A 113,987-nucleotide genomic window follows, 5' to 3' on the forward strand; every position below is an offset into this window, starting at 1 on the left:
TCCGAACTCGACCATTCCGATCACTCGCGCTGCGTTCACGGAGATTTGGCGACAAGCGGCTTTGTCGGGAGCCGCACCTACAATGGAAGGGAAAGCAGACGGATTGGTAGGCGTTCGCTTAATGGAGCTGGAAGCTCGCAACGCTGACCCGAAACGAAGGGCTAAGATAAGCACCTACATTGAACGGGGCGACGTAGGAAAAAAAGTGAAAGAAATTCGTGGGTGTCGATGCCAGCTCTGTGAAGCACTTGGGCACGAACCAGTTGCCTTCAAACGAAAAAATGGTCTGCCATTTGCGGAGGCTCATCATGTTCAGCCTGTGTCCCTGCTGCTTGCAGGTTCCTTAGCCGCGAGTAACATTATGGTTTTGTGTCCTAATCATCATCGGCAGGCACACTACGGAGATTTCGAAGTTCTTGAGAATCGGCCTGACAGCTGGCGTATCAAGCTAGAAGCAGATGAAATGGAAATTTCGAAAACAAAAATCGCGCCGTAAGGCGGTGCATTCGACCCAATATGACGGCAACAGCAGGGCGATCTATTGAGCGAAGGAGAGCTATTTCAGCGGGGATAACTATCAATTATCGGGCCTTACTTGCCTACGCAACGCAGCTCATTCGTCTCAAGGAATGCCTTCCTTTACGTTGCGTTAAGTGAATTTTGCTACTTTCAAGTGAAATCAGCGTCGGTGCCGTGTTTGTAACTGACCTCGCCCGGTGCTCAATTTTTTATGCGTTTGGGGGGCAGGCGTTGCAGGCGAGATTTATTGCTAAATTCACGGGGGAAATGGCTGAACAGCACAAGATGCCAGCATATGATGCAGTAGAAAGTCTGAATGGTGTTGCTCGCACCATGCTGATAACTACGAACTACATTGCTGAAAATCGAGTGCGATACCGTGATTTTCACTATGGCGGCTACGAGGTCAATCTCGTTGCGATGCGGCCTGGCAGTTTCGAGGCGCTTTTTGAGATAGTTCTAGCGCCAGAAGTCATCGCTGGTGCTGGCGCAATCGGCCTGGGGGTCGCTGGAAATCTTGTCACCGATTTGTTTAAGACCGTTTTCCGGCAGTCAATCGGTGAGCCCGGCGAACGGTCAATTGAACAGCTTGAAGATAGCGGACAGCTACACGCCGGCGATCTTGGTGCTTTGGTGGACGCGGTAGAGCCGGCCATCAAACGAGCCCATACCGTTATCGGTCGGGGGGCTCAGAACATTGTGGTCATAAAGGGGGACAATAACGTCGTTACCTTTAACGAGCGATCAAAGAACTATGTGAATACGTCCATTCGCGACACCGAAATTCGAATAAAAATTTTCAGCGTAGGAAGCTACAATGTTAATTCGCGCTATGGACGAGTTTTTGATTTTCAGGAGGGAAAAACAATACCGTTTGAAGTCCATGCCGACGCGGATCGCCTCACCATTGAAACAGTGATGGACAGCCTTTCGCGCTACGCAATGCGGCGACTGGGAGACGATCTCGCTTCGGCAGCTGCTATGCGATACAGAGTTATCACTGCAGTAGATGGGCGAGTGAAGAAAATTATTGTGTTGCAAGCTCGACGCGAGATCGCTCAACTCGGCGGCGATAGAAACTTCTAGACAAGAGCTGACACGCATCCGGCTGACGTTAGCCGAGCATCTACCGAGATTAGTCTCCGTTCTATCTGAATAGTTGTCCTATGCAGCACCATCCGTCCGCGCATGTGGTTGCGTAGTCGCTCCCGGCGAATGCTGCCCGTACATGATCTAGCGGGATCGTGAACGCGAGACACGCCATGACGCCGAGCGACCGACCGCACGCGAACGCGGTTATGACAGAAAATCGGGACAGGAACGTGTAGCCTAGCAGCTGTATTCCGAAGCAGGGTCCCGGTTCGTACAGGAAGTCGCGTCCGCCATGGACGCCGTCCTTCAGCGTCTGGACGGTTTCAGGCGCACCAAAGGACAAAAGCTCGCCAAGCTGGCAGGAGACCTTTGCGGCTGGGGGCCGGTTTCGCTGATCTTGTGCAATTAGTTGCAACCGAAAAGCTTGTTCTCCAGCGTTTGCTTTGTCGGAACGTCACCCTCTCGGATGAATCGTATCAGCACCCTCCGGAGCAGTTCGAAGGTTGCGAGGAGATCGTCCCCGCCATGCGAAGGCTTTCCATGGGCGGCGGCTGACCTTTTGTCGTAAAGGCTTGCAATACGCTTCTGTTGGTCCCGTCGCTCTTCCCCTGGTGGATAAAGGTACGCAGCTATCAATGCCGAAACGCGGAACCGAAGTTCTGAAGTGGAGGGAGAAAATAAGGCTTCCAAAGCTCCCCAAAGGGAGATCAATACCAATGCCGTGTTGTCAATAAATTGCCCAGAATCAATAGCGAACGAGGCAAGTCGAAATTCAGTGCTTTCTTTCCGCAATTTAAGAGCAGTTTCAAAATAATCCTGAACCCATTGAAGAGTATCGACGGTCTTTGAGTGGTCCACTAACCCAAGTTCAAAATAGCGTGAACGATGCTCAATGGATACGATGTGGGCAACACCATCATCAGCTTTAGCGATTTCCGCGAACGGCATGTTCGCAATTGCAGGCATCGTAACAGCAGGATCGGACAAAAGCCGCAGCAGGAACAAGAGTGTAAAAGCGATTTCCATTCGCTCGTCAAAACTACCTGCAGCACTTTTGGGAATTGCAATTTGGGCTGTTATGTCCCGACCAAAGCCACCCCTTGCGGACTTCCAAGGGGCTGGGTGATAGCCTCCGGGACCGGGCGGGGCGAAAGCCATTGTCATTGGGGACATGAGGTGTGCGAAGGTCGTTTCAAGAACAATCCCGCGTGAAAAACTCATTCTGGTATCATCCAGACGAAGACCGGAGAGGCCAATAAAAAGGTCGCCATCTTTAACGTCGTTGCCGGTACTCATGCGAGATGACTGTCCCATGGCAGTTCAAATTTCGGGACGTATTCATGATTGCGAGGATGTTTTTCCGCCAGCGTCTTAACTACTTGTTCAAGGGCTTGCTCTGAAAGAATCATCCGCGCTTCGCTGAAGGCTTGGCTATCATCTCGCTCGAAGTGGTTTTTCGTATTCTGAATGTGGATGCGGTTCCGCAGTTTGCGAAGTACATCCAGCTTGTCATAGAAAACTGTGTCCTTCAGATCGAAGAAGTCATTCTTCCTTGCGCTCGTAATGTATTTCTCAAATTCATCGATCTGCTTGCCGCGTATCGCGTTCAGCATCTTTTGTGAGAGGCCAACGCCTTCACGAGTGAACGATTTTATCCGAAGATGGAAATCGTATAGAAGCGCCTCAATAATCGAGATGTTCAGCAGCGTTATGGGCTTTTGAAGATAACGCTTCTGGGCATCGTCTCCTTGCGCACGATAGGCGTAGAGGGATTTCAATATGCTCAAATTGAAAACGATGTTGTCACCCAGTTTGAAATCACCAATGAACTTGCTTTCGTAGGTGACCACTTTCCCCTCCCAAATGTGCCCCGATTGCAATTAATTGCACAGTTAAAACTTTACCGATCTTCCGTGCTGAGGTGCTCCCTTATCGCGGCGACTTCCCCAATGAGGCCAAGCACGGCGGTTTCTAGTGAGGCCGTCCGCTTTTCAAGCTTCGATTGATCGTCTCCGAAACTGGCTTCTAGGCGAGCCGCTATTTCGGAGTTCAGTGACCGGCCATTTGCCTTGGCTGCTTCCTCGACACGGCGTTTTAACGACGGCTGCAATCGCAGGCCGAAGGGCGTGATGTTGGCAATTTTCGTGTCGGCATCATCTGTCTTAATCATGTAGCCATGATGTAGTCACTTTGTGATTGACGCAATAGCGACATAAATGTAGCTTTTATGAAGTTAACTACATTATGGAGCTATAAAAATGACCCATAACCGCACCAGTACGCCCACCAGCATCCGCATTCCTGCCGACCTGAAGGAATGGCTGGAAACCCGCAGCATCCGGAATTTCCGCAGCATGAACGCTGAGCTGGTCGCCATCCTGTCCGCCATCCGCGAAGGAGAGGCGCGCGGCGCCGGCATCGAAAAATTCGCCAACCCATCCGGCATTCCCGGCGACACGCCGTTGCTTGAAGAGGCCAGCCGTGTCTGAAGGTGCTCTTTCAAAGTTACCGCCCCAGAAGCACCGCAAGGGACTTCAGTTCGCCAAGAAGGCCCAACAGTTGGCGGACCCGCCTCACAAGCCGGGATCGGCCCACATGCTCACCGAGAAGCAGGCCGCTGAATTTTTGGGCGTCTCGATCTTCACCATTCGCCGCAGGCGAAAGGAAGGGAAAATCGGGGCATACCCTATCGGCGGCAAGTTTTTCTACAGCATCGAACACCTTGAAACCTATCTGAAGAGTATTGAGTTATGCCCGAAGAGCGCTTCCAAATCGGAGAATACTTCCTCACCCAGCACTCCAACTCTCCCGTCTACAAAGCCGGATGGTTTGACGCTGAAACTGGACAAACACGCCGCGCATCTCTACGCACTAAAGACCTTGAAGAAGCAAAAGTAGCGCTATACGAGTTTGTTCAGGCTCGCATGAAGCCGAAGGACTTCGACACGGCGGACATGCCGCTGGGCACGGTCCTGACCCGGTATTACGAACAGCACGCAATCAACCTGCCGTCTGAAGAGGCAGCACGTCATGCCCTTGTGCATTGGCTTGAGTTCTGGGGGCCGACTACAGTTTCCGAACTTGGCATCGAACGGCAGGAGGAGTTTGTTGCCGCCCTCAAGGCCAAGGGCCTCAAGAACAGCTACGTGAGCCGTACCTTGTCCGTGGGCCGCGCTGCCGTGAACCGGGCGTGGAAACGTGGCGAGATCAAATCCGCCCCCTTCATCACGGACGTGTCCGACCGCAGCGACCGGAAGGAACCCTGCCGGCTCGACAAGAGCGAAATGCGCCGGTTCCTAACGACCGTTCAGCAGTGGCCGCACCTCTTCACGTTCTGCATGATCATGCTGAACACGCTGTCGCGCCCGGAAGCCGTACTTGAGCTTACTCCGGCCCAGATCAATATAGAGGACAGGCTTGTGCGGCTGAACCCGAAGGGCCGGAAACAGACGAAGAAGTATCGTCCGACAGTGCCGCTTACAGACACGCTCTTGCCGTTCGTCCGGACAACCGAAGTCCCGGTGTTCGTCATGTGGAACGGCAGGCAGGTGAAGAGCGTGAAGAAGACCTTCGCGCTTGCCGTAAAGCGGGCAGGGCTGTCATCCGAGATCACGCCTTATAGCCTCCGGCACACCATGGCGAAGGAGCTTCGCAAGAGGGCTGTCCCCGTATGGGAGGTAAAGGGAATGTTGGGCCACCGCGTTCCGGGCGTGACGGAAGAGTATGCCGAATACGCCCCGGACTATCTGAGTAAGGGCAGGGAGGCCATCGACGCCTATTTCAAGGAATTGAACCTGTCTTACACGGTCCGAAGCTCGCCAGCGTGTCAGTAGCGTGTCAGTTCCCTAAAACGGAAAAAACCCGCCAAAGCGGATTTCTCAACGTTATCAGGGGTCCGAATGGTGGGCGTGACAGGGATTGAACCTGTGACCCCTACGATGTCAACGTAGTGCTCTCCCGCTGAGCTACACGCCCATTCGATGTGGCGCATACACCATATCGCGTTGCGCCCGTCAATGCCCTTTTATGAAGTTTTTTCGTCTTTTTGTTGATGACAAAACAAAGGGCCGCAAATCAGTGGGATCGCCTCAGGCGGCGATCAGCATTTTTTCTATTTCGTTCACCAGGTCACGCAGGTGGAACGGCTTGGAAAGCACCTTTGCGTCGCGCGGCGCGTCCGAATCGGGGTTGAGGGCGACAGCGGCGAAGCCCGTAATGAACATGATCTTCAGATCCGGGTCGATTTCTGTCGCGCGCCGCGCCAGTTCGATGCCGTCCATTTCCGGCATGACAATATCGGTCAGCAGAAGGGAGAAAGGCTCTTCCTGCAATCTTTCATAGGCACTCGCGCCGTTGTCGAAGTGCGTCACGTGATAGCCGGCTTTTTCCAACGCCTTGACGAGGAAGCGGCGCATATCATTGTCATCTTCAGCTAGAAGGATTCTCTTCATTGTTCCGTCCGAATTCTGTGTCGTGTTCATCGCCCAAAAGCTGACCCTTAACGACTCAATATCCACCGTAGAAAACGCTTCTTTGGTAAATATGGAATGAATGCTCGCGCGAATGTTAATTGTTATGGCGCGTATTTGGCAACAAGCTGTTTAGTGTGACAGGATTGTCGCATATGCACGCCATGCAAAGGCCGGAAGATTCGGCTGCCAGCCATTTGCACGCATGGGCCGCCTGACGTAATTTGTTATAATACTGACGTGGATCGTCGTCGAATGGCCTGGATGTTCTGGCCGAAAACGGGTGAAGAATGAGTTTGGAGCGCGATTTTAGTCTGATACCGCCCTTCGAGATATGCGCTCCGGCGGAACAGCGCATTCCGTTCGTCTTCAATTCACCGCATAGCGGACGCTATTACCCGCATTCTTTCGTCGAAGTGTCGCGTCTCGACGCCTTGAGCATACGTCATTCGGAAGACTGTTATGTCGATGAGCTTTTTGCTTCCGCCATGCGGCTCGGTGCGCCCTTGCTCAAGGCGCATTTTCCGCGTGCGTTTCTCGATGTGAATCGCGAAGCCTATGAACTCGATCCGCGCATGTTCACCGAGCCATTGCCGCCTTTCGTCAATAGCCAGTCGGCGCGCGTTGCAGGCGGGCTTGGCACGGTGCCGCGTCTGGTCGGTGAGGGTCAGCTGATTTATCCGGGGCGCATTCCGCTCGCCGAAGCATTTTACCGTATCGAAGACCTCTACAAGCCTTACCACCAGACGCTTGATGCACTGCTTCAGTCCACCCGTCAGCGTTTCGGTTATGCGGTTCTGATTGACTGCCATTCGATGCCCGGCGGCGCACGGCCCGGCGAAGTCGGATCGCGTCCGGATTTCATCGTCGGTGATCGTTTCGGTCGCTCGTGCAGTGAAAGGCTGACGCAGGCTGCCATCGATCTGCTGCAGGATCTGGGCTACACTGTTGCGCACAACAAGCCCTATGCGGGCGGGTTCATCACGGAGCATTACGGGCGGCCTGCCATGGCGTGTCATGCCCTGCAGATTGAAATCAATCGCAGTCTTTATGTGAACGAGCAGAACCTGCATAAGCTTGCCGGTTTCGAAACGCTCTGTGCCGATCTGCATGGGTTTCTGAGCGACCTGACATCCCTGCCGGACGATCTCTTTATCGCGCCGCCTCTGGCCGCAGAATAATCCGTTCCGACGAGCGCCTCTCGCAGATAAAAAGAACCGCGCCCGAACGATACGAGCGCGGTCAAAGACTAGGGAGGAAATGCCCCGAAAGGCATCGACAGGAAAACCTGTCTGGGATTTAAGTTACGTCCGAATGGCGGTAACGTCAAGAAAATGCGCATATTTTTTGAGCTAATTTCATTATGCTCATTATGTAGGCAAAATTAGCATGGTTTGCATAAGTATGCGCCATGTGTTGGAAACAGGAGTTCGGGGTTGCTGATCGATAAGGCATTTTTTTCCGAAGTGGCTGCAGCGGCAGCTGCTCAGACGCTTCCGCGTTTTCGTCAGCTGACGGAAATCGACAACAAATATAGCGTTGGTTTCGATCCTGTGACTGAAGCGGACCGGGCGGCGGAGCGTGCGATTCGTGCTGTTATTGGCAGTGTTTTTCCCGACCATGGTATTCTTGGGGAAGAATACGGGCCGGAGAATATTGACCGCAGCCATGTCTGGGTCATCGATCCCATTGATGGGACCCGTGCTTTCATTTCCGGCCTGCCGGTCTGGGGCACGCTTTTGGGACTGACTGTCGATGGCGATGCCACGGCGGGAATGATGTCGCAGCCCTTCACCGGCGAGTTGTTCTACAGCGATGGTAATGGTGCTTATCTCGCGCGTAATGGCGGCGAAGACGCGCCTCGCCGTCTGTCGGTGCGCAAGAATGCAACCTTGGCCGATGCAACGATGTTTACGACGACGCCTGCTCTTTTCAAGGGTGAAAGCCGCAAGGGATTTGATCGGCTGGAAAGCGCGGTGCGTCTGTCCCGCTATGGGGTCGATTGCTATGCCTTCGCCATGCTGGCAAGCGGCTTTGCCGATATCGTGGTTGAAGCGGGTCTCCAGCCCTATGACATTGTCGCTCTCATTCCGCTGATTGAGCAGGCTGGCGGTGTGGTGACGCAACGCGATGGCAGCCCGGCGGAAAAGGGCGGCGATGTCGTGGCAGCTGCTTCTCCTGAACTGCACAGGGCAGCGCTTGATTTGCTGAATAGCTGATAAGAGCATTTCCAGCAAAAGTGCGAAGCGGTTCAGCGTCGGATAATGCGTAAAAACAAACATTTAGAGCGATTTCAATGCTTCTACCGCAGGCGAAATCGCTCTAAATACCGGAGGCCAGGGGCTCAATGGTCTCCGGCATGGTTTCGACCTCTGACGAGCCCGGAATGAAGGCATCGAAGGCGGCCCAGAGCTGCTCACGATAAAAGTCGGCTTCCTGAAGCATCTCATGACGTGCGCCGGTAATTGTCGTCAGTGAGACATTGCGCGTGCGGGCGACAAAACGTTCGATCACCGATGTGGAAACCACGCGGTCTGCGCCAGCGGCAACGATGAGGACCGGTACTGTGGGTCCATTATAGAAATCCGGCTGATTGATGCGCCGAGACGTTTCGAGAGCGCTCCAGAGCCACCGGGCGGTCGGACCGCCAAGCGCAAGATCCGGGTGAAGGCGTGGAATTTCCATATTACGCATGAAGCGTGCCGGGTCGCTGGTCAGCGGATTGCCTGCAAAGGGACGCGAAGCCAGTCTGCGTCCGCCGGATGCGTAAACTTGGCCGAGGCCGAGCCATCGAAAGGCGGAGGCGATGCGGCGTACATTGTCATCGCTGAGCCTTTGCCCATCAAGCCCCATGAAGGGCGCGCACAGCACCATGCGGCTGATGCGCGATGTCAGTCTGCCCATCGAAGAAAGCGCCACAAGCGCACCGGCGGAATGGCCGAGAATGTAGAAGGGCGGGGGACAGTCAGGCAAGGCGATCTGGTCAAGGATAAGGTCGAGATCGTCGGAATAGTCTTCGAAACTGCGGACATAGCCGCGCTGGCGGTCCTTCAGCAACCGGTGCGAGCCGCCTTGTCCGCGCCAGTCGAAAGTTACGACCGTGAAGCCGCGCGCGGTCAGATCGGTCATGGTTTCGAAGTATTTTTCGATGAATTCGTTACGTCCCTGAAGCAGGACCACTGTTCCCCGTATCGGTTTCGCGTCGGCTTTCAGAATGGCATAGCGCAGGGTCTTGCCGCCCTTCGCTTCAAGCAGTCCGGCTTTAATCCCGTGCGGAATCGGATTCGCATCGGTTTCGAAAAGTAGTTCCGACATCCGATTGCGAACCTTTCTGCTTCAGATTGGGATATGGGGCTCCAGCATAATGGGGCAATTGATGATAAAAAGTAACCGGAAGTTCGAGAACGAACTTCCGGCTCAAAGAACAGCCGATGCAAGGGACGTTACACCAGCTGGTCTGTAGAGAAAATTTGAAGAAGGTGCTCAGTATCCGCCAGGGCGGCGTTCACCGACAATACGGCCTGAATAGGCATCGACCATGACGATGACGCGGCGGCCGTTCGGCCTTGTGGCGCGCACGAAATAGGTGTCGCGGTTAAGGCGCATGTCGCCGACATCATAGCCGCGGCGTTCCAGCGAGCGTGCGATACGACGCGGTCCCATGATGTCGCGACGACCATAATCGTCGCCCCAGCCCGGGCGGCGATCCGGGCCACCATCCCAATCAGGGCGTGGACCCGGATATGGACGCGGCGGACGATAGCCGTCATCATCGTAATATTGAATCTGAACGCGCAGGCCGCTATCGGCTGCAAGGGTGGGTGTCGCAATCCCTGTCGCGACGGTAGCAAGTGCGGCAAAAGCGAGAACAGCTTTTCTCATAACCGTGATCCTTTAATGAACCCGCTTTGCAGCAGGCATGGTGGGACATTAGCCCCAAGCGGCTGAACGCTCGCCAAAGATGATGTTCATTTTGGGTTCATTGTGCGGCGAATCCCCCAAAATGTAGGCCCCTATTGATCAGGAGTTATTACGCGGCGTGACAGCCCGTGTTTCGCGAGCTTCGCGCGCACGCGGCCTTGAAATGAAAAAGAACCGTTCCCAAATGAGTTTTGCGGCCGCCTGGAAGGGGCCGCCGGCATCAAGGAATTCGCCATAAGGGAGTTTCGCCGCCGTGTATGGTCCCGAATGCGCTCAGCGCTCTTCGGAACAGATCATGCTGAAACAAGCATCATGTCGCTCTAAAGGAGGGCTAATACATGCGTCACGTAGATTTTTCCCCGCTCTATCGTTCCACGGTCGGTTTCGATCGGCTCTTCTCCATGCTTGATACGCTCGCTTCGCCGGAAGGTAACCAGTCCTATCCGCCGTATAATATCGAGCGCACGGGTGAGAACACCTATCGCATCACCATGGCGGTCGCGGGCTTTTCCGAAAGTGAACTCGAAATCGAAGCGCATCGCAACCTGCTGACGATCAAGGGTCAGAAAGCGGATGAAAATGCTTCCGATATCGGTGAAGTTCTCTATCGTGGTATCGCCTCACGTGCTTTCGAGCGCCGTTTCCAGCTTGCCGACTTCGTTGAAGTGGCCGGTGCGAGCCTCAAGAACGGTCTCCTGCACATCGATCTCAAGCGCGAGATTCCAGAACAGATGAAACCGCGCAAGATCGAAGTTGCCAAGGCTGGCTCCGACAGCGCTCAGCAGATCGAGGCGAAAACCGCGCATTAAGCTTGGTTGAGAATGAATAAGAAAAGGCGGTGCTTGAAGCGCCGCCTTTTTCATTTTGACAGATACGAAAGAGCGTCAGGCGATCAAGTCGGCGAACCGATCGACATCTTCTTCCGTGTTGGCGAAGCTCGTCACAAAGCGGGCGAAAATTTCGCCGTCGCTGATGCGGTTCACTTCCGAATGCGGCGGGTTCCAGTCGTAGAAAATCGCTCCGGCATTGCGCAGACGGTCATAGACCGACTGTTTCATGATGGCGAAGACCTCATTGGCTTCCGGCTTCCAGGCAAGGCGCATCTGGCTCGACGCATTGATATGACCGGCGAGGCGCGCGGCGAGCGCATTGGAGTGGCGTGCCAGTTCCAGCCAGAGATCGTCTCGCAGGTAAGCATCGAATTGCGCTGCTACAAAGCGTGTCTTGGAAAAGAGCTGTGCTGCGCGTTTGCGGATGAACGGTAGGTCCTTGGCGCGGGCCGGGTCCATGAAGACCAATGCTTCGGCGCACCAGCAGCCGTTTTTCGTACCACCGAAGGAAACGATGTCCACGCCCTGTTTCCAGGTCATTTCGGCTGGTGTCATGTCCAGCGAAACAAGCGCATTGGCAAAGCGTGCGCCGTCCATATGCAGTGGCAGACCGGCATCGCGGCAGATCTTGGAAATGGTGGCGATATGTTCGGGCTGGTAGAGCGTACCAACTTCGGTCGCCTGCGTGATGCTGACGGCCATGGGCTGCCCAGCATGAACGAAAGCCGGATTGAACCGCTTCAGTTCGCGCTTGAGAAGTTCGGGGTCGATGCGGCCATGCGCGCCGTCAATCGGATGCAGACGTGCGCCGCCGGTGAAATATTCAGGCGCGCCGCATTCATCCTCGATGACGTGCGCTTCGCGATGCACCAGCGAAACGCCGCCCGGACGGTTGACGCTGGCCAGCGCCAGCGAGTTGGCGGCCGTTCCGGTGCCGACGAAAAAGACGGCCACTTCGCGCTCGAACAATTCGTTGAAGCGCTGCTCGACGCGCTTGTCGAGTTCGCTTGCGCCATAGGCTGCCGCAAAACCTGCAGCATGCAACGAAAGGCTCTCGGCGATTTTCGGGTGGGCGCCTGCCCAATTGTCTGACGCAAAATGCACGTGTTCCTCCAGATGGGTTGAATGGGCTGTCGCACAGTCGATGTTTCTATAACCTGTCTGACAGAAGCGGTTAAGGTCCGGCTTGCGCGAAAAATGTCATCAACATGCCTATTTTTTAGGCATTCAAGGGGCAGGCAAAAGCGCGCCAAACTGACGCAATGGCCACTAAACGCAATTAAAATCCAGTAAAATCACAGCTTTTGATATTTTATTACGGAAGCTGCTGAGAAAAATTGCGTTTCCATCTTGTGAGGCAATTTGAATTCTGTCATACATAATTAGGACAGCAATGCTGTCCAATTAAACGCTGATGCAGACGGAAGCGACACAACGCTCTCCGAAAAGTTTCAGAAAGAGGCGCCGTACTGGCAGGCACATAGCCTGGCGGTAACAGGCGCCCCGACCGCGACAGGAGGAATTCTAGTGCGCCATTTTCTGGTGGGCTGAGTGTCGTCTGTCCAAGCCTGATGAGAATAAGGCGCTAAACATCGTTCCTCGCACCGGCTTTGCCGCTCGCCCGGGACCTCGTCCAACGCCTTGTCGATAAGGCTTCCTTTATACGTAAAGCAACGGCGGGATGGTTGTCGCACCATCTCGGTATATACTGATCGCGCACCTCATGATGAGGGCCAAACGGAGGGAATGACGATGACGCATTTGACGCCATCTGTATCGAATGTGGTTTCTCACAACGTACAGAACGGAACGGTCAAAGCTGCGACGACCGCTCCCAACCGAACGACGCGAAAAACGACAGCGGCGGGTTTGCCCGCAGCGCAAGGACTTTACGATCCGCGCAACGAACATGATGCGTGTGGCGTTGGCTTTATTGCGCATATGAAGGGCAAGAAGTCGCATCAGGTCGTTGAAAACGGCCTCAAGATGCTGGAAAACCTCACCCATCGTGGTGCGGTTGGTGCCGACCCGCTGATGGGCGATGGCGCCGGCATTCTCGTGCAGATTCCGGATCGCTTCTTCCGCGAGGAAATGGCGCGCCAGGGCATCGATCTGCCGCAGCCCGGTCATTACGGCGTCGGCTATCTGTTCATGCCGCGCGATCCAGAATTGCGTGCCCATATTGAAGAGATCGTCAAGGAAGTCATCGCTGCCGAAGGCCAGACCTTTATCGGCCTGCGCGAAGTGCCTGTCGACAATTCGTCCCTTTCCAAGGCGCCGGATATTGCCGCAACCGAACCGTTTCACGTTCAGGTCTTCATCGGACGCAATCCGATGCTGGAGACGGATGACGATTTCGAGCGCCGTCTGTTCGTTCTGCGCAAGGTCATTTCCAACCGTATCTATCAGGAAAATGACGGCGACGATAAGGGCTTCTATGTCGTGTCCATGTCGGCGCGTACGGTCGTCTACAAGGGCATGTTCCTCGCTTATCAGGTCGGTGCCTATTATCAGGATCTGAAAGACCCGCGTTTCGAAAGCGCGGTGGCGCTGGTGCATCAGCGCTTCTCCACCAACACCTTCCCGTCCTGGCGTCTGGCGCACCCATACCGCATGGTTGCGCATAACGGCGAAATCAACACGCTGCGCGGTAACGTCAACTGGATGGCTGCACGTCAGGCTTCGGTGGACTCGGAACTGTTCGGCAACGACATTTCCAAGCTCTGGCCGATTTCCTACGAAGGCCAGTCGGACACGGCTTGCTTCGACAATGCGCTCGAATTCCTGCACCAGGGCGGCTACAGCCTTGCCCATGCGATGATGATGCTGATCCCGGAAGCATGGTCAGGCAACAAGCTGATGTCGGATGAACGCCGCGCGTTCTATGAATATCATGCAGCACTGATGGAACCATGGGACGGTCCGGCAGCGGTGGCTTTCACGGACGGTCGCCAGATTGGCGCGACGCTCGACCGCAACGGCCTGCGTCCGGCGCGCTATATCGTGACGGACGATGATTTCGTCATTCTGGCTTCGGAAGCCGGTGTTTTGCCGGTCGAGGAAAAGAAAGTCGTCAAGAAGTGGCGTCTCCAGCCAGGCCGCATGCTGCTGATCGATATGGAAGAGGGCCGCATCGTTTCGGACGAGGAAATCAAGTCCCAGATCGCGCAAAAGCACCCTTACAAGCAGTGGCTCGCCAACACACAGCTCATTCTGGAAGACCTCAATCCGGTCGAACCACGTGCGCTGCGCAAGGATGTGAGCCTTCTCGACCGGCAGCAGAGCTTCGGCTACACGCAGGAAGATACCAAGCTGTTGATGTCGCCCATGGCCACGACCGGTCAGGAAGCCATCGGTTCGATGGGTACGGATACGCCGATTTCGGCTATGTCCGACAAGTCGAAGATGCTGTTCACCTATTTCAAGCAGAACTTCGCGCAGGTCACCAACCCGCCGATCGATCCGATCCGCGAAGAACTGGTGATGAGCCTTGTCTCGTTCATCGGCCCGCGTCCGAATATTTTCGACCTTGTCGGCACGTCACGCCGCAAGCGTCTGGAAGTGCGCCAGCCGATCCTGACCAATGGCGATTTGGAAAAGATTCGTTCCATCGGCCACACGGAAGACCGCTTCGACACCAAGACGCTCGACATCACCTACAATACGGGTGAAGGGGCAGCCGGTATGCACGGCGCCATCGAACGCCTTTGTGACCGTGCCGAAGCGGCTGTTCACGGTGGCTACAACATCGTCATCCTGTCGGATCGTCAGGTTGGTCCGGATCGCATTCCGATCCCGGCGCTGCTGGCGACGGCAGCCGTGCACCATCACCTGATCCGCAAGGGCCTGCGCACTTCGGTCGGTCTGGTGGTGGAATCGGGCGAGCCGCGCGAAATACATCATTTCTGCTGCCTCGCTGGCTACGGTGCCGAGGCGATCAATCCTTATCTCGCCTTCGACACGCTGCTCGACATGCATCGCCGTCGCGAGTTCCCGCCGGAAGTGGACGAGGATGAAGTGGTCAAGCGCTACATCAAGTCCATCGGCAAGGGCATGCTCAAGGTCATGTCCAAGATGGGCATCTCGACCTATCAGTCCTATTGCGGCGCGCAAATTTTCGATGCCGTCGGTTTGCAGACGGGCTTTGTCGACAAGTTCTTCTTCGGCACGGCAACGAGTATTGAAGGCGTTGGTCTCGATGAAATCGCGGAAGAAACCGTACGTCGCCACACCGACGCTTTCGGCAGCGATCCGGTTCTCCTGACCTCGCTGGAAGTTGGCGGTGAATATGCCTACCGTATGCGCGGCGAGGCCCACCTGTGGTCGCCGGATGCAGTCGCCAGACTGCAGCATGCAGTGCGCACCTCCAACCCGGAGACCTTCACGGAATATACACGCATGCTCGACTCCAAGTCGGCGCAGGCAAAGACCATTCGCGGCCTGTTCAATATTCGTTTCGCCGAAGAGCGCGGCCTGAAGCCGGTTTCCATCGATGAGGTCGAACCGGCGACGGAAATCGTCAAGCGTTTCTCGACAGGGGCAATGTCGTTCGGCTCAATCTCCAGAGAAGCCCACACAACGCTGGCCCGCGCCATGAACGCGATTGGCGGCAAATCGAACACCGGCGAGGGTGGTGAGGAGCCGGATCGCTTCTATCCGCTGCCGGATGGCAAGCCGAACCCGGAACGCTCTGCCATCAAGCAGGTGGCTTCTGGCCGTTTTGGTGTGACGACGGAATATCTGGTCAACTCCGATCTGATCCAGATCAAGGTTGCGCAGGGTGCAAAGCCGGGTGAAGGCGGTCAGCTGCCGGGTCACAAGGTCGATGCGACCATCGCCAAGACCCGTCACTCAACACCGGGTGTCGGCCTCATTTCGCCGCCGCCGCACCATGACATCTACTCGATCGAAGATCTGGCGCAGCTGATCTATGACCTGAAGAACGTCAATCCTGCTGCCGATATCTCGGTCAAGCTGGTGTCGGAAGTGGGTGTGGGCACGGTTGCTGCCGGTGTTGCCAAGGCGCGTGCCGACCATATCACCGTGTCGGGCTATGATGGCGGTACGGGCGCTTCGCCGCTTACCTCGCTGAAACATGCCGGAAGCCCCTGGGAAATTGGCCTTGCCGAAACCCACCAGACGCTGGTGCTGAACGGGCTTCGCTCCCGCGTGGCATTGCAGGTCGATGGCGGCTTGCGCACCGGTCGCGACGTCATTATTGGCGCGCTGCTCGGTGCGGATGAGTTCGGTTTCTCGACCGCTCCGCTGATTGCTGCCGGTTGCATCATGATGCGCAAGTGTCATCTGAACACCTGCCCGGTGGGCGTGGCAACGCAGGACCCGGTTCTGCGCAAGCGCTTCAAGGGGACGCCGGAACACGTCATCAATTTCTTCTTCTATCTGGCGGAAGAGGTGCGTGCCTTGCTTGCCGAGATGGGCTTCACCAAGCTGGAACAGATTATCGGCGAGACCGAGTTTCTGGAAAAGCAGGCCATGATCGACCATTGGAAAGCCAAGGGTCTCGATTTCAGCCGCATCTTCTACAAGCCTGAAGCCGAGAAGCACGAAATCTACTGGACCGAGCGTCAGCATCACCCGATTGAGGATGTCCTTGATCGCAAGCTGATTGCCGAGGCTATGCCCGCACTGGAAGACCGCCAGCCGGTCAAGATCGACATCGATATCAAGAATGTCGACCGTTCTGCCGGTGCGATGCTTTCCGGCGAAGTTGCCAAGCGCTTCCGCCACAAGGGTCTGCCGGAAGACACCATCGCCGTTACGCTCCGCGGTACGGCTGGCCAGTCTTTCGGTGCGTTCCTGGCGCGCGGCGTCTCGTTCGAGCTGATCGGCGATGGCAACGACTATGTCGGCAAGGGCCTTTCGGGTGGCCGCATCGTCATCCGTCCACCGGAAGACACGCGTATCGTTGCCGAGGACTCCATCATCGTCGGCAATACCGTGCTCTACGGTGCGCTTGAAGGCGAGTGCTACTTCCGCGGCGTTGCAGGCGAACGTTTCGCCGTCCGCAACTCCGGCGCGGTTACGGTTGTCGAAGGCGTGGGCGACCACGGCTGCGAATACATGACCGGCGGTGTCGTCGTGGTTATCGGTCAGACGGGTCGCAACTTTGCGGCCGGTATGTCGGGCGGCGTCGCCTACGTGCTTGACGAGGAAGGCGATTTCGCCCAGCGCTGCAACATGGCGATGGTCGAACTGGAACCGGTTCCGGAAGAAGACGACATCCTCGAAAAGCTGCATCACCATGGCGGCGACCTCATGCACAAGGGCCGTGTGGACGTTTCGGCCAACATGACCCATCATGACGAGGAACGTCTGGTGCAGCTGATCGCCAATCATCTGCATTACACCGGCTCGACGCGGGCGAAAGATATTCTCGACAATTGGGAGAGCTATCGTCCCAAATTCGTGAAAGTCATGCCGGTCGAATACCGCCGTGCTCTGGAAGACATGGAGCGTATGCGGATCGGTGTCGCGGCTGAATAGGACATGATCCTGAAAAGTGGAACCCGGCCTTTGGGTCGGGTACCCTTAGCCACATGAGAGATAACAACGCCCTTGCATGCCAGCGCATTGGAAGATGATGCGGCAGACAGGGCAACTTCCGGCAAAGCCGACCACGCGCTGGTCGCAGGCCGAGGGGAGTAAGAGAATGGGTAAGGTAACTGGTTTTCTTGAAATTGACCGGCAGGTAGCGAAGTACCAGCCGGCGTCGGATCGTATCCGTCACTTCCGCGAATTCACCATTCCGATGACGGATGGCGAAGTGCAGAAGCAGGCGGCGCGCTGCATGGATTGCGGCATTCCGTTCTGCCATGGCCCGACGGGCTGTCCGGTGCACAATCAAATCCCGGACTGGAACGATCTCGTCTATAACAACAATTGGGATCAGGCGATCCGTAACCTGCATCTGACCAACAATTTCCCGGAATTCACGGGTCGCGTTTGCCCGGCCCCTTGCGAGGAAGCCTGCACGCTGAACCTCGAGGATACGCCGGTTGCGATCAAGACGGTCGAGCAGGCATTGGGCGACAAGGCCTATGAGCTCGGCCATATCGTGCCGCAGCCAGCCGCCAACAAGACAGGCAAGTCGGTTGCCATCATCGGCTCTGGCCCGGCTGGCCTTGCCGCTGCGCAGCAGCTGGCCCGTGCTGGTCACATGGTTGATGTTTATGAGCGCGAAAGCCGCCCCGGCGGTCTGTTGCGTTACGGCATTCCTGATTTCAAGATGGAAAAGCACCTCATCGACCGCCGCGTCGCGCAGATGGAAGGCGAGGGCGTTCGCTTCCTGTGCGGTGTGAACATCGGCGTCGACAAGCCGTTGCGCGGTCTCCTCGATACCTATGATGCCGTGCTTTACAGCGGTGGCTCGGAAACGCCGCGCCCGGCGGGTATTCCGGGTGCAGATTTTGAAGGCGTGCATGATGCCATGCCTTATCTGGTTCAGCAGAACCGCCGCGTCGGGCGCGAAAATATCGAATCCGTTGCCTGGACTTCGGCTCCGATCCTGGCAGGCGGCAAGCATGTCGTTGTGGTCGGCGGTGGCGATACCGCCTCGGACTGCGTGGGCACGGCGTTCCGTCAGGGCGCGGTCAATGTCACTCAGCTTGATATTCGTCCGCAGCCGCCGGAAAAGGAAGACAAGCTCAGCGTCTGGCCTTATTGGGCGACCAAGATGCGTACCTCTTCCAGCCAGGCGGAAGGTGCTTCCCGCGAGTTTCAGGTGGCAACGCTGGAGTTCATCGGCGAAGACGGCCGCCTCACCCATGTGAAGTGCTGTCAGGTTGATGAAAAGCGCAAGCCGATTGCCGGAACGGAATTCTTCATCAAGGCCGATCTGGCCTTCATCGCAATCGGTTTTGCCGGACCGGCAGAAGACAGCGTGGTCAAGGAACTGGGCGAAAAGCTCGACATCGTGACCGACCGTCGCGGCTCCAAGTCGGTCAAGGCCAATGAGCGTGACTACCGCACCAATGTCGACAAGCTCTATGCAGCCGGTGATGTGCGCCGCGGCCAGTCGCTGGTTGTCTGGGCAATCCGCGAAGGCCGTCAGGCAGCGCACGCCATCGATGCTGATTTGATGGGTAGTTCCGTTCTACCGCGCTAAGAGAGACCCAAAGAAATGAAAAGCCCGCCAGATTGGCGGGCTTTTTGTTTTTAGCCTTGGCTGCGTCGCGACTTCATCACCAGATACGCGACGGCGAGAAGCACGAACCAGAGCGGCGTGACTTTCAGCGCGGCTGCAGTGTCCGGCTCTTGCGCCAGCGCCCAGAGAATGAAGGCGAAGAAAGCGAAGACCATCACGACGGCTGCGCGTCCGCCGGGCATCTTGAATGTGGACTTTTCATGCAGGTCCGGGCGCTTGCGGCGATATTGCAGGTAAGACGCCAGAATGATCGACCAGATGAAGATGAAGAGTAGCGCCGAAATCGTCGTGACGATGGTGAAGGCTTCGATGATGCTTTGGCCAGCATAAAGCAGAACCACGCCTGCGAGCAGGAAAACGCACGAGAAGAACAGCGAATTGACCGGTACTTTCCGCTTGTTCAGCTTGCCGAGCGCCTTCGGCGCGAGTTTGGAAGTGGCAAGGCCGTAGATCATGCGCGAGGTCGAGTAGATGCCGGAATTTGCGCTCGACGTTGCCGAAGTCAGCACGACGAAATTCACGACATGGGCTGCAATGCCGAGACCGGCAAGCGAGAACATGGCGACGAACGGGCTCGAATTCGGGTCGACCTGATCCCAGGGAATAACGGTAATGATGACGAATAGCGCGCCGAGATAGAACAGTACCACGCGGATCGGGATGGAATTGATTGCCTTGGGCAGATTGCGCTCCGGGTCCTTGGTTTCAGCGGCGGCGGTGCCAACGAGCTCGATGCCAACGAAGGCGAAAACCGCGATCTGGAAACCGGCAACGAAGCCGAGGAAGCCATTGGGGAAGAACCCGCCATGGTTCCACAGATGGGCGACCGATGCCTGACTTCCATTCGGAAGCGTAAAGCCGGTCGAGAGCATATACACGCCCGCGATGATCAGCCCGACAATGGCGACGATCTTGATGAGGGCAAACCAGAATTCGATTTCACCGAAATTGCGCACGGTCGGCAGATTGAGCGCCAGAAGCGTGAAGATCAGTCCGAGCGCCGGTATCCAGAGCGCCAGTTCCGGGAACCAGAACGAGACGTAGCCCGAAACGGCAACCACGTCGGCCACACCGGTCACAATCCAGCAAAGCCAATAGGTCCAGCCGGTGAAGAACTGTGCCCACGGCCCTAGGTAATCGCCTGCGAAATCCGCAAAGGAGCGATATTCGAGATTGGACAGCAGGATTTCGCCCAATGCGCGCATGACGAAGAACAGCATGAAGCCGATCACGGCATAAACCAGCAGGATCGAAGGGCCTGCCAGCGAAATGGTCTTGCCCGAACCCATGAAAAGGCCGGTGCCGATGGCGCCGCCAATGGCGATCAGCTGCAGGTGTCGGTTGGACAGATTGCGTGCAAGATGGGGTTCCTCCTCCCGATGTGGATCGACAGAAGGCTTTGATGCGATATTCATTCAAACGCCTCTTGTTTCTGGCGGACGCTGGAAACTACTCCCGCTCGCGCGAGGAAAAGCGCCCTTCCTGTCCAGCCTTTTCAGGCAGACGGTGCCTTCTGATAGACGATGCGAACGCTCCTGTGAACAGCGCAGAATGTAGCAATTAGAATCATATCAGATAGAGAAAGGCGCGGACTATCAATCAGCTGATAGCTCAATCCTATTGAGGAGCGGCAATAATTTAGGGATTTGAGCTCTTTTGTGGCCAGGAAAAGTCGTCCGCTCGTCCGGGTGAAGGTTTGCTCTCAGTCCGGGCTGGCCGTGTGGCTTGCGGACGCGCTGTGATGTTGCCACCAAGCAAAACGCCGCTTTCGTCCTTATCAACGTCCCGAATGCTGACCGGTGCCACGCGATCAACCGGCTTGGACGGGTCATGCGTGCCTGCTGCGGGCAGGGGCTGGTCCTCTTCCTTTGCGCCGCCGAGATAGGCGCGAAGCGGCTTTTCCGCATAGAAGGCGAGCTTGCGCTTGCCTGCCGAAGTTATGTTGATGCCGTCATTGCCGCGCAGACGCGCGGTCTGACCGTTAATATCGAAACCGGTCTGGGTGAAATTACCATCCTCATCGACAAAACCATCCCAGACATCGGCAAATTTTCCGCCCGCCTTTTCAGTGGCGGTGCGATAGATTTCATTGAGCGCCAGCATATCTTGCGACATGCCTTTCGGGCGAAAGGGTGGCTGCCCTATCCACACCAGAGGAAAATGCTTGTCGTTGATCACCTTGATGAAGGCGGCGACGCGCTTTTGATATTCTTCATTCCATTCCGGGGATCGGGCTGGCAGACTTAAGCCTTTCTCGGTGATTGCCTGTCTGTCGTTGGAACCGATCATCACGACGACAGCAGCCGGTTTCTCCTCGTCCAGTATCTTGCCGATATTGTCGGGCCAGTCGAAATGATCGTTGCGCACAAAGCCGGAGGAGCCATTTATCCGGGTTACAACCTGAAGATCGGGGTCCGACGCGAAAGCAACATCAAGGCCTTCGGCCAGACCGTTGCCGATGAAATCACCGACAACAAGAACCTTTTTGGCATCTGGCTTTTTCTCGACGAACTCGACTGCCGGGGTCGCAGCCGGTGGTGGCGTCGGTCGTGAAGCGGGAGAGGTGGTCTTGGGCCGCTTCGCCTTTGGCCGGGCGCGTTGTGGAGCGGGCTGCTGATATTGGCGCTGTGGCTGTGCCTGCCGCGAGCCGAACAAGAGATCGAAAAGCGTGCGCGGACGTTCCTGTGCAGAAGCCGTGACGATGCCTGAGAACAGCAGAGCTGCGACTGCCAGCAGGACGCCAGCAGCGTTCACCATTCGTCTCCCAATCCGATTTTCGCGCATCAGTCTTGCCTTCATGGCCTGTATATTAGCTTGGCTGTTTGGAAAAACAAAATGGGGCGCACTTGATCAGAAGCGCGCCCCATTTGATAATTTAACCCGACAGTCTAGCGACGGCGCAGGACCGACAGAACTTCCTTGCTCGGATGACCGTCCGGCTGAAGTCCGTTGCGCTGCTGGAAGGCTTCGATTGCCGCCCGCGAAGTGGAGCCGATCTTGCCATCGATATTGCCGTCATAATAGCCGAGCGCTTTCAGATGCGTTTGCAATTCCTGCCTCTCGTCCATGGTAATCGGCGTGAATGGGCGATTCCAGTCCTGACGAAGTCCCTGATAGCCGCCGATGCGGTCGGCAAGCAGGCCGACAGCAAGTGCGTATTTGTCGGCGTTGTTATAGCGCTTCAAGACGAAGAAATTCTTTGTCATCAGGAAGGCGGGCCCCTGACGGCCATCCGGCACTTTCAGCGTTGCTTTTTCGCTCGGATCGGGGAAGGCGCGTCCGTTGGCACGAACGAGACCGATCTTCTGCCATTCGGCAATCGAGAGTGAGCCGGAAGGGAACTTGCGTCCTTGTGGCAAGGCTACTTCGTAACCCCAGCTACGGCCTGGCTGCCAGCCATTGCGATGCAGGAGGTTGGCCGCTGTGCCCAGCGCATCTGGGATCGAATTCCAGATGTCACGCTTGCCATTGCCATCCATATCGACGGCATAAGCCTGATAGCTCGTCGGGATGAACTGTGTGTGGCCGAGCGCACCGGCCCAGGAACCGGAAAGATGGCCGCGGTCAATATCGCCGGTCTGGAGAATCTTCATTGCAGCAATCAGCTGTGTGCGGCCATATTTGGCGCGACGCTGGTCTGCATAGGCAAGCGTTGCCAGCGAACGGACGGCATCGCGCATGACGTCATCACGCTTGAGAATTTCGCCGTAATTGCTCTCCATCGACCAGATGGCGAGCAGGATATTGCGATCGACCGAGAAACGCTGTTCGATGCGCTGGAGCCACGGACCCCATTTGCGCGCCATGTTCTGGCCGACCGAAACGGAATGTTCGTTCACGCGGTTATCGACGTAGTTCCAGACTGGTTCGGTGAATTCGGGCTGATAGCGGGCCTTCTGCAGCACGACCGGGTCTGGCGCATCCACGCCGCGAAATGCGCGGTCGAACGTGGAAGGCGAAACACCTGCATTTATGGCGACAGGGCGAAAACTGGCGACCCATTGGCGAAATTTCGCATCAGCCAGTGCGGAACCGGTCGTCAGCGTTGAGGCGAGCACAGCTATCGCAACCGTTGCAGCTGCTTTCAGCTTCATCGTCTGGCCCACCGTGAATGGAAATCGCAGCATTCTGTGTTTCCCTTCTGCAATCAAATTTAGCCGATACCGGCGCGTTTCCCTTCGACCTGGATTCTGCCCGCTCCGGATTGCATTATTCAATTAATACCATCCTGTGTTGAATTTGAGCCAGCAGAAAATTCCGGATCGAACCGTTGAACGTTCAATTTAGAACCTGTCGGTTAGCAATTGGTTTACCATCGCGGCCTTGCTTTAAAATTCGCTAAAGTTTCGAAAAATTTTTGAATCAAGCAACATTAAGGTCGGGTCATTGAATGTGATGGGATGGGTCACGCAATTTCGTCGTTCTTTAATGAAAAGGCCTTATTTGAAATTCAGTCGTTTCAATGCTTTGATAGTAAATCTGAAATAGTGAAATCGAGGAGAGGAATGAGTTCGATCCGAAAAATTCGCAAGGCCGTGTTCCCTGTTGCAGGTCTTGGCACCCGCTTCCTGCCCGCCACCAAATCCATCCCCAAAGAAATGCTGACGGTCGTCGACAAGCCCGTCATTCAGTATGTGGTCGATGAGGCGCGCGAAGCTGGTATCGAACATCTGATTTTCGTCACCGGGCGCAACAAGGCGGTCATCGAAGACTATTTCGATGCGCAGGTTGAGCTTTATTCCACGCTCGCAGAGCGCGGCAAGAAGGCGGAACTGGAGCATCTTCAGGATATCCAGCCGCAGCCGGGAACGACAAGCTTCACCCGCCAGCAGGTGCCGCTCGGTCTTGGCCATGCAGTCTGGTGCGCTCGTGAGCTCGTCGGTGATGAACCCTTCGCTCTCTTGCTGCCAGATATGGTCATGCAGTCGAAGAAGGGCTGCCTGAAGGAGATGGTCGAGCTTTACGAAAAGACCGGCGGCAACGTCATCGCCGTGCAGGAATGCGACCCGGAAGAAGCGCATAAATACGGTATCGTCGGCAAGGGCGAAGCCATCGGCAGCGGTTTCGAAATCACACAGATGGTTGAAAAACCTGCCAAGGGCACGGCGCCTTCCAATCTTTACATCAATGGTCGCTATATCCTGCAGCCGGAAATCTTCGAACTTCTGAGCAAGCAGGAAAAGGGCGCTGGCAACGAAATCCAGTTGACGGATGCCATGCTGAAGCTTGCCGACGCACAGAAATTCTTCGGCTTCGATTATCAGGGCCTGACATTCGACTGCGGCTCCAAGGCTGGTTTCATTGAAGCCAACGTTGCCTTTGCGTTGTGGCGCAACGACATTCGGCCTTCCGTCGAAAGCTCGATCGGCAATCTGCTGAACACCATCAAACCAGCCTGATATAACCAGTCAAATCTCTGGTCACGCCCCCTGCAAAGGGGGCGTTTTTTTATGGTCGCGGGTATTATTTCCGTGAAACTTGCTTTTTTTGACAATGACAATAGGCTTTTGGCCTAGTACGTACCCAAAAAAGTGTGAAACATCTTTTGGGTGCAATCGGTCAAACAGGTTCCTCCCCCTCATAAGGAATAAAGCATGCAGGAATTCCAGCAGACGATGGGTGCAGGCGCGCTCATCTCGATCGCGGTGGGCGCTGTTCTATTATTGCTTTTGCTCATCATCCGGTTTCGTGTCCATGCCTTCGTAGCGCTTATAATCGTCAGCCTCTTGACGGCGCTCGCGACCGGCATCCCGGCAGGCAATATTCTGACGACAATCACTTCCGCCTTCGGGTCAACCCTTGGCGGGGTGGCACTTCTGGTCGGTCTTGGCGCAATGCTGGGCCGGTTGCTTGAAATATCCGGTGGCGCACAGGCACTGGCCGACGATCTCATCCGACGGTTCGGCGAAAAGCGCGCGCCTATGGCGCTTGGCATCGCGTCGCTCATCTTCGGCTTCCCTATCTTTTTCGATGCGGGATTGGTCGTGATGCTTCCCGTGGTCTTCACCGTCGCACGGCGCCTTAAAGGAAGCTTGCTTCTCTACGGTATTCCGGTCGCAGCGGCCTTTTCGGTGATGCACGTTTTCGTGCCGCCGCATCCGGGCCCGGTGGCCGCATCCGAGCTTCTGGGTGCAGATGTGGGGCTTCTCATCCTCGTCGGGATCGTGGTCGTCATACCTGTCTGGTTCATTGCCGGGCACCTTTTTGGTGCATGGATCGGCAAGAAGATCGTACTTCCGATCCCCGATAGTTTTGATGCCGGGAAAAACGGAGAAGAAGCTGTCAATCCTCCGAGTTCCGGCTTGGTCATGTTGCTGCTTCTGCTGCCGCTGGTTCTGATCTTCATCAATACGGGGCTCGATTTTGCCCGCGCGCAAGGCTGGGTCAGTGCCGATGCAAACTGGTATCAGCTGGCGCGAATGATCGGATCGACGCCGGTTGCTCTCCTGATTTCAGTGCTGGTGGCATCCTATGTGCTCGGGCCACGGCGCGGCAGAGATGCAGCCAGCGTCGAACGCATTCTCGATTCGGCGCTCGGTCCGGTGTGTTCCATCATCCTGATTACGGGCGCAGGCGGCATGTTTGGCGGTGTTCTGCGTGCTTCCGGCATTGGCGACGCCTTGTCAAATGCGTTCGCCGATACAGGACTGCCTGTCATCGTGGCAGGCTTCCTGATCGCAACGATTTTGCGCGTAGCACAGGGGTCGGCAACGGTAGCGCTGATAACGGCTGCCGGGCTTATCCAGCCTGCCGTTCAGGCTGCCGGATATCACGGACTTGAGACCGCCGCGGTGGTGATCGCCCTTGCTGCTGGGTCGGTCATGCTCTCCCACGTCAACGATTCCGGTTTCTGGCTCGTCGGTCGTTTCTTCAATATGGACGTCAAGACAACGCTGAAAACCTGGACGGTTCTGGAAACCCTTATCGGACTTCTGGGCTTCGGCATGGCGTGTATTCTGTTCTGGCTCGCTTAAACTCACGATAATACGGCATCCCGAAAGGGGTGCCGTCCTATCTCCACACTAGAGCATTTCCTGCTTTGATTGAATTATTGGAAATGCTCTATCTGTTTGTTTTCAATCATGTCTTTATCCCGAAACTGGTTCCCACTTTCGGGAGACATGCTCTAACGCTGCACCTTCACGCCGAGATAGACACTGTCGGCGGTATATTCGCGATCGGAAATCTTGCTTGTCAGGAATTCGTGACGCAGGCGCGCATCCAGCCCGACAAACCGGTTGATCCAGTAGGTTGCCCCGATCTGCGCACCGATCGTGTAGTCGGTTCCGGTGCCATCCTTGTTCTGCCGGATATTCGCGTCGAGCCTGCCATTGAGGCTCAGGTCTGAACGTATGCGGTGCGTCACATCGAGGCTGGCAAAATGCAGGAGTGATCCTGCAATGCCGGGCGTGGTCGAAGTATCGACCATTGTCTGCGCATAGAGGCTCACATCGGTTCCGCGTAGCGGTGACCAGTTGAGCGCTGCATTGATCGACGGTCCGCTGATGTCGCCAAGACGAGAATCATCGCTGTTGGCGCGCATGTAACCGGCGGCGAATTCGCCGTTCAGCTTTTCGCCCATATCCAGCATCATACCGCCACGCAGGGCAAATTGTGATCCGCTGCGTTCATAGCCGTTGCTGTCTACCTTCTCGTCGAAGATGCGCTTGCCCAGCTCAACTTCAGTGAAGGGCTTGATTGCCGGGGACAAGCTGAAACCGCCGCGCAGCGTAATGCTGGCATAGGTGTTGTCGCGATCCTTCTGGCTGACCGTGCCGCCGGAGGACAATTCCGCATCGCCATAAATATTGTGCTCGACCCGTCCGGTTGCGCTGCCGAAGATCAGGCCCATGTCTCGTTCGACGCCGAGGCTTCCATTGAGTGTGTGAACCAGAGGCCGTTGCAATGCGCCGACGACCCCGTTCGGGCTTGACGCGCTTTCGCGGCGCAGCCGATAGCCTGCGCCAGTGTTGACGGTCGTCTGATCACCGAGATCGAAACGCAGTTTGCCCTGAATATCGACCTGCGGTTCGGAAACGTCTTCGCCCGAAATGGACTTGGCCCATGTGCCCGAAGCATCGAGTGTTGCCTGATGGCGCGCCCAGTCCGACTGTGCATTGAGCCGCAACGTGGTTTCGTTGAGAACGGCGCTGGAACCGCTTGCGCTGTTGTCGCCGTTGGTCGTGACACGGATACCCTGTTCCAGCGACGGTCGCAGGATAAACGAACCGGTGCGAATGCCGACCGGCGCGAACGGATCGGCTTCCTGCGTGGAGCTGCGCCCCTGCTCGGGCGATTGCCGGAGATTTTCGCGCTGTGCCCGGCCCGTTTCGTCGCTTGCGTCGGTATCGACCGAGCCAACACGAATATTGTCGGGTCGAAGCGGCTGACGGTCCTGCGGCACGGGAACGGTCGGAGCGGTTTGTGTTGTGGTGGTCGGGTCTGCCGCTGTCGTGTTTTCAGGCGGAGTATAACTGTCGTCGGTCGTCTCGCTGGTGCCGTCATCATATCCGGGGGCGGCAAGCCCACGATTTGCGAGCGTTTCCGGCGAGGAGGCTGAAAGCACGTCCTCGGCAACGCTTCCGCGCAGATAGGCTTCCTGAGCAAATGCAGAACCATGACAGATTGCTATCGCCACGCCCGACAAAAACAGGCATTGCAGCCTGCGGGCAATGGGCGTCGAACCGCCAGAAGGGGTCTTGGCAAATAGCATGTCGTGTTTTCAAACCGTCGCAACGTGGTAGATGAACGGTAAAGGCACATGGTTAATTCTTGGTTGCTGCGGCTGAATTCATGGCGATGCTCGCTGCACAAATGTTTGGACAACCGACTGTGAAAAAGTTAACCCTTGCCGCCATGGAAAAGCTCGATCAGATCATCCCTCCGGCAGATGCGGAAGCGACTATTGCTTCGGCGCTGCGCACCATAAAGACCGAAAATGCGGGCCTCGCAGCGCTTGAAGAAGCGCTGAATGACGGCCTTTCCGGCCCCTTTGTCGAAGCGGTGAAGCGTATCGTCGCCTCGCGCGGACGTCTGGTCGTTACGGGCGTCGGCAAGAGCGGCCATATCGGCTCCAAGCTCGCTGCTACTTTTGCCTCGACCGGTACTTCGGCATTCTTCGTTCATTCGGCGGAAGCCAATCACGGCGATCTCGGCATGATCGACCGCGACGATGTTATTTTGGCCATCTCATGGTCGGGTGAAACGGCAGAATTGAAGGGGATCGTCAATTATTCGCAGCGCTTCCGCATTCCATTGATCGCGATTACCTCACGTGAGGATTCTGCGCTTGGTCGTGCTGCGGATGTCGTGCTGCTCTTGCCGAAAACTGCCGAGGCCTGCCCGCATGGTCTGGCACCCACGACCTCAACCATGATGCAGCTTGCCATCGGTGATGCGCTGGCAATAGCACTTCTGGAAGCGCGCGGCTTCACCCCGAGTGACTTCAAGACATTTCATCCCGGTGGTTCGTTGGGGGCAAGTCTTATCCATATCCGCGATATCATGCATCGCGGCGAACGCCTCCCGCTGGTGGAAGTGGGCACCTCTCTGCCGGACGCGATGAAGGTTCTGGCGCAGAAGAGTTTTGGGTGTGTTGTGGTTGTCGACGGTGGTGGTGATCTGGCAGGCATCGTCACAGACGGCGATATATCGCGCAATCTGAGCCGAAACCTTGCGGCTTTGGCGGTTGACGACGTCATGACACGCAAGCCCAAGACGGTTGACCAGAACATGCTGGCGACGGCAGCACTCAACACCATCAATGAAAATCACATCGGCGCACTGATCGTCACCGAGGCCGGACGCCCGATCGGGCTTGTGCATTTCCACGACCTGCTGCGGATCGGCGCTGCTTGATAGAGTATTGAGGCATTATATTTTGTAGGGCAGACATATTGCCCTACTGCCTTATTCTGCCACTTCAATCTCCAGCGAGACCGGATCAAAAGCCACAACGCGGACTTCTGTTCCGGTTGGCAGATCAGGGCCCTTCACGCGCCACATCGTATCGTTGATACGGATACGCCCGCGACCATTGATGATCGGTTCGGTCAATGTCGCGCGCTGGCCGACCAGCTGTTCACCGCGGCGATTGAGTAAGGGCTCGTCTGCATCGGTGCTGCGTGAGCCAAAAAAGCGACGCCCCACCAGCACGAAAATGACGGCCAGAACCAGAAACACAACCGTCTGAAACTGCCAGCCAAACCCTGTCGTCGAAGACAAGAGAAAGGCGAGCGCACCGGTTACAAGTGCTGCAAGCCCGAACCAGATGAAGAAGAAGCCGGGCGCCGAGATTTCCAGAATGAGCAGGATCAGCCCGAAAACGAGCCAGTTCCATATGCCAAGACCGGACAGAAATTCGATAATCATGGCGCCCTCTCTTCCTTTTTTTGAGCAGCTTTAGCGCCCTGCGGACGGAACGCTGCGCGGGCGGGAAGGGGTCGGCGGCTGCGGTGCCGGGTCTACCGGCCTGCTGCCATCACCAAAGACTTCCTTGGCAATTGCACCAATGCCGCCGAGCGAGCCGATAAGGGCACTCGCCTCAAGCGGCATCAGCACGACCTTTTGGTTCTTGGCGCTGGCAATATTGCTGAGAGCTTCCGTATATTTCTGCGCAACGAAGTAGTTAAGCGCCTGCACATTGCCGTTGGCAACGGCATCGGAAACCATGGTGGTGGCTTTCGCTTCGGCTTCCGCGAGGCGCTCGCGTGCCTCTGCCTCGCGCTTGGCCGCTTCCAGCTTGCCTTCAGCTTCGAGAATCTGTGACTGCTTCTGACCCTCGGCGCGCAAAATCTGCGCGTTGCGGTCGCCCTCGGCTTCAAGAACCTGCGCGCGCTTGTCACGCTCTGCCTTCATCTGGCGCGCCATCGAGGTGACGATATCTTCCGGCGGATTGATATCCTTGATTTCCACGCGGGTCATTTTGAGGCCCCACGGATGGGCAGCTTCGTCGACGACTCGTAACAGACGATCATTGATGGCATCGCGGTTCGACAGCAGCTCGTCGAGATCCATCGAACCCATGACGGTACGGATGTTGGTCATCGTAAGATTGAGGATCGCATATTGCAGGTTCGCGACCTGATAGGCTGCCTGTGCTGCGTTCAGCACCTGATAGAAAGCCACGCCGTCAACGCCGACAATGGCGTTGTCACGGGTGATGACCTCCTGCGTCGGCACATCAAGCACCTGTTCCATCATGTTGAGGCGCGCGCCGATGCGGTCAAAAAATGGCACGATCAGATTGAGGCCGGGATTGAGGGTGCGCGTATAGCGACCGAACCGCTCGACTGTGTAGTTGAACCCCTGCGGCACGGTCTTGATACCGGCAAACAGCGTTGCCAGAACCAGTGCGGCCAGAATGAGCAGCGTGATATCGAAACCGGTCATTGATTGTTTCCCTTTTAAGGCATTAAGGCAGTAGGGTAATATGACAATAGATGCTTTAGCGCGGCAAACATACTGCCCTAATCGCCTATTGCCTTACACCCATCCCTGCAATTCGCGGCGCACCAGTGTCTCGATGACCTTCATGCCGTCTTCGTTGTCGTTGAGACAAGGAATATGGCTGAAATTCTCGCCGCCGTTTTCCAGAAATTCTTCAGCAGCCTCATTGCCGATCTCGTCCACTGTTTCCAGACAGTCGGCCACGAAACCCGGATTGAGAACGGCCATCGACTTGACCCCGTGCTTGGCCAGTTCTTCCACCGTTTCGTCGGTATAAGGCTGGAGCCATTCTTCCGGACCGAAACGCGACTGGAATGTGGAGCGAAACTGGCTGTCATCAAGGCCCAGCCGGGCCTGCAGCAGGCGCGATGTTTCAAGACATTGCTGGCGGTAGGGGTCGCCCTTGTCCGAATAGCTTTTCGGAATGCCATGATAGGATGCGAGGACCACTTCCGGCTTGAAGGAAAGTGTTTCCAGATGTTTCTCGATGGAGCGGGCCAGTGCTTCGATGTAAACGGGTTCCGTCTCGTAAGACGGGACGATGCGCACCGCTGGCTGGAAGCGCTTTTTCATGAGCGCTTCGAAGAACTTGTCATTCACCGTAGCGGTCGTCGTTGCCGAATATTGCGGATAGAGGGGGAACATGACGATCCGCTCGCAACCTTGCTGCAGCAGACGGTCGGTCACGCTTTCAATGGAGGGCTGGCCATAGCGCATTGCCCAGTCCACGACCACATTCGGATAGTCGGCAAGCGCCTTGGCAAGCTTCTCGCCCTGCGCGCGCGTATAGGTCCGCAGCGGAGATTCGTTTTTCTCGCGGTTCCAGATGCGGTCGTAAAGCTTGCCGGAACGCTTCGGGCGAGTGTTGAGAACGATGCCGTAAAGGATCGGATACCAGATAAGACGCGGCCATTCGATGACGCGGCGATCCGAGAGAAACTCGGCCAGATAGCGGCGCATTGGGCCGTAACTCGTGCCATCCGGTGTGCCGAGATTGACCAGCAGAACACCGACCTTGGGCAGTTTTGCCTGCACCTCAGTTTTGGTTGTCTGGCTGGGCTTCTCCTGCACTTTATCCATCTCACTCATCTTCCGACTCCTGTTCAGCCGGAAAACTAGAGAAAAAAAGACAAATTACAATCCTGACAATTGCCGCTGGCGCAATTCTATCGGCGCGGGTGTTTCCCGCGCCGTAAATATCTGAAACTTACGCAAGATATCGGGTGCTTATGCCGCCGCGCGACGCGTTAGGGAGAAGCGCGAACCCGACGACGACGTGCAGTTGAGCTGCGTCGGAGAAACAAGTGCGCAGTTCACTTTTGAAGACGTGCCGCGCACGATGGAACGCATGTCGATCTCGACAAGCTGCGGCGACTGGTAACGGTAGTTGCCTTCGGCAAGCTTTTCGTTTGTGTCGGTGGAGCGGGTCTCGAAAATGCCGCCGTTGAACGACGAGACGATGCCGTTTGGATCGACCCAGCTGCCTTCGATGCCGGCAGGGGCGCGGGATACGGTCGGGACATTGCCGCCGACCGGGCCAGTCGTTTCACACGCGGCCAACGCCAGCGACATGACTGCAAGAGGGGCAATGATGCGGAAGCGTTTCATATCCATGCTCTCCATTAAAGCATTTTCGGGCCAGAACTGCGAAATGGCTGGCGTCTGAAATGCGTAAAACCAAGTATTTAGAGCGGCTTCAACGATTCCGTGCTGATTGGAACCGCTCGGGGATGGTTAGTTTGATGTATTGAAACTTGCACGAAAACAAGCCCTCATTGTGAGGAATGGGCCTCCGCCTGTCGATTTGTTGACAATGATGCAAGATCGCCGCGCAGAGTGGAAGGCTGTGCCCGATCTTTCCGTTTCGCTGTCACGACCCGAAAATCAGCATTGCCGATATAAACATCATGACGGCGACGATCACCGACGACGCTGAAAGTGCGCGACGAAGATAGTGCTTGAGCGCAGTACTGTTCTTGAACGAGACCATGGAGGCAATGGATTTCGTTAACTGGTAGAGAGCGAGATAGAGGACAATCGAGATTAGCCCGATCGTCCATCCAAACTGCACCGTCTGGCTGGGATGCCCCGGCACACCTAGAATCCAGGGCAAGACCAGAAGTCCGCAGATCAGAGCCATCAGATCAGGAAACCGGCTTACAGCCAGCCTTATCGTATTGCGGGCAAATATCGATAAACGCACATATTCCTCATGGAATGGCCCGGTCGAAGCCGGGCCAGCTTGATTAGCGAACCAGAATATTCCGGAATTGCCACGGATCCTTGGTATCGAGGTCTTCCTTGAACAGATGGCCGCGACCTTCCAGCGGTGTCCAGTCAGTGTAATAGCCGTTCAACGGACCCAGATATTGCATCTGGACTTCAAGGCAACGGCGGTAATCCATCTCGTCGGTCTCGACGATGCCGCTGCGCGGATTTTCCAGCGCCCAGACCATGCCCGCCAGAACGGCTGAGGAAACCTGCAGGCCAGTCGCGTTCTGATAAGGCGCAAGTTTGCGCGCTTCCTCTACGGTCAACTGCGAGCCGTACCAATAGGCATTCTTGTCGTGGCCATAAAGCAGCACGCCAAGTTCATCACTGCCGTCCAGAATTTCATGCTCTTCCAGAACATGCTGCACGGGTTGCGCCTTGCCGCTTGCGCCGAACATTTCGTCAAGAGCCAGAATGGCGTCATTGCTCGGGTGATAGGCGTAGTGACAGGTCAGGCGGAAATCAAGCTTGCCCTTCTTGTCGCGCAGCGTGAAAAAATCGGCGATGGAGATCGCTTCATTGTGGGTGACGAGCAAGCCATATTGCGCGCCGAGCGTCGGACACCAGGTGCGAATACGGGTATTGCCGCCGGGCTGTTCGAGGAAAATTGCGGCCTTGTTGCCCTTCTTCTGCTTGCGGGCATTCTTGGGCATCCATTTTTCATGGCTGCCCCAGCCAAGCTCTGCCGGTTGCAGGCCTTCGGCGATGAACCCTTCGACGGACCATGTATTCCAGAATGTGTTGAAAGGTTTCGGCTCTTTTGCGCGTTGGGTATCGCGTTCGGCGATGTGGATACCCCTGACGCCGGCTTTTTTCATCAGTTTCGCCCAGCCGTGGCGATCATCCACTGCCGGTTCGGTGAAATCGAGCTTCAGTTCAGTCGCAAGATCGACGAGCGCTTTCTTGACGAACCACGAGACCATGCCCGGATTGGCACCGCAGCAGGAAACTGCGGTCGTGCCGCCGGGATTCTTGCGCTTTTCAGCGCGAACCGTTTCGCGCAGCGCATAGTTGGTTCGCGAGGCATTGTCTGCGTCTTCATCGAAATAGAAGCCGAGCCAAGGCTCCACCACGGTGTCGATATAAAGCGCGCCATGCTCTCGGGCGTAACGCATCAGATCGAGTGATCCGGTATCGACCGAAAGATTGACGATGAAAGGCTGGCCTTCCGTTTCTTTCAAGAGAGGTCCAAGAACCTTCTTGTAATTGTCCTTGGTGATTGCTTCCTTGATGAAGCGGATGCCCTTGTCATCGAGGATTTTGCGATTGGCGTCGCTCGGATCGATCACGACCATGCGCGACTTGTCGAATTTGAAATGACGTTCAATCAGCGGCAGGGTACCGCGCCCGATCGACCCAAAGCCGATCATGATGACGGGGCCGGTTATCTCGCCATAGACTTGCCATTTCGCTTTCGCCATTTTCTTCCTCTGAGGTGCCGCAGAATTGCGGTGTTGGGTTATCCTTAGCCCGGTTTAGCTTATGCGCGGGAACGATAACACAACTTCATAGAAAGAAAGAAACGTCACAAGCCTATGACATCAATACATGTTTAATGCGGATTGGCTTTTTAAGCCTCGATCAACTGTGCGCGGATCATGCCGCGCAGCGAATTGCCGACGAGAATGTTGCGCGCATTTTTGAGCGTTTCGACGGTAACGATACCCTCTTCGACAACATTGTTGTTCAGCAATTCACGGCGCAGAACCCCGTCGAGGAGGCCGCATGATAGGGCGGGCGTCGTGCAGGTCGTGCCGCCAACATCGAGAAATATCGACGTAATGGTTCCCTCACAGACTTCGCCGCGATCATTGAGCAGGACGACTTCGTCGATCTCCGCCGGCGAGTACTCCTCGCGCGCTGCGATATAGGCCTGCCGTCGCGTCGTCTTGTGGCGCAACAGAGTATCATTGTGATCAAGGTGCGTGCGGGCAATTGCGATTCGCCAGATCGTCTGGCAGGAGAGTGGCTCAAAAGGTATGGTCGAGACAGTGGTCACGCCATCGGGCGCAAGTGTCAGCCGCACCTTCAGGGCCTGCTCACCGGTTCCGCTTTCTGAAACCTTCTGCCGGACAGCTTCCATATTGCAGGAAAAACCGAGTTCACGGGCGGAATTTTCGAGACGCGCCATATGCAAATCGAAGCGTAAAACGCCCGAGAGCGGTTCCCAGCGCATGGTTTCGATCAGCTGATAATCCGGCTCCATGATCACGGCCTGCGCCCCGTGTGGCTCGACAGTGCCGCGAACCGTGCTTTCAGAAGACATTCCTCGTACTCCGCTTGCGCCGTGGAATCGAAGACCACGCCACCCCCGACGTTGAAGATCGCACGATTTTCATCGAGAAGCGAGATCGTGCGAATGGCAACGTTGAAACGCATCCGCCCGCTTGGCTCGATCCAGCCGAGCGAGCCGCAATAAATGTCGCGCGGCCCGGCCTCCAGTTTACGCAGGATTTCCATGGCGCTGATCTTTGGTGCGCCGGTGATCGAGCCGCACGGGAAAAGGGCTGCAAAGAGCGTGCGCAATGGCAGGTTTTCTTTCAGTCTGGCCCGCACGCGGCTGATCATCTGGTGGACGGTGGGATAGGTTTCGATGCGGAAGAGTTCCGGCACATCGAGCGATCCTACTTCGCTGACAAGCGAAATGTCGTTGCGAAGCAGATCAACGATCATACGGTTTTCGGCCTGATTCTTCGGGTCGTTCAGCAGAAACTGGCGGTTCTGCTCGTCTTCTTCAGGCGTCGCACCGCGGGGCATGGTGCCTTTCATCGGATGGGTTTCAATCCACCCGTCGCCGTCGACTTCAAAGAAAAGTTCCGGCGAGCGCGACAGGACAACCGGTCCACCAAGATCGCAATAGGTCGCGTAGCGAACCGGCTGACGTTTTGCGAGCATGTTGAACAGGATCCGCGGATCGCCGCCCCATTCCGCATGGATCGGAAAGGTGAGGTTGCCCTGATAGCAATCGCCTTCGCGCAAGTGCTGGTGCAAGCGTTCGAAGCGGGGCGCATAGTCGTCGAACGACCATTGCTCGACCGGATCGCGCAGAAAGGTGGCATTGTCTTCGCCGCGGCCGTGCATAGACTGGTCGGAAGGGCCATCGAACACGCCGAAGCAGAGAAGCGGGGCATTGCGTCCCTCTGGCAGCAACGGCTTCAGCTTGGGCTCGAGAAGATAGCCGGCTTCATAGGATAGATAACCCGCAAGCCATTTTCCGGCATTATGGGCCGCCTGCATCGCATCCCATGCGGGTTCAAATTCATCAGGTGTGTCGGCGCGAATGATCGATGAGGGGGCCGTGAAAAGCACATCGCGGCCCGCCTTGTCATCCCGGAACAGGATAAACGGCTTATTGCTTTGGTGAGTCACGCAAGTGCTCAGTCTTCCATGGCTTCAAGCTCGTCGATGATGCCTTCGATCACCGACAGGCCCTTGCTCCAGAAATCCGGATCGCTTGCATCCAGACCGAACGGCGCAAGCAATTCCTTGTGGTGCTTGGTGCCGCCAGCCTTCAGCATGTCGAAATATTTCTGCTGGAAGCCCTTTTCCGAGTTCTGGTAGACCGCATAAAGCGAGTTCACCAGACAATCGCCGAAAGCATAGGCATAGACATAGAACGGCGAATGGATGAAGTGCGGGATATAGGTCCAGAAGGTCTCGTAACCCGGATTGAGATTGACGGCATCGCCAAGGCTTTCGCGCTGCACATCCATCCAGATTTCGCCGATGCGTTCTGCGGTCAGTTCGCCTTCGCGGCGCTCGGTATGGACGCGACGTTCGAACTGGTAGAAGGCTATCTGGCGCACGACCGTGTTGATCATATCCTCGGCCTTCTGCGCCAGCATGGCCTTGCGCTCGCGCTTGTCTTTCGTGCGCTCCAGAAGCGAACGGAAGGTCAGCATTTCGCCGAACACGGATGCGGTTTCAGCAAGCGTCAGTGGCGTTGAGGCCATCAGAGCGCCCTGACCACCCGCCAGAACCTGATGCACGCCATGGCCCAGCTCATGTGCCAGCGTCATCACATCGCGCGGTTTGCCCATATAATTGAGAAGCACGTAAGGATGCGCAGACGGAACGGTCGGATGTGCAAAGGCGCCCGGTGCCTTACCGGGGCGGACCGGCGCGTCGATCCAGTTCCTGTCGAAGAATTTCTTCGCAATCTCGGCCATTTCCGGTGCGAAATTGCCATAGGCGGAAAGTACGGTTTCACGCGCTTCATCCCAAGGAATGAGCGCCTGCGGCGTTTCCGGCAGCGGCGCGTTGCGATCCCAGTTTTCAAGCTTTTCGAGGCCAAGCCATTTGGCTTTCAGGGCATAATAACGGTGCGAAAGGCGTGGATAGGCGTCTTCCACCGCCTTGGCGAGTGCGTCCACCACTTCCCGCTCGACGCGGTTGGCAAGGTGGCGGCTGTCGGCAATATCCTGAAAACCGCGCCAGCGATCGGAAATTTCCTTGTCTTTGGCGAGCGTGTTGGTGATCAGTGTGAATGTGCGCAGATTGGCGGCAAAAATCTTTGCCAGTGCATCGGAGGCTTTTTTACGCACGGCCCCATCGGCGTCCTGAAGCATGTTCAGTGTCGGCTCGATGCTGAGTTCCTTGCCATCGATTTCAAATCGAAGCCCTGACATCGTTTCATCGAACAGCCGGTTCCAGGCGCTGTAGCCGGTAATCGACTTTTCATGGAAGAGCTGCTCCAGCTTGTCATCGAGCTGATATGGCTTGTCCATGCGCAGATCGGTCAGCCATGGGCGATAATGGCCAATGGCTTCGTTATCGCTCATCGCCTTTTCGAGAACTGCATCCTCGATGCGGTTCAGTTCAAGGCCGAAGAAAATGAGATGGGTGCTGGCGTCGGTCAGCTTTTGCTGCACATCACCGAAAAGCTTCATGCGCTTCGGGTCGGACGTGTCGCCATAATAGTAGAGGCCCGCGAAGGAGCCGATACGGCCCATCAGTTCGTCCAGAGCCTCGAATTCCTTGATTGCATCGACAAAATTGCCGCCATTGGTCTTGGCTGCTTCGTCGCCGAGCTTGCCTTTCCAGCGTTTCTCGAAGGCTGCAGCGTCCTTCATAGCCTTTTCGATATCGTTTTTCAGTTCTGCGCTGTCCGCAGACGGATAAAGATCGCCCAGATTCCATTCCGGCAGGTTGCCGAGGTCAGTCGTTTCGGCAGCAACCGCATCACTGGCCGGTGCGTACAAAACCTTGTTGAAGGAAACGGATTCTGAAAAGCGGGTCATGAACATTCTCCAAGAGCATTTCCAGAAAAAGTGCGAAACGGTTTTTCGTCGGATAATGCGTACAAACAAAGAGATAGAGCGGTTCCACGATTCCGCGTTAACCGGAACCGCTCTACTAGGCCTCTTCTCGCATGTCTTGCCAGGATCGCCAAGAGGTGGGAAAAGCGCCTCGAAATTTTGTGATGGCCTGTCCCGCGGTGGATTGCAGAAAAGCAAATACCTGAATCGGGGAGTGGATTCAGGATACAATTTTTGTGAATGGGACGTTCAGGTACATTTAGTACCTTGCATTCGACGAAGGCTTGCCTCCAAATAACGCGCCTGGAATATGAGACATTTAAACTGTTTAAGTATTTTGGGCGTGGGAACTCCATAGGTTGATGATAGCTGTTAATGGCCACGCGCATACTCATAGCGGATGACGATCCGATTCATCGGCGCAATCTTGAAGCGATAGTCATGCGCATGGGCTATCGGACCATTCTTGCTGACGGTGGAGCAAGCGCACTCGGCTTTGTAAGCCAGCGTAAGGACATCGTCCTGATGCTGCTTGATCTATCGATGCCGGACATGGATGGCCTGACCGTTTTGCGCCGGATGCGCGAAGCTGGAAATAATGTTCCTGTTATTGTTCTCGTTCAGAATGATGATCTCCAGCCGGTTCTGCTGGCAATGAAAATGGGCGCGGTCGATTTTGTGACCAAGCCGGTCGCCTTCGAGCGTGTGCAGGTTTCGGTTTCCAATGTTCTGAAGATCGATGCGCTGACGCAGGAAATCCGACGTGCCCGCTCATCCCTGAAAGCTCATCTGACACTTTCCGACATGGCGATCAAAAGCCCGGAAATGGAGCGGGTCAGCATTCTGGCACGTCGTGCCTCGGCGCTGGATGCACCGCTTCTGATCGAAGGAGAGCCCGGCAGCGGCAAGGAAACACTGGCGCGCGCTATTTGCAGCGGCGGTGCTCGCTGGCGTGGCCCTTTCGTGACCGTTGATTGCCGCACCTTGACCGTCGACAATGCCGACGAAGTTTTCTTCGGCGTTTCGACTGCACGGCGCGACCGCCGCGAGGATGATGTCATCCGCAGCCTCGGAAAACTCGTGGAAGCCGATGGTGGGACGCTCTTTCTGGATGAGGTGGGTGCACTGCCACGCCACACGCAGATCAAGCTTTTTGCCGCCATGCAGTCCGGCCAGTTCGAAACCGGCGGGGGAGGCGAGCGCGCGCTGTCCAACGCCCGCATAATGGCATCGAACAGCCGTCCTTTGGCGGATCTCGTCCATATGGGGCGTTTCCATGCAGGGCTTTACCATCTGCTCGGCTCCTTTGCCGTTGCTATGCCGCCGCTGCGCAACCGTCTGGAAGATATTCCGATCCTGCTGCATCAGTTCATGATGCGCTATGTCAGCGAAGAGCGGATGGGGCACATCACCGGCATCACCACCCATGCGCTGGAAAAGCTGAAGACCTATCATTGGCCCGGCAATGTGCGGGAGCTGAAAAATGCCGTTTATCGTGCCGTCCTTCTCTGCGAGACTGGCGAACTGACGGCAGCTGATTTCGCACAGATCGGTGCGGGGACAGAGGCCGCAAGGGCAGCACAGCAACCCGCCCAGTTCAACCTTGTCGATCACGATCCAACGGTGAATGGTCAGTCGGGCTTGTTCAGCGGGATCGACGGAGCAGGCGAGGTGCGCACCCTTGCCGCAGCCGAAGAAGAAATGATCCGGTTCGCGATCGCCCATTATGACGGGCAAATCAGTGAAGTTGCCCGTCGTTTGGGCATTGGAAGAACGACGCTTTACCGGAAGCTGAAGGAATATGGCATCGATGTGACGTCGATTTCCGGCAAGGGGCCGGGTGCCGATGAGGAGGGGGAAACGACCCCTTTCAACCGTGCTGCCAGTTGATGAAACTCTGCCTAACCAATTGAATTTTAGTCGTTTATAATAGATTGGCTGTCACGCCTGGCAGGTACTGTTGCCGATTAAAGACTGTTAATAATTTTTTAACCATGACAAAAATAGATGCGCGTGTGTGGCTTTTTTGCCATGGTGTTTCCTCATTTGTTGTTCACTAAGCGTCCATTAACCATTAAATCCGACAATCGGAGCTCGAGCGGAACTGGGACGCAGGCTTTTTGTGGCACCACAAAGAAAGTCCCGAGGGATGCCTGGAGAATGCTTCTGGGGCGGAAAAACGGTAAGGCGATACGATTCGATGAACAGCATATCGACCATTAAAGCGCGCTTTGCGAAGGTTTGGACCGGGATGAAGGCATCTATGTCCGTTCCGTCTGCCCTTGCCGCTGCTGCGGTTCTCATGGCGCTGTCTCCTTCGCAGGCTTCGGCTGAAACCCGCTCTCTCAAGCTTTATTACGTTCACACCGGTGAAAAAGCGGAAATCGTCTTCAAGAGAAACGGTCGCTTTGACGCCCAAGGTTTGAAGAAGCTGAACGTTTTCCTGCGAGACTGGCGCCGCAACGAGCCGACCAAGATGGACCCGCGCCTGTTCGATCTGGTCTGGCAGGTCTATCGCTCTACTGGGTCGAGCCAGTATATCACCGTCGTTTCCGCTTATCGTTCACCGGCCACCAATGCCATGCTGCGCTCGCGTTCCGCGAAGACCGGCGTTGCCAAGAAGAGCCAGCATATGCTCGGCCGAGCGATGGACTTCTATATTCCCGGCGTACCTCTGGCAAAATTGCGCGGCATCGGCATGCGCTATCAGATTGGTGGCGTTGGCTATTATCCGCGTTCCGGCTCGCCATTCGTCCACATGGATGTTGGCAATGTTCGCTCCTGGCCGCGCATGAGCCGCCGCGAACTGCTCGCACTCTTCCCGGACGGCAAGACCGCTCACCTTCCCGCAGACGGCAAGCCGTTGCCGGGCTATGAGCAGGCATTGGCCATGATCGAGAAGCGCAAGGCCGGTGGCGGCGAGATCTTGATGGCCAGCAATTCCGCGCCGCGTCGCAGCAAGAGCCTGTTCGGTGCGCTGTTTGGCGGCGGTGCCGACGAAGAAGAAGACACTGGTGATGTGAGCGCCCCGCCGGCGACGGCACGGCCGGCTCGCGCCGCGCCTGCGCGTCAGGCTCCGGCAGCGGTTCCGGAAGAGCCGGTCCAGCAGCCGCGTGAAACCATGGTTGCTGCTCTGCCTGCCCGCGATGCTCCGCTTCCAGTACAGGCACCGCGTCCGGAAACGGGCCTTGATGCACAGGCACAGGCCGCAGCCGAAGTCCCGGTCGCCGCACTAAACGTTCCTATCCCGGCTCGCAAACCCGCAATGGCGCCGCAGGATGCCGTTGCACTCGCCGCAGCCGAACCTGCCGCCGATGCGGCAGCTGCCGCCCGTGCCGCTGTGGATGCGAATACGGTTCAGGTTGCCGATGCTGGTACGCCTTCGCAGCTGATGAATGGTTTTGTGCCAATCCCGTCGGCTCGCCCGCAGCTTGAAACGGATAATATGCAGCTTGCAGCTGCGGTGGTGCCGTCAGCGCGTCCGACGCGTCCGGGTGAAAACCCTGCCACAAACGGTCAGGATGCGATTGCCGCACTGGTCAATAGCCAGCAGGCCGAACCGACGCAGCTTGCCGATGCAGGCAATGCGGCTGTGCCGCAGCCGGGCGAAACGGCAGCGTTCCCGCTGCCGAAGGAAGCGCCGCGTGCCAACACGCAGCTTGCCCTGCTTTCCAAGAGGGATGAGATCGGCGAACTGATCGCACCGCCTTCTGACGATTATTACGACAGCAAGCCGGTTGCAGACGCTGCGCCAAAACAGGCTCCAGCAGCTGTGCAGACAGCGTCGGTTGCCCGCACGGCACCGGCAAAGCCGACAGCTACTGCTTCTGCGGCAGTCCATAAACAGGTCGCAGTGATTGGCAAGGCAGCAGAAACTGGTGTTCGTACCACCGCGAAGGGCGGGCGTTATGTAGCCAAGGCCCAGTCCAAACCGCGTGCAGTTGTCCAGCCTGCGGTGATGCCAACTTCGGAAGTCGCCATGTCGACGGAATCGGTGTCGAGCGCCATACCGGTGACCAATCCGGTTCTCCGCAACGATGCGATGCGCTCCGCACCGGCCATGGTCTACACGGCAGGTTTCCAGCGTGGCAATTTGCCGACCGAACGCGCCAACCAGTTCAGCGGCAATGCCGTTACCTTCCTGACAGTGGCCAAGTTCACGGAAACCAACTGATCGCCATCCAAACGACGACAAACCAAAAGAAAAGGGGCCTTCGAGGCCCCTTTTTACATCCCATATGAGCTTACTCAGCTTTTCAGATCAGCTGCTTCGCTTGCAAGGTCGGTGATTGCATCCCAGTCGCCAGCCTCGACGAGTTCTTTCGGTGCAACCCACGAGCCGCCGACGCAGACGACGTTCGGCAGCGACAGGTAATTCCTGGCGTTTGCAAGGCTGATGCCGCCTGTCGGGCAGAAGAAGGTTCCGGCCAGCGGAGAGGACAGCGCCTTCAGGAACGATGCGCCGCCAGCCTGTTCAGCGGGGAAGAATTTCAGATGGGTATAGCCTTCCTCGCGGAGCGCCAGCATTTCGCTCGGTGTGATGGCGGCGGGCAGAAGTGGCACGTCGCTGTCATTGGCGGCAGCGACGATGTATTTCGTTGCGCCGGGGCTGACGATGAAGCGCGAACCAGCCTTCGCTGCATCCTCATATTGTTTGGCATTGAGGATCGTCCCGGCACCGACGATTGCTTCCGGCACTTCCGACGCGACCGCGCGGATGGCATCAAGTGCCGCAGCCGTGCGCAGGGTGATTTCGATTGCGGGCAATCCGCCTTTGGCAAGCGCGCGTGCCAGCGGAACAGCATGTTCCACCTTGTCGATCAACAGAACCGGAATGACCGGCTGGCCTGTCATGATGGGGGCGAGAAGATCGGTTTTCTGGGACATCGGCTTGCTCGGCTGTTTGAGTGGATAAATCGATTTAAAGCATTTCCAGCAAAAGTGTGAAACGGTTTTGCGTCGGATAATGCGTTAAAATGAACGATTAGAGCGGTTCCAACGGTTTCCGTTAAAACAGGAACTGCTCTAAGTCCCCTTCGGCAATTTGTCCACTACTGAAGGAGCCGCATTCATGCGGCTCTTTTAAAGTTCTCAAGCTGCTTTTGCCAGCGCTGATAGGCTTCGGCCATGCGTTTGTCATATTCGTTGCGGGCGAAAGCCGGACCGTTATAGCGTCGGGCGAACTCGCGCCAGTTGCGGACTTTCAGCACTTCGAGAAGCTCTGCCTTTTCGATGAAGCGCAGCATCAAGCGCGCCTGACCAGCAACCGATCCGCGTGCTTCCGCCACAAGTTCATCGACGGTGGCATAGCCAAGCCATTCCCAATGCGCACCCATAACCTGCCCCAGCCCCCAAGAGGTGGATTCAAGCGCTGCCTTTTTGCTCAAGCCCATCGCACGTTCAAGCAGAAGCCAGCGCGCGGTTTGCGATTTCGGATTGCGTATCTGGCCTGCGACTGGGGCGGACAGGCCGTTGCTCCTCGCATAGTCGCGCAGACGACCGGACAGCCTGTGGTCAAAATAATGTCCTTCGAACCGGATGGCCGGTTCCTTGCCTCCGCTGATATCGAATAGCGCCTGCCCGCCGCTTTCCACTTCCGCAATTGCCAACAAAGCCGCCGGGTTGATCTCCGTCTCATCTGCCATTGTCGTCAGGGCTGCAATTGTCTGGCTGTCGAACATATCTCTCTCCTCGAAAAGTGGTCTTCGAGGCGGATTTTGGGGCGTCTTGGTCGCATGAGGATAAAGTTGACTTGAATTCGCCGTTTGTGGGGATTAGTTGCGGGATAGTTTTCAAAGAAGATAGAACCGATGAGCAATTTGCCTTTCACCGTTGCCGCCCTTTATTGCTTTGCGCCGCTCCAGCAATATGAAAGCCTGCGCGAGCCGCTTGCCAAGCTTTGCTGCTCGAATGGCATCAAGGGAACGCTGCTTCTGGCGGCGGAAGGCATCAATGGGACGGTTGCAGGCACACCCCAGGCAATTGAAAAGCTGGTGCAGCACATCACGGCTATCCCCGGTCTGGCTGACCCGGAGCTCAAATATTCCCATGCGACCGAAATGCCGTTCCATCGCATGAAGGTGCGGCTGAAGCGTGAGATCGTCACCATGGGTGTCGATGGTATCGATCCGCTGAAAAGCGTCGGCACCTATATCGCGCCGCAGGACTGGAACGCACTCATCGCCGATGAGAACACCGTCGTGGTCGATACGCGCAACGATTATGAATATGCCATCGGCACATTCGAAGGGGCGCTTGATCCGCAGACCAAGACTTTTCGCGAGTTCCCCGAATGGGTCGAGCAGAACCGCGACAAACTGGAAGGCAAGAAGATCGCCATGTTCTGCACAGGCGGTATTCGCTGCGAAAAGGCAACGGCCTTCGTCAAGGGGCTGGGCTTCGACGATGTCTTTCATCTAAAGGGCGGTATCCTGAAGTATCTTGAGGAAGTTCCGCGTGAAGACAGCATGTGGAACGGAGAGTGCTTTGTGTTCGACGAGCGCGTGGCCGTGGGCCATGGCCTTGCTGAAAGCGATGTCGAACTGTGCCGCGCTTGCCGCCGCCCGATTTCGCCGGAGGACAAGCTTTCGCAGTTTTTCAAGGAAGGCGTTTCCTGTGCCGGTTGTTATGACGAGCGCACGCCGGAAGATCGCGCCCGCTACGCAGAACGCCAGAAGCAGGTGAAGCTCGCCGAAATGCGCGGGGCGCACAAGCACATCGGCAGTTGACGCAATTTGCGGCAATGCTCTAAAGCGCATCTCGAAAAGTGTGAAACGGTTTCGGACAAGATGCGCGTCAGAACAAAACAATAGAGCATTTCCAATGTTTTAATCAAAACAGGAAATGCTCTATTGCCGCATGCTCCCCATAGGGCTGGTCAAACAGATTTCATCCCATTATGGTGGCTCTGGTTCCGGAACGATCTGAATTCGTTACGGAATTTGGGCGGCTTTTGCATGGACGCCCGTGCATCAAGGGTTTGACGGCATCCGGGTCGCGTTTGCCTCCATCACACCCATCATCGCAAGTCGGGGCATAGGAAATCTCCAATGCTCATACAGAAACAGCGCCGGTTTTCCGGCGGATGATGGTTTGCCTGTCGTCGCAGGCAATATGGAGGATATTCATGAAGAAACTGATCGCCGCATTTCTCATCACCGTTGCTGCGGGTACCGCCTCGGTTGCCCATGCTGCCGAGAAGGTGACCGTTTTCGCTGCCGCCAGCATGAAAGACGTTATCGAAGAAGCTGCCAAACAGATGAAGGCCAAGGACGGTACCGAAGTGGTCGCGTCGTTTGCATCTTCGTCGGTTCTGGCCAAGCAGATCGAGCAGGGCGCTCCGGCGCAGATTTTCATTTCCGCCGATCTCGACTGGATGGATTATGTCGAAAAGGCCGATGCCATCGACAAGGCTTCACGCAAGGTGATCGCCGGCAATGCGCTGGTGATTGCAACGCAGAAAGACACGCCGAAGGGTGACGCCAAGGAGCTTTTGAGCGCCGGTCGTTTTGCCATGGGTGATCCGTCAAATGTCCCGGCGGGCAAATACGGCAAGGCAGCGCTTGAAAAGCTCAACATTTGGAAAGACGTCGAGAAGAATGGCGTATTTGCCGAGAATGTTCGCGTTGCGCTGCAATATGTCAGCCGCGCGGAAGTGAAGGCGGCCATTGTCTACGCGTCGGACCGTGCCGCAGCACCGGAACTGGTCGAAGCCTATCGCTTCCCGGCAAGCAGCCACGCCCCGATCCTTTACCCGGCGGCACTTGTTGCGAAGAACGAAACCGATGCCGCCAAGGCTTTCTTGGCTTTCCTTGAAAGTGATGCCGGTCAGGCGATCATCAAGGAAAAGGGCTTCGTGGGAGCTGCGGAGGCTGCTGAATAATGATGGCCAAAGATGATTGAGGGTAATGTCTGGCAGATTGTGTCTCTGTCGCTCCGGGTTGCCGGAATAGCCATCATTGTTGCGCTGCCAGTTGCCTTTATCGTCGCCTGGATTCTTGCCCGGTTCAATTTTCCGGGCAAGTCTCTGGCGCAGGCTATCGTCACCATGCCGCTGGTCCTGCCGCCGGTGGTGACGGGCTATCTGCTTTTAATCCTGTTTGGCGCGCGGGGTGTTCTGGGAGCGCCTCTGCAGGAATTGTTCGGTCTTTCCTTTGCCTTTCGCTGGACGGGCGCCGCACTTGCCGCCGGTGTCATGGCGTTTCCGTTGCTCGTCCGTCCGATCCGGCTTTCGATAGAGGGGCTGGATCGCGGACTTGAGGAAGCGGCGCGCACGCTTGGCGCGAACCGGTTCACGGCCTTCTTCACGGTCATTCTGCCGCCTTTGCTGCCCGGTGTGCTTGCAGGCGCAGTGCTTGGTTTTGCCAAGGCTCTGGGTGAGTTTGGCGCTACGATCACATTCGTATCCAACATTCCCGGCGAAACGCAGACTCTTTCGCTTGCCATCTATGCCCTGATGCAGACGCCAACGGGTGATGCCGAAGCATTCCGTCTGATTGCCATATCTGCAGCCATCTCAATTGCCGCCGTGGTCCTTTCCGAGTGGTTGCAGCGCAGGCTTGCGGGAGCGACAAAATGAGCGGGCTTGCTGTCTCGATCAAAGGGCGCAATGGCAGGTTTCCTGTCGAGGCCGATTTCGCCGCCGACTGGGGCGTGACTGCATTGTTTGGCCATTCGGGCGCCGGCAAGACGACGCTTCTGAAAATGATTGCCGGAACACTCCGTCCGGAGAGCGGACGCATTGCCGTGGGTGACTTCACACTGTTCGATGCCGAAAAGGGCGTCAATCTTCCGCCGGAAAAGCGCCGCATCGGCTATGTGTTTCAGGAAGCGCGGTTGTTTCCGCATATGAGCGTGAAGCGGAACCTGACTTATGCGCGTTGGGCCGGGCACAGGCAGGCGACACGGAGCTTTGACGAGGTGGTGGCGCTGCTCGGCATTGATGATCTCCTCGACAGGCGGCCATCGACGCTTTCAGGTGGCGAGCGCCAGCGTGTCGCTATCGGTCGCGCGCTGTTGTCTGATCCCGCACTTCTTTTGCTGGACGAGCCGCTTTCTTCACTCGACCATGCGCGCCGGCAGGAAATTCTGCCCTTTATCGAGCGTCTTCGCGATGAAAGCCATGTGCCGATTGTCTATGTGAGCCATGAAATCGATGAGGTTGCGCGGCTTGCCGACGAAATCGTGCTTCTGTCTGGCGGTAAGGTGACCGCAAGCGGTACGGCGACGGATGTCTTTCCACTGATCAATGCGGAAGGCGAGAGTGGCGGTGTGCTGCTGGAAGGGCTGGTTTCGTCCTACGACGAGCGCTACAAATTGGCGGAAATCGATCTCGGCGGCGCGTCGTTCCAGCTCAGCGATGCGGGGCTGAAACAGAATATGCATGTGCGGCTGCGCGTGCGCGCGCGCGACGTCTCCATCGCACGCAAGGTGCCGGAAGCGATCAGCATCCGCAATGTGCTGCCGGTGACCGTCACTGCCATTACGGCGGATGATGGCCCGAATGCCCATGTCTCGCTGGACTTCCAAGGCCGTCGTCTCGGTGCACGGCTGACGCGGCGCTCGGTCGACGAACTGGCGCTGCAATCGGGTGACCATGTGGTCGCGCTGGTGAAGGCGGTTTCGGTGGATCGGGCGGCTATTCGGGAAAAATGACGCGGGGACAATAATCCGGTTTTCGGCCCGCTTCTTTTATGCTCCTGTCTTTGTCGAATGGGAGAATAGGCATGACTGATTTGCAGAACTGGACGCCACGCTCCAAGCCGGAACGCAAAGTGCTTGAAGGTCGTTATGTGCGGCTGGAGCCGCTGGACCCGAACAAGCATGGGGACGAACTTTTCGCCGCTTCGTCGGTCACCGACGCGGATCAGCGCTTTACGTGGCTGTTCGAGTTTCCGCCCGCAACCCGCGAAGAATTCGAGCCCTGGCTGGAAAAGGTGGCGAAAAGCGAAGACCCGCAGTTTTTCGCCGTCATCGATAAGGCCAGCGGCAAGGTCGCCGGACGCCAGACCCTGATGCGCATCGATTCCGCTCACGGCGCGATTGAAATCGGCAACATCTATTGGGGACCATTGATTTCGCGCAAGCCCGCCGCCACCGAAGCACAATTCCTGTTCATGCAGTATATTTTCGACGAGCTTGGCTATCGTCGCTACGAATGGAAGTGCAACAACGACAATCTGCCGTCCAAACGGGCCGCGGAGCGCTTCGGCTTTTCGTTCGAGGGGATTTTCCGTCAGCATATGGTGGCGAAAGGCAAGAACCGCGATACGGCATGGTTTTCCATTCTCGACAGCGAGTGGCCTGCCTTGAAGAAAGCCTATCAGGCATGGCTTGCGCCGGAAAACTTTGATAGTGACGGTCAGCAGAAGAAGAAGCTGGAGGAGTTTCGTGATCTTGGCTGAGCGTAAGAAGAGCAATCCGGCAATTGCTGCCGCCATCATCCTGATCGGCTTCGGGGTGCTTGCCTATTTCGTGCCCAGCATCATGCTGGCACTGGGCGAGCGCTCGCAAATCGCGGCGATCATTTTCCCGATAGTTTTCGTTCTGGGCTTCTTCGCCATTTTTTGGCTGCGCTCGCGCCGCCAGAACAAGGATTAACCAACCAGCGAAGCGCTGAGCAAAAGCGCACCTGTCAGCGCGATGAACAGGGCGGCGGCAACTTCGATTGCCGCCTTCAGCCGTCCTGACATGGCATTGCTGCCTGCAAATCGCAGTGCCGTGTTTTTTGCTGTGACAGCCAGCGTGGCAAGAACAGCCACGGTGATGAATGTGCCGAACGCCATGGCGAAGACTGAAAGCAGTCCGCCGACCATCAGGCCATTCAAAAGCGCAAACGTCAGCACGATCAGCGCACCCGAACAGGGACGCAGGCCCACCGAGAAAATCGCCGACCACGCCGTTTTCCAGTTGAAGTCGTCGCCGAGCGTCGACGGATCGGCAATATGGGCGTTACCGCACGCGGCGCACACATCGCCCTCGCCAATGAAGATATGATCCGATGCAGTAGCGGTTGCGGGTTTGTAATTGAGCTTTACTGTGCTTGTGGCAGCCGCCGCGCGCGTGGTCTGCGAAATACTGCCCTGCCATGCCGGACCGGAAGCCATTGCCGGTTCGGGTGCTGCGGCAAAAAGCGACGAGGCCGGGCTGGGGCTTGCATCGTCTTGCTTCTTGAAAAGTAGCGGTAGTTTGCGCGCCAGAAGCCAAAGGCCGAAAAACAGGACAAGCGCAAAACTTGCAATTTCCATGTAGCGCGCGGTCTGATTCATGGAAATGCCGGTGCCACGCAGCAGGAACCATGCGAGGCCGACCACGGCGATGGCCATGATGGCCTGCAAAACCGACGAAATGAACGACAGGAAGATGCCGCGCCGCAGCGCCGTTTCGTTGGCGATCATGTAGGACGAGATGACCGCCTTGCCATGGCCGGGCCCTGCCGCATGAAAAATGCCATAGACGAAGGAAAGTCCGACCAGAACCGAAGCCTGCCAAGGATCTTCACGCATGGCTTTCAACGCATTGGTCATGGCGAGATAAAACGAGCGCTGCTGTTCGTTCATCCAGAGAATGATGTGCGCGAAAGGCCCGGTTGGCTTCATCGCCACCTCATTCGCACCAATGCCGAGCGATGACTGCGCATAGGCCTGCGCAACGATCATCGTAAGGCAGAGGGTTAGAATAAAGGTAGCCGGTTTTCTCATCAGCCTGATTTCCCTTTCGGTTCGCAGTCTATCTCAAGACGGGTCGCGAATATTTTCGACATGTCCGTGCCTGCCGGATCGTTGAAGAAGGCATCGGTGAGTGTCGCCTGATTCTGGGCGAGCGCTTCATCCGGATTGGGGCGCACGACCTTGGAGGTGCAGCCTGCGGGCAGGCCTTTCACAACCAGATCGCTGTCGTTCATGTAATCGATGGCAGTATAGAAAGTCGGGTCGTAGACGCCGAAGCTGACCTTGTGGCCGGGGGCGAGTTTCAACGGCTTTTCAGGCTTGCTCGTAAAGATGATGAGCAGGCGATTGTCCGTGAAATCTGCTGCGAGGTCGGTCGGCCTCGCCATTTTCACGTCCTTGCCATCGTCCAGAACGGTCTGGAAATACTTGAACTCGGCAATCGAGCCGTTGATGACATGGCCGAGGTCGATCAATTCATTCTTGTCGAGCTGCAGATCGCCATTCTTGTCGAATTCCATCAGGACGGTGGAGGAGAAAACGTCGTCGAAACGCCAGACATGCGCAAGCTGTTGCACTGTGCCATCGGGGGCTATGGTCAGTTCCAGTCGTGCGTCGGCAAAGACATGCGGGTGAGCGAGTGCAGCCGTCGGCACGAGACCGGCCAGCAGCGCAGCTGCGGCAGACCGAACGAACCTGCTTTTGAGCCAAGACGACGAAACCAGCATAAAACTTTCCGTTAGAGTTTTCCCACGCTTATGCCCGAAGGCGGCGAAAGTGCGACGTTCTATTTGCTTTATCGTATATCTTAGTCCCGAAGACCGTTTCACACTTTTCAGGATGCATTCTATTCCCGCTCCTTGAACCATTGGGTCAGAAAATCGACCAATGCCCGGATTTTTGCCGGCAGATAGCGCCGATGTGGATAGACGGCATAGATGCCGCCATCCTTCACGATGAATTCATCCAGACAGGCAACCAGCCTGCCGCGCTCGATTTCTTCTTCGGCGATGAAGGCGGGCAGCATGCAGAAGCCAAGCCCGGCGAGTGCTGCATTCTTGGTGGCGACGGGACTGTTCACCTCGATGGGACCGTTGACGGGAACTGTCATCATCGAGCCATCCGTATTGCGGAAATGCCAATTGTTGCGCGAGCGTGCATTGGTGTCGATGATGCAAGGCCGATCAGCCAGATCTTCCGGACGTTCGGGCTTGCCGACGCGGGAGATGAGTTCGGGCGCGCCGCACAGGATGGAATGGAATGGCGACAGGCGCTTGGCAATGAGGGAAGAGTCCTGCAAACGCGTGATGCGGATCGCAAGATCGAAGCCTTCCTCCACCAGATCGACAAAACGGTCATCCAGCCGCACATCGAGCACAATGTCCGGATGGGCGAGGCAAAAGTCGATCAGCGACTGCCCAATGACGGCATCGGCAAAAGTGCGCGGGGCCGACAGTTTGATACGCCCGCGCGCGTCAGAACTGGTTTCGCTGACAGCATCCTGCAGCGCGTCGATCTCGCGAATGATCTCCACCGCTCGGTGATAATAGGTGTGACCGGCTTCGGTCAGCGAAAATTGCCGCGTGGTACGGTTGAGAAGGCGTGCGCCGAGTTCGTCCTCCAATTCCCGCACATATTTGGAAAGAAGCGCCTTGGAGCGCCCGATTTTTCGCGCAGCGGCGGAAAAGCCTTCCGCCTCGACCACGTCGATGAAGGCGCGCATACGTGTGAGGGTGTCCATGGTCTAGCCCCGCTTCCCGATGATGTTTTTGGCCAGTGCGATCAGCGCCCGGTCGCTGCCGCGTGGTCCGATGAAGGAGATGCCGAAAGGTGCGCCCTGCACCTGTCCCAAAGGTAATGTGATCTGCGGCAGGCCGGAAAGTACCGAAAGGCAAAGCAGGCGCAAAGCCTGTTCGCGATAGGCCTGCAAGGTCTCGAAAGGCTCTTTTGCCAGCGGAGCTGCACCCGGTACGGTCGGTAACGCCAGCACGGCATCATTGCCGACGATCTGTTCGAGTTCCTGCGTGAATTGTGCCCGGCGCATACGCTGGCTGGCAACGAGATCAGCGGCGATTTCCGCACCGAAGGCAAAACGGTCCGCGACGCCGGGACCGAGCTTGCGATCGCCGGAGGAAATCCAGCTGCCGTGTGTCGCCCAGGCTTCCGCGCCTTGTATGTGGCGGAAGACCAGATAGAGCTCGTCTATCGAGAGCGTCGGCTGGCTCGCCGCCTTGAGACCCGAGAAGTGCGGGCGCACTTGGGCGAACATGGTGCGATAGGCGTCTGTTTCCTGCTGACCGAGCAGAAGCTGTTCCAGAACCGGCATATAGAGAAGTTGCGTCAGCCTGAATTCTCGGGCGTCGTTGCCAAGCAGGACAGAGCCAACGCGGTCGTAAAGGTCGATATCGCGTGCAAACCATCCAATCGTATCGAGCGAGGGCGCAAGCGGCATGATGCCTTCGAGCGGAATGCGGCCATGGGTGGTGCGCAGGCCGACGAGACCGCAAAAGCTTGCAGGTGCCCGAATGGAGCCGCCCGTGTCGGAGCCGAGCGCAATATCGGCGAGTTTGCCCGCCACTGCTGCTGCCGAACCGGATGATGAGCCGCCGGTAACGCGGTCCGGTGCTGCCGGATTGATCGGATAGGGGAAATGCGAATTCTGGCCCATCAGGGAGAAGGCAAGCTCGTCGGTCTGCGCCTTGCCGACAAATTCGGCACCGGCGGCGAGGAGCTTCTTCACCACCGGAGCTGATCTTTCGGCGCGAGGTGATTCGGCCTCGATCTGCGGATTCCCGCATCCGGTCGCCATTCCGGCGACGTCATAAATGTCTTTTACGGCCAGCCGTTCACCTTTAAGCGGTCCGTCCGTTGTGTGAACGGGTAACTTCTCGGGTTTTGCAATGATGGCGTTGAAGGGATCGAAACTGGCCATTGTTCACAACATGCAGCAATTAACGGTCTATTTACGCTCTTTCGAGGCAGGTCTGAGCTGCGAATGTTTCACTTATATTGAACAATGGCAAGCGCGCCGTTCAACGCGATCCTGCCAAAATAAATTCGTCCGGAGGAATTTTTGTCATTGAATGGACACGACTTTGCGCTTATATCGCGCTTGCCCAAAGTCGCACGTGCCTGTGGGTGTCCGCCGATCCTCGAATGGTGAGGAATTCGGTACGGTACCTGGACCTAACCGCTCCAGTCGATCTGTTGGCCAACCGCCAGATCGAGGACATCTTGAAGCAACGACGGTGCGGGCCTTTCTAGTGTCTTTCGGCTGTCCAAAAGCCGAAATTACTGAAGAGGCACACCTTCATTGCCAGAAGTGCGGATGCGGTTCTCCAATTCCAATCCAAGGCAGACAAAGCGGAGTAACGCGGGTTTAGCGTTGTTCCATCGCCGCATGAGTTTTCGCGTGACATCAGCACCTCCAAAGGCTGGCCTCACGGCGGATGCGTTCATGCACACTTTGTCCTTAGAGTTTCTCTTGGTCCAAAGAGGGCCTGCGAAATTCTCTAAGTCCTTTTCTGCGTAATCCTTTCCGAAAAGTCTGAAACTTTTCGGGGGTACGCACCAGAATACGGCAAGATCAAGCCGTGCGGGAGAACGACCATGGCAACGCAGCGTATCATCGACTTCCTCAACACCCGCCGTCCGGACGGTCCTTGCCTCGTCGTCGACACCGACGTCGTGCGCGACAACTATCAGAGCTTCGAGAAGGCTTTGCCCTATTCGCGCATCTTCTATGCGGTGAAGGCAAATCCTGCGCCGGAAATCCTGCGCCTGCTCGCTTCGCTCGGCTCGTGCTTCGATACTGCGTCGGTTGCTGAAATCGAAATGGCTCTGGAAGCCGGCGCAACGCCAACCCGCATCTCCTATGGCAACACCATTAAGAAGGAGCGCGATATTGCGCGCGCCTTCGAGCTGGGCATTCGCCTTTATGCGGTCGACTGCGTTGAAGAAGTCGAGAAGGTTGCTCGCGCCGCTCCCGGCAGCCGCGTGTTCTGCCGCGTGCTGACGGATGGTGAAGGCGCCGAATGGCCGCTGTCGCGCAAGTTCGGTTGTGTGCCTGCGATGGCCATCGACGTTCTGCGCCATGCAAAGTCGCTCGGTCTCGATTCCTACGGTGTATCGTTCCACGTCGGCTCGCAGCAGACGGACCTCTCCGCATGGGATCGCGCGCTTGGCGATGCAGCATCGGTGTTCCGCACCCTGGCTGACGAAGGCATTGTCCTGCGCATGGTCAATATGGGCGGCGGGTTCCCGACCCGTTACCTCAAGGACGTGCCGACTGCTCAGGCCTACGGCATGGCGATCTTCGATGCGCTGTCCAAGCATTTCGGCAACCGTATCCCGGAAACCATCATCGAACCGGGTCGCGGCATGGTCGGCAATGCAGGCGTGATCAAGACTGAAGTGGTTCTGGTCTCGCGCAAGGCAGACAACGACAATGTGCGCTGGGTCTATCTCGACATCGGCAAGTTCGGCGGTCTCGCCGAAACCATGGACGAGGCGATCCGCTACCAGATCGTGACCCCGCATGACGGCAGCGAAACCGAACCATGCGTGCTGGCTGGCCCGACCTGCGACAGTGCGGACGTGCTTTATGAAAAGACGCCGTACCCGCTGCCGGTCTCGCTGACCATCGGTGATGAAATCCTCATCGAAGGCACGGGCGCATACACCACCACCTATTCGGCGGTGGCGTTCAACGGCTTCGAACCGCTCCGATCCTACGTCATCTGATCATTCAGACTTGGTATGATCCCGAAAAGTGGGAACCGGTTTTCGGATTAGATCATACCTTTGAAAGTCCCGAATGATCCTCTCAATCCGCCCAGTGCTGCAAGGCGCTGGGTGGGGTGTGCTGCTGCCGCTTTGCGGGGATAGATGTCATGAACGTAACTCTGGAAATTCAGGAACATACTGCAACCATCGTCGCTCCGGCTTTCACAATAGCGGGCGAAACGCTGGAGCACGTGCTTGCGCGTGAATCGCTGCTGGATCGGGCGATGGGTGAAGGCCGTCGCCGGAAGTCATCGGAAAAGCTGCGTCGCGGTCGCCTGCCTGCGGACGGTCTGGCTTTTGCGGCGCTTGGCGAAGACGGATTGCTTGCAGGCACTGTGCGGCTGTGGGATGTCCATGCCGGTCTCGATGCTTTCGGCTTTCCGGTGCCTGCCTTGCTGCTCGGCCCGCTGGCGGTCGATCCGTCCGCTGCCGGTTGCGGTATCGGTTCGGCGTTGATGCGTCGTGCGATCGATGAAGCAAAAGACCGCGGCCATGGCGCGATCATCCTTGTCGGTGATCCGGAATACTACGAGCGGTTCGGCTTCACTGCTGAAAAGACCGGCGAGCTTGCCATGCCCGGCCCTTATGAAAAGCGTCGCTTTCTGGCGCTTGAGCTGAAACCGGGCCATCTTGACGGGGCACACGGCATTCTGCGTGCCAGCGGGCGCAAGGTGCCGCGCGTTGAGACCTCTTTGCGGCAGTCCGCGTGAATTAGAGCGCATCCCGAAAAGTGTGAAACGGTTTTCGGGATGCGCGTCAAAACAAAGAGATAGAGCGCCGATCTGATCCAATCAGATCGAAACGCGCTTTAAGATAGACGCAGCAGCCGTCCGAAGTTGCGGACGGCTGTGATTGCAAGGCCTGCAAGGAAGCCTGCAATCAGCCCGGCAATGACGATCAGCTTGCGCGATGTGCCTGCCGGATCGAGCGGCGGGCGAGCTTCCGACAAAACCCTGACATTGGCCGTATTCAGACCTTCCTGTTCGTTCGTCTCGCGCGAGCGCAGGAGGAAGGCTTCGTAGACCGAGCGCCGCGCCGTGGCTTCGCGCTCAAGCTCACGCAACTTCACCAGATCGCCGCTATTGTTCGCCTGTTGCGATTTTAGCTGCGCCAAGCGGGCAGTGAGGTCCTTTTCCTGCAGCGCGGACCGGGCGACCTCGACCTGCAACGAGGAGCGGATGCGTCGCAATTCGGCATCGATGTCGCTCAGGACCGTGCCTGCCTGCGACTGTGCCTGAATGAGTGCCGGATGGCGTGGCCCAAGCTGGGTGGACAGGCCGCTTGCCGTCTGGCGCGCCTGCGCATATTGCGCGCGCAGCGCGGTCAGCGTGTTGGAACGCAAATCTTCCGGCAAGGTACCGGATACCACGCTGTCGGATGTGGCACTGTTCAGCACCTGCACGCGGGCCTGAAGCCGCATTGTTTCAGCGCGCTGGTTGGTCAACTGGTCGTTGAGGCGGGTCAAGTCGTTATCGCTGATCAGCTTGCCGTCGACATTGACGAGATCGCGTGAGGCGCGGAAATCAGCTGCTGCGCGCTCCGCCTGTTCGACATTGGCGCGCATATCGGCAAGACGGTTCGACAATTCATCCGAAGTGCGTCGGGCAGCATCGGATTGCACGGATGCAAGCTCGCTCTGGAACACGGAGCTGATCGTGTTGGCAAGCGATGCCGATTTCTGCGGATCACGCGTTTTCACCGAGATTGAATAGATGAAGGTCTTGGCGTCGCGACCGATGGCGATGCTCTTGTGCAGATTGTACAGGACGCGGGTTTGCAGTGTCTGGCTGTCGCTTGCCTTTTTGGGCGACAGCATATCCCTGATCTGTGCAAACAGCCCGGCAATGCCGGTCGGAACCAGAGTGCCGTTGAATTCGGGGTCTTTTGTCAGTTCGGTCCTGTCGATCACTTTCAGCAGCACACTGCTGGAATCGATGATGCGTGCCTGGCTTTCCGCAACGGCAAGTGACGCATCGGTCGGGAGCTGACCTGGCGTCAGTTCGTCTCCAACGGTCTTGATATTGCGCGGATCGACCAGAATATCGGTCGAAGCGACATACATCTGCGGCAAGGACAATGCATAGAGCGCGGCGACCACACCACCCAGTAGCGTGCTGACAAGCAGGAGCTTGCGCGATCCCCGCAGCACGTCGATAGCGATGCGCGGATCGATCAGTGGTTTCCATTCCGCATCAGGTGCCGGTCCGTCAATGACAGGGCGCTGGCGCTTGATCGGCTCCGGGGCCGGCGCGCGGGTCGGCTCTGGCGTTGGAACGGGAGTTTCGACTGTGACTTTGCGGCGCTCGCGTTCCTGAACCTTGCGTTCCAGTTCCGCCTCGATCAGCGCGACGCGCTTTTGCAGCTCGGCGACATCGGCCTCATCCAGTTCCTCTTCGAGAACGGATTCCGCCGGTTCTGGTGTTTCCTGCGCAGCATGATCGTGTTGGCGAAAGAACGCGGCGCGTTCATCCGGCGTCGCCGGTGGTGTCCAGGGTGGTGCGGTTTCGCTGTCAAAACGACCAGCGGGGCGAGCGTCGGAGAATGCGAGAAGAGGTTTCTCAACTCCCGCCTTTCTGCGCTCCTCGTGATCGCTCATTGCCGAAATCGTCCGTGTCTGTAAGCCGTCTCAACCGTTTCCGGCGCCAACGGCTGCTTTGAAATTCATAAGCCAAGGCTTCCGCATGCCAAACGGGAATCCGGTTGGCTCGCACCTCAAGGCCGAATGTAATTTTTTATAGAAAACAAAACGTTAAAATAATGTCGAGGTGAAGTGTCAATTCCCTGAATCTGAAACTTTAGCTTTTGCTTGTTTACTCTTTGAGCTTGCAAAGAAGAGTTTAAGTCTTTTTAGCTAAACCCCGATTATGCCTCCGTTCCAACGAACAGGCACATGCACCAGACTATGATAGGCGAGGCTCCCTGTTGATAGCGAAAGCGCTCCGGAAACTGTCAGGCAATAACGCCGGAATGGTGCGTGATTACCTGTCCCTGTTTTCAGGCTCCGCTGGCAGGCTGGTCGTCTCGCTTGTCTATTTCATTGCGCTTGCAAACACACTGCCGACCGGTGATTTCGGCATATTTGCCACTGCGTCGGGCACAGGCGTGGTTCTGTCACGCATCGTTTCTCTGGGCTTCAGTTCGCCGCTTTACCGCATATCGACAGTGAAGCCGCGCCTGCTCGGCATCTATACAGCGGGTTTTCTTGTCGCTCTTCTGGTTTCCCTGCCACTGTTCGCACTGGCGTCCTGGCTGGTCTATTTCGTCTTTTTCAGCCGCGACATTTCTTTTCTGCCTTTTGCCGTGGTGGTATTTGCGGAAGCCTTGCTCTGGCGTTCGACGGAAATCATCATCATCGTCAACAATGGCCTGCGCCGGTTCGGCATATCGGCGGGGCTGGTGATTTTCGGGACAGCCACGCGCGCTGTGGCGGCTGTCCTGTTCATGTGGCTGGCGAGTGTTCATGACATTGCTCATTGGGCGTGGTGGTATGCGGCGGCCAATGGCGTTGCGCTGCTGACGGCGCTGAAATTCTATCCGTCTATCCGGCTCCGCTTCAAACCGGTTCTCTATATGCGGCGGCTTTCGGATGCGATTGCAGTCATGGGGGCCGAACTGCTGTTCTATATTCAGGCTGAGCTCGACAAGCTTCTTGTGCTGACCGTTGGCGGGCCTGCGACGGCGGGTCTTTATGCGATCATCATGCGGCTTGTCGATCTGACGGCTTTGCCAGTGCGGTCCTTCAACATGATGCTGGTGCAAAAGCTTATGCGTACGCCGGACATGTTGTCCTCTTTGCGCATCCGCGCCGGGCTGGAACTTGCAGTCTTTGCCGTCTCGGTGGCAGGTCTTGGCGCTATGGTCGTGTTCCTGCAAATCTTCCCGAACGCACTCGGTTCAAGCGTTGCCCCGATTGTCGGGCTGCTGCCGCTGGTGTTGCTCGTACCGGGTTTTCGCAACCTCATCGAGTATCAGACCGAAATTCTCTATGCGCGCGGCCAGTCCGGTCTGAGGACATTGAGCATGGTGCTGATGACCGCTGCCAAGGCATTCTTCGTCTGGCTTCTGCTCGTGAATTATGTCGATAACCACGACTGGATTCTCGGGCTCAATGTCGTATTCGCCGGGCTCTATCTGCTGTCGCTGGTTTTCACCTATACGAGCATTCGTTTGCCGGCAAAGCGGGTTTAAAGCATTTTCAGCAAAAGTGGGAACCGGGTTTGCGTTCGGAAATGCGTAAAAACAGATAACGGTTTCAATAATCCGAAGAGAACCGCTCTAAGTTTTCTTTCCAAAGCATAATCTCATCGATCCTCGTTTCACTCCGATCGGATTATGCTCTAGGCTCCGATAATCCGCCGAATGTCGTCGACCGAAAGGCCGAGGAAGGACTGCATGCCTATGGCGACCTGATGCGGTTCCATTTCCGCGATGAAGGTGCGGAATTCCTCTTCGCTCGGCGGTGGTGCGAACCATTGCATCCGACACAGATCATGGGTGTCACTGTAATGACCGGAGCCGTGCAGGACGTCATCGACATAGCGACCATAGATGAAGCACTCGGAGAAACGACGTATGTTGCCAAGGGCTGCCACCCAATGTTGTCCGGTATGAGCTTCGATCCTTTCGCACATGGAAATCACGCTATCGCGCCGCCATGAGACCAGCTGGCCGATATAGTCGTTCAGCCCGCTTTTCCCTTTCCTGATGCCGAGCAGCTTTGCCGCATTAGCCGCCCAGACCGGATGCTCCGGCCATTCCGGATTTGCAAGCGCATTGGGGCGCACGAAAAGCCGGAGCTTTTCGTGGTGCCAGAGTGTGCCGCAATCGAAGGGACGCAGAAAAGCCGTGTCGGAATCCGTATAGAGAAATCCATCTTCCTCCACGGCACCGGCAAGTGCGATGCGGCGCAGCTGTTGCACATGCCAGCCGCGCAGCGGCTTGGTTCTGAGTGAGAGCCAAACGCGCCTGCGCCACAGATAGGTCGGGTCCCAGAAGGCGTGGAGCCATGAGGGCAGCAGATCGCGTTCATCGATGATGACGCGTTGTGTGCTTTCGAGTTTGCGGAACAGGGCAACGTCCTTGCTGTCGACAAGGATATAGTGCTTCGTGAAACCGCTGACATATTTGTCTATTGTTTCACAAAGCAGCTTGCAGCGCTCGAAATCCTGATCCCAACTGGCTGTGACGATTGCGGTTTTCACCGGGGCTCTCCCTTCATCCAGCCTTTGGCAACGCGCCACAGAAATACGGGATTGCCGATGAGATAACGTTTTGCGAGCCGTCGCGGTTCCTGTAGCAGCCGGTGCACCCATTCCATCTGGATCTTGCGCACCCAGTGCGGGGCGCGTTGCACACGACCTGTATGCAGATCGAACAAGGCGCCGACCGCACTCGCCACCGTGCAATGCTCCGCCGTGATATGCTTGTCGATGAAGAGTTCCTGGCGCGGAACGCCCATGGCGACCAGCAGGATATCGGGATGAAATTCCTTGAGCTGACCGAGAATGCCGTCGAGATCGGCGGGCTTGAAGAAGCCGTCGGAAATGACGTGATATTCATGGTGCGGTATCTGCTGCATGAAGAGCTGCGCGGTATCGGCGGCAACGCCCGGACCGCCACCGAGAAGTGCAACCTTCAGCGGGCGTTTCATATGCTGCAAAAGCCCCGGAATGAAGTCCGTTCCGTTGAGATTGGCGGGGAACTTGCTGCCATAGGCGACCTTGCTTGCAATATCGACGCCCACACCGTCGGGCAGGATCAGGAAATCCTGCAATGCAGTGCGGTAAGCTGGGTCGGTATCTGTAATGTTGGAATTGTTGGCATTGAGCCAACCCTGTTTCATGAACCGGCCTTCATTGATGCGGTTCTCGAAAAAGGCAAAGGCGCCGGCCCAGTCGAAACAGGCGACCTTCACGCCAAGGATATTCCGGTAAGTGACATTTTCGGTATGCATCATGCCTGGTCCGTATTTTTCTCTTCGCCATGAAGTGCTTGCAGACCTCTGGCAACTGCGCGGTCCATGCCTTCGATTTGTGACCCTGTAAAGGCTTTGCCGTCCAGTCTCTGGCGATCCCCCAACCTTATCTTTTCAATGCGCTCGACGATTGCCGCAGCGAATGCCTTCGGGTCGTCGGCAATGGTGCAATTGGCCGGAATATTGCCGATACCGCGCACGGAATGTGATGTTGCGACACTTGGCATGCCCAGTTCGAATGTCTCGATGGTCTTGAGCTGCACGCCGGTTCCCGCACGGCTGATGAGCGGTACAAGCGCGCCGCTTTCGACAAATTCAGTCGCGTCCGGCACCTTGCCGACGAAATTGATACCGGACCCCACACCCGACCATGTAGCAATCAGATCGGCGGGCGTGTTGCCTGCAATCGCGATGGAAATATCGTCTGGAAGATGCGGCTTTACCTCGCGCAGGAACCATTCGAGCCCGATGCGGTTCGGGTGCCAAGTCCATGTGCCGATCAGGGCGAGGTCGTATTTGACAGGCCGCTGCTGTGCGGCTTGCATCCCGCCCGGCGTGACGAGCGGCATTGTCGCAAACCGATCAGGGCCGAGGCCGAGCGCCGGGCCGTCATCCTCGGCAAAAGTGAAGACGAAGCGGGCATCCCCGATGAGACGGCTTTCCAATCCCTTCAGAATACGGGCTTCGCGACCGAACAGGAATTTCTGGACGAAGCTTCCGGCGTCGGCGGCGTTTTCTTCCGCAGAGCGATATTCCACATTATGCGCCACGAACAGCGAGGGCTTGTCCTTGAAGATGTCTTCAAATGCACCGGGCAAGGTCACGCCGTTCAGCACATAGGCATCGAACGGGCCGATCTTGGCGATGGCCGCGCGCAGTGTCTCAGCTGGTATCACCCGCAGCTTCGCCGAGGAAACCGTGAGGCCGGTCAGGAAGGATTTCAGCACCCAGCCGATCTTGCGCTTGATACCCGCGCCTTCGGTCCGTACTTCGACTTCGCCCAGAACGACAGTATCCGCGGCATCGGCTTTCACGCCCGGCCATGTGAAGCCAAGAACGGTCACCTTTGCTCCCGAACGACGCAAGCCGTCGACCACGGCGGCGTTTGCCACTTCATAGCCGGTGGTCGGTACTCCGTGTGGAACAATCGATGTCACGAAAACAAGGTGAGGGGACGGCAATTCAACTCCTGAACAATCATTTTCGCGCTGGCAGCATTAAAAATAATGGTGCGCGCTCAAGCTTTTCCTAATGCATTATTCATCTTAAAACCCTTAACATTTCGGGTCGGTGTGCTCTATGATAGTTTTGGCCAGTGTTTATAGTCCTGCGGTGAACTTTTCTTTAAATGTTTTTCAATAGTGGCGGATAAACAAATATAGAAGTTCGAAATATCCGGTAGCGTTTATGTCTGATTTACCTAGTCATATACAAGTAATTGCTAAAACTCCTGGGCTTCGTTTCGATGAAGTCGAGGTGGTGGTAACGCTGCCGACGTTCCGCCGTCCGGAGCATGTCATCCGGACGCTGGATACGCTGAATGCTCAGGTCACGAGCCGCCGCTTCGCGGTCGTGGTGATCGAGAACGAGGCGGAGGACCAGGAAGGCGCCAAGGTTGCGGCGCCTCAGTTCGAGGCCGGAAAATATACCGGCATGCTGATTGTCGAATCCCATCGCGGCAACTGCAACGCATATAATGCGGGCTGGCTGACGGCGATGACCTACTTCCCGAACTTCAAATATGTCATCGTCATCGATGACGATGAACTGGCTGATCCGGCATGGATCGAAAACATGGTGGCCACTGCCGAGCGTTATAACGCCAGCCTCGTCGGTGGCCCGCAATATCCGATCTTTGAAAAACCGGGCGCAGAAAAATGGGCGAGACATCCTGTCTTCCTGCCGCATTACAACAAGACCGGCCCGGTTCCGATCATCTATTCATCCGGTAATCTGCTCATTGCGCGTCCGGTTCTGGAAGCCATTGGCTATCCGTTTATGGACCTGAAGTTCAACTTCACCGGCGGCGGCGATTCAGATTTCATCAATCGTTCACGGGCCAAGGGCTTTAATATCGCATGGTGCAATGAAGGCATTGTCCGTGAAACCATTCCGGCGCGGCGGCTGGAGAGTGACTGGATCACGGCGCGCGGCTTGCGCAACGGCGTTCTGTCGACACTGATCGAACAGCGCCAGCGCAAGGACGAGCCTTTCGGTCAGGTCCGCGTCTTTTTGAAAAGCGTTGCACTTCTGGGTTATTCTCCGATCAAGGCGCTGCGGCGCGGATTCGCGGCGCGCTTCGTGCCGGTCGGGACCTATTTCATCCATATCGGGTTGGGCCGGGTCATGGCCCATTTTGGATATCTGAATGAGCAGTATCGCAACCCGGACAAGAACTGACACCCGCTCCGACGTTGCAGCGCAAACCGATATGCGGGCGACGATCCGTACGGTTGCGCTTGTTATCGCCACGATAACGTTCTGCATCCTGCTGATTTCATTCCGTCCGTTCAATCCGCTGAGTGCCGCAGCCGATGGTGCCGCATCGGGCGGCGGCGACGTCATCAATCAGCTTGGTTTCGGTTGCCTCGGCGCGGTGGCGCTTCTGTCGCTTGCGATGTTTGCCGACCCGAAAAAAGTGGTCAAAATCGTCAGCCCCGGATGGCTGTTGATGTTCGCCTTCCTGTTCGCATCGGTTTTCGCAAGCCCCGATCCGTCAACCGCCATACGCGGCGTGCTTTTGACGATGATCGGCATTCTGACCGTCATTGCTGTTTTGAGCCTGCCGCAGGATGGCGATGCCTATTCGTCGATGTTGGTCGCGGTGGCTTCGGTCGTGATTGTCATTTCCTATGCGGGCGTCCTCCTCCTGCCAAATCTCGGGACACACGGCGCCGACGCTCTGGAGCCGCAAAACGCCTATCTCTGGCGCGGTGTCTTCACGCACAAAAATATTGCCGGACCGGTCATGGCCGCTTTTGCCTTTGCCGGTGTCTATCTGTGGCGGCGCGGCTGGCGCGTAAGCGGTTTTCTGATTGCGGTTTCTGCATTGTTTTTCGTTTCGCAGACCGGATCGAAAACCACTGCGGCACTGGTGCCGCTCGCCATGCTGCTCGTGATCGGCCCCGGCATTTTTGGTCTCCGTTTTCTTGCGCCGGTGGCAGTTTTCACGATCCAGTTTCTGCTTGCGCTGTTCACCTTCGGCACGGTTCTTTTCGAGCCGATGCACCAGCTCATTCTGCAGCTTGATGTTGATCCGACCTTCACCGGACGCACTTCCATCTGGGCCTTTGCCGTTGAGGCGCTTTCCCATCGCCCTTGGACCGGTTTCGGCTATGAAAGCTTCTGGGGCACGCCAATCGTGAAAGAGGCGGCGAATCCCTATTATCTGGATTGGGATGTGCGCGGCATCGTGCATGGACACAATGGCTATCTCGATATTGCGGTATCGATGGGGATTCCGGCGCTGATCTGCGCCATCTTGGTCATCATCGTCATGCCGCTGATCAATTATCTGCGGTGCCGTCCGGTGCGCGAAAATCTGCTGCTTGCCGATTTCTTCCTGATGATCGTCTTCTTCGGAACGTTGAACGCCATGCTGGAAAGCTTCTTCTTTCGCCGCATGGACCCGGTCTGGCTTACGCTCGTCTTTGCGATATTCGGCCTCAGACTGACCGCGAAAATTATCATTCCCAAACGATAGAGCGGTTCCAGTTAAAACAGAATCGTAGAACCTCTCTATCTCTTTGTTTATACGCATTATCCAACGCAAAACCGCTTCGCACTTTTGCTGGAAATGCTTTTAGCCGGAGCCAATTCATGAATATCGGAATCGTCGGGACCGGGTTTGTTGCCGACTATTACATGACCACGCTGCGTAATTATCCCGAGCTGAAGCTGCGCGGGGTCTATGATCGGTCGCCTGAACGACTGAAAGCGTTCTGCGCGCACTACTCCGTCCAGGCTTATGAGAGTTTCGAGGCTGTTCTGGCCGATCCTGACGTGCAGATCGTCGTCAATCTGACAACACCTGAAAGCCATTTTGAAATCTCGCATGCAGCGCTTTCCGCCGGAAAACATGTCTATTCCGAAAAGCCGCTGGCTATGAATTATGAGGATGCGGAAGCGCTGGTCGCTTTTGCACGGCAATCCGGCCTCACGTTGGCGGCAGCCCCGGCAAACGGCCTCAGCGAAGCCTATCGTCTGGTAGCAAGCGTGATCAACGGGATCGGCATGCCGCGGCTGGTTTATGCCGAAATGGAAGACGGCCCGGTGTTTCGTGACAAATGGTCGACCTGGCGTTCGCAGTCTGGTGCGCCATGGCCGGGCCTGCACGAGTTCGAGATCGGTTGTACGCTGGAACATGCAGGCTATGCACTGTCATGGCTGGTGTCGCTGTTCGGTCCGGTCGAGAGCGTTTCGGCATTTTCCGCCATAACCTTTCCCAACAAGGGGCCGGGGACCGAACATCTTCACATGGCGCCCGATTTTTCGGTCGGCTGTCTTGTTTTCAGGTCGGGGTTGGTGGCACGCCTCACATCCGGGCTTGCGATGCCGAAGGATCGCAGCCTGACAATCGTTGCCGACAAGGGCTCGATTGTGGTGGATGATCTCTGGGATAATCGCTCGGCTGTCCGTCTTGAGCGCACGGAAGAAAAACGCCGTTTTCTGGCGCGCCTGTTCGGTATTCTGGAAATGCGCATCGGCAAGTTCCTGTCATGGAAACCGACCGTCGGTCAAAAGCTCTCCTATCCGAAGGCCGACAAGCGGACGCTGCCGATGTATCCTTCGCAGATCGATTTTGTGCGCGGTATTGCCGATCAGGCTCGGGCTATCCAAACCGGCGATAAGGCATTCTTTTCCGGTGATGTGGCGTTGCATATCACTGAAATCGCGCTTGCCTTGAACAATGCTGGCGAAAATGCACAGCCTTACAGGATGAGAAGCAGCTTCTAGCCTTTAGAGCGTGATGTTTTTAAGTTGAATCGTTATCCCGCTCTAAACTTTTGTTTGAGCATGATTTTATCCGAAAACCGGTTCCCACTTTTCGGAATCATGCTCTAGCCAGCACCTTGCGGACGATATCGGCAACGGCTGCACTCTGGTCGAGTGGCATGATCGCATTGGAGATTTGGCCGCTTCGCACCGCATCGCGGACCGCTTCGGCCTGAAACTGCAGCCCGTTGCCGGAAAAGGCATAAGTTTCGATTGTGCGGCCCGGCAGGGGCAGGCGGTTCATAACCTTGCCGACAAGGCCTTTGCCGCCATTCGGCCCGAGCGACGACCGCGCAGCAAAGGCTGAAAACAGGGTCAGCCTCTGGGCTTTCAGAAACGGCGCGTGGATCAGGATCGTGCCCCTGGTTCCCTCAATCAGCATGCGATTGTCGCCGTCGCGGTCGAAGCCGCAGGAGAGGCTGGCCGTGGCACCCTGCCAGCTGAGCTGGAACTCGGTGCGCATGTCCACGCCGCTTTTGGCGCGCTGCCAGCGACCATCGACATGATCCGGCAGACCGAGAAAATACAATGCAAGCGAAACCGGGTACACACCCAGATCGAATGCTGCGCCGCCGCCAAGGTCCGGGCTGAAGAAGCGGCTTTGCGGGTCGTAGGCACGGATATAGGAAAGATCGGCTTCGATGCGCGTCACAGTGCCGATGCGACCATTATCGATATGCTGTTTGGTAGCGCGGATAGCTGGCAGAAAACGGCTCCACATGGCTTCCATGGCGAAGACGTTTTTTGCTTTTGCCGCAGCTTCGATCTGCCGCGCGCCAGCAGCATCCAGCGAGAGCGGCTTTTCGATCAGGCAGGGCTTGCCCGTTGCGATTGCCTGCATGGCCTGCAGCACATGCATGGCACTCGGGGTCGCAATATAGACGGCATCGATATTCGCGTCGGAAAGAAATTCACCTGAATCGCCAAACGCCTTGTCGGCGCCGATACGTCGCCGGAATGTTTCGGCGGTCTCTGACGCCCGCGAGCAGACTGCGGAAACGCGCATTCCAGCACTTGCCTGAATATCGGCAGCAAAGGCGGCGGCTATAGTGCCTGTGCCCCAAATGCCCCAGCGGAAATCCGTTTTTACCTGCTTGTCGCGATTCACGTGCTTGCCCCACAGCTTCATACAGGTGCTATATAACCCATGTAATGCGGCTAACGAAGTTTGTTTATCCTGTCAGGAGAGGTGGACGTGATGCGTGGATTTGTCGTGGCTGTGGCGCGGGATGGCGAGCATCGTTTTTCAAAGCAGGTTGTGCCGGAAATCCGCATCGTCACAGGACTCGGCGTCGATGGCGACGCGCATCAAGGCGTGACGGTGAAGCACCGTTCACGCGTGCGGGCCGATCCGACGCAACCCAATCTGCGGCAGGTGCATCTCATTCATGCCGAGCTTTTCGACGAGCTTGCGGAAAAGGGTTTTGATGTCGCGCCCGCAGATCTTGGCGAGAACGTCACCACGCGCGGGGTCGATCTGCTGGGGCTGCCGCAGGGCGCTTTGATCCGAATTGGCGACGAGGTCGTTCTGGAAACAACGGGCTTGCGCAACCCTTGCTCCCAGATAGAGAATTTCCAGACCGGGCTTCTCGATGCTGTGCTGGATCGCACGCCCGATGGCGAACTTGTTCGCAAGTCCGGCATCATGACCGTCGTTCTTGCAGGCGGCACGGTGAAGGCGGATGACGCGATAATTGTCGAATTGCCGCCGCTGCCGCATCGCAAGCTGGAACGGGTGTGAAGTGCGCGAAATACAGGTTTTTGGGGTGAGCTAACCGATTTAACCAGACGCTTCCACGGGCAAAACCGGTGATTTTCGTCATGGGAGGTCTATCAACTTTGCGTCATATGCCCTAGATCATCCCACAATAGGATACAGATTGACATGCGCTGCTGCCGAAATCCGGCTGCAGCCTATTCTTATCGGTTCGGCTTGTCGGCGTTCGATGTTCTGCATGTGTCTAGACGACGGCCGGTCGGTTGCATTTCTGAAGGGCACAAAATGGAAAAAGCAGATATCGGAATGGTCGGCCTTGGCGTCATGGGCTCCAACCTGGCGCTGAACATAGCCGAGAAAGGCTACACGGTAGCCGTCTATGACCGTGATGAGCCTGTGCTCAAAGCCTTCATGGAAAAGGCTGGCCCGCTGCGCGACAAGATCATCCCTTGCCCCACTTTCGAGGATCTGGCTGCCAATATCCGCAAGCCGCGTCCCATCATCTTCCTCATCAAGGCAGGCGCTCCCGTGGATGCCGAAACCACCCGCCTCAAGGCTTATCTTGAGAAGGGCGATATCATGATTGACGCCGGTAATTCCGATTACCGCGATACGGTGCGCCGTCTGAAGGCACTTGGCCCCAACGACCCGACCTTTGTTGGCATGGGCGTTTCCGGCGGTGCGGAAGGCGCACGCCATGGCCCGTCGATGATGGTCGGCGGCACCGAGGAAGCCTATGAGCGCATCGCACCGATCCTGCTTGCTGCCGCCGCCAAGTACAAGGGCGAGCCTTGCTGCGCGTTGGTCGGCCCGGATGGCGCCGGTCATTTCGTCAAGACGATCCACAATGGTATCGAATATGCCGACATGCAGATGATCGCCGAAATCTACGGCATCCTGCGGGACGGCCTCGGGCTTTCGGCTCCGGCTATCGGTGATGTGTTCGAGAAATGGAACGAAGGCCCGCTCAACTCCTATCTGATCGAAATCACCGCCAAGGTGCTGAAGGCGACCGATCCGGAAACCGGCAAGGCGATGGTCGACATGATCCTCGATGAAGCTGGTCAGAAGGGCACGGGCCGCTGGGCGGCCATCGAGGCGCAGATGCTTGGCGTTCCGGCAACGGCAATCGAAGCCGCTGTTGCCGCGCGCTCGCTGTCCTCGCTGAAGGCTACGCGTGAGCTTGCCGCAAAGGCCTACAAGCCGGGTTCGCGCAGCCTCGACATTTCCGATCAGGCAAAATTCCTTGCCGATCTGGAGCAGGGCCTGCTTGCTGGCAAAATTGCTGCCTATGCTCAAGGGTTTGCGGTGATGGAAGCCGCCTCGCAAGAGCATGGCTGGAACATTCCGCTTGCCGAAACGGCGCGCATCTGGCGCGCAGGCTGCATCATTCGTTCGCAGCTTCTGGACGATATTGCCCATGCCTTCGAAGACAGCGAAAGCCGCAATCTGCTGCTGGCACCTGCTTTTGTGGAGCGCATGAGCAAGGCTTCCAAGGGCCTGCGCCAGATCGTCGCCAAGGCGGCACTCGCTGGCCTGCCTCTGCCAGCGCTCGGCTCAGCGCTCAGCTATTTCGACAGCTTCACGCAGGCGCTCGGCACAGCCAATCTCATTCAGGGCCAGCGCGACTTCTTCGGTTCGCACGGCTTCAAGCGTATCGATAAGGATGGTGATTTCCACGGTCCCTGGGGCTGATATCTTTCGGTCCCTCACCCGCCTGCAAATGGCGTCCCTCTGCGATCCGGTTCTCGAAAGCCACCATTTTCGGCACGACATGAACCGAAATCTCATCAGCCCGTCGCGCACGTGACAAACAAAAAAGCCGCCCATCGGGCGGCTTTTTTATTTTAGAGCGTGTTTCGATCTGATTGGATCAGATCGGCGCTCTAATCATTTGTTTTTACGCGCATCTTTTCCGAAAACCGTTTCACACTTTTCGGGATGCGCTCTAATCTGCCAGCACGAGCAGATCATGCGAGGCGAAATGCACCGTCACCTTGTCACCGCGCTGCGGCGGAGGCTGGGTCGGGTCGTTGAACGTGTCGAACGACAGGCGGTTCTTGCCAAGCGCCACACGCGTGCGGATGACGGAGCCGAGGAAGTGCACGTCCTCGATGGTCGCGTCCAGCGAGGTATCGTGGCTCTTGCGTGCTTCGAGGCTGACAGCTTCCGGGCGCAGGGCCAGTGTGACAGGCTTGCCCTTCGGATGATGGTCGAGCTTTTCCTGCACGGTGATGGTGCGGCCGTCGAGTTCGATGCTGTTCTTGCCGGGTTCGCTAACCGAGGCTTCCAGCATGTTGAGTGTGCCGACGAAAGATGCCACGAAGCGTGAGGCAGGGCGGTTATAGATGTCGAAAGGCGAGCCGATTTGGTCGGCGCGGCCTTCGTGCATGACCACGATGCGGTCGGAAATCGACAGCGCTTCTTCCTGATCGTGGGTGACGAAGACGGTGGTAATGCCAAGCTTCTGCTGGATGGCACGGATTTCTTCGCGCAAGGATATACGGATTTTCGCATCCAGTGCCGATAGCGGCTCGTCGAGCAGAAGAACCTGCGGCTTGGTGGCAAGCGCGCGGGCCAGTGCCACGCGCTGCTGCTGGCCACCGGACATCTGATAGGGATAACGATCCGCCAGATGGTCGAGGCGGATGAGGCCGAGCATCTCCTGCACGGTGGCGTCGATTTCCGCCTTCGGCTTTCCGGCAACGCGCAGGCCGAACGAAACATTCTGCGCCACCGTCATATTCGGAAAGAGCGCATAGGCCTGAAACACCATGCCGATATTGCGCTGGTTGGGCTTGAGATCGACTACATCCTTGCCGTCGATTTCGATGGCACCGTTATCGGGCGCTTCGAAACCGGCGATCATGCGAAGAACGGTTGTCTTGCCGCAGCCCGATGGACCGAGGAAAGAAACGAATTCGCCCTTTTTCACGGCGAGGTTGAAATCGTGGACGACGGTATTGGCGCCGAAGCTCTTTTTCAGGTTTTTGATGTTGAGAAAAGCCATGAATGTTACCCGGCGGTTGTCTTGAATTTATTGAGGCGCGAGACGAGCTGCAGCATGATGATGCTGAGCCACGTGATGCCGAACGAAATGATCGCCAGCGCTGACGGTTCGTAGGCGCGGTTTGCGCCGACCAGCTGCAGGTAGGGACCGAAGGCCGGACGGTTCAGAAGCGAAGCCAGCGTGAATTCACCGATGACGATGGCGAATGTGATGAAAGCACCGCTCATCACGCCGGAGATGACGTTCGGGAAAATCACCTTGAACATGATGCGGCCCCAGCCCGCGCCGAGGCTCTGGGCTGCTTCGGTCAGCGTGCGAACATCAATCGTGCGCATCGCTGTGTCGACAGCGCGATACATATAGGGCAGCGACAGCGTCATATAGCCGAACATCAGGAGCAGGTCGGTCGCGCGGGTGGACGCCGTGAACGGCAGCCACGACGACGAGTTGTAGATGCGCAAGTAACCGAACACGATGACGATGGCCGGAATGACCAATGGCATCAGCGTGATGAATTCCATCACCGGGCGCAGTTGCGGCAGGCGCAGGCGCACCCAATAGGCCGTAGGCACCACCAGCAGAACACCGAAAACGATGGTGAGCAAGCCAAGCAGAATCGAATAGCCGAAGGTTGCCTGGAAGTTCGGATCGGAGAACACGACCCGATAGGCATCGAAGGAATATTCGCCGCGCCGCATACGCAGCGAGAATTCGAACGTGCCAATCAGTGGGACGAGGAAGTAGATTGCGCCGATCAGGAAGGCGATCCAGGCCCCAATCTTCTGGGCATTAATGCCTTTCTTTTTCATCGCTGCCACCTCTCGGCGCGAATGCGCAGCCAAATATAGATGAGGTTCGAAACACCCGTAATGACGATCATGCCAAGTGCCAGCGCGTAGCCGAGGTTCTGGTTATGCAGAACGTCGCCGCGGATCTGGGCATAGAGCAGGATCGGCACGATATTGAGCGAGGAGCCCGTCAGAGCGTAGGCGGTTGCGATTGCGCCGAAGGCATTGGCGAACAGCAGAAGCGTCGTGCCGAGCAGGCTCGGCCACAGGATCGGGAAGGCCACCATGCGCCAGTATTGCGCGGTGGTCGCACCCAGAATGGATGAGGCTTCCCGCCATTCCTTTTTCAGGCCGTCGAGCGCGGGTGTCAGGATCAGCACCATCAGCGGTATCTGGAAGAACAGATAGGTCAGCGTCAGACCGAAGAAGGAGAGCAGGTTGAAACCTGTCGAATAGAGATTGAAACCGAACCACTCCCTGAGCAGGATCGTCACAAAGCCGGTTCGCCCCAGTGTCGCCAGAAAGGCGAAGGCAAGCGGCACGCCTGCAAAGTTCGATGCTACGCCTGAAAAGGTCAATACCGTCGGGCGCAGCCACGAAGGCAGGTTGCCGAGAACGACTGCCCAGGCCAGAAAGAAGCCGATGATCGCGCCGCCAATGGCCGATGCGAGACTGACCTTGATCGATACCCAGTACGCGCTCATGATTTGCGGCTGGAACAGATCGTGGATGTTCTGGAGCGTGAAGTTTCCGGCCGGGTCCTGAAATGCACCGATGATGAGATACATCGTCGGCCAGATCAGGAACAAAATGGCGAAGATGAAAAACGGTGTCACGCCAAGCCATGACAACGGAAGTCGGCGCTTGCGCACTCCGCTGGGGGCTGATGTTTCGGCTATTGAACTCATACGTTCTTTCTTTAGACCGGTTCCCGCCAGAACGGAACTGACAGAACCGTTCCGACTTTTGTTCTTGTTTTTTGCGATCGGCAGGCTGTCATTCGCCCCTGCCGGAAATAGCTAGCATTCTTTTTGAACTGCGCATCCTGTTTGCCAAAGAGCGTGACGCTGTTTGGAAAAGAGGACCGGCGGCTCAGATGAAAGCCGCTTTGATATCGCGCCGACCGTTGAGATACGCCGATCTGAATAAACCAGATCAATGTATCTCAACTTTTGTTCTGCACCGCGCATCTTTTCCGAAAACCGTTTCACACTTTTCGGGATGCGCTCTAAGGCCGACGCGATATGTGTTCGATGCGACAAGTGTGTACTTGGCGCTTACAGGTCCTTACTGGACGTTTGCGCCCACGACGCTGTCCCATTCCTTGGTGATCGTGGTCTGTGCGGCCTCAATCTGTTCCAGGGTCGGGAAGATAGCCTTTTCATAGGCTTCTGCCGGTGGCAGCTTGTCGAGCAGTTCCTGCGGGATCTTGCCAGCCTTCGCCATTGCATTGAAGCGGATCGGGTGGCAGTAGCCCTTCAGATAGCCGAGCTGGCCTTCATCCGAATAGATGTGTTCCATCCACAGCTTCGCAGCGTTCGGATGCGGTGCGTAGGCGCTGATTGCCTGAACATACACGCCAGCGATGACGCCCGACTTCGGAATGACGGTTTCGATTTCCGGGTTGCCCTTGAGCGTGTCGCGATCGGCGAGAGCGTTATAGTCCCAACGGACGACGATCGGGGTGGAACCCTGTGCCAGCGAGGCAGCCTTGCCGATGACCGGAACGAAGTTGCCGTTGGCATTCAGTTCCTTGTAGAATTCAAGGCCCTTCTTGCCTGCGGCTTCGCCCGGTTCACCGCCACGGGCGATACCGGCGGCATGAACGCCGAGGATGGCCTGTGCGGAAACGCGCGGATCGCCTGCAAGCGCAACAGAGTTGGCATAGTCGCTCTTGAGAAGGTCTTCCCAATCCTGCGGGATGTCCTTGACGATGTCCTTGTTCACTTCGAAGGCCAGAACGCCGTAATAATCGCCGTACCAGTAGCCTTCAGCATCCTTGGCGCTGTCCGGAATTTCGTCCCATGTTGCAACCTTGTAAGGCTGGATGAGGCCGTCCTTCTTGGCCGATGCGCCGAAGGCGAAGCCGACGTCGATGACGTCAGGAGCCTGCGGGCCCTTGTTGTCCTTGTTGGCCTTGATGGCTTCGATTTCATCGCCCGAACCGGCATCCGGGTTCAGTTCGTTGACCTTGAGGCCGTACTTGTCCTTGAAGCTCTTGATGATTTCGCCATAGCCGCACCAGTCATGCGGGAGTGCGATGGTGGTCAGTTCGCCTTCTGCCTTGGCAGCGGCGATCAGTTCGGCTGACGGTTCAGCAGCGGCGATGGAAACCCCGGCAACGGCGATTGCCGTCGAAAGCGACAGCAGACGCGCTGTGTAAGCAAGCATTGTTTGACTCCCCTGTTTAAGGTCCGGCGAACGCCCCCGGTCGATTCCGGTGCTCGCGCATTCCCGATACCCGCCCTACATGACGGTTGGATGACAGTTTATGGATTGTCACAAACTGTCAGCGGTGGAAAGTGAAACACGTTTTCAGGGACTTAGCAATTCATCCGTTAGCGGGAGCAGCATTTTTATGACAGGAAATGTGACAGCAAATTCACCGCTGTCACAATTCTGCGAGAGGCTTTTCCCTGCGCGACAATGGTTTGTCCCAGCGCGGCATCAATGTCGGATATCGGGGATAAACGAAAACTTCCGAAAGTTGAATGAACCCTTGCGGGTTTCGTATGAAGTTGTGAGGTGGAAGGTTTAATGCCCTCCACCACCACCGGCGACCTGCTTCGGTTTGCGCAGCATCACGGCGCAGACAGCAAGCGAGCAGAACATCATCGTGAGAATGAAGAACACATCGATGAAGGAGAGCAGGGTAGCCTGCTGGCGCACAATGCCGGAAAGCTTGGCAATGGCGATTGTTGCGCCGTCCATGCCAGCCGCATTGTATTTGGCTGTCAGACTGGCGATCATTTTCTCCGCTTCGGCATTGCCCCAGCGAACATGCTCCGCCAGACGCTCATAGTGCATGTCACCGCGACGGGTCAGAATCGTGTTGATCACGGCAAGGCCAACAGCGCCACCCAGATTACGGGTCAGGTTGAAAAGACCCGACGCATTTTTCAGCAGGGCAGGCGGGAGCGTGCCCAGCGCCAGATTGTTGATCGGCACCATGCAAAGCATCAGTGAACAACCGCGCAGGATCTGCGGTAGCAGCAGTTCGTAGAAATCCCAGTCTGCAGTGAGGCCGGTCACCATCCATGTGCCTGCCGCAAAGCCGAGGAAGCCGATCATCATCATCAGACGCGGGTCCATGCGGTTTGACAGGAAGCCTGCCAATGGCGCGGTGAAGAACATGGCAAGGCCGCTGACGAACAGCGCTTCCCCAATCATCAGGGCATCGTAGCCGCGTATGCTGCTGAGATAGAGTGGATAAAGATAGGTAAGACCATAGAGGCCGACGCCCATCACGAACGAAAACAGTGAGCCAAAGGCAAAGTTGACGTTCTTGAAGGCGCGCAAGTCCACAATGGGTTCTTCAGCCGTGAAGGCCCGGAAGAAGAAGAGAATACCACCGATGATCATGACGCCGGTCAGAATGAAGATGGCTTCATCCTGCAGCCAGTCGTTACGCGGGCCTTCTTCAAGCACATATTCCATCGAGCCGAGGAAAGCTGCCATGCCGGCAAGGCCCCACCAGTCGAACTTGCTGAGGAGCGAACTGTCGCCTTCGTCGAAGTCGATGAGGTTCCATGCGGCGATGGTGACCAGAATGCCGGGACCGACATTGACCAGAAACAACCAGTGCCAGGAGAAGGCGTGGCTCAGATAGCCGCCTACCGTCGGGCCGATGGTAGGCGCAAGCGTTGCCACAAGGCCAATCATCGGCGAGACGATCGAGCGCTTGGAAGGCGGGAAGATGGTGAAGGCAGCCGCGAACACGCTGGGGATCATGCCGCCGCCGATGAAGCCCTGAATGGCGCGGTAGACGATCATCTGCTCGATGTTCGTCGCTGTCGCACAGAGCATACTTGCGAGGGTAAAGCCTGCCGCCGAAAGGGTGAAGAGAACGCGCGTCGACATCAGGCGTCCGAGGAAGCCCGACAGCGGAATCATGATGACTTCGGCAATCAGGTAGGATGTCTGAACCCAGGATATTTCGTCGGAACTGGCACTCAGACCCGCCTGAATTTCAGCAAGCGATGCCGAGACGATCTGGATGTCCAGGATCGCCATGAACATACCGAACACCATGGCCAGAAAGGCGACGGCCTTCTTCGGGTCGATGCGGTCATCCGCCGGGGCTACTGGCCCCATTGTCGTATCTGCGGCCATGACGGCGCACTCCGGAATGGAAGAGAAAGGCGGCGCGAAATCCGTTTCGCCGCGCCGCCATGTGTTACTTCAATAGGATCTGCCGATTTCGATCAGTCGGCTTTTTCGTCGGGTGCCGTACGCGTATCGATATCAACCACGACACTCAGGCCCGCGCGAATCTTGCCGGATTCGAGCGCTTCCTTCGGGATCATGATGCGAACAGGAACGCGCTGCACGATCTTGGTAAAGTTGCCGGTCGCATTTTCCGGCGGCAGCAGCGAGAACACTGCACCCGAGGCCGGGGCGATGGACGCGACCTTGCCGTCGAATTTCGTGCCGTCGATTGCATCGACATAGATATGCGCGGTTTCACCGGTCCTGATCTTTGCGAGCTGCGTTTCCTTGAAGTTCGCGTCGATATAAAGCTCATTGACCGGAACAAGTGCTGCAATTTTCTGGCCCGGCGAAACGAGATCACCCTTCTTGCCAGCAAGATTACCGATCACACCGTCGAACGGCGCGCGCAGTGACGTGAAGGAAAGATCACGCGCGGCTTTATCGCGGGCGAGTTCCAGCGATTTCATCGTGCTGTCGGCTTCGCTATATTGAGCGTTGAGCACTTCGATATTGGCCTTGGCGGAAGCGATCTGCGCATCGCCGCCAGCGACCTTGGCGCGTGCCTGGTCCAGCGAGGACTGGGCGGTATCGAGATCAGCCTGCGCGACGAAACGCGTTTCGTGCAGCTTCTGCACGCGCGCAATCGTGTTCTGAGCATTGGTCAGGACTGCTGTTGCGGCCTGCTTGTCGGCGTTTGCCTGCAGAAGAATGGCCTGCGCAGCATCGGTCTCCGCCTTGATGCGGATGAGCGTCTGCTTCTGGGTCGCCAGCTTGGCTTCCGCTTCGTCAAGCGCGATCTGGTAATCACCAGCATCAAGCTGGAAGATGACGTCGCCAGCCTTGACCTGCTGGTTCGCGACCACCGGGATATTTTCGATATAACCCGTAACCTTCGGCGCGATGGACGCAATATCGCCCTGCACATAAGCGTCGTCGGTTGAAACCATGAAACGTCCAACTGTCCACCAGTCATAGGCAAACCAGAGGCCTCCGGCGACCGCGACCGTCAGAATGCCGGGAAGAAGGACACGTTTACCGAAGCCCTTTTTCTTTGCAGGTTCTTTGGCAGTTTCCTTAGGGGCGGCTTCCTGCGGGGTCGGTACGGTATGGGGCTGCGATCTCTCGTTCAGAGGCGCCTCACTTGTCGCTGGCTGGGTTGCCGAGGCGAAGTTCTTGGCGTTGGGGAACGGATGAATATCGGCCTTATCAACGGACTTCGGGGCGGACATAGGGGAAACTTTCTGCACATCCTTCGGATTGAACCGCTCGGTTCGATGTTGACATAGATCAATAAGATGCGCATATCAAGAGGATATCGAACCGCTTGGTTCGAAAAAAGTTAAGAGTCTCGAAGAATGAAGCCTGATCGCAACACCAAAGGAACACCGGATACGATGATGCATGACCGGAACCGGCATGATGAAAAAGGTGTCGGCCGACCCGGAAACAGCAAATCGTCCTGCTCCGAAACGGAATGCGGTCGCACGCGGCTCGGCGCCGGTCAGGACCCTGCAAAACGCCGCCAAATCCTTGAAGGCGCCCAGGATGTGTTCCTGCGTATGGGGTTTGACGCAGCCAGCATGAATGACATCACGCGCGAGGCTGGTGTGTCGAAGGGAACGATCTACGTTTACTTCAACAGCAAGGAAGATCTGTTCGTCGCACTATGCGAGCATTACCGCGATACAATGTTTCGTGAACTGATCGAAAAACTCGACAAGGGTTTTAATTCGCGCCAGCAGTTGACCGACTTCGGCGTGGCGCTGGTCACGCTGATAACCTCGCCGACGGCAGTGCGCGCGCAGCGCATTGTTCTGGGTGTCAGCGAGCGCAAGCCCGAGCTTGCAGCCCGCTTCTACGAGCGCGGACCGAAGCGCAGCCTCGTTCTCATGGCCGAGTATCTCGATGATATGATTAAGAATGGCGAACTGGAGCCTTTCGATCCCGAGAAAATGGCCTATCAGCTCTCTGATTTGTTCCTGTCTGGCCTCTATCGGCCTCGCCTGTTTGGCGTTTTGCCGGAACCGCCATCGGCGGAAACGATTCGTGAAAACGTTGAGCTCGCCATCGACTTTTTCTACCGTGCCTATGGCACGGAGCAGCGAAGTGTTCAAAAAGAGAACAGTTGATTTTTACAAATCGATTTAGAAAATTTTATTTTTGGCTCAATCTATAAATTTTGCTTGAGGGCCATAATTTACGCACTGTTCTTGTGTGTAAAGGATTGCAATCCATTAATTGCGGGTTGCCAGAGACTACATTTTTTATGTCACTTATAAACGATTGAAAAGTTCTAGGGACACGATTCGCTGATATTTCAGAGGCGGTAACAAAGTAACCCTCGGACTTGCGTACCAAGGATATTGTAAAAATGACACTCGATCTCATTCATTTTCCGAATTTCAAGAAGACCTTCTTTGGAACGGCCTTCCAAAGCGACACCCTTGCTCTCCTGACGCGAATTCGCGATGAGATCGGTTGCCGCCACATCATGCATACCTATCGTGGGCGCATGGGTGACTGCACGAAAACTACTTCTTCCGATCTGACAGTCGTGATGACCGTGCCGACCTCCTGGACTGCGCGTTATTCCACCAAGAATTATTTCGTCATCGATCCGATCTTTCAGGAAGACGCGCCTTATTTCCAGAATGATGCCAGCGGTATTGTTCGCGATCTTCAGGAAGATGCCAATGAGTGCCCGTCCATTGCTGAACTGCTGCAGGATGCGGAAAAGCATGGACTGGGCAACATCTTCGTCGCCGTGTCAGCCCGGAGCCAGAAAGGTGCTGTGGGATGCACCTTGTTCATGTTCGAGATGAGCCCCGACGAAGATCGCGAACAATTTGTGGCCAAGCTTCGTCCGCGCCTGCTGAGCCTGTCCGGGATCATTCATTCAGCCCTGTGCGGCTGCAAGGATGTTGCGACGGTCGCAAGCCTTCTCACCCCGCGTGAAGTCGACTGCCTGCGTTGGGCCGCGAACGGCAAGACGGATGGAGAGATTGCGGAAATCCTGAGTATCGCGCGCTGGACCGTCGTTACCTATCTCCAGAATGCGAAGATCAAACTCAACTGTTCCAACCGCACGTCGGCTGTCGCAACGGCGCTGTCGCTCGGCATCATCGAAATGCCGGAAGTTCACCATCTGGTGTAGTTCAGCCGCAGTATAAAGACCTGATTATAACGACACCGGATGCTGAGACATCCGGTGTTTGTTTATTCTTCTCGCCACATCTGCCTCGCGCAAACCGCTTCGCACTTTTGCTGGAAATGCTTCAGGCCCTTTTTCTGAGCGGCAGACGGGCAGCGTCGAATGCGTTGGCAAGCCTCGCCGTATTTTTGGCCGGGTCTTCATCCGCATCTTCGAAGGCGATATGGTTCAGCTCTACTCCGGCAGTCTTGTCGGTCAGCGTCAAGCGGAAATAGGCATAGACGCCCTGATTGCGGAATTCCATGTCGAGCACGATGGCTGGAGCCGACTGCCAGTCGCAGAGATATTCGCCGCCATGGCCGAGTTCCAGCGTGCCGGGAAAGAAATAAAGCTCGGTAGCTGAACTGACGATATCGGCGATATTGGCAAAAAGCTCGCAGCGTATGAAAGCAATGTAATCCGCCGGATCGACCAGACGAAGATCGGTTGCGACCTCAACCAGGTTCTGGGCAATAATCGCCTCGCGCTCGTTCGAGAATTGCAGGCTCTTCATGGTTTCACCGCCGATCTGGGGGAACAGGCTGTCACTGTTCTGAAATATATAAAAATCATGGCTATTCATCAATGTATCGCGTGCCGTGCATTGATCACCCGGATAAGCTCGGCAACAGCCTTGTAGAATTCGGGCGCGATCATCTGGTCGACATTGACCTGTTTATAGAGCGCGCGCGCCAGCGGAACGTCCTCGAATATCGGGATGGAATGCTGCGCTGCAATCTCTCTTATCTTCAGTGCTATGAGATCCTGTCCCTTTGCTACAACGATCGGGGCTGCATCCTGATCGGGCTTGTAGCGCAGTGCTACGGAAAAATGAGTCGGATTTGCGACGATCAGCGTTGCCGTCGGAACGGTGTTGATCATGCGGCGGCGCGCACGGTCGCGGCCAAGCGAACGCAGGCGCGATTTGACCAGCGGGTCGCCTTCCGACTGCTTCAGTTCGTCTTTGACTTCCTGTCGCGTCATGCGCAGTTCCTGCCGCCAGTGAATGCGTGACCAGGCAAGGTCGAATGCCGCAATTGCGGTAATGGCCAGAACATTGGCGACGAGCAGGCGCACCATGTTCTCGCGCAGAAACTCCGGCAAGGCGCTCGGGTCGGAAGCGACTGCGTCTGTGAAAAGACTGTTGCCGTTGAAGAAGACGACAAAGACGATGACACTTGCCGCCAGAAATTTCGCCAGCGATTTGAGGAATTCCACCTGACCGGCGCGCCCGAAAATCCGCTGCCAGCCTTTAAGCGGAGATATGCGGGATGCCTGCGGGCGGATGCGTTCGCCAACGAAGCGCGGCGCATTCTGGAATGCGGAGGCTGCAATACCGGCAAGCGGAATGATGATGAACACTGGCACCAGGGCTGCACCGACTGCCAGCGCCAGCACGCCGAACAAGCGGCTTGCATCTTCCGCGCTGTTGAGGAGCCAGTCCTCGGGGCGGTCGATTAGTTCGCGCAGGAAGACGGCGAGCTTCGTGGTGGCAGGCCCTGCGACAAAGACCGCGATAATCAGAAAGGAAGCGATACCGGCGAGGATCGGCGTTTCGCGGGAAAAGGGCATATTGCCCTTTTCCAAGGCGTCGCGGATCTTCTGCTCGGTGGCTTCTTCTGTTTTGCTTTCCTTGTCAGCATCATCTGCCATGGGTCACACAGGATCAGGACGAAGCTTCGCTTGCGTCGAGGGTGATGATACCGCGCTCGGAAAGATCGATGGCGATACGGGCTATCGTGCGGCGCGCATCGGCAATGTTCTGCGCGGTTATGTTGCCCTGCTCGGCGCCAAGCTCGGTTTCCACCATGCGGCGACCACGGGTCGAGAGCGACGAGAGAACGAGTTCCTGAAGCCTTGTGTCTGCTCCACGAAGTGCGGTTGCGATCTGTTCCGTCTGCACTTCATCGAAGAGCAGCAGGCGTGCGCGCTGCGACAGGCGCTCGATGTCTTCAAACGTGAAGAGCTTGGCCTTGATGCGGTTGAGATCGTCGCGGTTGAGATCTTCCAGGCTCGCCATCAGTTCTTCCATCTCGCTTCTGTCGAGCTGGTTGAAGATGTTGGCGATCTGGCCGTGATGCGCTTTGACCGGACCGGAATCGCTGCGACCGAGAAGATCGCGCCGCAGCACGTCTTCGAGAAGTTCCGCAGCCGCCGGTGCCACATTGCCAATATGAAGCGAGCGCTGCACGACGGCATTGCGCAGCTGAGGCGGCAGGACGACGAACAGTCGGGCTGCGAGGTCGGATGGCAGCTTCGACACGATATAGGCGATGATCTGCGGATGCTGGTCGGTCAGATAGGCCTGCAGGTTATCAACCGGCAGACGCCCAAGCTGCACCCAGACCGATTCCTGAACGAGCTGCGGCTGAACGCGGTCTTCCAGAACTGCATCGACTTCTTCCTGCGGCAGAGCTTCCCGCAAGAGACCTTCAAACCGTTGGGCGGCTTCTGAAACTGGCGCGCCTTCGGCAAAGGAATCCTCGAACTGCTTGACCAGCTGTTCGAAGTCGAGCGGAGAAATCGGTTCCAGCGTACGGGCATGACCGGCAAGCTTGCGCAGGTCCTCGGCATTGAAATGCTTCAGAAGACGTGAGGCAGCGGGGCGTCCGATGGCAACGAGGATCGCTGCCGCCTTTTGCGGGCCGGTCAGCGTATCGACGAGGCCGGTAGCGCCGCCTTCAAGATCTTCCGCGAGGGCTTGCTGTTCATTGTCGGCCATGGTCACGTCCGTTATTTGCCGATGATTTCGGTGAGGCTGACACCGAAGCGCGAGGAATCGTCTTCAAGGACGATCACTTCGCCACGGGCGATGACGCGGCCATTGACCACGATATCGACCGGATCGCCGATCTGCTTGTCGAGGGTGATGACCGCACCGCGACCAAGCTTCATCAGATTGGCAACTGGCATGGTCGTGCCGCCAAGAACAACCTGAACATCGACAGGGATGCCCATGATGAGTTCGAGATTGGGTTTGGATGCGCCCTTCTGCGTGCCGCGCGGCTTCTCCTCGCGCAGTTCCTCAATGGCTTCGTCCAGTTCCTGCTGCATGTTCTTGTCCTTGTTGTCAGCGCTCATGCCTGCCCCGCAAGTTCGACGGTAGCTTTACGAACCGCGCGACGCACGAAAACCGGCAGCGCGTTCTTTTCCTTCGGGAGCGATTGTTCGGTGGCAGTGGCGATCTTGTCTTCAGTGCGCGGCGAGCTGTCAGCGACGTTGCGCGCATGGCGGATGTCGCGGGTCAGGGCCTTGCGCAGCCTGTTCAGTTCTTCGATGGCTTCTTCCATTTCGCGGCGCACGCGCTGCGTTTCGGCAAGACGGGCTTCGAGCTTGTTGTTTTCGTCCGTCAGGTCGGTGCGTTCGCTCTGGATCGCCTTGACGGCGCGCTCCAAACCGTTGGAGGCGGCTGCAACGCGCAGCGCCAGCAGCTTGCCAAGCTTGATCGTCTCGTTGGCTTTGCGGCCAACCACGATGAGCGCAGCAAGCGAGGCAAGAGCCATCAATGTGGAAAGCACGTTAGCCAGCAACAAGCTCATCGATGAAATCCTCTTCCTGATTGACCGGGTCGCCGACCTTGACTGTGAAATGAATGCCCGATTTGCCGAGCGTGCACTTGAAAAGCTGCTGATCGCCGGCGCGCAGGCGCACTTGCTCCATGGCATCGACAGGCAGTTTGAGAACCTGACCGATTTCGAGCATCGACAAGGCGTCCAGCGTCATCGACCCCTGCTGGATGAAAGCTTCGAGTTCGATGCGGGCACGGCTGACTTCCTGCCGCATCTTCTTCGCCCAGCTCGGATCGGTCTGGTTCATCGGACGGCGCAAAAAGGCTGCCACGGCATCCTGCATCGGCTTGTGCGTGCTGCGCGGCAGCAGCAGATGAACCTGCCCGGTTTTGCCTGCGGCAGTAACATCGATGCGGCAGGCGAAAAGGCGCGAGCGCTCGAAATTCTCACGGTCGAATTCGGCTGTGTCGGTGCATTCACCGGCGGTAAAAAGCGCCTGTCCGTTTGCGGCAAAAACCTGATCGAGAGAACTGGCGAGATGACCGGCAAGAAGAGTGGAAATCTTCTGTTCCAGCATGCCGAAAGGCCGGTCCTCATCGACAGAGCCGACATGGCCCTGTGCGCCATACATGGCTTCGATCACGGAGAAAACGAGCGTCGCATCGGCGGTGAGATAAAGTGTGCTGCCCCAACGCTCGGCCTTCAAAGGTGCGATGATCGCAGCCTTGTCGAGAATATCGGCAAAGGCAGCATCGTCAGTGCTTTCCACCTGGCCTGCTTCAACGTCGAATGCGGCAGCGCAACCATGTTTCAGCCGGTCACAGAAATGGGTCGAGGCATCCTTGAACACATGGGCAAGCGATTTCAGGTCGTCGCCTGAAAGACCCGCGGCACGCAGCAGGTTCTCGGCCAGAACATCGCTTTTGCGGTTTTGCCCCAACGTAGTCATCTTACGCTGCCTGCTGGGTCGGCGCGCTCGCCATGGTTTCCTGCTCGACCACATCGATGGTCGGGCGATCATAGGCGGAGATGGTCTTGCGGCCATACTCCACGGCGATCTGCGGCAGGGAGCCGTTCATATAGGCGAGAAGCGTCTGCTTCACGACGATGTAGAGGCGATTGTTCTTTTCGCGGGTCGATTTGATCTTGGCTGCGATCGGGCCGACCACGCCGTAAGAGAAGAAGATGCCGGCAAAGGTGCCGACAAGGGCGGCACCGATCAGATGGCCCAGCACTTCCGGCGACTGGTCCAGCGCGCCCATGGCTTTGATGACGCCGAGAACAGCGGCAACGATGCCGAGTGCCGGAAGGGCTTCGGAAATGCTGACCATGGCGTGGTAGGGCTTGAGCTTGTCGCGGGCGATGGTGTGGATTTCCTCGTCCATCAGCGCCTCGATTTCATGCGAGCGCACATTGCCCACGATGATGAGGCGGCAATAGTCGCAGATGAAATGGGTGAGGTCTTCCTTCTTCAATACGCTCGGATAGGCCTGAAAAATCGACGATTCCTTCGGGTTGTCGATATGCACTTCCACTTCGTTGCGCGACTTGGCGCGCAGCTCGCGCATCAGGCTGTAGAGCACGCCCAGAACGTCGAGATAGTCGCGCTGCTTTGGAACGGCATTGCTGAATGCTTCCATGCAGGCGCGGCCCGTGTCTTTCACGAGTGAAAAAGGGTTGGCGATGAAGAAGGTCCCGAGCGCGGCACCCAGAATGATGACGAATTCCCAGGGCTGGATGAGCACGCTGACATGTCCGCCCATGGCGATAAAGCCGCCCAGCATACAGCCCAGTGTGATGACAAGACCGACAATAATGCCCAAAGCTCGAGACTCCCGCGTACAAGTTCGTTCATTGCACCTTATGGATCGCGGCTTGCGCGAAGCTTGCCAACTGGTGCGGGCGGAAGCCAGCTTCGGACAAGCTTGGTCTTTCATAAAGGATTGAAATACCGGAAGGGGGTCATGCGCATGGTCGATACGATGACGAGCTATCGCCTGATCGCGGCGGATATGGCGCGGTCGTTGCAGCGTGTTTCTAAGGAACCGATGGTGGAGCGGGAAACCGCCTACTACAAGGAAAATATTGGCAAGGTGAAATCCATCGATGATTTCATGGCCGATAGCCGCCTTTATAATTACGCGATGAAGGCGTTCGGTCTGGAAGACATGGCCTTCGCCAAGGCGTTTGTCCGCAAGATATTGACTGAGGGCGTCAAGAGCGATGATGCCATGGCGAACAAGCTGACCGACAAGCGCTACAAGGAATTTGCGACCGTCTTCGATTTTGCAGGCAAGGGCGCGGAGGCCACGCAGAGCACGGCTGCCCAACAAGGTGTCGTGGATAAATATCTTCGCCAGACACTGGAAACGGAAGCCGGAAGCCAGAACGAAGGCGTGCGGCTGGCACTCTATTTCGCACGCAAGGCGCCGACGATCACCAATGCCTATGAAATCCTTGGCGACAGGGCGCTGGTGTCGATGATCCAGACGACCTTCGGCTGGCCATCCAGCATATCCAACGCTGATATCGACAAGCAGGCGAAGATGATCGAGGACAAGATCGACTTCACCAAGATGTCCGATCCCGATTACGTGTCGAAGCTCATTTCGCGCTTCACCGCCATGTATGAGATGAACAATCCAACGGCGAGCAGCCCGGCGTCGATTGCGTCCCTGCTTCTGGGCGGAACGTCTTCCGTCGGCATTTCGATGGATATTCTCAGCACCTTGCAGAACTTCAAGCCGGGCGGGCGTTAGGCGATGCAGAATAATTCGATTTATGTCGGGCTTTCGTCGCTCATCACGCTGGAACGGCGGATGGATGCCATTGCCCACAATGTCGCCAATGTCTCAACGGTCGGTTTCCGGGGCGAGGGCACCAAGTTCGATACCATCGTTTCGAACAAGGCCAGCGACGATGTGAGTTTCGCTACGGCGGGCAAGAGCTTCATCCGTACCGAAGCAGGCCCTATGATCAAGACCGACAATCCGCTGGACGTTGCAGTCAAGGGCGATGTCTGGATGTCGATCTCGACACCGCAGGGGCAGATTTATACGCGTGACGGGCGCATGAACATGCTGCCGACGGGCGATCTCGTTTCCATCACCGGCCATCCGGTTCTCGATGTCGGCGGTGCCCCCATCGTACTCAATCCCGGCGGCGGCGCACCGAAGATTTCAAGCGACGGCGCAATCTACCAGAACGGAGCACAGATCGGTGCTATCGGTCTTTACACCATTCCGGCGGATGCGGACCTGACCTATGCAGGCACATCCGGCGTGATCCCGAACAAGCCTGCCCAGCCGGTGGCCGACGACAACAGTGTGGGCGTCGTGCAGGGCATGATCGAAGGATCGAATGTTGATGCCATGACGGAGATGACGCGCCTCATCAGCGTCAGCCGTGCGTTTGAGCAGGTCAACAATCTGCTGTCGCAGCAGGAAAGTACTGTCTCTGAAGCCATTAAGACCCTGGGTTCCAGAAACGGATGACGCCTGATCTGCCGCTCTCCCGTCTGGCCGCTTTTGCCCGTCAGCAATCGGTGGCGCCAAAACCGCTCACCGGTATCGGCGGAACGGTGAGCGACGTGTCGCGCTCGGCGATTGCCGTGCGCGGGCTTTCGCGTGATGCGCATTTGGGCGATGCGGTGGCGATCCACGCGCAAGGCGGCCAGAGCCTTGCCGAAATCATCCGGGTGGCTGACACGCAGGTGCTGGTCAAACCCTTCGATGACCGCATCATTCCCTCGCTTGGCGCTGCGGTTTTCGAGGAAGGGCCGATGCGTATTCGCCCGGCACTCGAATGGCGCGGACGCGTCATCAATGCGCTGGGTGAGGCGGTTGACGGGAAGGGCGCTTTGCAGCCCGGTACCCGGCCAATGGCATCCGAGAGCCTTGCACCGGCTGCCTTGCGCCGCGGGCGGGTGGATCGCGGCTTGCGTACAGGCGTCAATGTCATCGACATTTTCACGCCGCTTTGCTTCGGCCAGCGTATCGGCATCTTTGCAGGCTCTGGTGTCGGCAAGTCGACGCTGCTTGCGATGATGACGCGTGCGGCGGATTTCGACACGGTGGTACTGGCTTTGACCGGCGAGCGCGGACGCGAAGTGCGCGAGATGCTGGAAGAGACCATGGCAGGTCACTTGGACAAAACGATAACCGTGGTTGCAACGGGCGATGAAAGCCCGATGATGCGTCGCCTCGCACCGAATACGGCGACGGCCATTGCCGAATATTTTCGCGATCTCGGTCAGAATGTCCTGCTGATCGTTGACTCCGTCACGCGCTTTGCCCATGCGGCGCGTGAAGTGGCGATTGCCGCTGAGGAACCGCCGGTTTCGCGTGGCTATCCGCCAAGCGTCTTCAGCCAGTTGCCACGTCTTCTGGAGCGCGCAGGGCCCGGTATCACGGAAGCGGGCGGCAGCATCACCGGCATCTATTCGGTACTGGTCGATGGCGACGATCACAATGATCCGGTTTCCGACACGATTCGCGGCACGCTGGACGGCCACATCGTGCTTGACCGGGCGATTGCAGCGCAGGGACGCTTTCCGGCGGTCGATATTCCGGGCTCGGTTTCGCGCCTTGCAAAGCACAATTGGACACCGGAACAACGCAAGCTGGTCAGCCAATTGCGGGGCATGGTTGCCCGTTTTGAGGAAACGCGCGACCTGCGTGCCATCGGGGCGTACCAGAAAGGCCATGACGGCCTTCTGGACCAGGCGGTCGATCTTGTGCCGCGCATTTACGACGCCTTGCAGCAATCGCCGGAAACCGGCCTATCGGACGATCCCTATAACGACCTTGCCGCAGCACTGCGCGGCGACAGACAGGCGCAACACGCATGATGACGGGCTTTCGCAAGACAAAGGAAGAGAAACTCCTTGCAGATCTGACGGCGGAGGTCGAGGCCGCTGCACGACAGGAAGGCATGAAGAAGCCGCAGAGCAAGGTGGATCGCTACCTCAAGATCGCGGCCATCACGCTCGCCGCCGGAAGTGCGATGCTGCCTTTCGTCACCTATCTTCAGCGCGTCGATCTGGGTTCGCCCGAGAAGGCCGAGCGCAAGATCATCGATCCGCTGGACCGTTCGGAACAGAAAACGGTGCGTCGTTTTCCGTCCTTCCGACCATCCGAGCAGGTTGCGCCGAATGCCGATGTGGACAACACGATGACAGGCTCGGTCATGTCGAACGGCAAGGGGCTTCCGGGCACCGGCATGGGCAATGGCGGCGATGGAAGCGGGGACGGGCAGGCTTTCCCGAAGCCGGTTTTTGCACTGCGCGAAGTCGTTGGCGGCATGGCGATGATCGAGGATACGTCCGGCTACTGGTTCGTCGAAAAAGGCTCGTTGCTGCCCGATGGCAGTCACCTCGTTTCAATCGGTCGCGGTGCAGGCACCTGGCAGCTCACGACATCGTCGGGCGATGTGATTGAGATGCGGAGGTGAGGGTGAAGGCAATAAGGCCCTCCTGCCCTATCCTCCCGCAAGCTTGACGCAAGTTCCGGCCTTTAAGTTAATCAACTGTAAAGGCGGGAAACTCCATGAGCTCCATTCATCTTTTCGATCTGGCTGCAAGGCAGGCGCAGTGGTTGTCGGTGAGACAAGCCACTGTTGCGGGCAATGTCGCTAATGCGAACACGCCGGATTTCCGGGCGCGGGACGTGCAGCCTTTCGCGGATGTGCTGGACAAGACTCAGCTTACCATGGCTGCCACCAGCCCTCTGCATCTGGAATCCGGGGCCGACGGGATCGCCGGTGCGCGCCTGCGGCCGGACGACATCACCGAGCAGACCCATTCCGGCAATACGGTCGATGTCGAACAGGAAATGATGAAGGCCGGTGAGATCGCCCGCGAATATTCGCTCAACACAAGCATCGTCAAAGCGTTCCATCGCATGATGCTTTCGGTCGCGAAGGGGTAGTTATGTCTTCCGATGCCTTGCAAAGCACATTGAAGATCGCAGCGTCGGGCCTTTCGGCCCAATCGACGCGTCTGCGCATCGTTTCCGAAAACATCGCCAATGCGCAGTCCACCGCCGAGACTGCCGACGCCGATCCCTATCGCCGCAAGACGGTGTCCTTCCGTACCGAGCTGGAACAGGGCACAGGAGCCGCCGAAGTTCGCATTGCCGAAGTCGGCAAGGACACATCGCCCTTTATCGAGCAATACGAGCCGAGCCATCCCGCAGCGGATGAGCGCGGCTATGTCCGTTACCCCAATGTCAACATGGTCGTCGAAATGGCGGACATGCGCGAAGCCAATCGTTCCTATGAAGCCAATTTGCAGGTTGTGAAACAAGCCCGTGAGCTGATCTCCATGACCATCGATCTCTTGAGGAGCACATAATGTACGACTCGATCATGAGCATTTCGGCGCGCAATGCCCTGTCGCGCCTCTCGGAAACCGTAGCCGAAAAGGGCGTGGGTTCCACTTCCGCGCCGCAGGCTGTTCCGGCAGCTCCGGGTGCCTCGTTCGGCGAAGTCCTGTCGCAGATGACGGATTCCGTCGGCCAGAAGCTGCAGACGGCTGAAGCGACGTCCATTCAGGGCATCAAGGGCGATGCGCCGGTGCGCGATGTGGTCAGCTCCGTCATGGAAGCCGAACAGTCGCTTCAGACGGCCATCGCGATCCGCGACAAGATCGTGCAGGCCTATCTCGAAATCAGCCGTATGCCCATCTGATTTGCGGTAGCCAAGGATAAATAAGCCATGAAAGCCCTGACGATCGCCGCCACCGGCATGAACGCCCAGCAGCTCAATCTGGAAGTGATTGCCAACAACATCGCCAATATCAACACAACGGGCTTCAAGCGCGCGCGTGCGGAATTTTCCGATCTTCTTTATCAGTCCGAGCGTACGGCAGGCGTGCCCAATCAGGCTAACCAGTCCATCGTGCCGGAAGGCGCTCTGGTTGGCCTTGGCGTGCAGACGGCAGCGGTGCGCAATCTCCATATGCAGGGCAGTTTCAACCAGACCGGCAATCCATTCGATCTGGCTTTGACCGGCAAGGGCTGGTTTCAGATTCAGAGCCCGACCGGCGAGACGCTTTATGCGCGCGCTGGCGCGTTCAACAAGAATGCCGATGGCCAGCTTGTGACGCTCGATGGCAATCCTGTCGAACCGGCGATCACCATTCCGCCAGACGCCGTTGAAGTGACGGTCACCGATACGGGACAGGTTTTCGCCAAGCTGCAGGATCAGGTCAATCAGGTCGATCTCGGCCAGCTGACCCTCGCTAACTTCACCAATGAAGCGGGTCTGGAGCCGCTCGGCGGCAATCTCTATCGCGAGACGGAAGCATCCGGCGGTCCGCTGGTCGGCGTGCCAGGCGATCCGGGCTACGGCTCGATCAAGCAGGGCTATCTCGAAGCGTCGAATGTCGATCCGGTGAAGGAAATCACCGATCTCATCACGGCGCAGCGTGCCTATGAAATGAACTCCAAGGTTATTCAGGCTGCCGACGAAATGGCGGCAACCGTATCGAAGAACTTGCGCTGACGGTGATGGCGATGGGCTGTGTGAAGGCGATCTTTCAAAAGAAAAGGCTGGTTCTTGCCGGTGGCTTCCTGCTTGCGGCAATGGCTGGCGCAAGTGCGGCAGACCGCATCGCCTTTGTGGTGCCTTCGGCCACCGTCTATCCCGGCCAGATCGTAAGCGATACGGCATTGCTGGAGAAGCAGTTCTTCATCAACGCGCCGGCGGCGACCCAATATGTGCTGTCCCCGGATCAGGCGGCAGGCAAGGTGGCGCGCAAGACGCTGCTCCCCGGCAAGCCGATCCTCGTTTCCGCATTGGGGGAGCCGTCTCTGGTTACACGCGGTGTTCCGGCACCGCTGGTCTTTACCGCCGGTACGCTGACCATAACCGCCATGGGCACACCGCTCGAATCCGGTGCGGCTGGCGATTTCATCAAGGTTCGTAACGTCGACAGCGGCATCATCGTGTCCGGCACTGTGCTGGCCAATGGGCGCATTCAGGTGGGGATGCAGTGAGAAAGACTTGCGCCGCCCAGATTGCTACTTTGTTCGCCGTCCTGGCGCTCGTTTTCCAGCCTGTTGCAGGATTTGCGGACGAGTCGTCGAAGAATGCGCGGGAATTTGGTTCCGCAGTGGATGCCGATGCCGATTGGCTTGGCTCGGGTGGCGATCCGTCGAAAATGACCTATGCCGAACTTGGCCGGGGAAGCGCGGTTGCGCGCCTGAAGGATATCGCCACCATTCAGGGCGTGCGTGAAAACCAGCTTGTGGGCTATGGTCTTGTCATCGGCCTCAAGGGCACCGGGGACAGCCTGCGCAATTCGCCGTTCACCGAACAGTCCATGCGCGCCATGCTGGATAATCTCGGCATCAGCGCGCCGCGCAACTCCACCCGCTCGAAAAACACGGCTGCGGTCATCGTGACAGCGAACCTGCCCGCCTTTGCCGGTGCCGGTTCGCGCATCGATGTGACGGTATCGTCGCTCGGCGATGCGACGTCGCTGCAGGGCGGCACACTGGTCATGACCCAGCTCATGGGTGCCGACAATCAGATTTATGCCGTTGCACAGGGCAACATGATCGTGTCCGGCTTTGCGGCGGAAGGTGAAGCCGCAAGCGTGACGCAGGGTGTGCCGACTTCCGGTCGCATCCCCAATGGCGCGCTGGTCGAACGCGAAGTGGCGGGTAATTTCGGCAAGGAAACCGAAATGATCGTTGAGCTGCGCGATCCTGATTTCACCACTGCCGTGCGCGCTGCCGATACGATCAATGTCTTCGCCAAGCGCCGTTACGGTCGCGGTGTCGCTATTGCGCGCGATGCCAAGACGATCCGCCTGTCGCGTCCGAAGAACGTGCCTGCCGCACGTTTCCTCGCAGAGCTTGAAGGCCTGCCGATCACGACTGACGAAGTGGCGCGTGTGGTGGTTGACGAACGGACTGGAACCGTCGTCATCGGCGAGAAGGTGCGTATCTCCAAAGTAGCGATCAGCCATGGCAGCTTGACGGTTCGTGTAACAGAAACCCCGATGGTCGTTCAGCCAGAGCCGTTCAGCGATGGTGTAACGGCTGTCGAACCGAACACTGATATCGCCGTCAACCAGCAGAACGCCAAGATTGGCATTCTGACCGGCGCAAATCTTGAAAATCTGGTGAAGGGCCTGAACCAGATCGGCGTGAAGCCGACCGGCATCATCGCAATATTGCAAGCTATCAAGACATCCGGCGCGCTTCATGCGGAACTGGTGGTGCAATGACCATGGCTCATAAAATGATCCGGTATGGTTCGGCAGTAGCGCTGCTTCTGGCTGCCTCTGCTCCGGCGTTGGCGCAGCAGGCGACGACGCCCGCTCCAGTACCGGTAGAGGCATCGGCGGCACAGCAGCTTGCTTCTTCGCCGCCGCTTGGCAACCTCGATGAAATCCGCAAGTTCTGCGGCAATATCGACGATCAGGCGGCGGACGCCCGCTATGCGCTGCAGGCCAAGCAATTGACCGAGCTGAAGGCCGATGTCGAGGAACGGATGCGTGCGCTTGAGGAAAAGCGCCGGGAATATGAAATGTGGTTGAAGCGCCGCGACGAGTTTGTCAGCAAGGCGCAGGATTCGCTGGTCGACATCATCTCGAAAATGAAGCCCGATGCAGCGGCGGCGCAGATGGCGCTGATTGGCGACGAAGCGGCGGCAGCCCTGATCCTCAAGCTCAACCCGCGCGTATCCAGTATCATCCTCAATGAAATGCCGCCGGAAAAGGCGGCCAAGCTGGCCCGCGTCATCGTCGGTTCGCAGCGCACGACGACTGCACCGCAGGCTGTGAAGGATCAGTCGGGCAGGGATCAGCGCGCTGCGGCGCAGTCCGGGAATACGGTTCAATGAAAAACAGCATGAACAAAGCAACCCTTGCAGCAGCAGTACTGGTTCTTCTGACCGGTTGTGCCACCAAACCGGAGGAAATTGGTCGGGCACCCGATCTGTCCCCGGTTGCGGCCCATCTTGGTATGCAGAACAATCCGCAGTTCAACGGTTATCCGGCGCGTCCGAGCAAGGCGACCTATTCGCTCTGGGACCAGCGTTCGACCAATTTCTTCAAGGATCCGCGTGCGGCGACGCCGGGTGATGTCCTGACGGTCATCATTTCAATCAACGATCGCGCCAATCTCGATAACAAGACGGATCGCGAGCGTGTGTCGAAGGGCATTTACGGTGCCGGTGGTTCGTTTGCCACGAGCAGCAGCACGGGTGCCGGGGCCGGCGGCGACATGGATGCTTCGCTCAACACCCATTCCGACAGCAAGTCGAAGGGCAAGGGCACCATCGAGCGCAGTGAAGATATCCGCCTGCAGGTTGCGGCCATCGTCACCGATACGCTGCCCAATGGAAACATGATTATCCGCGGGTCTCAGGAAGTGCGCGTCAACAATGAGCTGCGCGTGCTGAATGTCGCCGGTGTCGTGCGTCCGCGCGATATTTCCGGCAATAACACGATTTCCTACGACAAGATTGCCGAGGCCCGCATTTCCTACGGTGGCCGCGGACGTCTGAGCGAGATTCAGCAGCCGCCATACGGCCAGCAGATTCTCGATCAGGTTTCTCCGTTCTAGGGCGCTGAGCATGAGTGACACGACGGCAACGGAAAAAGACGGTAAGGCGAAAGGCTCCCTGACGGGGCTGCTGGCGGCCGTCGCGGTTCTGACCGTCATCGCGGGCGGTGGCGGCTGGTATCTGGGCGGCATGATTTCCGCCGATCAGCTGGCATCGGCCAAACCTTCCGGCAAGGAAGACAAGCCGAAGCAGGGTGATTTCGAGTCACGCTCCATCGGCACTGTCGTGCCCCTGCAGCCGATCATCACCAATCTCGGCATTCCGCAGAATACTTGGGTGCGTCTCGAAGCCTCGCTGGTGGCAAAACCGGGCCATGAAATTCCGGCGGCGGTGGCGGCAAGCGTCGGCGATGATTTCCTGAGCTTCCTGCGCAGTGTCAACCTCATGCAATTGCAGGGCGCGGCCGGGCTTGCCTATTTGCGCTCCGATTTGGAAGAACGCGCACGCCTGCGTTCGGAAGGCGCTGTCGAACGCGTTTTCATTTCGGCACTGGTCGTAGAATGAAAAAACTTCTTGGTCTTGGTGTTCTCCTGACGCTCGCTCTCACCGTTTCCGCACAGGCGCAGCAGCCGCTGACGCTCGACAATCTGCTGCCTGCGGGCAGTGGTGCTGCGAGCGGCCAGATCGTGCAGTTGTTCGGACTTCTGACGGTGCTTTCCATTGCGCCGGGTCTGCTCATCATGGTGACGAGCTTCACGCGTTTTGCCATCGCCTTTTCGCTTTTGCGTTCGGGGCTTGGCCTCCAGACCGCGCCTGCCAGCATGGTGATGATCTCGCTTGCCCTGTTCATGACCTTCTATGTCATGGCGCCCGCCTTCGACCGGGCCTGGAACAATGGCGTGCAGCCCCTGATGCGCAATGAAATCACACAGGAAGCTGCATTCGGTGAAATATCGCAGCCTTTCCGTGAATTCATGATGGGGCAGGTGCGCGACAAGGATCTGCGTCTGTTCGAAGACCTCGCCGATCCGTCTTTCCGCACCGGCGATGATGGCATCGTTGATTTCCGCGTGCTGGTTCCAGCCTTCATGATCTCGGAACTGCGGCGCGGTTTTGAAATCGGCTTCCTGATCGTGCTGCCATTTCTGGTGATCGACCTCGTCGTCGCGACGCTCACCATGTCCATGGGTATGATGATGCTGCCGCCGACGGTGATCTCGCTGCCGTTCAAGATTCTGTTCTTCGTGCTGATCGATGGCTGGAATATTCTGGTCGGAAGCCTCATACGATCCTTCTCCTGACCCATTTTGGTACGCTTCGAACCGTGCCAATCAAGTTTCTGCATCGGAATCCGCGAATCCGTTAAATTTCGACTGAATAAATTAGCCTTTATTTAATGTTTGGGTTCTAACTGTCGGCTCATGGTGGGTTTCCGCGCGTTACGCGGCAACAGGCATGATGCCGCTCCACCATGCCGGTAATCCAAAACCCGGCCTGTCCCTCAGATTGTTTTTCCCAAGGGGCAAAAAACTATGGCTAGCATTCTTACAAATTCGTCGGCTCTGACCGCTCTCCAGACGCTTTCCTCGACCAACAAGGCACTGGAATCGACCCAGAACCGTATCTCGACCGGCCTCCGCATTTCGGAAGCTTCGGACAATGCTTCGTACTGGTCCATCGCGACGTCGATGAAGTCCGACAACAAGGCCAACTCGGCTGTTCAGGACGCTCTCGGCCTCGGCGCAGGCAAGGTCGATACCGCTTATTCCGCGATCAACAAGATCCGTGAATCGGTTGACGACATCAAGACCAAGCTTGTTTCGGCTCTGGGTGCGAGCACGGAAGACAAGACCAAGATCGAAACTGAAATCAAGTCGATCGTTTCCAACATCAACTCTGCTCTCAGCAATGCCAATTACGCTGGTTCCAACCTGCTGAACGGCCCGACCGCCGATCTCGACGTTGTTGCTTCGTACAATCGTTCTGGTGCTACCGTCACGGTTGACAAGATCACCGTTGCCGCTGCCGACACCGATGCGAAGACCATGGTTACTGACATCGTTGCAGCAACCTTCTTCACTTCCGGCTCGGACGACGCTGCTATCGGCACGGCTCTGAACACGGTTGAAACCGCTCTTGCTTCGCTGGCTACCGGCGCAGCGACCCTCGGTGCAGCCAAGTCGCAGATCGACAGCCAGAAGAGCTTCCTGTCGGGTCTTCAGGACTCCATCGAAAAGGGCGTTGGCACGCTCGTTGACGCTGACATGAACAAGGAATCGGCACGTCTGTCGGCTCTGCAGGTTCAGCAGCAGCTCGGCGTTCAGGCTCTGTCGATTGCCAACTCTTCGAACCAGTCGATCCTGTCGCTGTTCCGCGGCTAATCATAACTGAGTAGACAGCAAGGGCGCCGGGTTGCCGGCGCTCGCGAGTTCTCAGGTAAATCAGGGGTTCGCATCCGAACCGACCTGATCGGATCGGATGTCTTTGGGCGGAAAACGGGGCGCGGGATTTATTCCGCGCCCCAATTCTTTGCGCTCATTTCTGTATTAAAGCGTGTCGCGTTTTATCGTACTCTTACGACCCGCTTTAAACTTTTGTTTTTATGCATGTCTTTATCCCATCGTAGCGGGACCAGAAATCAGTCCAGTGGACTGAGTCCCCCGCGAAGGCGGTTCCCACTTTTGGGAGACATGCATTAGAAAGCGCTTGCTTCATCAGCCGCCACTTTCGCGCAAGCTTCGCGGGCTAGTTTGCATCCATCATTATGGCGGTGGTGTGGATGCAGCAGAATTTCCAGCAATTGATCGAACAGCTCAAGGGTACGCTCGGCAAGCTCGGCGCGCGAAAACTCATCGCGCTCGGACTGGTGGGCGCGGCACTCATGGGCGCGATCCTCTATACGAGCATCTATCTGAGCCGCCCATCCCACGAGACGCTCTATGTCGGCCTTTCGCGTGACGACGTGAACCGCATGGGTCTTGCGCTCGGTGAAGCAGGCATTCCTTTCGACGTGAAGGCTGACGGCTCGTCCATCCTCGTGCCCATCGGCAAGGCTGAAAATGCCCGCATGTATCTGGCTGAAAAGGGCCTGCCGACCTCGAACAATGCCGGTTACGAGCTGTTCGACAATATGGGTTCGCTCGGCCTCACCTCGTTCATGCAGGAAATCACCCGCGTGCGTGCGCTTGAAGGCGAAATCGCCCGCACCATCCAGGCCATTCGTGGTGTGAAAGCCGCGCGCGTTCACATAGTCATGGCAGAAAAAGGCTCGTTCCGTCGTGGCGACCAGAAGCCGTCCGCCTCGGTCGTCATCCGCGCCGAAGGCGGCTTTGCTGCCGAATCCGCACAGTCCATCCGCCAACTGGTCGCCGCTGCCGTCCCGTCGCTTGATGCTTCCGCCGTCACTGTTCTCGACACCAACGGCCGTCTGCTGGCATCGGCAGGCGAAGCTGCCAATGGCGCAGCCCTCATGACCGCCTCGCTGGAACAGCAGGTTGCAGGCAATGTGGATGACAGCATCCGCAAGGCGCTTGCGCCCTATCTCGGCATTGGCCATTTCCAGACGAGCGTTCAGGCCGTGCTCGATACGGACCGCCGCCAGATCAACGAGACGACCTACGATCCTGAATCCCGCGTCGAGCGTTCCGTACGTGTTGTCCGTGAAAGCGGCGATTCCCGCAACAATCGTAACGACAATGCAACCGGTGTGGAACAGAACATTCCGCAGGAAGAAATCCAGAACCGCAACGGCGAAAGCTCGACGGAAAAGACCGACCGCCGCGAGGAGCTGACCAATTACGAAATGAACAGCAAGACGGTCTCCACCGTCAGCGACGGCTATGCCGTCAAGCGGCTGTCCATTGCCGTGGTCATCGATCAGGCGCGCCTTCTGGAAACTGCGGGTACCACGCCGCCGCCTGCCAATTTCGTCGATCAGCAGATCACCAAGATCCGCGACCTCGTTGCAACGGCTGCCGGTCTGAATGCGGATCGCGGTGACGTCATCAATGTGACGGCGGTGAACTTCCTTGATCCTGCCGGTGCCGATATGGAGCCGGTCTCCACGCCGTGGACCGATACTGTGCTTCGCCAGAGCGGCTCCTATGTCAATGCGCTTGCAATCCTCGCCGCCGTTGGTCTCCTGATCTGGTTCGGTCTGCGTCCGCTGCTGCGTGACCAGAATGCCAAGCCAACCGGCACGGAAGTGGCAGTCCGCGAGACGAGTGAAGTGGCAATGCCGAATTTCGTCGGCGGTCAGGCGGCTGGTGAAGGCGTGCAGGCTGTCATCGGTGGGCCGGAGGCCTATGCCGATCAGATGAAGACCAGCCTCAGCGATCTTCGCCAGCGCATGCGCATGCCTGCCAAGCTACGTCTGGAGCAGATGATCGACATGGATGAGGAGCGCGTCGCCTCCATTCTCAAGCAGTGGATTCACGAAACCGCCGCGAGCCGCGAAGCCCAACCATTGAGGGAATCGGCCGTAAAGGCTTCGGCCATGCCGGAGCTTGAGGCGGCCTGACGATGAGCGCGCTTTCCCTCAGCCGTTATCTTCCCGACTTTTCGACCCATCATATCGAGGATGAGGCGATCGAGATCATTGCTGCGCCTGCGCCGCAGATGCCGCTGAAAGACACACCCCCGCCGCAGGCAGGCGGCGATGGAGCGAAGCGTCCCGTTTCGGCTGAGAAAGCCGCCGCTGCCGAGCAGGCCGAAGTCGCCGCCATCATCGCCATCGAGGAAGAAAAGCGCCTGGCATTCGAAGCAGGGCGTGAGGACGGCCACCGGGAAGCTCAGGCGCTTTACGAAGCTGAAAAGACGCGGCTTCTGCGCGAACATGAGACCGAGATCGAGACATTGCGCGCTGCATTTTCGCGTGAGCAGGCCTTGCTCTTGGCGGGTAGTCTGACCGAAGCGCTGACCGCGCTTGAACGAAACTTTTCCGGTCAGATCGCCGAAATCCTGATGCCTTTTCTGGCGGAAAAGATGGAGCGTGAGGCGGTCGCGGAATTTGCGCGGCGCATTGCGGCGCTGGCGCTCGATGGCGAAGCACCGGAAATCTCCGGTCCGGCGCGACTGATTGCTCCGCTTCGCGATCATGCGGCCCTGTTGCCGCATGGTTGCCGGTTTTCAGAAACCGGGGCGGAAGAACTTTCCTTTTCCTTTGGCGACCGGAAGCTTGAAACGCGCATCGCGCCGCTTCTTGAAGAATTGAAGGCTGCGGTTCAATGAGCATCGATCCCGAAACCAAACGTGAGATCATCATTGTTCGCCGGGGCGGGCACGACGATCATGACAGCCATCATGGTGGCGTATGGAAGATCGCCTATGCCGACTTCATGACTGCAATGATGGCCTTCTTCCTCGTCATGTGGCTCATCAATGCCGCCAATGAGGAAACCAAGGCAGCGGTTGCCAGCTATTTCAACCCCGTCAAGCTGATGGACCGGCATTCAAGCTCCAAGGGCGTGCAGGACGTCGAGGAAAAAGACGGCAAGGTTCGCTATGAGAGCGACCAGAAGATCGAAAACAGCACGAAGGTCATCAACGATACGACGGTTGCGCTGCCAAGCGACCAGGAAGAGCGCCAGCTTTTCCGCGAACCCTATGCGGTCCTCTCGGAACTGGCTCATGAAACCGGTGTTCTGCAGAACCAGTCGGCCAAGGGCGATGGCGGTACCTCGCAATCCGGTCCGGCAACGGGTGCCGAAGGCGGTGAAGCCTATCGCGATCCGTTCAGCCCGGATTACTGGTCGAGCAAGGCTGTCGATGACCTGACCCCGCCCGATGCTGCGCCTGCCGCACCACCCAAGTCGGAAACAGCACAGCCGAAGCCGGAGGAAGCTGCAAAGCCTGCAGAAACGCAGGAGCAGCTCATTGCCGACCTGAAGAAGGCAGCTGAGGGCGAAGCCGCGAAAGACGGGATTGAGGCGAAGAAGGCCGAGCCAATGCCGGATGTGACGGTCGTTCCGGTCGATGGCGGTGTGATGATCCAGCTCACCGACAAGATCGATTATGGCATGTTCACCATCGGCTCGGCCAAGCCGGATGCGCGGGTGGTGCAGATGCTGGAGCGTATAGCGCAGGTGATTTCCCGCCAGCCGGGTGAAGTCATCATCAGTGGGCATACGGATGCGCGACCGTTCAAGAGCGCGACCTATGATAACTGGCGTCTGTCTTCGGCGCGGGCGCAGATGGCTTATTACATGCTGGTTCGCGGCGGGCTCGATGAAAAGCGTGTGCTGCGCGTTGAAGGCTATGCAGACCGCCAGCCCAAGAACGCCAGCGATCCGAATGCGGCTGAAAACCGCCGCATCGATATTTTCCTGAAATCCGCTCCATGATGCAGCTCGCCATGCGCTCTTTGCTGGCATGTGTTGCAGGCTTCTCCCTGATGGGAGCGGCCTATCCAGTCTTTGCGCAAACGCAGGCACCGGCTGAGACCCGCGCGCTGCCGGTGCTGGAGCCTTACAAGCTCGTGCGTTCGCTGCGCATGCTGCAGGATCAGGTCGTCGCCGGAAAACCGGAAGCAGTGGTGATGCTGAACAAGCTTCTGGGCTTTGTCAGCGCGGATATGGGCCGAGCGTCGAATGACGTCTGGAGCAATCCGGAAAATGTCTACGCGGCGATCATCTATCTCTTCAACGGCGGCAATCCGGAAGCGGTGCGCAAGGTTCTTGCCGACCTCAAGACCGATGCCGTGCCGCCGGAGCTGGTCAAGGGCGCATTGGCCTATGCTTCCGGCCAGACGATCGAAGTCGTGAAGCTTTTCTCGGTGCCGCTTTCGCCTGATGTTCCGGCGGAACTGAAGGCATCCATCGTGCTTGTCACCGCGAGCCAGATGACCGCCTTCGACCCAGCGACGGCCTTGATGCGGCTTGATCAGGTGCGGCTCGATGCGCCGGGCACCTTGTTTGAGGAAGCGGCAATCCGCCGTTCGATGCCGATTGCGGCCAAGCTCGGCGATGCCGACAAGATCAGGCTCCTGTCGCGCAACTATCTCCAGCGCTTTCCGCGTTCGCCCTATATGCGCGATTTCATGGCGCAATTTGTTGATGCTGCGGTGAAACTCAACGACCGTATCGGCAATGCGGAGCTGGCAAAACTGATCGGCTCTGCTGATCCGGTGATGCAATATTCGCTTTATCTGCAAATCGCGCGCGGTGCGCTCGTTGATGGCCAGACGGAACGGGCGCGTTTCATGTCGGCAGAGGCGAAGAAACTTGCTGACAGGCTGAAGGCCGACCCTACCCGCGCCAATCTTTATGCGGCGGCAAGCGATGTGGCTTCGGATTCGGCGGGCAGTGCGCTGCGTGAACTGTCGCAGATTTCACCCGACAAATTGCAGGAGCGTGACCGGAAATTGTTGAAGGCCGCTGAAGCGGTCGGCACGGTGGTTACACGCACTCCAGATGCTTTGCCGCCTGCAAAACCCGCTCTCACCGAACGGGATGTGCCGCCAATGGCAGTGGCGGATTCGCAGGAGCATGAGGCCGTAAAACCTGAGCCGACCCCGGCGGCGGTTAGCATGAAGCCGGTCAAAAACCAGCCGGAAGACGATTTGCAGAAAACGATGGAAGATGCGCGGCGCAAGCTCGCCGAGATCGATGCCTTGCTAGGAAAGACCGTTCAATGAGCATTGATATTTTGCTGAATTCCACCAGCCGACTTGCTTCGCTCGCCCGAAATTCGGGTCCTTCCCAGGCAAAAGCCGAGGGCGAGGCACAGGATAATGCTGACCCGGCAAAATTGTTCAGTTCGCTTCTCGAAAAGCCTCAGGGCAAGGTCGAAAAGAAGAGCGACAGCGAAGCCAATGCGGGTTCGGATGAGACAGATACGAAGGATGAGGAAGGTTCAAAGCCGGTCGCTCTGTTTGCCTTGCCACAAAATCTCCTTTCTTTGGATGCTTCTTCGCCTGAATTGAAGGGGGCAAATCACAGTTTTTCCACGCCGAATACTGCAAAAAACGACACAAATGCCCCCGATCCGCTTTCTGCCTTAATTAAGGACATCGATCCGAAACAGGTCGAGGGACAGGGGGGCGAGCTGCAGGCCGATCTGAAGAAGCGCACGCCTGAAACAGTGCCTTCGAAGGCCGCGGCAATCCCAACGGCCAGCACCAAACCGGATCAGGCAATCAATCAGGACGCACCGAAGGCTACCGGCGACAATCAGGCCGAAAACGCTTCGGACGATCTCGCCAGCCTTCTGAAAACTGATAAGAGGTCGGCACAGCAGCAGTCGGGTCAAATGCCCGACAGAACCGATATCCAGCAGCAGCCACCCGCAAAGGGTAACGCGCCTGCAGACATCAAGGCAGCCACCACGCCATCGCAGGCAGCAGCCCGGATAGCCGACATTCATGTGGTTTCCGAGCGCAGCTTCGGCACGGTCAAGACCTTGCAGATCAGGCTCGATCCGGTTGAGCTTGGAGCGGTGACGGCGCGTATCCGTGTGGCGTCGGAAGGTATCGAGGTGCATCTCGTCGCTGAAAAGACCCATGCGGCGGAAGCGCTCGCCGCTGACCGCTCGATGATTGAGAAAGCACTGAAAGCGGCGGGCATTGCAGACGATGCGAAAATTTCGGTGACAGTCGCTGACCGCAACGCGGCAGGTGCCGTCCAGCAGGCACAGGCATCGCAGAATGCGGGCCAGCAACAGGCGAGTGGCCAGCAACCGGGTCAGCAAGCTTTCAACATGCAGCAGGGCTTCGACGGGCGAAACGGCGCTGAGGCACAGGCGGGTTTTATGGGCGGCGAGGGCAGGCAGAATGGCGAATCCGGTCAGGCAGGACGCGAGCGTTCAGACATGCAAACCGCTCAGGACAGCGGGAGCGGCATTTCTCGCAATGATGGCCGTGGCCTGGTTGTCTGATAGCAGCCCGGCCCGCGCCGAAAATATCTGCGAGCGTGAAATGCACCGGGCATCCGCCCGCTACGATGTGCCGCTTGGCATACTCTACGCGGTCGGCCTCACGGAAACCGGTCGCAAGAACTCCCTGCAACCTTATGCGATGAATATTGAAGGCCGTGCCGAATTCATGCCATCGCAAATGGCGGCGGTGAGACGCTTCGAAGAAGTGCGGGCCGAAGGTGCGAAGCTGGTCGACCTCGGTTGCATGCAGATCAACTATTATTATCACGGCAAGGAATTTCCGTCGGTCGCCGCGATGCTGATGCCGAGTCTCAATGTTGATTATGCGGCGCGTTTTCTGCGGCAGCTTCGACAGCGCGAAGGCAACTGGACGATGGCGGTTGCACGCTATCACGCAGGGCCGAACAACGACCCCGCCCAGAAGCGTTATGTCTGTCGCGTGATGACGAATATGGTCGCCACCGGCTTCGGAAATTGGACGCCACAGGCACGAAGCTTCTGCTTCGGCTGAACAGGGATCCCTTGGAATTTTACAGGTTGTAACAGAACGTCAGATACACCCGGCTTGCCTATGCTCAACCTATGATTGCCGAGCCCGGTTGGCGCTAAATTAGCACGTGGATTTTTAAGCCCTTGTAAAGAATCGTAAAAGTTCGTGAGCCGTTAACATATGGTTAAGGTTCTTACGGCTAAAGAGGTAGGCGCATTGCAATCAGTGCGATTCCCATTAAATTAGAATATACTAAATTACCTCCCAATATATTGCGGGCAATTAATTGCCATTGTTGCTGATTCCTCCTGCCAGTTATTCCTATCGTGCTTGGGCTAACATATTGATTCGGAAGGCGGGCCGATGATTGTTGTCGTAGACGACAGAGACATAGTGACTGAAGGATACTCTTCCTGGTTCGGTCGCGAAGGCATCACGACAACAGGTTTTACCCCTACCGATTTCGACGAATGGGTCGAGAGCGTTCCACAACAGGATATTATGGCTGTCGAAGCTTTTCTGATCGGCGAATGTGCAGATCAGCATCGCCTTCCAGCCCGGATTCGTGAACGCTGCAAGGCGCCCGTCATCGCCGTCAACGATCGCCCCTCGCTTGAACATACACTTGAGCTGTTTCAATCCGGGGTTGACGATGTTGTTCGCAAACCGGTGCATGTGCGTGAAATCCTTGCGCGCATCAATGCGATCCGCCGCCGTGCAGGTGCATCAGCTGCTTCCAATGATAGCGGCACGGAGCTCGGTCCGATCCGTGTTTTCTCCGATGGTCGTGATCCGCAGATCAATGGCATCGATTTTCCACTGCCGCGTCGCGAGCGCCGCATCCTGGAATATTTGATCGCCAATCGCGGTCGCCGCCTCAACAAGGCGCAGATTTTCAGCGCGATCTACGGCATCTTCGACAGTGAAGTCGAAGAGAACGTCGTTGAAAGCCATATCAGTAAGTTGCGGAAAAAGCTGCGTGAGCAGATGGGTTTCGATCCGATCGATTCCAAGCGCTTCCTCGGCTACTGCATCAATATCGAGTGATATTGCTGCATCTCCATAATCCCCAGTATCGCGATTTCGAGCACATTTCCGGATTTCTGAAATCGCGCCTGTCCCCTCAGTAAAAGCGTAGAAAATCCCGAGGCTACAGTTTCACGCAAGCGTGGTCCATTAGCTTTACCGCGGATGATTGGATCGGTGTGCCGATTCAGTCGCTCGGTTTTACGAATTCCAGCCCGATAGTTTCGGACTTTGAGCTGGTTGCTACAACTAATCAGGAGCTGCCAATGAGCCTCTACGGTATGATGCGGACCGGTGTTTCGGGAATGAACGCGCAGGCGAACCGCCTGTCGGCGGTCGCTGACAACATCGCGAATGCGAGCACCGTCGGTTACAAGCGTGCGGAAACCCAGTTTTCGTCGCTCGTTCTGCCCAGCACTGGCGGACAGTATAATTCCGGCAGCGTTCTGACTGATGTTCGTTACGGCATTTCCGACCAGGGCGGCATCCGCTCCACATCGTCCACGACAGACCTTGCCATCGACGGCAACGGCTATTTTGTGGTGCAGGGAGCGGACGGCTCGACCTTCCTGACCCGTGCTGGCTCCTTCGTTCCCGACAAGAACGGCAATCTGGTCAACTCAGCCGGCTATTATCTGTTGGGCGCGGGCCCGAACGACCCGGCTGGCGCCCTGACGGTTCCCGGTTTGAACATCATCAATGTCAACAGCGCCGCACTTCCTGCCGAGGCCAGCACGTCGGGCAACTTCACCGTTAATTTGCCGTCTACCGATCAGGTCCCGGCAGCTGGCGAGTTCAATCACAAGACGTCGCTGATCTCCTATAATGACAAGGGCGAGAAGATCACGCTCGACGTCTATTTCACCAAGACCGGCGCGGATGAATGGAGCGTCACGGTCAAGAATGCTGCTGACAATGTGGTGGTTGGCGGCCCGACAGCGCTGACATTCGATCCGACCACCGGCGACATGACGTCTGCAGGTGGCATTGCGGTCGATCTTGGGCCTTATGGCGGCCAGAACCTCAACCTTAATCTGGGAGCATCGACGCAGCGCGCGGGTGACTACACCATTTCGCAGGCGCAGATTAACGGTCAGGCACCATCTGCGGTCAAGGGCGTGGATGTGGCCAATGACGGTTCGGTCGTCGCCATCTACGAAAACGGCACGCAGAAGGTTCTGGCGCGCATTCCGCTGGCCAATGTGGCAAGCCCTGATCGCATGACGGTTGTGAGCGGCAACGTGTTCCTGCCGAGCGCGGAATCGGGCGAGGTCAATCTCGGCTATCCCCAGAGTAAAGGTCTGGGCAAGATCATGTCGGGCACATTGGAGGAATCCAACGCCGATATCGCGCAGGAGCTGACCGACATGATCGAGGCGCAGCGCAGCTACACAGCCAATTCGAAAGTCTTCCAGACCGGCTCCGAACTGATGGACGTGCTGGTCAATCTGAAGAGATAAATCGAGACGATTCCGGGGATGGCAAAGAAGTCTTCCCCGGAATTGCAGCATTGAGAATACGGACCGTTCAGGCAACAGGTACGGTCCGCGCACGCTGGGGCAGTTCCGATATAAGCGGAATTATCAGGGGCTTTCCAAGTGTTTGTTTTAGCCGCATTTCCGGACGCGAGACCGCTTCGCGCTTTTCGGGGATGCACTTGTAGGATGGGGTAAGATGTCGCTTAGTTCTGCTCTTCTGACGGCCAAAAGTTCGCTTGCGGCAACGTCCAAGCAGACCTCCGTTGTCTCTCGCAATATTGCGGGCGCCAACGATCCGGATTATTCCCGGCGCACGGCTTCTCTCGTATCGGGGCCCTACGGTTCTCTTTACGTGGGCATCAGCCGGTCGGCGGATGAAGCCTTGTTCAACAAGTTCATCCAGTCCAACAGTACGGCTTCTTCCTCTTCCATTCTCGCAGGCGGGCTTGACCGCCTTTCGTCGCTTTATTCGGCAGATAATTATTCCGGTTCGCCATCGGCACTGATCGGCGATTTGCGCGATGCACTCCAGACCTTTGCCGCTTCTCCGTCCAACAGCGCGCTTGGCGACAGTGTTGTTTCCACGGCGCAATCGCTTGCCAATGCGCTCAATGCCGGAACCAAGCAGGTTCAGTCGCTGCGCAATGATGCGGACCGTGAAATCGCGGATTCTGTCGCCAACATCAATGATCTTCTCGCCAAGTTCGAAAAGATCAATCAGGAGATCGTCGGCGGTACGCGCGCCAATCGCGATGTCTCCGACTACATGGATCAGCGCGACTCGATCCTGAAGCAGCTTTCCGGCGAGATCGGCATCACCACCATGATGCGCGGCGATAATGACATGGTCATTTTTGCCGAAAACGGCGTGACACTGTTCGAGACCACGGCGCGCAAGGTGAGCTTCGAGCAATCGACTGTGCTGGCGCCGGGTATTGCCGGCAAGGCAGTGCTGGTGGATGGCGTTCCGCTCAACCACGAGACGTTCGACCAGCCTTATGGAACGGGCCGCCTGAGCGGATTGCTGCAGTTGCGTGACCAGATCGCCCCGCAATACCAGATGCAGCTTGACGAAATTGCGCGCAATCTGGTGACGATGTTTGCCGAAAGCGACCAGACCGGTGTTGGCGCGGACAAGACGGGCCTGTTCAGCTGGGGCGGATCGCCGGATGTTCCTGGTGCAGGCCTTTCGGCAGGTATTGCAGGCACCATCAAGGTGTCTTCGGCTTTCGTTACGTCTGAAGGCGGCAGCTCACTTCTTCTGCGCGACGGTGGGGCCAACGGGCCTGACTACAAATATAATACTGAAGGTGGGGCAGGTTTCAGCGATCGCCTGCGTGCACTCAACGAAGCATTTTCGGAGCCGATGACCTTCAATTCGGTGGCGGGTCTGGCGACAAACTCCAGCCTGACGGACTACAGCTCATCGTCGATCAGCTGGCTTGAAGGCAAGCGCCAGAAGGCCAACAGCGAATTCTCCTATAATGCGACGGTTGCCGGTCAGGCAGACACAGCCCTCTCCAACGCCAACGGTGTCGATATGGATACCGAAATGGCGCTGCTTCTCGATCTTGAACATTCCTATCAGGCATCGAGCCGGGTGCTGACCACGATCAGCGCAATGCTCGACGATCTTCTCAACGCGGTGTGAGGCCAATGAAAGCGCAATCGATTTCCACCTATGGCGCAACGTCAGCCCTGCGAGCCCTTGTGGCGAAGAACAAGGCCGAGATGTTGAAGGCGCAGCAGGAAGCGACCACGGGAACCGTGTTCGATGTCGGCCTGTCGCTTGGCTCCAAGTCTGGCCAGACCGTATCGTTGCGCAAGGAATATGACCGTCTGACCGTGCTGACAGACATGAACAAGCTGGTGCAGCAGCGCATGAATGCGACGCAGACCGCTGCCGGTACGATCATCGAGAACACGCAGAATTTTCTGGGTGATCTGACTGGCGCCAACAATACCGTTGAAAGCGCTGCCACGATTGCAAAGTCGGCAAAGTCCATTCTCAACTCTGTCACCGGTCTGCTCAACACCAGCTATAACGGCGAATATATCTTCGCCGGTGTGAACACCGATGTGAAGCCGGTTGCCGACTATACCGAAGGCAGCGCTGCGCAAACAGCAGTGCGACAGGCGTTTCAGACGCATTTCGGCTTTGCCATCGACGATCCGCAGGTGGCGAACATCACCGGCGATGAAATGAAGGCCTTTCTGGACGGTGATTTCGCCGACGAGTTCAACGATGCCAACTGGGCCGCAAACTGGTCGGATGCATCGGACACGGTGATCAAGAGCCGTATTTCGCCGACAGAAACGGCGGATACATCGATCTCGGCCAATGCCGACGGTTTCCGCAAGACCATCATGTCGGCGGTTATGGTGGCCGAATTTGCAACCATCGGCCTCAACAATTCCGCTTTCAATGCCCTGACTGAAAAGGCGATGCAGACCACGACGACTGCAATCACCGAAACGACGTCGCAACAGACGACGCTTGGTCTCGCCCAGTCGCGCACCGAAGCTGCAACCACGCGCATTGTGGCGCAGCAAAAGATCCTGAACCAGTCCGTTCTCAATCTCGAAGAAGTCGATCCTTATGAAGCGGCGACACGCGTCAACGCTCTGAAGACACAGATCGAAACGTCCTATTCGCTGACGGTTCAGCTGCAGAATATGAGCCTGCTCAACTATCTCAGATAGTTGAGATGAAATGAGGACGGACGCAGCATGATGCGAGCCCGTCCGAACTGATAGACGGAGAAACCATGTATCAGATGCGCTACGAAGATGTCATGAATGACGATATGGCGAGCGCCAAGGAACGGGAACGGGCATTGTTCGACCGTTCCATCGCAATGCTCGAGGCGGCGAAGGCAAATGGCAGCGGCTCGCGTGAGGCAATTGACGCGACCTATTTCACGACAAAGCTCTGGACCACGATCATCGATGATCTGGGGTCCGAGGAAAATGTGCTGCCGAAGGAACTGAAGGCTGCGATCATTTCCGTCGGTATTTTCGTGCTGAAGGAAATCGAGCGCATCCGTCAGGGCGAAAGCAACGATTACGCCACGCTGATCGAGATCACACAATCGATCCGGGACGGGCTTTGAGATGACCCCAAACGGAAAACCGGCCATTCGCCTTTCGCTGCGCGCGGGCGAACGAATCTTCATCAACGGTGCCGTACTGAGAGCCGACCGCAAGGTCTCGCTCGAACTCCTGAACGATGCGACCTTCCTTCTGGAAAACCATGTTCTCCAGCCGGAAGACACGACCACGCCGCTGCGCCAGCTCTATTTCGCCGCGCAGATGATGCTGATCGAACCGGCCATGCGCGAACAGGCCCACTCCACTTTCGCACAGATGCTGAAAGGCATGTTCTCGACGTTCAAGGATGCGGAAATCCTGAATGCGCTGAAGCTGGTCGACGAGCTGGTGCATAACGGGCGCATTTTCGAGGCGCTCAAGACAATTCGCGCGCAATATCCACGCGAGGCCGAACTGATGGGCCTTGAGAGCCCTGTTTTGCCCGTGGCTGCGACCCGGAAATCTGCGGAGGCAAACCCATGACCACGACACCGCCGATTGGCACAAATACGACGAATAACAACACGACGAACAACAGCAATTCCGCGGCCAACAAGGCGAGCGTCGATTATAATTCCTTCCTGAAGCTTCTGGTGACCCAGATGCAAAATCAGGATCCGACGCAGCCCATGGACGCGACGCAATATGTTTCGCAGCTTGCGACCTTCTCCAATGTCGAGCAGGCCGTGCAGATGAACAGCAAGCTTGAAACGCTGATCGCCAATACGTCTCTGACACAGGCCGAAGGCTGGATCGGTCGCACGCTGACCAATGCCGATGGCAGCATATCGGGCGTCGTAAAATCCGTTACCATCCAGTCCAACGGCATGCTGGCCGAACTGGAAGACGGCAAGACGCTGATGATCGGCGCAGGCGTCAAGATCAGCTAGGACCGATGCGGTGAACGAAGCCGACGCGCTTGATATCGTCAATTCTGCAATCTGGACCGTGCTTATGGCAAGCGGTCCGGCGGTGCTTGCCGCCATGCTTGCAGGCATCGGCATCGCACTTTTCCAGGCGCTGACGCAGATTCAGGAAATGACGCTGACCTTCGTGCCGAAGATCATCGTCATTTTCGTCGTGCTGGCCCTGACCGCGCCATTCGTCGGTGCGCAGATCAACTCCTTCACGCTGCTGGCCTATTCTCGTATCGAGAAGGGGTTCTAGCACGTAGCCTTCGCGCAAGCTTCGCGAGCTAAGGTCCGTCCCGAAACAGGAGACGGATGTGCAGCAGGCAGCGGCTAAACCCTTGATGAAAAGCGGACTTCTGACCGGCAGCGATATGGGGCTGGCGGTTGGCATCATCATCATCCTGACCGTGCTTTTCCTGCCTGTTCCGGCTGTCGTGCTGGATATTGGTCTGGCGTTTTCGATCGCCTTCTCGGTCCTGATCCTGATGGTTGCGCTCTGGATTCAGCGCCCGCTAGACTTTTCCGCCTTTCCAACGGTGCTGCTGATCGCCACCATGATGCGATTGTCGCTGAATATCGCGACGACACGCGTGATTCTCACCCACGGCAATGAAGGCTATCTTGCCGCCGGTCATGTGATCCACGGCTTCTCGCAATTCGTGATGGGCGGCGACTTCGTCATCGGTCTGGTCGTTTTCTGCATTCTCATCATCGTCAACTTCCTCGTCATCACCAAGGGCGCGACGCGTATCGCGGAAGTGGGCGCGCGCTTCACCCTCGACGCCATTCCCGGCAAGCAGATGGCCATCGATGCCGACCTGTCGTCCGGCCTGATCGATGAAAAGGAAGCGCAGCGCCGCCGTCGCGAGCTGGAAGAGGAAAGCTCCTTCTTCGGCTCCATGGACGGTGCATCCAAATTCGTGCGCGGCGATGCGATTGCAGGTCTCATCATCACCGCCGTCAATATTTTCGGCGGTATCATCATCGGCGCTACGCGCCACGACATGGATATTGCGCACGCAGCCGATGTCTTCACCAAGCTGTCGGTCGGCGATGGTCTGGTCACACAGATTCCGGCCCTGATCGTCTCGCTTGCCGCCGGTCTTCTGGTGTCGAAGGGCGGCACACGCGGCTCCGCCGATCAGGCGATCTTCGGTCAGCTGGGTGCCTATCCGAAGGCGCTTCTGGTTGCGGCGATGCTGCTCTTCGTCCTCGGCATCATGCCGGGCCTGCCAGCCTTCCCGTTCTTTATGCTCGGTGGCGCAATGGCTTTCATCGGTATTGCCGTACCCCGTCGACAAGCGCGCCAGCGCGAGGCGGAAGCCAACGAGGCCGGCAAGAAGCAGCGCGAAGCGGAAGAGCAGGAGCGCAATTCCGTCAAGGCGTCACTCGAAACCAACCAGATCGAACTTTGCCTCGGCAAGCAGCTTTCCGCCCGCCTGATCGCATCGCAGCAGGAGCTGGCGCATCGCGTCAACAAGATGCGCCGCAAGTTCGCGCAGGAATACGGTTTCGTCATCCCTGAAATCAAGGTCACGGACGATATCGCGCTTCCGCCGAAAAGCTATCGCATCAAGATACACGGCACGGCAGTCGCCAGCCACGAGCTGCGCGTCGGTGAAACGCTTGTCGTGCTTGGCGACCGCCCGATCCCATCCATTCCGGGTGAGGAAGTGCGCGAACCGGCCTTCGGTATGCGCGCCTATTCCGTGCCGGAAACCTTTGCGTCCGATCTCCGCCGCGATGGCTATATGACCGTGGATAATCTCTCAGTCCTGCTGACACATTTGAGCGAAATCGTCCGCAACAATCTGGCCCAGCTTCTTTCCTACAAGGATATGCGCATTCTGCTGGACCGTCTCGGCTCTGAATATCGCAAGCTTCTGGAAGATATCTGCCCGACGCATATTTCCTATTCGGGCCTGCAGGCGGTGCTGAAGCTGCTGCTCGCCGAACGCATTTCCATCCGCAACCTGCATCTGATCCTTGAAGCCATTGCGGAGATCGCACCGCTTGTTCGCCGCCCGGAAATGATTGTGGAACATGTCCGCATGCGCATGGCGCAGCAGATTTGCGGCGATCTTTCCGACAATGGCGTGCTGAATGTTTTGCGTCTGGGCAATCGCTGGGATCTGGTCTTCCACCAGAGCCTCAAGCGTGACGCCAAAGGTGAAATCGTCGAATTCGACATCGATCCGCGCCTGCTGGAACAGTTTGGCACCGAGGCCTCCACCGTCATTCGCAAGCATTTCGACAATGGCGAACGTTTCGTGCTGGTTTCCTCGCCAGAAGCGCGGCCATACATTCGCATGATTATCGAGCGTCTGTTCGCCACCCTGCCTGTCTTGTCCCATGTCGAAATCGCACGTGGCGTGGAGGTGAAGTCACTCGGCGCGATTTCGTAAGAGGACGGCGTTCTTCGATCCTGCGGCCCTCATCCTCAGGAGCCAAGCCGAGCTTGCCGAGGCTTGGCGTATCGAAGGGCGAGGGGGATTAGTTATTGCTTCATACGATGAAAGGGCCTTGAGTGCCTGTCGCGCAACTGCCGCTCAACGAAATCATTCTGGCCGCCGTTCTGGCGTTCTGCCGGGTCGGTGCGTGCCTGATGCTGATGCCGGGGCTTTCGAGTGCGCGCATTCCGTTGCAGGTCAGGCTCTATATTGCGCTGGCCTGTTCATTCGCAGTCCTGCCGCTGGTGCTGCAGCGTATCGTTACCGTTGTCGATGCCGGGCAGCCGTGGACTCTATTCCGCCTGATGGCGAGCGAGATGTTCGTCGGCGCGGTTATCGGTATTCTGGCACATATCTATTTCTGGGCGTTGCAATTCATGGCAAACACGATGGCGGTTTCAGTCGGATATTCCGGCTCGCCTGCCGATGCCATCACGGAAAGTGAACCGCAGGCGACACTTGCCACCATCGTCACCTTCAGCGCACTGTTCCTGTTCTTCATTACCGATATGCATCTGGAAATCTTCCGGGCGCTGCTCAATTCCTATGTGGCCATTCCGGTTGACGGGCAGTTCCGCCCCGATGCGGCGATGATCGATTTCACCGATGCGCTTTCGGCGGCTTTTCTGGCGACACTGCGTATTGCAGCGCCGTTCATCGTTTTTGCGATTCTCGTCAATTTTGCCATCGGTCTGGTGAACAAGCTGACGCCGACCATACCGGTTTACTTCGTATCGATGCCATTCGTGCTGGGGGGAGGGCTGCTGGTGGTCTATTTCATCCTGCCGGAACTCCTGCGCTTCTTCACCAACGAAACTGCGACGCAGCTTCGCGAGTTGTTTTAGGGGTGGCCATGACGAATCCACGCAATCTGAAAAAGCTGATTGAACTGCAAAAGCTCGGAAGCGCCCGGCTGGAGCAGGCTCTTGCCGCAGCCAATGCACGCAAGGGCGCGCTGGATGAGGAGCGGGAGGCGCTTATCGCCATGCAGGATCGCCGCTATGATGGCGATACGCTCGATATCGATCCATCGCTGCTCATCAAGCGTCTTGGAACCAATGCCGCCGAATCGCAGCAGCTCGGGCAGCGTCTCGAATCACAGCGCAAAGCACTTCTGCAGGAACAAAGACGTGTCGGGTTGCTGGAAGAGCGGCTGACGGATGCTGAAAATGATCGCGAACGGCGGGAACTTTCCAGCCTGATCGAGGAATTTATTAGCCGGAAAACGACAAATCGCTCGCAAAACCCTGATTGAGCGCAAAATCGAGGCTGAGCGCACGCACAAGTTTCAGTCAAGTTTGACCCATTATGGTGCAAGTAACAAAGCGCATCCCAAAAAGTGCGAAGCGATTTTTGGACAAGATGCGCGCAAGGACGATCAGAACGCGTCCCAAAAAGTGCGAAGCGGTTTTTGGATAGGATGCGCGGCAGAATTAGCCCTTAGAGCGCCGATCTGATGCAATCAGATCGAAACGCGCTCTAAAAGAAGGAAGAGATGCATGGCGATCAACCCGCCGTCAGATCTGGTGATGGACGTGGCGCGTGCAGCCGATCCGCAAGCCTATCGCATGGCGGCGGAACGGCTGAGAGCGCCGTCCGCATCCGGGACCATGGTGGCATCCACTGGGGCAGCCGCAATGGCGGCACCCGCCGCCGGTGGTGGACTGACGCGGGATAATTTCGCCAGCTTTTCCGACAGCCTTGCGGCTGGGGTCAGCGTACGACCGGATGCGCAGAATGCGGCCAGTCCGGCTTATCGCAAGTTCGAGGCCTTCATGCTGCAATCCTTCGTGCAGTCGATGTTCACCAGTGACACGACGGCGACCTTCGGGAAGGGGATTGCCGGTGAATACTGGAAGTCCATGATGGCGGAAGCCATGGCAAACAAGATGGCGGATGGCGGCGGTGTCGGCATTGCCAAGTTGCTTGAGGAACAGGCGGCGCGCAACGGGCGGGCAGACGCGCCGACGACGATAGCGTTAGGAGACGTGATCAATAATCTGGGAGAAAGTGTGGGCCAGAACGGCGTATCGAAGGACATCGTGCATGGCTTCGAACGCAAGCTCATTCAAAAGCAACTCGACAACAACAGCGATACGGACAGCGCGCGCGGCTGATTGGCCCGCAACCATAGCGTCCGCCATGCTTCATAATTGAGGACCCCTAAATGACCGAGACAAGCTCTGAAAACAGCCTGCCGCCAGAGGATTCGCAAATCGTCACTGTCACGAGCGAACCGGGTCAGGCGCTGGCAGAGGAACCGGCCGAGAACCCCACATTGAAGCCGGTCGTGCGGGCAATCCAACGTCTGGAAGATGTCATCGATACTGAAACGCGCCTTCTTCTGGAGGGCGGCAATCCGGATCTGGCGGAAATCAACTCCCGCAAGAGCCGTGGGCTTTACGATTTCAACAAGGCGATCAAGAAAGCGGCCAGTGCTGCCGAACCGGCGACGATGAAGCGGCTTCAGCCGCTGCTCGACAGCCTGAAGCAGAAGCTTGAGAAGAACTGCGAAGCGCTGCAGCTGCATCTGCGGGCCGTTGGTGAGTTGGCTGATCTCATTCGCGGTGCGCTGGAAACGCAGGAAGCCGACGGCACCTACAGCATGCAGAGTGTGAGGCTCGGTCACGCACGATGATCCGCATCATTGCCATCGGTCTGTGGATTTGTGCCGTCGCTTTCGGCTCGCTTTTCCTGGCGGTTCGCCAGAACGTCTCATCTTCGGATGGGGCGCAGGCGGCGACCAGTGGATTTGGCGGCGTGGATTACGTCAAGACAGATGTGATGAGCGTGCCGATCATCTCGAATGGCGGCGTCGCCGGTTATGTGGTGACGCAGCTTGTCTATACGGTCGATTCGAACATTCGCAAGAAGCTGACCGTGCCGCTCGAATTCTTCATCAACGATGAGATATTCCGTAAATTCTATGGCAGCTATTCGGATACGAAAGAGGTCGAGAAGGTGAGTTTCGAGGACGTTCGTGCCTCGATCATCACCGATCTCAATGCGCGGTTCCCCGAGCCGGTCATCAAGGACCTTCTGGTCGAGCAGTTCAACTATATTTCAGCGGAAGAAATCCGTGCCATGAACATGCGCGGCACGCCGACACCGACGGC

At 57.1% G+C, this 113,987-nt stretch carries 110 protein-coding genes and 1 tRNA gene (2 of these 111 cut by a window edge); 66 read left to right on the forward strand and 45 right to left on the reverse strand.

What is annotated here, in order from left to right:
- Positions 1-496, forward strand: the 3' portion of a protein-coding gene (locus ABDF71_RS20250; protein ID WP_258124999.1) for an HNH endonuclease. It extends 743 nt beyond the left edge of the window; the window shows 496 of its 1,239 coding nt (coding positions 744-1,239); the start codon falls outside the window, past its left edge; the stop codon is at positions 494-496.
- A gap of 197 nt (positions 497-693) precedes the next feature.
- Positions 694-1,605, forward strand: coding sequence for a DUF7946 domain-containing protein (locus ABDF71_RS20255; RefSeq protein ID WP_500061710.1), 912 nt, complete (start codon positions 694-696; stop codon positions 1,603-1,605).
- A 411-nt stretch (positions 1,606-2,016) separates the two neighbouring features.
- Here ABDF71_RS20255 and ABDF71_RS20260 read toward each other — a convergent pair whose 3' ends face one another.
- The 3 genes from ABDF71_RS20260 to ABDF71_RS20270 are packed head-to-tail and all read right to left on the reverse strand — an operon-like array spanning position 2,017 to position 3,781.
- A complete protein-coding gene (locus ABDF71_RS20260; RefSeq protein ID WP_258125002.1) occupies positions 2,017-2,907 on the reverse strand; it encodes a HEPN domain-containing protein in 891 nt (296 codons plus the stop codon).
- Entirely contained in the window at positions 2,904-3,461 is a 558-nt protein-coding gene (locus tag ABDF71_RS20265) for a hypothetical protein (protein ID WP_258125003.1), read from the reverse strand. Before ABDF71_RS20265 ends, ABDF71_RS20260 begins: the two co-directional genes overlap by 4 nt.
- Before the next feature lie 50 nt (positions 3,462-3,511).
- Positions 3,512-3,781: an Arc family DNA-binding protein gene (locus ABDF71_RS20270; RefSeq protein ID WP_258125004.1), complete on the reverse strand. Its 270-nt coding sequence runs from the start codon at positions 3,779-3,781 to the stop codon at positions 3,512-3,514.
- An 88-nt stretch (positions 3,782-3,869) separates the two neighbouring features.
- Between ABDF71_RS20270 and ABDF71_RS20275 the strand changes: the two genes are divergently transcribed.
- The 3 genes from ABDF71_RS20275 to ABDF71_RS20285 are packed head-to-tail and all read left to right on the forward strand — an operon-like array spanning position 3,870 to position 5,444.
- Positions 3,870-4,100, forward strand: a complete 231-nt coding sequence (locus ABDF71_RS20275) for an Arc family DNA-binding protein (protein ID WP_258125005.1) — start codon at positions 3,870-3,872, stop codon at positions 4,098-4,100.
- Positions 4,093-4,509 carry a helix-turn-helix domain-containing protein gene (locus ABDF71_RS20280; RefSeq protein ID WP_258125006.1) on the forward strand — a complete coding sequence of 139 codons (417 nt, stop codon included), beginning with the start codon at positions 4,093-4,095 and terminating at the stop codon, positions 4,507-4,509. Before ABDF71_RS20275 ends, ABDF71_RS20280 begins: the two co-directional genes overlap by 8 nt.
- Before the next feature lie 26 nt (positions 4,510-4,535).
- The gene (locus ABDF71_RS20285) at positions 4,536-5,444 is read left to right on the forward strand and encodes a tyrosine-type recombinase/integrase (protein ID WP_258125007.1); all 909 of its coding nucleotides are present in this window, start codon (positions 4,536-4,538) and stop codon (positions 5,442-5,444) included.
- A gap of 67 nt (positions 5,445-5,511) precedes the next feature.
- On the opposite strand, the gene ABDF71_RS20290 is transcribed toward ABDF71_RS20285, so the two are convergent.
- Both ABDF71_RS20290 and cpdR read right to left on the reverse strand, forming a co-directional pair.
- Positions 5,512-5,586 (reverse strand) — tRNA-Val (locus ABDF71_RS20290).
- Positions 5,587-5,699: 113 nt separating this feature from the next.
- On the reverse strand, positions 5,700-6,062 hold the full coding sequence (cpdR, locus tag ABDF71_RS20295) for a cell cycle two-component system response regulator CpdR (protein WP_002966536.1): 363 nt from the start codon (positions 6,060-6,062) through the stop codon (positions 5,700-5,702).
- 308 nt (positions 6,063-6,370) lie between these two features.
- Here cpdR and ABDF71_RS20300 point away from each other — a divergent pair, with 308 nt between their 5' ends.
- Positions 6,371-7,261 carry an N-formylglutamate amidohydrolase gene (locus ABDF71_RS20300; protein ID WP_258125008.1) on the forward strand — a complete coding sequence of 297 codons (891 nt, stop codon included), beginning with the start codon at positions 6,371-6,373 and terminating at the stop codon, positions 7,259-7,261.
- Between the two features lie 255 nt (positions 7,262-7,516).
- Complete coding sequence (gene hisN, locus ABDF71_RS20305; protein WP_012093570.1) at positions 7,517-8,299, forward strand: histidinol-phosphatase; 783 nt, start codon at positions 7,517-7,519, stop codon at positions 8,297-8,299.
- Between the two features lie 103 nt (positions 8,300-8,402).
- Here hisN and ABDF71_RS20310 read toward each other — a convergent pair whose 3' ends face one another.
- Positions 8,403-9,395 carry an alpha/beta fold hydrolase gene (locus tag ABDF71_RS20310; RefSeq protein ID WP_012093569.1) on the reverse strand — a complete coding sequence of 331 codons (993 nt, stop codon included), beginning with the start codon at positions 9,393-9,395 and terminating at the stop codon, positions 8,403-8,405.
- 168 nt (positions 9,396-9,563) lie between these two features.
- Positions 9,564-9,962 (reverse strand): hypothetical protein, encoded by a 399-nt coding sequence (locus ABDF71_RS20315; protein ID WP_010660659.1) that lies wholly within the window; start codon positions 9,960-9,962, stop codon positions 9,564-9,566.
- 377 nt (positions 9,963-10,339) lie between these two features.
- Between ABDF71_RS20315 and ABDF71_RS20320 the strand changes: the two genes are divergently transcribed.
- Positions 10,340-10,810 (forward strand): Hsp20 family protein, encoded by a 471-nt coding sequence (locus tag ABDF71_RS20320; protein WP_010660660.1) that lies wholly within the window; start codon positions 10,340-10,342, stop codon positions 10,808-10,810.
- 75 nt (positions 10,811-10,885) lie between these two features.
- On the opposite strand, the gene ABDF71_RS20325 is transcribed toward ABDF71_RS20320, so the two are convergent.
- Complete coding sequence (locus ABDF71_RS20325; protein ID WP_043062000.1) at positions 10,886-11,935, reverse strand: threonine aldolase family protein; 1,050 nt, start codon at positions 11,933-11,935, stop codon at positions 10,886-10,888.
- 648 nt (positions 11,936-12,583) lie between these two features.
- Here ABDF71_RS20325 and gltB point away from each other — a divergent pair.
- Together gltB and ABDF71_RS20335 are read left to right on the forward strand one after the other, a co-directional pair.
- Positions 12,584-17,335 carry a glutamate synthase large subunit gene (gltB, locus tag ABDF71_RS20330; protein ID WP_010660662.1) on the forward strand — a complete coding sequence of 1,584 codons (4,752 nt, stop codon included), beginning with the start codon at positions 12,584-12,586 and terminating at the stop codon, positions 17,333-17,335.
- A 166-nt stretch (positions 17,336-17,501) separates the two neighbouring features.
- Positions 17,502-18,956 carry a glutamate synthase subunit beta gene (locus ABDF71_RS20335; protein ID WP_010660663.1) on the forward strand — a complete coding sequence of 485 codons (1,455 nt, stop codon included), beginning with the start codon at positions 17,502-17,504 and terminating at the stop codon, positions 18,954-18,956.
- Between the two features lie 50 nt (positions 18,957-19,006).
- On the opposite strand, the gene cycA is transcribed toward ABDF71_RS20335, so the two are convergent.
- The 3 genes from cycA to ABDF71_RS20350 all read right to left on the reverse strand — a co-directional run bounded on the left by cycA (position 19,007) and on the right by ABDF71_RS20350 (position 23,122).
- Positions 19,007-20,410, reverse strand: coding sequence for a D-serine/D-alanine/glycine transporter (cycA, locus tag ABDF71_RS20340; RefSeq protein ID WP_258125010.1), 1,404 nt, complete (start codon positions 20,408-20,410; stop codon positions 19,007-19,009).
- 223 nt (positions 20,411-20,633) lie between these two features.
- Complete coding sequence (locus ABDF71_RS20345; protein ID WP_029929777.1) at positions 20,634-21,779, reverse strand: SGNH/GDSL hydrolase family protein; 1,146 nt, start codon at positions 21,777-21,779, stop codon at positions 20,634-20,636.
- A 104-nt stretch (positions 21,780-21,883) separates the two neighbouring features.
- Positions 21,884-23,122: a lytic murein transglycosylase gene (locus ABDF71_RS20350; protein WP_012093563.1), complete on the reverse strand. Its 1,239-nt coding sequence runs from the start codon at positions 23,120-23,122 to the stop codon at positions 21,884-21,886.
- Between the two features lie 378 nt (positions 23,123-23,500).
- Between ABDF71_RS20350 and galU the strand changes: the two genes are divergently transcribed.
- Both galU and ABDF71_RS20360 read left to right on the forward strand, forming a co-directional pair.
- Positions 23,501-24,394 (forward strand): UTP--glucose-1-phosphate uridylyltransferase GalU, encoded by an 894-nt coding sequence (gene galU, locus ABDF71_RS20355; protein WP_012093562.1) that lies wholly within the window; start codon positions 23,501-23,503, stop codon positions 24,392-24,394.
- Positions 24,395-24,589: 195 nt separating this feature from the next.
- A complete protein-coding gene (locus ABDF71_RS20360; protein WP_010660668.1) occupies positions 24,590-25,969 on the forward strand; it encodes a GntP family permease in 1,380 nt (459 codons plus the stop codon).
- Positions 25,970-26,121: 152 nt separating this feature from the next.
- Here the strand turns inward: ABDF71_RS20360 and ABDF71_RS20365 are convergent, their stop codons facing one another.
- Complete coding sequence (locus tag ABDF71_RS20365; protein ID WP_258125011.1) at positions 26,122-27,708, reverse strand: outer membrane beta-barrel protein; 1,587 nt, start codon at positions 27,706-27,708, stop codon at positions 26,122-26,124.
- Positions 27,709-27,851: 143 nt separating this feature from the next.
- Here ABDF71_RS20365 and ABDF71_RS20370 point away from each other — a divergent pair, with 143 nt between their 5' ends.
- On the forward strand, positions 27,852-28,853 hold the full coding sequence (locus ABDF71_RS20370; RefSeq protein ID WP_029929782.1) for a KpsF/GutQ family sugar-phosphate isomerase: 1,002 nt from the start codon (positions 27,852-27,854) through the stop codon (positions 28,851-28,853).
- Between the two features lie 51 nt (positions 28,854-28,904).
- Here the strand turns inward: ABDF71_RS20370 and ABDF71_RS20375 are convergent, their stop codons facing one another.
- The 9 genes from ABDF71_RS20375 to ABDF71_RS20415 all read right to left on the reverse strand — a co-directional run bounded on the left by ABDF71_RS20375 (position 28,905) and on the right by ABDF71_RS20415 (position 37,954).
- A complete protein-coding gene (locus ABDF71_RS20375) occupies positions 28,905-29,366 on the reverse strand; it encodes an NfeD family protein (protein WP_010660671.1) in 462 nt (153 codons plus the stop codon).
- A 30-nt stretch (positions 29,367-29,396) separates the two neighbouring features.
- Positions 29,397-30,386: an SPFH domain-containing protein gene (locus ABDF71_RS20380; protein WP_010660672.1), complete on the reverse strand. Its 990-nt coding sequence runs from the start codon at positions 30,384-30,386 to the stop codon at positions 29,397-29,399.
- Between the two features lie 93 nt (positions 30,387-30,479).
- The gene (hemH, locus tag ABDF71_RS20385; protein ID WP_258125012.1) at positions 30,480-31,532 is read right to left on the reverse strand and encodes a ferrochelatase; all 1,053 of its coding nucleotides are present in this window, start codon (positions 31,530-31,532) and stop codon (positions 30,480-30,482) included.
- A gap of 138 nt (positions 31,533-31,670) precedes the next feature.
- Positions 31,671-32,051: an outer membrane lipoprotein Omp10 gene (omp10, locus tag ABDF71_RS20390; RefSeq protein WP_010660674.1), complete on the reverse strand. Its 381-nt coding sequence runs from the start codon at positions 32,049-32,051 to the stop codon at positions 31,671-31,673.
- Between the two features lie 262 nt (positions 32,052-32,313).
- Positions 32,314-32,646, reverse strand: coding sequence for a hypothetical protein (locus ABDF71_RS20395; protein WP_010660675.1), 333 nt, complete (start codon positions 32,644-32,646; stop codon positions 32,314-32,316).
- A gap of 43 nt (positions 32,647-32,689) precedes the next feature.
- A complete protein-coding gene (locus tag ABDF71_RS20400) occupies positions 32,690-34,135 on the reverse strand; it encodes a homospermidine synthase (protein ID WP_258125013.1) in 1,446 nt (481 codons plus the stop codon).
- A gap of 149 nt (positions 34,136-34,284) precedes the next feature.
- Positions 34,285-34,980 carry an aminotransferase class IV family protein gene (locus ABDF71_RS20405; protein WP_258125014.1) on the reverse strand — a complete coding sequence of 232 codons (696 nt, stop codon included), beginning with the start codon at positions 34,978-34,980 and terminating at the stop codon, positions 34,285-34,287.
- Positions 34,923-36,083 (reverse strand): aminodeoxychorismate synthase component I, encoded by a 1,161-nt coding sequence (locus tag ABDF71_RS20410; protein ID WP_258125016.1) that lies wholly within the window; start codon positions 36,081-36,083, stop codon positions 34,923-34,925. The genes ABDF71_RS20405 and ABDF71_RS20410 overlap by 58 nt, the downstream gene beginning before the upstream one ends.
- 8 nt (positions 36,084-36,091) lie before the next feature.
- Entirely contained in the window at positions 36,092-37,954 is a 1,863-nt protein-coding gene (locus ABDF71_RS20415; RefSeq protein ID WP_010660679.1) for a M3 family oligoendopeptidase, read from the reverse strand.
- 393 nt (positions 37,955-38,347) lie between these two features.
- Here ABDF71_RS20415 and ABDF71_RS20420 point away from each other — a divergent pair, with 393 nt between their 5' ends.
- Together ABDF71_RS20420 and ABDF71_RS20425 are read left to right on the forward strand one after the other, a co-directional pair.
- A complete protein-coding gene (locus ABDF71_RS20420; RefSeq protein ID WP_258125017.1) occupies positions 38,348-39,862 on the forward strand; it encodes a sigma-54-dependent transcriptional regulator in 1,515 nt (504 codons plus the stop codon).
- Positions 39,863-40,223: 361 nt separating this feature from the next.
- Positions 40,224-42,146: a peptidoglycan L,D-endopeptidase MepK gene (locus ABDF71_RS20425; RefSeq protein ID WP_258125043.1), complete on the forward strand. Its 1,923-nt coding sequence runs from the start codon at positions 40,224-40,226 to the stop codon at positions 42,144-42,146.
- A 74-nt stretch (positions 42,147-42,220) separates the two neighbouring features.
- On the opposite strand, the gene ABDF71_RS20430 is transcribed toward ABDF71_RS20425, so the two are convergent.
- Both ABDF71_RS20430 and ABDF71_RS20435 read right to left on the reverse strand, forming a co-directional pair.
- Positions 42,221-42,859 carry a 2-dehydro-3-deoxy-phosphogluconate aldolase gene (locus tag ABDF71_RS20430; protein ID WP_151610365.1) on the reverse strand — a complete coding sequence of 213 codons (639 nt, stop codon included), beginning with the start codon at positions 42,857-42,859 and terminating at the stop codon, positions 42,221-42,223.
- Positions 42,860-43,041: 182 nt separating this feature from the next.
- Positions 43,042-43,653, reverse strand: a complete 612-nt coding sequence (locus ABDF71_RS20435; protein WP_258125018.1) for an N-acetylmuramidase family protein — start codon at positions 43,651-43,653, stop codon at positions 43,042-43,044.
- 129 nt (positions 43,654-43,782) lie between these two features.
- Here ABDF71_RS20435 and trhO point away from each other — a divergent pair, with 129 nt between their 5' ends.
- The 6 genes from trhO (at position 43,783) to ABDF71_RS20465 (ending at position 48,571) form a co-directional block, all read left to right on the forward strand.
- A complete protein-coding gene (gene trhO, locus ABDF71_RS20440) occupies positions 43,783-44,700 on the forward strand; it encodes an oxygen-dependent tRNA uridine(34) hydroxylase TrhO (protein WP_258125019.1) in 918 nt (305 codons plus the stop codon).
- Between the two features lie 398 nt (positions 44,701-45,098).
- Positions 45,099-45,854: a molybdate ABC transporter substrate-binding protein gene (modA, locus tag ABDF71_RS20445; RefSeq protein ID WP_151616098.1), complete on the forward strand. Its 756-nt coding sequence runs from the start codon at positions 45,099-45,101 to the stop codon at positions 45,852-45,854.
- A gap of 12 nt (positions 45,855-45,866) precedes the next feature.
- A complete protein-coding gene (gene modB / locus ABDF71_RS20450; protein WP_258125020.1) occupies positions 45,867-46,550 on the forward strand; it encodes a molybdate ABC transporter permease subunit in 684 nt (227 codons plus the stop codon).
- The gene (gene modC / locus ABDF71_RS20455) at positions 46,547-47,626 is read left to right on the forward strand and encodes a molybdenum ABC transporter ATP-binding protein (RefSeq protein WP_151616100.1); all 1,080 of its coding nucleotides are present in this window, start codon (positions 46,547-46,549) and stop codon (positions 47,624-47,626) included. Before modB ends, modC begins: the two co-directional genes overlap by 4 nt.
- A gap of 71 nt (positions 47,627-47,697) precedes the next feature.
- Positions 47,698-48,375: a GNAT family N-acetyltransferase gene (locus ABDF71_RS20460; protein WP_151616101.1), complete on the forward strand. Its 678-nt coding sequence runs from the start codon at positions 47,698-47,700 to the stop codon at positions 48,373-48,375.
- A complete protein-coding gene (locus ABDF71_RS20465) occupies positions 48,362-48,571 on the forward strand; it encodes a hypothetical protein (protein WP_010660689.1) in 210 nt (69 codons plus the stop codon). Before ABDF71_RS20460 ends, ABDF71_RS20465 begins: the two co-directional genes overlap by 14 nt.
- Here ABDF71_RS20465 and ABDF71_RS20470 read toward each other — a convergent pair.
- The 4 genes from ABDF71_RS20470 to ABDF71_RS20485 all read right to left on the reverse strand — a co-directional run bounded on the left by ABDF71_RS20470 (position 48,568) and on the right by ABDF71_RS20485 (position 52,570).
- Positions 48,568-49,671, reverse strand: coding sequence for a nickel/cobalt transporter (locus ABDF71_RS20470; RefSeq protein WP_151610370.1), 1,104 nt, complete (start codon positions 49,669-49,671; stop codon positions 48,568-48,570). The genes ABDF71_RS20465 and ABDF71_RS20470 overlap by 4 nt on opposite strands.
- A complete protein-coding gene (locus ABDF71_RS20475; protein WP_151663954.1) occupies positions 49,671-50,366 on the reverse strand; it encodes a DUF1007 family protein in 696 nt (231 codons plus the stop codon). Before ABDF71_RS20475 ends, ABDF71_RS20470 begins: the two co-directional genes overlap by 1 nt.
- 119 nt (positions 50,367-50,485) lie before the next feature.
- A complete protein-coding gene (locus ABDF71_RS20480) occupies positions 50,486-51,379 on the reverse strand; it encodes a LysR family transcriptional regulator (protein ID WP_010660692.1) in 894 nt (297 codons plus the stop codon).
- A gap of 3 nt (positions 51,380-51,382) precedes the next feature.
- The gene (locus ABDF71_RS20485; protein WP_258125021.1) at positions 51,383-52,570 is read right to left on the reverse strand and encodes an amidase; all 1,188 of its coding nucleotides are present in this window, start codon (positions 52,568-52,570) and stop codon (positions 51,383-51,385) included.
- A 677-nt stretch (positions 52,571-53,247) separates the two neighbouring features.
- Between ABDF71_RS20485 and odc2 the strand changes: the two genes are divergently transcribed.
- Positions 53,248-54,381: an ornithine/lysine decarboxylase gene (odc2, locus tag ABDF71_RS20490; protein WP_010660694.1), complete on the forward strand. Its 1,134-nt coding sequence runs from the start codon at positions 53,248-53,250 to the stop codon at positions 54,379-54,381.
- Between the two features lie 149 nt (positions 54,382-54,530).
- Complete coding sequence (locus tag ABDF71_RS20495) at positions 54,531-55,133, forward strand: GNAT family N-acetyltransferase (RefSeq protein WP_029929808.1); 603 nt, start codon at positions 54,531-54,533, stop codon at positions 55,131-55,133.
- 98 nt (positions 55,134-55,231) lie between these two features.
- Here the strand turns inward: ABDF71_RS20495 and ABDF71_RS20500 are convergent, their stop codons facing one another.
- Positions 55,232-57,019: a GumC family protein gene (locus ABDF71_RS20500; protein WP_258125022.1), complete on the reverse strand. Its 1,788-nt coding sequence runs from the start codon at positions 57,017-57,019 to the stop codon at positions 55,232-55,234.
- Between the two features lie 326 nt (positions 57,020-57,345).
- Here ABDF71_RS20500 and ABDF71_RS20505 point away from each other — a divergent pair, with 326 nt between their 5' ends.
- Positions 57,346-58,611 carry a lipopolysaccharide biosynthesis protein gene (locus ABDF71_RS20505; RefSeq protein ID WP_258125023.1) on the forward strand — a complete coding sequence of 422 codons (1,266 nt, stop codon included), beginning with the start codon at positions 57,346-57,348 and terminating at the stop codon, positions 58,609-58,611.
- Between the two features lie 149 nt (positions 58,612-58,760).
- On the opposite strand, the gene ABDF71_RS20510 is transcribed toward ABDF71_RS20505, so the two are convergent.
- From ABDF71_RS20510 to ABDF71_RS20520, 3 genes are read right to left on the reverse strand one after another with little or no spacing between them, the layout of a single operon-like run.
- Positions 58,761-59,624 carry a DUF6492 family protein gene (locus ABDF71_RS20510; RefSeq protein WP_012093535.1) on the reverse strand — a complete coding sequence of 288 codons (864 nt, stop codon included), beginning with the start codon at positions 59,622-59,624 and terminating at the stop codon, positions 58,761-58,763.
- Positions 59,621-60,379: a WecB/TagA/CpsF family glycosyltransferase gene (locus ABDF71_RS20515; RefSeq protein ID WP_258125024.1), complete on the reverse strand. Its 759-nt coding sequence runs from the start codon at positions 60,377-60,379 to the stop codon at positions 59,621-59,623. The genes ABDF71_RS20510 and ABDF71_RS20515 overlap by 4 nt, the downstream gene beginning before the upstream one ends.
- Positions 60,376-61,578 (reverse strand): glycosyltransferase family 4 protein, encoded by a 1,203-nt coding sequence (locus ABDF71_RS20520; RefSeq protein ID WP_258125025.1) that lies wholly within the window; start codon positions 61,576-61,578, stop codon positions 60,376-60,378. Before ABDF71_RS20520 ends, ABDF71_RS20515 begins: the two co-directional genes overlap by 4 nt.
- 226 nt (positions 61,579-61,804) lie before the next feature.
- On the opposite strand from ABDF71_RS20520, the gene ABDF71_RS20525 reads away from it, so the two are divergent.
- The 3 genes from ABDF71_RS20525 to ABDF71_RS20535 all read left to right on the forward strand — a co-directional run bounded on the left by ABDF71_RS20525 (position 61,805) and on the right by ABDF71_RS20535 (position 65,353).
- Complete coding sequence (locus tag ABDF71_RS20525; RefSeq protein ID WP_010660701.1) at positions 61,805-62,797, forward strand: glycosyltransferase family 2 protein; 993 nt, start codon at positions 61,805-61,807, stop codon at positions 62,795-62,797.
- Positions 62,766-64,100 (forward strand): O-antigen ligase family protein, encoded by a 1,335-nt coding sequence (locus ABDF71_RS20530; protein WP_258125026.1) that lies wholly within the window; start codon positions 62,766-62,768, stop codon positions 64,098-64,100. The genes ABDF71_RS20525 and ABDF71_RS20530 overlap by 32 nt, the downstream gene beginning before the upstream one ends.
- A 116-nt stretch (positions 64,101-64,216) precedes the next feature.
- On the forward strand, positions 64,217-65,353 hold the full coding sequence (locus ABDF71_RS20535) for a Gfo/Idh/MocA family protein (protein WP_258125027.1): 1,137 nt from the start codon (positions 64,217-64,219) through the stop codon (positions 65,351-65,353).
- A gap of 97 nt (positions 65,354-65,450) precedes the next feature.
- Here ABDF71_RS20535 and ABDF71_RS20540 read toward each other — a convergent pair whose 3' ends face one another.
- The gene (locus ABDF71_RS20540; protein ID WP_258125028.1) at positions 65,451-66,500 is read right to left on the reverse strand and encodes a Gfo/Idh/MocA family protein; all 1,050 of its coding nucleotides are present in this window, start codon (positions 66,498-66,500) and stop codon (positions 65,451-65,453) included.
- A 90-nt stretch (positions 66,501-66,590) separates the two neighbouring features.
- On the opposite strand from ABDF71_RS20540, the gene ABDF71_RS20545 reads away from it, so the two are divergent.
- Together ABDF71_RS20545 and gnd are read left to right on the forward strand one after the other, a co-directional pair.
- A complete protein-coding gene (locus ABDF71_RS20545; protein WP_258125029.1) occupies positions 66,591-67,133 on the forward strand; it encodes an MOSC domain-containing protein in 543 nt (180 codons plus the stop codon).
- 261 nt (positions 67,134-67,394) lie between these two features.
- Positions 67,395-68,804 carry an NADP-dependent phosphogluconate dehydrogenase gene (gene gnd, locus ABDF71_RS20550; protein ID WP_010660706.1) on the forward strand — a complete coding sequence of 470 codons (1,410 nt, stop codon included), beginning with the start codon at positions 67,395-67,397 and terminating at the stop codon, positions 68,802-68,804.
- A gap of 253 nt (positions 68,805-69,057) precedes the next feature.
- On the opposite strand, the gene ABDF71_RS20555 is transcribed toward gnd, so the two are convergent.
- The 6 genes from ABDF71_RS20555 to ABDF71_RS20580 form a co-directional block, all read right to left on the reverse strand.
- Complete coding sequence (locus ABDF71_RS20555; RefSeq protein WP_010660707.1) at positions 69,058-70,119, reverse strand: ABC transporter ATP-binding protein; 1,062 nt, start codon at positions 70,117-70,119, stop codon at positions 69,058-69,060.
- Between the two features lie 5 nt (positions 70,120-70,124).
- Positions 70,125-70,928: an ABC transporter permease gene (locus tag ABDF71_RS20560; protein WP_010660708.1), complete on the reverse strand. Its 804-nt coding sequence runs from the start codon at positions 70,926-70,928 to the stop codon at positions 70,125-70,127.
- Positions 70,925-71,815 (reverse strand): ABC transporter permease, encoded by an 891-nt coding sequence (locus ABDF71_RS20565; protein ID WP_010660709.1) that lies wholly within the window; start codon positions 71,813-71,815, stop codon positions 70,925-70,927. The genes ABDF71_RS20560 and ABDF71_RS20565 overlap by 4 nt, the downstream gene beginning before the upstream one ends.
- 379 nt (positions 71,816-72,194) lie before the next feature.
- Entirely contained in the window at positions 72,195-73,298 is a 1,104-nt protein-coding gene (locus tag ABDF71_RS20570; protein ID WP_010660711.1) for an ABC transporter substrate-binding protein, read from the reverse strand.
- Between the two features lie 363 nt (positions 73,299-73,661).
- Positions 73,662-75,239: a DHA2 family efflux MFS transporter permease subunit gene (locus ABDF71_RS20575; protein WP_010660712.1), complete on the reverse strand. Its 1,578-nt coding sequence runs from the start codon at positions 75,237-75,239 to the stop codon at positions 73,662-73,664.
- A gap of 92 nt (positions 75,240-75,331) precedes the next feature.
- Positions 75,332-76,567 carry an HlyD family secretion protein gene (locus ABDF71_RS20580; RefSeq protein WP_094515872.1) on the reverse strand — a complete coding sequence of 412 codons (1,236 nt, stop codon included), beginning with the start codon at positions 76,565-76,567 and terminating at the stop codon, positions 75,332-75,334.
- A 126-nt stretch (positions 76,568-76,693) separates the two neighbouring features.
- Here ABDF71_RS20580 and ABDF71_RS20585 point away from each other — a divergent pair, with 126 nt between their 5' ends.
- Positions 76,694-77,467, forward strand: a complete 774-nt coding sequence (locus tag ABDF71_RS20585; RefSeq protein WP_258125030.1) for a TetR/AcrR family transcriptional regulator — start codon at positions 76,694-76,696, stop codon at positions 77,465-77,467.
- A gap of 242 nt (positions 77,468-77,709) precedes the next feature.
- Entirely contained in the window at positions 77,710-78,492 is a 783-nt protein-coding gene (locus ABDF71_RS20590) for a helix-turn-helix transcriptional regulator (protein ID WP_010660715.1), read from the forward strand.
- A 121-nt stretch (positions 78,493-78,613) separates the two neighbouring features.
- Here ABDF71_RS20590 and ABDF71_RS20595 read toward each other — a convergent pair whose 3' ends face one another.
- The 7 genes from ABDF71_RS20595 to motA form a co-directional block, all read right to left on the reverse strand.
- On the reverse strand, positions 78,614-79,042 hold the full coding sequence (locus ABDF71_RS20595; RefSeq protein ID WP_012093524.1) for a BspJ family T4SS effector nucleomodulin: 429 nt from the start codon (positions 79,040-79,042) through the stop codon (positions 78,614-78,616).
- Positions 79,043-79,110: 68 nt separating this feature from the next.
- Positions 79,111-80,181, reverse strand: coding sequence for a flagellar biosynthesis protein FlhB (gene flhB, locus ABDF71_RS20600; protein ID WP_010660717.1), 1,071 nt, complete (start codon positions 80,179-80,181; stop codon positions 79,111-79,113).
- 13 nt (positions 80,182-80,194) lie between these two features.
- Positions 80,195-81,250 (reverse strand): flagellar motor switch protein FliG, encoded by a 1,056-nt coding sequence (locus ABDF71_RS20605; RefSeq protein ID WP_010660718.1) that lies wholly within the window; start codon positions 81,248-81,250, stop codon positions 80,195-80,197.
- 11 nt (positions 81,251-81,261) lie between these two features.
- Positions 81,262-81,609: a flagellar motor switch protein FliN gene (gene fliN, locus ABDF71_RS20610; RefSeq protein ID WP_012093523.1), complete on the reverse strand. Its 348-nt coding sequence runs from the start codon at positions 81,607-81,609 to the stop codon at positions 81,262-81,264.
- Positions 81,606-82,067, reverse strand: coding sequence for a BAB2_0123 family type IV secretion system effector (locus ABDF71_RS20615; RefSeq protein ID WP_029929830.1), 462 nt, complete (start codon positions 82,065-82,067; stop codon positions 81,606-81,608). Before ABDF71_RS20615 ends, fliN begins: the two co-directional genes overlap by 4 nt.
- A complete protein-coding gene (locus tag ABDF71_RS20620; protein ID WP_258125031.1) occupies positions 82,048-82,986 on the reverse strand; it encodes a FliM/FliN family flagellar motor switch protein in 939 nt (312 codons plus the stop codon). The genes ABDF71_RS20615 and ABDF71_RS20620 overlap by 20 nt, the downstream gene beginning before the upstream one ends.
- A gap of 1 nt (position 82,987) precedes the next feature.
- Positions 82,988-83,860 (reverse strand): flagellar motor stator protein MotA, encoded by an 873-nt coding sequence (gene motA / locus ABDF71_RS20625; RefSeq protein WP_010660722.1) that lies wholly within the window; start codon positions 83,858-83,860, stop codon positions 82,988-82,990.
- Between the two features lie 147 nt (positions 83,861-84,007).
- On the opposite strand from motA, the gene ABDF71_RS20630 reads away from it, so the two are divergent.
- From ABDF71_RS20630 to ABDF71_RS20800, 35 genes are all read left to right on the forward strand, one after another.
- Positions 84,008-84,796, forward strand: coding sequence for a DUF1217 domain-containing protein (locus ABDF71_RS20630; protein ID WP_029929833.1), 789 nt, complete (start codon positions 84,008-84,010; stop codon positions 84,794-84,796).
- A gap of 3 nt (positions 84,797-84,799) precedes the next feature.
- Complete coding sequence (flgF, locus tag ABDF71_RS20635) at positions 84,800-85,531, forward strand: flagellar basal-body rod protein FlgF (RefSeq protein WP_010660724.1); 732 nt, start codon at positions 84,800-84,802, stop codon at positions 85,529-85,531.
- Entirely contained in the window at positions 85,528-86,886 is a 1,359-nt protein-coding gene (fliI, locus tag ABDF71_RS20640) for a flagellar protein export ATPase FliI (RefSeq protein WP_012093518.1), read from the forward strand. The genes flgF and fliI overlap by 4 nt, the downstream gene beginning before the upstream one ends.
- Positions 86,883-87,488: a hypothetical protein gene (locus tag ABDF71_RS20645; RefSeq protein ID WP_012093517.1), complete on the forward strand. Its 606-nt coding sequence runs from the start codon at positions 86,883-86,885 to the stop codon at positions 87,486-87,488. Before fliI ends, ABDF71_RS20645 begins: the two co-directional genes overlap by 4 nt.
- A 95-nt stretch (positions 87,489-87,583) precedes the next feature.
- The gene (gene flgB, locus ABDF71_RS20650; RefSeq protein ID WP_010660727.1) at positions 87,584-87,964 is read left to right on the forward strand and encodes a flagellar basal body rod protein FlgB; all 381 of its coding nucleotides are present in this window, start codon (positions 87,584-87,586) and stop codon (positions 87,962-87,964) included.
- Positions 87,965-87,966: 2 nt separating this feature from the next.
- The gene (flgC, locus tag ABDF71_RS20655) at positions 87,967-88,389 is read left to right on the forward strand and encodes a flagellar basal body rod protein FlgC (protein ID WP_012093515.1); all 423 of its coding nucleotides are present in this window, start codon (positions 87,967-87,969) and stop codon (positions 88,387-88,389) included.
- Positions 88,389-88,724: a flagellar hook-basal body complex protein FliE gene (gene fliE / locus ABDF71_RS20660; RefSeq protein ID WP_010660729.1), complete on the forward strand. Its 336-nt coding sequence runs from the start codon at positions 88,389-88,391 to the stop codon at positions 88,722-88,724. Before flgC ends, fliE begins: the two co-directional genes overlap by 1 nt.
- A gap of 27 nt (positions 88,725-88,751) precedes the next feature.
- Complete coding sequence (gene flgG / locus ABDF71_RS20665) at positions 88,752-89,540, forward strand: flagellar basal-body rod protein FlgG (RefSeq protein ID WP_012093514.1); 789 nt, start codon at positions 88,752-88,754, stop codon at positions 89,538-89,540.
- An 11-nt stretch (positions 89,541-89,551) separates the two neighbouring features.
- Complete coding sequence (gene flgA / locus ABDF71_RS20670) at positions 89,552-90,034, forward strand: flagellar basal body P-ring formation chaperone FlgA (RefSeq protein ID WP_010660731.1); 483 nt, start codon at positions 89,552-89,554, stop codon at positions 90,032-90,034.
- Positions 90,031-91,272 (forward strand): flagellar basal body P-ring protein FlgI, encoded by a 1,242-nt coding sequence (locus ABDF71_RS20675; RefSeq protein ID WP_258125033.1) that lies wholly within the window; start codon positions 90,031-90,033, stop codon positions 91,270-91,272. Before flgA ends, ABDF71_RS20675 begins: the two co-directional genes overlap by 4 nt.
- Complete coding sequence (locus ABDF71_RS20680) at positions 91,269-91,889, forward strand: MotE family protein (protein ID WP_258125034.1); 621 nt, start codon at positions 91,269-91,271, stop codon at positions 91,887-91,889. The genes ABDF71_RS20675 and ABDF71_RS20680 overlap by 4 nt, the downstream gene beginning before the upstream one ends.
- Positions 91,886-92,614 (forward strand): flagellar basal body L-ring protein FlgH, encoded by a 729-nt coding sequence (gene flgH / locus ABDF71_RS20685; protein WP_029929839.1) that lies wholly within the window; start codon positions 91,886-91,888, stop codon positions 92,612-92,614. The genes ABDF71_RS20680 and flgH overlap by 4 nt, the downstream gene beginning before the upstream one ends.
- 10 nt (positions 92,615-92,624) lie before the next feature.
- Positions 92,625-93,119: a flagellar basal body-associated FliL family protein gene (locus ABDF71_RS20690; protein ID WP_010660735.1), complete on the forward strand. Its 495-nt coding sequence runs from the start codon at positions 92,625-92,627 to the stop codon at positions 93,117-93,119.
- A complete protein-coding gene (fliP, locus tag ABDF71_RS20695; RefSeq protein ID WP_010660736.1) occupies positions 93,116-93,856 on the forward strand; it encodes a flagellar type III secretion system pore protein FliP in 741 nt (246 codons plus the stop codon). The genes ABDF71_RS20690 and fliP overlap by 4 nt, the downstream gene beginning before the upstream one ends.
- 231 nt (positions 93,857-94,087) lie before the next feature.
- Complete coding sequence (locus ABDF71_RS20700; protein WP_258125035.1) at positions 94,088-94,936, forward strand: flagellin N-terminal helical domain-containing protein; 849 nt, start codon at positions 94,088-94,090, stop codon at positions 94,934-94,936.
- 383 nt (positions 94,937-95,319) lie between these two features.
- Positions 95,320-97,074: a flagellar basal-body MS-ring/collar protein FliF gene (gene fliF, locus ABDF71_RS20705; protein ID WP_500061711.1), complete on the forward strand. Its 1,755-nt coding sequence runs from the start codon at positions 95,320-95,322 to the stop codon at positions 97,072-97,074.
- Between the two features lie 2 nt (positions 97,075-97,076).
- Positions 97,077-97,784 carry a hypothetical protein gene (locus tag ABDF71_RS20710; protein ID WP_151576791.1) on the forward strand — a complete coding sequence of 236 codons (708 nt, stop codon included), beginning with the start codon at positions 97,077-97,079 and terminating at the stop codon, positions 97,782-97,784.
- Positions 97,781-98,896 (forward strand): MotB family protein, encoded by a 1,116-nt coding sequence (locus ABDF71_RS20715; protein WP_258125036.1) that lies wholly within the window; start codon positions 97,781-97,783, stop codon positions 98,894-98,896. Before ABDF71_RS20710 ends, ABDF71_RS20715 begins: the two co-directional genes overlap by 4 nt.
- A 50-nt stretch (positions 98,897-98,946) precedes the next feature.
- Positions 98,947-100,188, forward strand: coding sequence for a chemotaxis protein (locus ABDF71_RS20720; protein ID WP_373418764.1), 1,242 nt, complete (start codon positions 98,947-98,949; stop codon positions 100,186-100,188).
- Entirely contained in the window at positions 100,185-101,426 is a 1,242-nt protein-coding gene (locus tag ABDF71_RS20725) for a flagellar hook-length control protein FliK (RefSeq protein ID WP_258125038.1), read from the forward strand. The genes ABDF71_RS20720 and ABDF71_RS20725 overlap by 4 nt, the downstream gene beginning before the upstream one ends.
- Positions 101,401-101,937, forward strand: a complete 537-nt coding sequence (locus ABDF71_RS20730) for a transglycosylase SLT domain-containing protein (protein ID WP_029929849.1) — start codon at positions 101,401-101,403, stop codon at positions 101,935-101,937. The genes ABDF71_RS20725 and ABDF71_RS20730 overlap by 26 nt, the downstream gene beginning before the upstream one ends.
- Before the next feature lie 342 nt (positions 101,938-102,279).
- Positions 102,280-102,963: a flagellar transcriptional regulator FtcR gene (gene ftcR / locus ABDF71_RS20735; RefSeq protein ID WP_010660744.1), complete on the forward strand. Its 684-nt coding sequence runs from the start codon at positions 102,280-102,282 to the stop codon at positions 102,961-102,963.
- 245 nt (positions 102,964-103,208) lie between these two features.
- Positions 103,209-104,402: a flagellar hook protein FlgE gene (locus ABDF71_RS20740; protein ID WP_010660745.1), complete on the forward strand. Its 1,194-nt coding sequence runs from the start codon at positions 103,209-103,211 to the stop codon at positions 104,400-104,402.
- Positions 104,403-104,616: 214 nt separating this feature from the next.
- Positions 104,617-106,071 (forward strand): flagellar hook-associated protein FlgK, encoded by a 1,455-nt coding sequence (flgK, locus tag ABDF71_RS20745; protein ID WP_010660746.1) that lies wholly within the window; start codon positions 104,617-104,619, stop codon positions 106,069-106,071.
- A 5-nt stretch (positions 106,072-106,076) separates the two neighbouring features.
- Positions 106,077-107,123, forward strand: a complete 1,047-nt coding sequence (locus tag ABDF71_RS20750; RefSeq protein ID WP_029929853.1) for a flagellar hook-associated family protein — start codon at positions 106,077-106,079, stop codon at positions 107,121-107,123.
- A 65-nt stretch (positions 107,124-107,188) separates the two neighbouring features.
- Entirely contained in the window at positions 107,189-107,533 is a 345-nt protein-coding gene (gene flaF / locus ABDF71_RS20755; RefSeq protein WP_010660748.1) for a flagellar biosynthesis regulator FlaF, read from the forward strand.
- Position 107,534: 1 nt separating this feature from the next.
- Positions 107,535-107,993 (forward strand): flagellar biosynthesis repressor FlbT, encoded by a 459-nt coding sequence (gene flbT, locus ABDF71_RS20760; protein WP_012093496.1) that lies wholly within the window; start codon positions 107,535-107,537, stop codon positions 107,991-107,993.
- Positions 107,990-108,400, forward strand: coding sequence for a flagellar hook assembly protein FlgD (gene flgD / locus ABDF71_RS20765; RefSeq protein WP_010660750.1), 411 nt, complete (start codon positions 107,990-107,992; stop codon positions 108,398-108,400). The genes flbT and flgD overlap by 4 nt, the downstream gene beginning before the upstream one ends.
- A gap of 10 nt (positions 108,401-108,410) precedes the next feature.
- Positions 108,411-108,677 (forward strand): flagellar biosynthesis protein FliQ, encoded by a 267-nt coding sequence (fliQ, locus tag ABDF71_RS20770; RefSeq protein WP_006469393.1) that lies wholly within the window; start codon positions 108,411-108,413, stop codon positions 108,675-108,677.
- Between the two features lie 85 nt (positions 108,678-108,762).
- Entirely contained in the window at positions 108,763-110,826 is a 2,064-nt protein-coding gene (flhA, locus tag ABDF71_RS20775) for a flagellar biosynthesis protein FlhA (RefSeq protein WP_010660751.1), read from the forward strand.
- Positions 110,827-110,948: 122 nt separating this feature from the next.
- Positions 110,949-111,716: a flagellar biosynthetic protein FliR gene (gene fliR / locus ABDF71_RS20780; RefSeq protein ID WP_151576797.1), complete on the forward strand. Its 768-nt coding sequence runs from the start codon at positions 110,949-110,951 to the stop codon at positions 111,714-111,716.
- An 8-nt stretch (positions 111,717-111,724) separates the two neighbouring features.
- Entirely contained in the window at positions 111,725-112,126 is a 402-nt protein-coding gene (locus tag ABDF71_RS20785; RefSeq protein WP_029929860.1) for a hypothetical protein, read from the forward strand.
- Positions 112,127-112,370: 244 nt separating this feature from the next.
- Entirely contained in the window at positions 112,371-112,988 is a 618-nt protein-coding gene (locus ABDF71_RS20790) for a rod-binding protein (RefSeq protein ID WP_010660754.1), read from the forward strand.
- 50 nt (positions 112,989-113,038) lie between these two features.
- Positions 113,039-113,509 carry a hypothetical protein gene (locus ABDF71_RS20795; RefSeq protein WP_010660755.1) on the forward strand — a complete coding sequence of 157 codons (471 nt, stop codon included), beginning with the start codon at positions 113,039-113,041 and terminating at the stop codon, positions 113,507-113,509.
- A protein-coding gene (locus ABDF71_RS20800; protein WP_258125040.1) for a hypothetical protein crosses the window boundary here: on the forward strand, positions 113,506-113,987 show its 5' portion. Its footprint extends 58 nt past the window's final position; the window shows 482 of its 540 coding nt (coding positions 1-482); its start codon is at positions 113,506-113,508; its stop codon lies off the right edge, out of view. The genes ABDF71_RS20795 and ABDF71_RS20800 overlap by 4 nt, the downstream gene beginning before the upstream one ends.

This window comes from Ochrobactrum sp. WV_118_8, assembly GCF_039631535.1.
GTDB classification, from domain to species: Bacteria; Pseudomonadota; Alphaproteobacteria; order Rhizobiales; family Rhizobiaceae; genus Brucella; species Brucella anthropi.

Coding starts and splice junctions, on each gene's coding strand:
- ABDF71_RS20260 (WP_258125002.1), bottom strand. CDS start 2,907: ATGAGTACCGGCAACGACGTTAAAGATGGCGACCTTTTTATTGGCCTC.
- ABDF71_RS20270 (WP_258125004.1), bottom strand. CDS start 3,781: ATGATTAAGACAGATGATGCCGACACGAAAATTGCCAACATCACGCCC.
- ABDF71_RS20275 (WP_258125005.1), top strand. CDS start 3,870: ATGACCCATAACCGCACCAGTACGCCCACCAGCATCCGCATTCCTGCC.
- ABDF71_RS20285 (WP_258125007.1), top strand. CDS start 4,536: ATGAAGCCGAAGGACTTCGACACGGCGGACATGCCGCTGGGCACGGTC.
- cpdR (WP_002966536.1), bottom strand. CDS start 6,062: ATGAAGAGAATCCTTCTAGCTGAAGATGACAATGATATGCGCCGCTTC.
- ABDF71_RS20300 (WP_258125008.1), top strand. CDS start 6,371: ATGAGTTTGGAGCGCGATTTTAGTCTGATACCGCCCTTCGAGATATGC.
- ABDF71_RS20310 (WP_012093569.1), bottom strand. CDS start 9,395: ATGTCGGAACTACTTTTCGAAACCGATGCGAATCCGATTCCGCACGGG.
- ABDF71_RS20315 (WP_010660659.1), bottom strand. CDS start 9,962: ATGAGAAAAGCTGTTCTCGCTTTTGCCGCACTTGCTACCGTCGCGACA.
- ABDF71_RS20320 (WP_010660660.1), top strand. CDS start 10,340: ATGCGTCACGTAGATTTTTCCCCGCTCTATCGTTCCACGGTCGGTTTC.
- gltB (WP_010660662.1), top strand. CDS start 12,584: ATGACGCATTTGACGCCATCTGTATCGAATGTGGTTTCTCACAACGTA.
- ABDF71_RS20335 (WP_010660663.1), top strand. CDS start 17,502: ATGGGTAAGGTAACTGGTTTTCTTGAAATTGACCGGCAGGTAGCGAAG.
- cycA (WP_258125010.1), bottom strand. CDS start 20,410: ATGAATATCGCATCAAAGCCTTCTGTCGATCCACATCGGGAGGAGGAA.
- ABDF71_RS20345 (WP_029929777.1), bottom strand. CDS start 21,779: ATGCGCGAAAATCGGATTGGGAGACGAATGGTGAACGCTGCTGGCGTC.
- ABDF71_RS20350 (WP_012093563.1), bottom strand. CDS start 23,122: ATGCTGCGATTTCCATTCACGGTGGGCCAGACGATGAAGCTGAAAGCA.
- galU (WP_012093562.1), top strand. CDS start 23,501: ATGAGTTCGATCCGAAAAATTCGCAAGGCCGTGTTCCCTGTTGCAGGT.
- ABDF71_RS20360 (WP_010660668.1), top strand. CDS start 24,590: ATGCAGGAATTCCAGCAGACGATGGGTGCAGGCGCGCTCATCTCGATC.
- ABDF71_RS20365 (WP_258125011.1), bottom strand. CDS start 27,708: ATGCTATTTGCCAAGACCCCTTCTGGCGGTTCGACGCCCATTGCCCGC.
- ABDF71_RS20370 (WP_029929782.1), top strand. CDS start 27,852: ATGGAAAAGCTCGATCAGATCATCCCTCCGGCAGATGCGGAAGCGACT.
- ABDF71_RS20375 (WP_010660671.1), bottom strand. CDS start 29,366: ATGATTATCGAATTTCTGTCCGGTCTTGGCATATGGAACTGGCTCGTT.
- ABDF71_RS20380 (WP_010660672.1), bottom strand. CDS start 30,386: ATGACCGGTTTCGATATCACGCTGCTCATTCTGGCCGCACTGGTTCTG.
- hemH (WP_258125012.1), bottom strand. CDS start 31,532: ATGAGTGAGATGGATAAAGTGCAGGAGAAGCCCAGCCAGACAACCAAA.
- omp10 (WP_010660674.1), bottom strand. CDS start 32,051: ATGAAACGCTTCCGCATCATTGCCCCTCTTGCAGTCATGTCGCTGGCG.
- ABDF71_RS20400 (WP_258125013.1), bottom strand. CDS start 34,135: ATGGCGAAAGCGAAATGGCAAGTCTATGGCGAGATAACCGGCCCCGTC.
- ABDF71_RS20405 (WP_258125014.1), bottom strand. CDS start 34,980: ATGTCTTCTGAAAGCACGGTTCGCGGCACTGTCGAGCCACACGGGGCG.
- ABDF71_RS20415 (WP_010660679.1), bottom strand. CDS start 37,954: ATGACCCGCTTTTCAGAATCCGTTTCCTTCAACAAGGTTTTGTACGCA.
- ABDF71_RS20420 (WP_258125017.1), top strand. CDS start 38,348: ATGGCCACGCGCATACTCATAGCGGATGACGATCCGATTCATCGGCGC.
- ABDF71_RS20425 (WP_258125043.1), top strand. CDS start 40,224: ATGAAGGCATCTATGTCCGTTCCGTCTGCCCTTGCCGCTGCTGCGGTT.
- ABDF71_RS20430 (WP_151610365.1), bottom strand. CDS start 42,859: ATGTCCCAGAAAACCGATCTTCTCGCCCCCATCATGACAGGCCAGCCG.
- ABDF71_RS20435 (WP_258125018.1), bottom strand. CDS start 43,653: ATGTTCGACAGCCAGACAATTGCAGCCCTGACGACAATGGCAGATGAG.
- trhO (WP_258125019.1), top strand. CDS start 43,783: ATGAGCAATTTGCCTTTCACCGTTGCCGCCCTTTATTGCTTTGCGCCG.
- modA (WP_151616098.1), top strand. CDS start 45,099: ATGAAGAAACTGATCGCCGCATTTCTCATCACCGTTGCTGCGGGTACC.
- modB (WP_258125020.1), top strand. CDS start 45,867: ATGATTGAGGGTAATGTCTGGCAGATTGTGTCTCTGTCGCTCCGGGTT.
- modC (WP_151616100.1), top strand. CDS start 46,547: ATGAGCGGGCTTGCTGTCTCGATCAAAGGGCGCAATGGCAGGTTTCCT.
- ABDF71_RS20460 (WP_151616101.1), top strand. CDS start 47,698: ATGACTGATTTGCAGAACTGGACGCCACGCTCCAAGCCGGAACGCAAA.
- ABDF71_RS20470 (WP_151610370.1), bottom strand. CDS start 49,671: ATGAGAAAACCGGCTACCTTTATTCTAACCCTCTGCCTTACGATGATC.
- ABDF71_RS20475 (WP_151663954.1), bottom strand. CDS start 50,366: ATGCTGGTTTCGTCGTCTTGGCTCAAAAGCAGGTTCGTTCGGTCTGCC.
- ABDF71_RS20480 (WP_010660692.1), bottom strand. CDS start 51,379: ATGGACACCCTCACACGTATGCGCGCCTTCATCGACGTGGTCGAGGCG.
- ABDF71_RS20485 (WP_258125021.1), bottom strand. CDS start 52,570: ATGGCCAGTTTCGATCCCTTCAACGCCATCATTGCAAAACCCGAGAAG.
- odc2 (WP_010660694.1), top strand. CDS start 53,248: ATGGCAACGCAGCGTATCATCGACTTCCTCAACACCCGCCGTCCGGAC.
- ABDF71_RS20495 (WP_029929808.1), top strand. CDS start 54,531: ATGAACGTAACTCTGGAAATTCAGGAACATACTGCAACCATCGTCGCT.
- ABDF71_RS20500 (WP_258125022.1), bottom strand. CDS start 57,019: ATGAGCGATCACGAGGAGCGCAGAAAGGCGGGAGTTGAGAAACCTCTT.
- ABDF71_RS20515 (WP_258125024.1), bottom strand. CDS start 60,379: ATGATGCATACCGAAAATGTCACTTACCGGAATATCCTTGGCGTGAAG.
- ABDF71_RS20525 (WP_010660701.1), top strand. CDS start 61,805: ATGTCTGATTTACCTAGTCATATACAAGTAATTGCTAAAACTCCTGGG.
- ABDF71_RS20530 (WP_258125026.1), top strand. CDS start 62,766: ATGAGCAGTATCGCAACCCGGACAAGAACTGACACCCGCTCCGACGTT.
- ABDF71_RS20535 (WP_258125027.1), top strand. CDS start 64,217: ATGAATATCGGAATCGTCGGGACCGGGTTTGTTGCCGACTATTACATG.
- ABDF71_RS20545 (WP_258125029.1), top strand. CDS start 66,591: ATGCGTGGATTTGTCGTGGCTGTGGCGCGGGATGGCGAGCATCGTTTT.
- gnd (WP_010660706.1), top strand. CDS start 67,395: ATGGAAAAAGCAGATATCGGAATGGTCGGCCTTGGCGTCATGGGCTCC.
- ABDF71_RS20555 (WP_010660707.1), bottom strand. CDS start 70,119: ATGGCTTTTCTCAACATCAAAAACCTGAAAAAGAGCTTCGGCGCCAAT.
- ABDF71_RS20560 (WP_010660708.1), bottom strand. CDS start 70,928: ATGAAAAAGAAAGGCATTAATGCCCAGAAGATTGGGGCCTGGATCGCC.
- ABDF71_RS20565 (WP_010660709.1), bottom strand. CDS start 71,815: ATGAGTTCAATAGCCGAAACATCAGCCCCCAGCGGAGTGCGCAAGCGC.
- ABDF71_RS20570 (WP_010660711.1), bottom strand. CDS start 73,298: ATGCTTGCTTACACAGCGCGTCTGCTGTCGCTTTCGACGGCAATCGCC.
- ABDF71_RS20575 (WP_010660712.1), bottom strand. CDS start 75,239: ATGGCCGCAGATACGACAATGGGGCCAGTAGCCCCGGCGGATGACCGC.
- ABDF71_RS20580 (WP_094515872.1), bottom strand. CDS start 76,567: ATGTCCGCCCCGAAGTCCGTTGATAAGGCCGATATTCATCCGTTCCCC.
- ABDF71_RS20585 (WP_258125030.1), top strand. CDS start 76,694: ATGAAGCCTGATCGCAACACCAAAGGAACACCGGATACGATGATGCAT.
- ABDF71_RS20590 (WP_010660715.1), top strand. CDS start 77,710: ATGACACTCGATCTCATTCATTTTCCGAATTTCAAGAAGACCTTCTTT.
- ABDF71_RS20595 (WP_012093524.1), bottom strand. CDS start 79,042: ATGAAGAGCCTGCAATTCTCGAACGAGCGCGAGGCGATTATTGCCCAG.
- flhB (WP_010660717.1), bottom strand. CDS start 80,181: ATGGCAGATGATGCTGACAAGGAAAGCAAAACAGAAGAAGCCACCGAG.
- ABDF71_RS20605 (WP_010660718.1), bottom strand. CDS start 81,250: ATGGCCGACAATGAACAGCAAGCCCTCGCGGAAGATCTTGAAGGCGGC.
- fliN (WP_012093523.1), bottom strand. CDS start 81,609: ATGAGCGCTGACAACAAGGACAAGAACATGCAGCAGGAACTGGACGAA.
- ABDF71_RS20615 (WP_029929830.1), bottom strand. CDS start 82,067: ATGAGCTTGTTGCTGGCTAACGTGCTTTCCACATTGATGGCTCTTGCC.
- ABDF71_RS20620 (WP_258125031.1), bottom strand. CDS start 82,986: ATGACTACGTTGGGGCAAAACCGCAAAAGCGATGTTCTGGCCGAGAAC.
- ABDF71_RS20630 (WP_029929833.1), top strand. CDS start 84,008: ATGGTCGATACGATGACGAGCTATCGCCTGATCGCGGCGGATATGGCG.
- flgF (WP_010660724.1), top strand. CDS start 84,800: ATGCAGAATAATTCGATTTATGTCGGGCTTTCGTCGCTCATCACGCTG.
- fliI (WP_012093518.1), top strand. CDS start 85,528: ATGACGCCTGATCTGCCGCTCTCCCGTCTGGCCGCTTTTGCCCGTCAG.
- ABDF71_RS20645 (WP_012093517.1), top strand. CDS start 86,883: ATGATGACGGGCTTTCGCAAGACAAAGGAAGAGAAACTCCTTGCAGAT.
- flgB (WP_010660727.1), top strand. CDS start 87,584: ATGAGCTCCATTCATCTTTTCGATCTGGCTGCAAGGCAGGCGCAGTGG.
- flgC (WP_012093515.1), top strand. CDS start 87,967: ATGTCTTCCGATGCCTTGCAAAGCACATTGAAGATCGCAGCGTCGGGC.
- fliE (WP_010660729.1), top strand. CDS start 88,389: ATGTACGACTCGATCATGAGCATTTCGGCGCGCAATGCCCTGTCGCGC.
- flgG (WP_012093514.1), top strand. CDS start 88,752: ATGAAAGCCCTGACGATCGCCGCCACCGGCATGAACGCCCAGCAGCTC.
- flgA (WP_010660731.1), top strand. CDS start 89,552: ATGGGCTGTGTGAAGGCGATCTTTCAAAAGAAAAGGCTGGTTCTTGCC.
- ABDF71_RS20680 (WP_258125034.1), top strand. CDS start 91,269: ATGACCATGGCTCATAAAATGATCCGGTATGGTTCGGCAGTAGCGCTG.
- flgH (WP_029929839.1), top strand. CDS start 91,886: ATGAAAAACAGCATGAACAAAGCAACCCTTGCAGCAGCAGTACTGGTT.
- ABDF71_RS20690 (WP_010660735.1), top strand. CDS start 92,625: ATGAGTGACACGACGGCAACGGAAAAAGACGGTAAGGCGAAAGGCTCC.
- fliP (WP_010660736.1), top strand. CDS start 93,116: ATGAAAAAACTTCTTGGTCTTGGTGTTCTCCTGACGCTCGCTCTCACC.
- ABDF71_RS20700 (WP_258125035.1), top strand. CDS start 94,088: ATGGCTAGCATTCTTACAAATTCGTCGGCTCTGACCGCTCTCCAGACG.
- fliF (WP_500061711.1), top strand. CDS start 95,320: ATGGCGGTGGTGTGGATGCAGCAGAATTTCCAGCAATTGATCGAACAG.
- ABDF71_RS20710 (WP_151576791.1), top strand. CDS start 97,077: ATGAGCGCGCTTTCCCTCAGCCGTTATCTTCCCGACTTTTCGACCCAT.
- ABDF71_RS20715 (WP_258125036.1), top strand. CDS start 97,781: ATGAGCATCGATCCCGAAACCAAACGTGAGATCATCATTGTTCGCCGG.
- ABDF71_RS20720 (WP_373418764.1), top strand. CDS start 98,947: ATGGGAGCGGCCTATCCAGTCTTTGCGCAAACGCAGGCACCGGCTGAG.
- ABDF71_RS20725 (WP_258125038.1), top strand. CDS start 100,185: ATGAGCATTGATATTTTGCTGAATTCCACCAGCCGACTTGCTTCGCTC.
- ABDF71_RS20730 (WP_029929849.1), top strand. CDS start 101,401: ATGATGGCCGTGGCCTGGTTGTCTGATAGCAGCCCGGCCCGCGCCGAA.
- ftcR (WP_010660744.1), top strand. CDS start 102,280: ATGATTGTTGTCGTAGACGACAGAGACATAGTGACTGAAGGATACTCT.
- ABDF71_RS20740 (WP_010660745.1), top strand. CDS start 103,209: ATGAGCCTCTACGGTATGATGCGGACCGGTGTTTCGGGAATGAACGCG.
- flgK (WP_010660746.1), top strand. CDS start 104,617: ATGTCGCTTAGTTCTGCTCTTCTGACGGCCAAAAGTTCGCTTGCGGCA.
- ABDF71_RS20750 (WP_029929853.1), top strand. CDS start 106,077: ATGAAAGCGCAATCGATTTCCACCTATGGCGCAACGTCAGCCCTGCGA.
- flaF (WP_010660748.1), top strand. CDS start 107,189: ATGTATCAGATGCGCTACGAAGATGTCATGAATGACGATATGGCGAGC.
- flbT (WP_012093496.1), top strand. CDS start 107,535: ATGACCCCAAACGGAAAACCGGCCATTCGCCTTTCGCTGCGCGCGGGC.
- flgD (WP_010660750.1), top strand. CDS start 107,990: ATGACCACGACACCGCCGATTGGCACAAATACGACGAATAACAACACG.
- flhA (WP_010660751.1), top strand. CDS start 108,763: ATGAAAAGCGGACTTCTGACCGGCAGCGATATGGGGCTGGCGGTTGGC.
- ABDF71_RS20785 (WP_029929860.1), top strand. CDS start 111,725: ATGACGAATCCACGCAATCTGAAAAAGCTGATTGAACTGCAAAAGCTC.
- ABDF71_RS20790 (WP_010660754.1), top strand. CDS start 112,371: ATGGCGATCAACCCGCCGTCAGATCTGGTGATGGACGTGGCGCGTGCA.
- ABDF71_RS20795 (WP_010660755.1), top strand. CDS start 113,039: ATGACCGAGACAAGCTCTGAAAACAGCCTGCCGCCAGAGGATTCGCAA.